Below are 115,343 nucleotides of genomic sequence, written 5' to 3'. Positions count from 1 at the left end.
ATTTTCTACAGCTTTGATTTTTTGCATCCTACTTTTGGTATTTTCGTATTCTACAAGGGCAAGTTGATAAGAATTTTGAGCATTTTGAAGAGCTATTTTTTCACTTTCTTGATCAAGAGCAAGTAAAAGTTCTCCTTTGCTGACTTTTTGTCCAATTTCTACAGGAATTTTTTGAACCAAACCTATGCTTTCAAGGGCAAGTTTGCTTTGTTTTGATGCTTCTACATTGAAACTTGCGTAAATTTCTTCGCCAAAGGCGCAATTAAAAACAAGAAGTAAAAATAGAATTTTTTTCATTCTTTAACCTTTGAATTAAGATCTATACCCGCATTAAAATAATAATTTGCTTTAGTAATTTCAAATTCATTTTTAGCAAGCTCTAAATCGCTTTGTGCTTTAAATTTAACCTCTAAAGCTTGAAGATATTCTACATAAGAAACAAGTCCTGCTTGGTATTTTTTATCTACACTTTCAAAAGCTAAATTTGCAGCATTTAAGCTAAGATTAAGAGCTAAAATTTGTTCTTGTAAAACTTTTAAACTTTTGTCTAAATAATTTAATTCTTCTTTATTTTTTCTCTCGCTAAATCTTGCATTTGCATTGGCTATTTGAACATTTAAACGCTCTTTTTCAACTTCTTTAGCCCTTGCATTGAAATCAAAAATTTTCCATTCCATACCTAAAATAAATTGATTACCTTGAGAATATTTTTCTAAGAATTGATCCGCTAAATTTGCAAAAGGAGCTGGAACTTTTGGATTATAATTGTTTTTATAAAAGTTAAAATTATCTTGAATATAAAATTTTGGAAAATATTCAGCTTTTGCTAAATTTACACTTTCTTTAGCAATATTGATTTGTTCTTTAGCTATCATTACTTCATAGTTTTGACTTTTTTCTTGTTGCGGATTTTCTAAAAAAGCATTTCCTTGCACTTTAAAATCTGTATCGCTTAAAATTTTAATCTCTTTTTGTATATTGGCAAGTTTTAATTCATTTTGACTGAGCTCTAATAAGCTTAAATGGTATTTAGCCTTAATGCTTTCAAGTTCATCTTTAGGGCTAAGTCCTGCGTCGTAAAATTTTTGCAATCTTTCAAAAGTTGATTTTAAAAAAGATACTTTTTGTTGATTGGCTAGTAAAATTTTTTCAAGACTTAAGGTGTTAAAATAAAGTGTGATTGCATTTAGGGCAAGGTAATTTTTATTTTGTTCTTTGTCTAAAAGGCTTAATTTTTCTCTGCTTTCTAAAGCTCTTAAATTAGCCTCTCTAGCACCCCCATCAAAAAGCAAAAAATTAAGAGAAACTTTAGCAAATAAACTTTCTTGTGGATCGATAATGAAGCGATCTTTATTGTTGGCTACATAAGCTGAGTTTAGACTAAGAGAGGGTAGGTAATTTCTAAAAGCTTGTTCTTTGTATAAATTTGCTTGTTCGCTTTGCATTTGCTTAATGAGATAGGATTCATTATTTTGACTTAGTGCTATAAATTCGTGCAAATTAGAAGCTAACATTGCTAAGGGATAAAGAGCTAAAAATATAGCTGATTTTAAATATTTTTCAAACATTTTGATATTTTAATATGTTTTATATAAATTTCAATTGAAGTTTTTTATATAAAAAAAATTTATTTGTTTTAAACATAAATTTTGTTAAAATCCTAGCTTTAAAATTTTATATTTAGGATGAAATTTTGTCGGTAAAAAATATTAGAAATTTTTCTATTATAGCTCATATAGATCATGGAAAATCTACTCTTGCAGATAGGATTATTAGTGAGTGTGGTGCTATTAGCGATAGGCAGATGAGTTCACAAGTTATGGATACTATGGATATAGAAAAAGAGCGTGGTATCACCATAAAAGCACAATCAGTGCGTTTAAATTATAAATTTAATAATGAAAATTTTGTTTTAAATCTTATTGATACTCCTGGCCATGTGGATTTTTCTTATGAAGTGAGTCGTTCTTTGGCAAGTTGTGAAGGAGCTTTGCTTGTAGTAGATGCTTCTCAAGGTGTTGAAGCACAGACTATAGCTAATGTTTATATAGCGCTTGAAAATAATCTTGAAATCATTCCTGTGATTAATAAAATCGATTTACCTAATGCTGATGTTGAGAAAGTAAAGCATGAAATCGAGCATATTATAGGTATAGATTGCAAAGATGCAATTTGCGTGAGTGCAAAAACAGGAGTGGGTATAAAAGAGCTTATAGAAACAATTATTACTAAAATCCCTGCACCAAAAACAGATGATGAAGCTCCTACTAAGGCTTTAATTTATGATTCTTGGTTTGATAATTATTTGGGTGCTTTGGCTTTGGTTAGGATTTATGAAGGAAGTATTGCTAAAAACGATGAAGTTTTAGTCATGAGTACGGATAAAAAACATATAGTTCAAGATCTTTTTTATCCCCACCCTTTAAGTCCAATTAAAACTCAATCTTTACAATCAGGCGAAGTAGGTGTGGTGGTTTTAGGGCTTAAAACCGTAGGTGATGTACAAGTAGGCGATACCATCACTTTGGTAAAAAACAAAGCTAAAGAAGCCATAGGTGGTTTTGAAAAGGCTAAAGCTTTTGTGTTTGCGGGACTTTATCCTATAGAAACGGATAAATTTGAAGATTTAAGAGATGCTTTGGATAAATTAAAGCTTAATGATAGTTCTATTACTTATGAGCCTGAAACTTCTTTGGCCTTAGGCTTTGGTTTTAGGGTAGGATTTTTAGGGCTTTTACATATGGAAGTTATCAAAGAAAGGCTTGAGAGAGAATTTAATCTTGATTTGATTGCTACAGCTCCAACTGTGACTTATGAAATTTATCAAACCGATGGAGAGCTTATTAAAATTCAAAATCCTAGCGAGCTTCCTCCTGTTAATAAAATCGATCATATAAAAGAGCCTTATGTTAAAGCTACTATCATTACTCCAAGTGAATTTTTAGGGAATTTAATCACTCTTTTAAATCGCAAAAGAGGAGTACAGGTTAAAATGGACTATATCACACCTGAGCGTGTTTTGCTAGAATATGATGTGCCTTTAAATGAGATTGTGATGGATTTTTATGATAAATTAAAGTCCTTAACAAAAGGTTATGCGAGTTTTGATTATGAGCCTATAGAATTTAGAGTAGGGGATTTGGTAAAACTTGATATTAAGGTAGCGGGTGAAAATGTTGATGCGTTAAGCATTATCGTGCCTAATGAAAAAGCGCAAAGTAAAGGAAGAGAACTTGTTAGTGCTATGAAAGAAATAGTTCCTAGACAGCTTTTTGAAGTGGCCATTCAAGCAAGTATTGGAAATAAAATCATCGCAAGAGAAACTGTTAAATCCATGGGTAAAAATGTGACAGCAAAATGTTATGGTGGGGATATTACTAGAAAAAGAAAGCTTTTAGAAAAGCAAAAAGAAGGTAAAAAAAGAATGAAAGCTATAGGTAAGGTAAATTTACCTCAAGAGGCTTTTTTGAGTGTTTTAAAGATAGATTGATGATAAATTTAAAACTTGGCTTGAAATTTGCTTGTATTTTTAATACAATTTTAAAATAATTTTCTAAGGAGAAAAAATGTTTAAAAAATTTTTGATTTTTATAGTGCCTATTTTATTTTTGAGTGCTTGTGCAACTAAACAAGATACTTTTGCTCAAGTTAATCAAATTTCTAAAAATTCTCAATGCAGTTCTTGTGAAAGTCCTGGTGGTTTTGAAGCAAAGATTAAAGGGCTTTTATACATTAGCGATGTTGGAATTCAATGTTGTGCCAATAAACGCACTTTAGACACTGGTATTGCTTTGAAAAAGGTTTATTTACATAGATTTTATGATTTAAAAGAAGGGCAAAAGGTTTTAAATGCTAAAGGGAAAAAGTTATTTGTCGATGTGAATTTTAATGCGGTATTTTATACTTATTTAAAACAAGAACTTGAAGCTAGAGGAATAGTTGTGCTTGACAATAACGATCAAAATTCACCTTATGTGAGTAAGATTGATTTAGAATTTATATCTTATGGAGCAACTCAAGATGCTATAGGATTACATTCAAAACTAGTAGGAGTTTTACAAGTTAGTGATATAAATAAAAATAAGAAATTTACAATCCGCACCAAGCAAGATGTACAAGGTTTTGATGATTTAAAAGAAACAACTTTTTATACTCATTTGTTAATAAAACAAATGGCAAATAAAGCAGCTAGTTTAATCTCTGAACTTTGAGGTGTATAAATTGCGGAGCTTTTGCTCTGCTCTGCTTTTGTGAATTATGCGAGCTAGAGCTTTCTGAATTTTCCTTAAATGTAAGAAAGCTTGATAATAATTTCAAAGTCTATTCTTTTTATAAATACCATGAAATACAACACTTGCTTCACTCTAAACATTATTTTTATGGTTATTTTGTTTATAAAATGCTTGCTAAATTAAGTTTTGCAAAATTTAAAGATTTTTTTGATCCTAGAATGACAATTAATGTTATAGCTTTAGATGATAAGGTTGAAGATATGCTTTATTCACATTCTGCTATTTTAGCTAGATATCTTAAAACAAAATTTGTAAAACCTGTTTTTAATGTTTTAAAAGCACAAAATCATATTAAATATTCTGGAAAAAGTTTAGAATTTCGTCAAAAACATAAAAGAAATTACAAACTCTTAAAAACCATTCACGAACCTGTAATTTTAGTAGATGATATTGTAACGACTGGTTCTAGCCTTTTGGAAGCTAAAAAAGTTTTAGAAGAAAATAAAATTTCTGTACTTTTTGCTCTTGTTTTAGCTGATGCAAAAGTTTAATATGCTATAATCAAAACTTTGAACTAATAGAAGGATTTTTATGGAGAATATTTTTAGCAAAGATTCTGATATTGAACTTGTAGATATAGAAAATTCTATAAAAAGTAGTTACTTAGACTATTCTATGAGTGTTATTATAGGTCGTGCTTTGCCTGACGCAAGAGATGGTTTAAAGCCTGTTCATAGAAGAATTTTATATGCTATGCAAAATGATGAGGCAAAAAGTAGAACAGATTTTGTCAAATCAGCCCGTATAGTGGGTGCTGTTATAGGTCGTTATCATCCACATGGAGATACAGCAGTTTATGATGCTTTGGTTAGAATGGCTCAAGATTTTTCTATGAGATATCCAAGTATTACAGGACAAGGCAACTTTGGATCTATAGATGGTGATAGCGCTGCTGCGATGCGTTATACTGAAGCAAAAATGAGTAAACTTTCTCATGAGCTTTTAAAAGATATAGATAAAGATACGGTCGATTTTGTTCCAAATTATGATGGTTCAGAAAGTGAACCTGATGTCTTACCTTCTAGGGTTCCAAATTTATTATTAAATGGTTCAAGTGGTATAGCTGTAGGTATGGCGACAAACATCCCACCTCATAGTTTAAATGAGTTGATAGATGGACTTTTATATTTGCTTGATAGTAAAGATACAAGCTTAGAAGAGATTATGCAGTTTATCAAAGGTCCAGATTTTCCAACAGGTGGAATAATTTATGGTAAAAAAGGTATTATAGAAGCTTATCGCACAGGGCGTGGTCGCGTGAAAGTGCGCGCTAAAACTCATATTGAAAAAAAGACAAATAAAGATGTTATTGTTATAGATGAGCTTCCTTATCAAACCAATAAAGCTAGGCTTATAGAGCAGATTGCAGAGCTTGTTAAAGAAAAGCAAATTGAAGGAATATCTGAAGTAAGAGATGAGAGCAATAAAGAAGGAATCCGCGTTGTTATAGAGCTTAAACGTGAGGCTATGAGTGAAATTGTTTTAAACAATCTATTTAAATCTACTACTATGGAAAGTACTTTTGGTGTGATTATGTTGGCAATTCACAATAAAGAACCTAAAATTTTCTCTTTGTTAGAACTTTTAAATCTTTTCTTAACCCATAGAAAAACAGTTATTATTAGAAGAACGATTTTTGAACTTCAAAAGGCAAGAGCAAGAGCTCATATTTTAGAAGGTCTTAAAATTGCACTTGATAATATAGATGAAGTGATTGCTTTAATTAAAAATAGTTCTGATAATAATACCGCAAGAGATTCTTTGGTAGCTAAATTTGGTCTTAGTGAGCTTCAAGCCAATGCTATTTTAGATATGAAACTTGGTCGTTTAACAGGACTTGAAAGAGAAAAAATCGAAAATGAACTTGCAGAATTAATGAAAGAAATTGCAAGACTTGAAGAAATTTTAAAAAGTGAAACCTTGCTTGAAAATTTAATTCGCGATGAATTAAAAGAAATTAGAAGTAAATTTGATGTGCCACGTATTACTCAAATTGAAGATGATTATGATGATATTGATATTGAAGATTTGATTCCTAATGAAAATATGGTTGTAACTATTACGCATCGTGGTTATATTAAGCGTGTGCCTAGTAAACAATATGAAAAGCAAAAACGAGGCGGAAAAGGAAAATTAGCCGTTACGACTTATGATGATGATTTTATAGAAAGTTTCTTTACGGCAAATACACATGATACACTTATGTTTGTAACAGATCGTGGACAGCTTTATTGGCTTAAAGTTTATAAAATTCCTGAAGGCTCAAGAACGGCTAAAGGAAAAGCAGTGGTAAATCTTATTAATTTACAAGCTGAAGAAAAAATCATGGCTATTATTCCAACCACGGATTTTGATGAGAGTAAATCTTTATGTTTCTTTACTAAAAATGGTATTGTAAAGCGTACAAATTTGAGTGAATATCAAAATATCAGAAGTGTAGGAGTTAGAGCGATCAACTTGGATGAAAATGATGAGTTGGTAACTGCTATTATTGTTCAAAGAGATGAAGATGAAATTTTTGCCACTGGTGGTGAAGAAAATTTAGAAAATCAAGAAATTGAAAATTTAGATGATGAAAATCTTGAAAATGAAGAAAGTGTAAGCACACAAGGTAAAATGCTCTTTGCAGTAACCAAAAAAGGTATGTGTATCAAATTCCCACTTGCTAAAGTGCGTGAAATCGGCCGTGTAAGTCGTGGGGTGACGGCTATTAAGTTTAAAGAGAAAAATGACGAATTAGTAGGTGCAGTTGTTATAGAAAATGATGAGCAAGAAATTTTAAGCATAAGTGCAAAAGGTATAGGAAAACGCACAAATGCTGGAGAATATAGATTGCAAAGCAGAGGTGGTAAGGGTGTAATTTGTATGAAACTTACAGAAAAAACCAAAGATCTTATTAGCGTAGTTATAGTAGATGAAACTATGGATTTGATGGCTCTTACAAGTTCAGGTAAGATGATACGTGTTGATATGCAAAGCATTAGAAAAGCAGGGCGTAATACGAGTGGTGTCATTGTAGTTAATGTGGAAAATGACGAGGTGGTTAGCATCGCTAAGTGTCCTAAAGAGGAAAATGATGAGGATGAGTTAAGCGATGAAAACTTTGGTTTAGATTTGTAATAAGTTTAAAGTTGGAACGCTTATTGCTTTTTATTTTTTACTAATTACAATATTTTGAAGGTGTAAAAATGAAAAAAAATTATTTTATGCTAGCAATAGCAGGAATTCTCGCTGGTTGTGTACCAAGTGCAAACAGTGCAACTAAAAATTCAAGTGCAAATAGCACTGCCCCATCTCAAGATGTTATCGTGCAAAAAGTCGATAAAGATGATGTGCGTGATATTATCAGAGAAGAAAAAATGTTGGCTCCAGATGCTAGTGAAACGGAACTTAGTTTTACAGCAGTTGGTGAAGGGATTGCTCCGATGAATACAGTTTCTACTGCTCAAGCCCTAGCTTTAGCAAAAAGAGCAGCGATTACAGATGCTTACAGACAGCTTGCAAGTAAGCTTTATGGTGTGAAAGTGAATGGTAAAGATACTGTAAAAGATGCAATGCTTAGAAGTTCAACTATTACTGCGCAAGTAAATGGTTTGATAAAAAATGCAAGTATTATTGATCAGAATTTTAATCAAGGGCTTTATAGGGTAAACTTAGAACTTAAAATCGATGCAGACAAGTGGAAAGAATTGTTTGCTTATTAATCTTTCTTAGCTTTAAGCTTTTTGCCCAAGATGAATTTATTTTTTGGGCAGAGCTTTCTAGTAAAAATTTCATTCTCTTTCATCAAAATCAAAATTTATCCTTAGCAATGACGCAAAGCGAAAATGTTGAAGAACAATGGGTATGTGAAATTTCTTATAGTGATCAAGATTTAAAAGTTTTACCTCGAACTTCTTTAGGATTGATTGATGATAATATGCCAAAAACAATTAAATTTAATTTTTTGAATTCTCATAAAGATGAGTTAAGCGATTGCTTTATAGGGGCTAGAATCAGTGTTAAGGATATTGTTAATACTGACTTATTACGTGCTCAAAGTGAAACTTATGTTAAAATTTTACCCTTGCGTTTTACTGTGGAATTTGGCGAACAAAGTGCGATAATTTATTATCTTAAAAAAAAGTAAATTCAAAATTAAGCGCAAATTGGATACTATAGTAGAAATTTTTTAAAAGGCTTAGGATGAATTTAGTCATAGTAGAAGATGATATTAATATGCGCAAATCCTTAGAAATTGCATTAGCAGAGTATGAAGAATTTAATATTAAATCTTATAAATCTGCTACTGAAGCTTTAAAAAAAATAGATGAGAATACAGATTTGATTATTACAGATATTAATATGCCAGGAATTGATGGTATAGAATTTGTTAAAGCCTGTGAAAATAAATATGATTTTATTATTATGACAGGAAATGCTACTTTAAGCCGTGCTATAGAAGCGGTTCGTTTGGGAGTAAAAGATTTTTTAACCAAGCCTTTTGATGTTGATACTTTAGTCGAGGCTATTAAGCGTGCTAAAATCATAAGAGAAAAAACAGCCGATAAAAAAAGCAAAAAAAATGAAAAAAAAGAAGAAAATAAAGATTTTTTTTCAACTTCTCCTAATTTAGAAAAAACATTAAATTTAAGTCAAAAAGCGGCTAAAACTGATGCCTCTGTAATGTTTTTTGGAGAGAGTGGAGTAGGAAAAGAGGTATTTTCTCGTTATATTCACACTCATTCTAAACGCTCTAATAAGCCTTTTGTTGCTATTAATATGGCAGCCATTCCTGCAAATTTAATTGAAAGTGAGCTTTTTGGTTTTGAAAAAGGTGCTTTTACTGATGCTAATGCAACTAAAATAGGGCTTTTTGAAATGGCTAATGAGGGCACTTTATTTTTAGATGAAATTGGCGAAATGCCTTATGAAATTCAAGCCAAACTTTTAAGAGCTTTGCAAGAAAAAGAAATTACGCGACTTGGAAGTACAAAAAGCATCAAAATAGATGTAAGAATTATCAGTGCAACTAATGCAAATTTGGATGAAAAAATAAAAAATGGCGAATTTCGTTCAGATTTATATTATCGTTTAAACACTGTTCCTATTAATATCCCGCCTTTAAGAGAGCGTAAAGAAGAAATTTTAGGTATAGCTCAAAAGGTTTTAGAAGATACTTGTAAAGAATATGATTTTAAGGAAAAACAGCTCAGCCAAGAAGCTAAAAATGCTTTACTTGAATATGATTTTCCTGGTAATATTAGAGAATTAATATCCGTTGTACAAAGAGCTTGTATTTTAAGTGAAAATGATGAAATTTCAAGTGAAGATTTGTTCTTAGAAGCTAGAAGTATAAAAAAAGATGTAAAGAATTTAGAAAAAGAATTGATTTGTGAAGTTCTTTTAAGTGTAGATTATGACAAGGATCAAGCTTCTCAAATTTTAGGTATGGATATAAAAATTTTAAATGAAAAAATTAAAAAATATCAAATAAAGGATAAGTAATGTCAAAAAAACAAAAAATAGCCATTGTGGGTGCTACTGGTGCGGTTGGGGAAGAGCTTTTAAATGTTTTAGATGAACTTGATTTCCCAGTGGAAAGTATTTTACCTTTAGCAAGTGCAAAAAGTGTAGGTAGTGAAGTAGAATTTAAAGGCAAAGCTTATAAAGTCAAAGAACTTACCGAAAATGTATTTAAAGAAAATCCTATTGATATTGCTTTTTTTAGCGCAGGTGGAAGTGTGAGTGAAAAATATGCTAAATTTGCAGTAGAATCTGGTGCTGTTGTTATTGATAATACAAGTCATTTTAGAATGGAAAAAGATGTTCCTTTGGTGGTTCCTGAATGCAATCCTGAGGATATTAAAGATTGGAAAAAAACAGGGATTATTGCTAATCCAAATTGTTCTACTATACAAATGGTGCAAGTTTTAAAACCTTTAAATGATGCATTTAATTTAAAGCGTGTTGATGTAAGTACCTATCAGGCTGCAAGTGGAGCAGGAAAAGAAGGAATGCAAGAATTGGTTGAAGCTATGCAAAGTTTTTTTGCTTTTAAACTTGATGAATTTGAACCTCAAACTTTTCCTTATACTTTGGCACTTAATCTTATTCCACAAATTGATGTTTTTATGGATAATGATTACACTAAAGAAGAACTTAAAATGATTAATGAAACTCAAAAAATTTTACATAAAAATTTAGAAGTTTCGGCAACTTGTGTTAGAGTGCCTGTTTTAAGAAGTCATAGCGAAGCCATTACTATGCATTTTGAAAAAGAAATAGATGTAAAAAAAGCTAAAGAAATTTTAAAAAAAGCACCGAGTGTTATTGTCATAGATGATCCTAAAAATAAAAAATACCCTATGCCTTTAATGACTAGCGATACTAATGAAACTTATGTAGGAAGAATTCGTGCTGATGTGTATGATAAAAAAATACTCCATCTTTGGTGTGTGGCGGATCAAATTCGTGTAGGTGCTGCAACAAATGCTGTGCGTATTGCGCAAAAATGGTTAGAATTAAAAAATAAATAAGGAAAAAAATGTTAGAGAAAATATTTGAATCTTTACTTGTTAGAAGTCGTATTGTTACAATTTTACCCGTAATTTTTGGTTTAATTGGAGCTTTTGTATTGTTTTTTATTGCAAGTTATGATGTTTTAAAAGTTATATTTTATACTTATAATTATTTTTTTGATGCAGGTTCTAATGTGGATTTGCATGAGGATGTGGTGGCTTTAATTATAGGAGCTGTTGATCTTTATCTTATGGCTTTAGTTTTGTTTATTTTTTCTTTTGGAGTTTATGAGCTTTTTATCAGCGAAATAGAAGAATTTAAACAAACAAAACAAAGCAAGGTTTTAGAGGTGCATAGCTTAGATCAATTAAAAGACAAGCTTGCAAAAGTTATCATTATGGTCTTAGTAGTAAATTTCTTTCAAAGGGTTTTACAGATGAAATTTGCTACTCCTGTGGATATGGCTTTTCTTGCTGGATCGATTTTAGCTCTTTGTGTAGGACTTTATTTTTTACACAAAGGTGGTCATTAACAAGGATTATCTTTTTTTGATATAATCGTTTTTTTGTGTTTAAAGAATAAAAATGAAAAAAATATTTTTAATTGGTATGATTTTAAATCATTTTGTTTTTGCAGCTCCGTTAGATGAAGTCTTTAAAGATATAGAAGTTTCAGGGACTGTTCGTTATCGCTATGATATTAAAAAAGAAAAAAAATACAACAAAAAAACACATAGATATCAAAATAAAACACAAACAGAAATTACAATAAAATAAGGAAAATCATGATTGCACGCTGGTTGTTTATTAGTTCAATATTTGTTGTTGCGCTTTTTGGTATTAACTTGAAATCATTTTTTACTTATACCTTTGATGCAAATAAGCAATATGATATGGAAAAAGCGAAGGCTTTGTATTTTCAAAATAAATGCAATACTTGCCATGGAGATAATGCTGAAAAGAGTGTTATAGGATCTAGAATTTTAAAAGATATGTCTCCTGAGGATATTAAAGGAGCTTTGATAGGTTATACTCTTGATAGTAGCAGTTCTACAACAGCTTCTCAAATGGCTTTTTATGCTAGAAATTTAAGCCACGAGGATATAGATAATATTATTGCTTATATTAAAGGTGGAAATTTTGCGCTTGATTTGCAAGTAAAAGATCTTCTTGAAGAAGAACCTGCGCAAAAAACAAAACATAATATATTTCTAAAATAAAATGTAAAAACTATAATTAAAAGGAATACTATGAAAAAACTAACTTTAACTTTAAGTGTTTTAACTATGGTAAATTGCTTATATGCTAAGGATATTAATATAGGAGTAGTTTTACCTTTAACTGGAACTGTGGCAGCTTATGGGCAAGATGTTTTTAACGGAATTGAACTGGCTAATAAGCTACAGCCAAAACTTTCAAATGGAGATGTTATTAAACTTATCACAATAGATACAAAAGGAGATAAGCTTGAAACTTCAAATGGAGTTAATCGTTTAATAGCAACAGATAAAGTCCTTGGGATTATTGGTGAAGCTACAACTCCAAATACCATTCAAGCTATTTCTATAGCAGAAGAGAAAAAAATTCCCCTAATAGCTCCAGTGGCATCTGGAGATAAATTGCTAGATAAAAAGAAATATGCAAGTAGAGTTTGTTTTAAAGATAGTTTTCAAGGAGATAAATTTGCTACTTATGTATCTAAGGATTTAGGACTTAAAAATGCTGTTATCATCATAGATCAAAGCAATGTTTATTCTTTAGGTTTGGCAAGAGCTTTTGAAAATTCTTTTAAGAATAATGGTGGGAAAATTATAAAAAAACTTGTTATTAATTCAGGAGATAAAGATTTTAGAGCTGTGGTTTCTCAACTTAAGAGTTTAAATCCTGATTTTGTTTATATGCCTATTTATCATCCTGAAGCTGCTTTAATTGCGAGACAAGCAAGACAAATTGGTTTTGATAAACTTTTAGCAGCAGGAGATGGTGTTAACAATCAAACTTTTATAGATCTTGGCGGAAGTGCTGTTAATGGAGTAATTTTCACTGATAGTTTTGATTATAACAATCCATCTACACAATTAGGAAAAGATTTTGTTGTAGCTTATGAGAAAGTTAAAGGAACAAAAGAACTTCCAGCATTTTCGGCTATGGGGGCTGATGCGTATTTTGTAATGTTGAATGCTATGAATGCTTGCGTTGATAATCTTAGCAGCGAATGTATTAATAGCAAAATTCATCAAACTAAAGATTTTCAAGCTGTTGGTGGTGTGATTAGCATAGATGAAAGCGGTAATGCCATTCGTTCTGTTGTGATTAAAGAAATTCAAAATCAAAAACAAAATTATAAAACAATTATAAATCCATAATTACTAAAATAAAGGTAGAGAATGAAAAAAAGTTTAATTTTAGCAAGTATTCTAAGTTTAAGTTTAAGTGCTGCGGAAGTCAAAATAGGAGTTGTTTTACCGCTTAGCGGAGCTACTGCAGCATATGGACAAAGCGCACTAGAAGGGATTAAACTTGCAAATTCAATGCAATCAGCTTTAAGTAATGGAGATAAGGTTTCTCTTGCTATTATTGATACTAAAGGTGATAAATTAGAATCTTCGAGTGGAGCAAATCGTTTAGTTTCTCAAGATAAAGTTATAGGCCTTATAGGGGAAATGGTTACTGCTAATACATTGCAAGTTATGCGCGTAGCAGAAGATAATAAAATTCCATTGATCGCTCCTGCTGCAACTGGTGATAGATTGCTTGATAAAAAAATATATTCTTCTCGAGTATGTTTTATGGACAGTTTTCAAGGTTCATCTTTAGCAAAATATGTTTTTTCAAAACTTAATTACAAAAGTGCTGTTATTGTAGTAGATCAAAGCACTGACTATTCCTTAGGTTTAGCAAAAGCTTTTGAAAAACAGTACAAGTCTAATGGTGGTCAAATTCTTAGAATTTTAAGAGTTAATTCAGGTGATAAAGATTTTAGAGCTATTGTAGCTCAAGTTAAAAGTTTAAATCCAGAATTTATTTTTTTACCGCTTTATTATAGCGAAGCTTCTTTATTTGCAAGACAATCAAAACTCGCAGGTTTAAATATTCCTATGGGTTCTGCAGATGGAGTTGCTGATCAAACTTTTATTAGTTTAGCTGGAGATGCAAGCGAGGGTTATATTTTCACAGATAGTTTTGATGCTAATAATCCAACTACAAAATTAAGCAAAGAATTTATCAGTGTTTATGAAAAAGCTAAAGGAACAAAAGAAGTTCCAAATTTTTCAGCTATGGGTGCTGATGCGTATTTTGTAATGCTAAATGCTATGAATGCTTGCGTTGAAAATCTTACTAGTAAGTGTGTCAATGAAAAAATTCACCAAACTAAAAATTACCAAGGTGTTTCTGGTGTTATTAGCATTGATCAAACAGGAAATGCAGCTCGTTCTGTAGTGGTTAAAGAAATTAAAAATCAAAAGCAAAATTATAAAGATATTATCAATCCTTAAAGGAAAAATAGAAAGATTATGGATTCTACTTTATTTTTACAACAACTTGTTAATGGACTTAGTTTGGGCAGTATGTATGCTCTTATTGCTGTTGGCTATACGATGGTTTATGGTGTGTTAAGACTTATTAATTTTGCTCACGGCGATATTATGATGGTTGGTGCTTATGCAGCTCTTTTTTGCATGACTAATCTAAATGTTCCTTTTATAGGAGCTTTGTCTTTGGCAATGTTTTTTGCTGCTTGTGTTGGAATAGCTATAGATAGAATCGCTTATAAACCTTTAAGACAGGCTCCTAGAATTTCATTGTTGATTACAGCAATTGGTATTAGTTTTTTCTTGCAAAATCTTTTTAATATGCTTTTTACTTCAACACCTAGAACTTTTACACCGCCAAGTTATTTTGAGGAAAGTGTTAATTTTGGCGGAGTGATAACAACTTATGGTTCTTTAATGGTTCCTGCTCTTACATTTGTTATTTTAATAGCAGTGTTATGGATTTTGTATAAAAGCAAATATGGTATAGCTATTCGTGCTTTGGCATTTGATATACAAACAGTAAATTTAATGGGTATAGATGCAAATCGTATTATTGCTATAGTTTTTGCCCTAGGTTCAGCTTTGGCAGCAGTTGGGGGTGTTTTTTGGGCTGCAAATTATTACTCTGTTGAACCTACTATGGGAACTTTAATAGGTTTGAAAGCTTTTGCTGCTGCAGTTTTAGGAGGTATAGGTTCTGTAGTAGGTGCAGTTTTGGGTGGACTTATTATAGGATTTACTGAAGTTGTTGTTGTGGCTTTTTTTCCAGATTTATCAGGCTTTAAAGATGCATTTGCTTTTATTTTTTTGGTGTTTATATTGTTATTTAGGCCTACGGGAATTTTAGGTATAAATTTTGAAAAGAATAGGTTTTAATGATGGTTAAAATTAAGGTTTCACATTTAATCTTTTTAATTGCTTCAATTATTTTTATTTTCATTTCTCCTTATATTTTTGGGGACTATGGATTAAACATTGTTAATCAAATTGCTATTTTTATTATTTTGGCTGTGAGTTACAACCTTATTAATGGTGTAACTGGACAATTTTCACTAGAACCCAATGGATTTGTTGCGATTGGAGCTTATGCGGCTGCTTTAGTTCTTTTGAGTGCTGATGCGAAAAATGATCAGTTTTTTTTAGATGGTCCTAGTTCTTTTATTTTAGCCATCCATTCAAATTCCTTTATTCTAGCTTTAATTGTGGCTGGAATTTGTTCATCTTTACTTGCCCTGATTTTGGCTTTTGCTGTATTTCGCGTGAGAGGGGATTATTTGGCTATTGTAACTTTAGGCTTTGGAATAATTATTAAAATAGCTGCTATTAATTTTCCTTCTATTACTAATGGCTCAAGAGGACTGGTAGATATTCCACAATTTTCCACGATCTATTGGACAGGTGGTATTGCTATTGTAGCGGTTATTTTAATTTTAAATATAGTTTATTCTAAATATGGTCGTGCAATGAAGGCTATAAGAGATGATGAAGATGCTGCAAGCGCTATGGGAATAAATACTTTTTGGATAAAAACTTTAGCTTTTAGCACTTCAGCATTTTTAGAAGGTGTAGGTGGCGGACTTTTGGCTTGTCTGTTGACTACCGTATCTCCAACTCAATTTGATTTTTTACTTACTTTTCAACTTTTGATTATTATTGTTTTGGGTGGACTTGGTTCTACTACAGGTGCTATTATAGGTGCGATATTGGTTATTGGTGGAAGCGAGTGGCTTAGATTTTTAGATGAGTTAAATATAAAAATAGATTCTTTAAGTCTTGATATCCAATCAACACCAGGGCTTAGAATGGTTGTTTTTTCTATTGTTCTGATTTTAGTAATGCTTTTTGCAAGAAAAGGCATAATGGGTTATTACGAGTTGAGTGATGTGATTAGAGGGATTAAAAAGCGTTTTAAAAGGAGTGAAAAATGATTTTGGAATTAAAACAAATTTCAAAAAGTTTTGGTAGTGTTAAGGCTATTAATGAAACTTCTTTTAAAATCAATGAGGGTGAAATTTTTGCTTTAATTGGACCTAATGGGGCTGGTAAAACAACTCTTTTTAATATTATAACAGGTAACTATAAACCTAGTTCAGGTTCGGTTGAATTTCTAGGAGAAAGAATTGATCACTTAAAACCTCATAAGATTGTGCATTTAGGAATAGCTAGAACATTTCAAAATATTAGGCTTTTTTCAAGCATGAATGTGCTTGAAAATGTTCTTATTGGTTTTAATAAACAAATGAAATATAATATTTTTGAAGCCTTTTTGCATTTAGAGCGTTTTGGAAAAATAGAACAAGTATTTAAAGAGAAGGCTTATGCAATATTAGAAGAACTTGGTATTGCAGAATTTGCCTATGAAAAGGCTACTAGCTTGAGTTATGGACAACAAAGAAAAGTTGAGATTGCAAGAGCAATGGCTACTCAACCAAGATTATTATTGCTTGATGAGCCAGCCGCTGGGATGAATAGCTCTGAGAGTGATGAACTTGCTGAGCTCATTTTTAAATTACGAAAAGATTATAAAATTAGCGTTTTGCTTATAGAGCATGATATGAAATTTGTAAATAAATTGTGTGATCGCGTATTGGTACTTGATTATGGAAAAACAATTTTTGAAGGTAAACTTTGCGATGCTGTAAATCATAAAGAAGTAATTGCTGCGTATTTAGGGGATTTTGATGCTAATAGTTAAAGATTTGCATGTTTATTATGGATTAATTGAAGCTGTTAAAGGGATTGATTTTAAAGTGGAAACAGGTCATATTGTTTCTCTTATAGGTTCAAATGGAGCAGGTAAAACTTCAACTTTAAATGCGCTTTTAAACTCAGTTAAAAGAACTGGTGAGGTTAATTTCTTAGGTTATGATACTAAAAGGCATTTAACTCATACTTTAGTTCAAAAAGGTATAGCTTTAGTTCCTGAAGGAAGGCGTGTTTTTATTAATTTAAGCGTAGAGGAAAATTTAAAAATAGGTGCTTTTAATAATGCTGAAAATTATGAGCATTTAAGAGAGCAAATGTATAAACTTTTTCCAAGACTTGCAAGTAAAAAGCATGCTTTAGCTGGAACATTGAGTGGAGGGGAAGCGCAAATGCTTGCGATTTCAAGGGCTTTAATGAGTGAACCAAAACTTTTGATGTTGGATGAGCCTTCTTTGGGACTTGCTCCAAAGATTGTGGGTGAAGTTTTTGATATTATTGTGCGTTTAAAAGAAGAGGGTATAACTATTCTTTTGGTAGAGCAAAATGCTTATTCTGCATTAAAAATAAGTGATTATGCTTATGTTTTGGAAAATGGTCGCATTGTAATGGAAAACGAGGCTAAAAATTTAATAGGTGATGATGAGATTAGAAAGAAATATTTAGGGCTTTAAAATTTAAAGGAAAAAGAATGAAAAATATAATAAAAAGCATAGGGGATTTAAGAGTTTCGGTTGTATTGTTTTTGCTTTTTGCGCTTTTTTGTGCTTTGGCAACTTTTATTGAAAGTGCTTATGGAACTCCTACGGCTTGGGTAATGGTTTATGATACTTTTTGGTTTGAATATATACAACTTTTACTTGGTATTAATTTACTATGCGGGATGTTTCGTTATAAAATGTTTGGGCTTAAAAAATTACCTTTAATGATTTTTCATATTTCTTTTTTATTTATTTTAGTGGGTTCTGCAATGACAAGATATGCTGGTTTTGAAGGTATTTTACCTATTAGAGAGCATACTCAAAATTCACTTATAGAAAGTTCTAAGACTTCTTTGCGTATTTCTGCTATAAAAGATGGAGAACGCTATAGTGCGGTTAATGATCGTTATATAGGAAATTTGCCTTTTGCTAATTCTTTTAAACTAAAACTTAATTTAGGTGATGATCAAGCTGTATTAAAATATAAAGATTTAATCTTAAATGCTCATTATACTTATAAAGAAAATAATAATTCTGATCCTTTATTGGTTTTGATGCTTTCTCAAAAAGGATCTCAAGGTGTTGATGTTAAATTTGAAAAAGGTGAAGTTAAGAATATAGAAGGGGTTAACTTTGCTTTTATGAATGATAATGTTAAAGCACCTTTTGTAAAAATTGATGAAAATTTAACTTTAAGTTCAAGTGAAAACTTACATTTTCTAAGTATGCTAGATGGACAAAATTTAGACCTTAAAATTGGAGAAAAGGCAAATGCTAAGGAAAGAAGACTTTATGAAATTAATGATATTAGTTTTGTAGTTAAAGCTGCTTCTTTCCATGCGCAAGAAGCTTTAGAAGGTTCCAATAGACCTCAAGATGAAAGTTTTTGGTTATGGTTTAAATCTGCTTGGTTAGAAGTGGGTAGAACTATGTTGATTTCTACTTTTGGCGAGCCTCAAAATTGGAAAAATTCTTTATTATTGCATTTTAAAGATTTTGCCTTAAGCAATGAGAATAAAAACTTAGAATTAACTGGCTCTAATGCTTTAAAATTAGAATTAAGCTATAAAAATGAAAGTAAAGAATTTTATATTTTTGAATATAATAAACCTATTATGATAGAACTTGCAGATCAAAAATTCTTTATTTCTTGGGCGCTTTCTTATGAACAATTGCCTTTTGATATTTATTTAAGAGATTTTGTATTAGATCGTTATCCAGGTTCTATGTCTCCAGCTTCTTATGCAAGTGAAATTACCGTAAAAAATAATAATGAAAATTTTGATTATAGAATTTTTATGAATAATGTTTTAGATTATGATGGCTATAGATTTTATCAAAGTTCTTATGATCAAGATGAAAAAGGGACTGTTTTATCTGTAAATAAAGATCCGGGCAAAATACCAACTTATATAGGTTATTTTCTGCTTTGTCTTGGAATGTTTATGAATTTTTTAAATCCACATTCTAGATTTAGAACTTTGGCAAGATTAATTAATAAAGACACTTTAAAACATACAAGTGTGATTATTTTTATTTTATTGTTATCTTTTGGTTCTGAAAAGACTTTTGCTCAAGATTTAAATTCGACCTTACCTGTGGTAAATACTAATCATGCTAAAGCTCTTGCCACTTTAATAGTTCAAAAATCAGCAGATGGAAGAATGGTGCCTTTTGATACGCTATCAAGAGAAATTTTAGAAAAAATTCATCAAAGTGATAGCTATAAGGGTCAAAATTCTAACGCTGTTATGCTTTCCATGCTCGTTGATGTAGATAAATGGCAAATGGAACCTTTTATTTTAATGCCACAAAATCAAGCAGTTCGTGATGCTATTGCAAATATTTTAGAAATTCCTAGTGCTAAATATATTTCTTATAAAGATTTCTTTGATGAGAATAACCGATATAAACTTCAAAAATATGTTGAAAATGCAAATCGTAAAAACCCAAATGCAAGAGGAGTTTTTGATAAGGAAATTATAAAACTAGATGAAAGAGCTAATGTTGTAAATTTAGTTTTTAGTGGTGAATTATTTAAATTTATTCCTGTTCAAAATAATCCAAATAATGTTTGGCTTGCACCTTTTTCTGCTGTAACTACTCTTAAGGGGGATGAAGGGCATATTGTTTTGGCTTTAATACAGAATTATTTTAGTGCCGTGGAAAATGCTTTTAAAGATGGTAATTGGACTAGAGCTGATGAAGGCTTGAAATTTATCAAAGAATATCAAGAAAAAATAGGATATAAAGTCATGCCTAGTAAAACCAAGGTTGAAATGGAAATTTTTTCTAATAAGGCTGAAATTTTCGTTAAACTCGCTCCTGTATATTTAATTGCGGGTTTTTTACTTTTGATTCTTGTTTTTTCTAAAATGGTCGTACCGAATTTAAAAATCTCTTTTATATTTAAAGTGGTATATGTTTTAAATGTTTTAGCTTTTGTAATTCATACAGTAGGTCTTGGACTTCGTGCTTATTTATCAGGTCATGCTCCGTGGAGTAATGGCTATGAAAGTATGGTGTATATAGCTTGGGCATTGTCTTTGTCGGGTATATTTTTCTCTAGAAAAAGTCCTATAGCCTTGTCATTAACTTCTATTTTATCCGGTGTTGTATTAATGGTTGCACATTTAAGCGAAATGAATCCGCAAATTACAAATCTTGTTCCTGTGCTCAATTCTTATTGGCTTAGTATTCATGTATCTGTTATTACTGCTAGTTATGGATTTTTAGGACTTTGTGCCTTACTTGGTATCTTTACACTGTTCTTAATGTGTTTTCTTAAGAAAGATGGAAAATATAATCTTAATATTTTGAGAAATATTACAGAGGCTACAAGAATTAATGAAATGGCAATGATTTTTGGACTTTGTTTACTTACTGTAGGAAATTTTTTAGGTGCAATTTGGGCAAATGAAAGTTGGGGGAGATATTGGAGTTGGGATTCTAAGGAAACTTGGGCTTTAGTTAGCATTTTGGTTTATGCAGCAATTTTGCATCTTAGAATGATTCCAAAATATTGTAATCAATTTGTGTTTGCTTTATGGAGTATGTTTGCTTATTGGGTTATTATTATGACTTATTTTGGAGTAAATTACTTTTTAACAGGACTTCATTCTTACGCCGCAGGCGAAGCGGCTCAAATTCCTAATTACGTTTATTGGGGATTTGCATTGATGGTGGTTTTAGCTTTTTTTGCAAGAAGGAAGCGAAATTTTGTGGGCAAACTTTAAATGAACCATATTTTTTTGGTTATTTTTTGTGCTGCTTTAGCGCTTTTATTGTTTTTAGGCGTGATTGCTTATCTTATTACAAGTGATGGCAAAAAAACAATTAAAAAGCAAAAAACTAGCCAAAAGCAGCATGTAGCTGAAAAGACTAAAAAATTTGATACAGACTTAGATAAAATGATAATTGCTGCTTCCGATGTTAAACTAACGGATATTGAATTAAAAGAACTTGCCAAACTTTATGTGCAGACACATAAACTTGGTTCAAAAACTTCTAAAGAATTAGATGAAGCAGCAAAAAAGAAACTAGAATTTGTTTCTGCTTTGGCTGCAAATATTAATGCAAGTGCACAAACAGTAAGTTACTTAAATAAAGAACTTAAGAAAATTTCTGGATCTTACAAAAAAGAAATTGATGCTTACGAGCATATGGGATTAGCTAAAAGAAAAATTAAAGAAGATAAATAATATGGTGCGCTCAAGAGGATTCGAACCTCTGGCCTTTTGAACCGCAATCAAATGCTCTATCCAGCTGAGCTATGAGCGCAAAAATAAGTTAAAATTATATATAAATATTCTTAAAATAAGCAAAATTTTGCTTATTTTGTTTGTTTTTTAGCTTTTTTACCTTCATCTAAATCAAATTCTTTAGTCTTTTTTGAATGATAAAATATAAAACCTACAATCAAAATACAGCAAATCAAAGAAAAAATATAAAGTGTACCATAAGGGCTATCTTTGAAAAAAAGATTATTAGTATTCATTCCAAAAAATCCTACGATCAAATTTAAAGGTAAGAAAATAGAAGAAAGTATGCTTAAAAGATAAATACTTTTATTCATTTTTTCATTTTTAATTGCACTTGTTAATGTATAAAGAGTATCAATTCTTGTTAGATGTTCTTTGGTATTTTTATTTAAGATGCTGATGGATAAATTTAGAATTTTTAAATGTTTTTTGTATTGTGCTTGTTCGCTAAGCAAAAGATTGAAAGCTTCACTTAGAAGATTAATTTGCTTTAGATTTTTGTTAATTTTTTGTCTTAAAACAAAGGATTTTTTGTAAAAATTTTTAACAAAACCACCTTTTAAGATAATACCTTCTTTGTGTTCTAAAAGGTTTTGAAAATGAGTATTTTGTACTTTAAAATCTTCTAAAATAGATTTAATAAAATTTGAAAATTCTTCTATGCTAGAAAGCTTAAATTCTTCATTTTGAAGTTTATAAATTTTTTCATCATTAAAAAGCCAAGTTTCTAAATTTAATCCCACGTAAACAAAAATTTTTTGTCCATAAATTTCGCTATAGAAAGTTTCTAAATTCTTTGCTTGCAGGATTTTTTTTAGATTTTCGTGTAGCTCTAGCATTTTATTTGCCTCTTAAGTGATAAAAATTTCTTTTAAATTGCGTAAAAGAATTGTTCAAAATTGCTTCACGCATCTTTCTTGCAAGTTCAAGATAATAATGTAGATTGTGCAGACTTGCCAAACGAAAAAAAGTAAGTTCTTTAGCTTTAAAAAGATGGTTTAAATAACCCCTTGAAAAATTACGACAAGTATAACATGAGCAAGTAGGATCTATAACTTCATGATCGTTGATAAATTCTGCTTTTTTAATATTAAATTTTCCAAAACTTGTAAAAAATGTTCCATTTCTTGCATTTCTAGTTGGCATCACGCAGTCAAACATATCTACCCCTCGCTCAACATTTTCTACTAAATCTTCAGGCGTTCCTACGCCCATTAAATATCTTGGACGATTTTCGTCTAGATAAGGGTTTAAGTTTTGGACTGTTTCGTACATCAAGGCGTTTTCTTCGCCCACGCTAAGCCCACCTATAGCTAAACCATCAAATGGCATTTCATTTAAACTTAAAGCGCAACGCTTTCTTTCTTCATAATCTGTACCACCTTGGATAATACCAAAAATATTTTGCCCTATACCTATACCTTTATTTTGCATATTTTTATGATAAGTAATAGCCTCTTTTGCCCAAAGTATAGTGCGATCAACAGAAATTTTAACCCTTTCTTTGGTTGCGGGTAGGGCTACTAAATCATCTAAAATCATCATAATATCAGAATTAAAATCATATTGAGTATCTAAAACACTTTTTGGAGTAAAAAGATGACGACTTCCATCAATGTGACTTTTAAATTCTATGCCTTCATTAAAATGTTTGGAATTTTTACTTAAAGAAAAAGCTTGAAAACCACCACTATCGGTTAAAAAACTTCTATCAAATTTCGTAAATCCATGTAAACCTCCAAAATCTTTTACTACTTTGGAAGTTGGACGCAAGTACATGTGATAGGTATTTGCTAAAATAATTTTTGCATCAAGCTCATTTTTCATATCATTAGCATCAAGACTTTTAACCGCTCCTACTGTGCCAACAGGCATAAAAACAGGGGTTAAAAAAGTGCTGTGTGCGGTAGTGATTTCACAAACCCTTGCCATTCCATCTTTATGCTTTAATTTAAATTCCATTTGTTATAATTTCCTTTTTGGAGTTTAAAATGAATAATATTTTAATTATAATAGATGGTATTTTAGCAAAGCATTTCTTAGAAAGGCTTTGTTTTGAAAAAGGCTTAGGTTACTTTTTTACAGTAGTGTGTCAAAATAGTGAAAAAAATAACTTAAATATTTCTAGTGAGTATATTGACTTGCATTATTTTGATCCTACAAGCACAGCGCGTCTTGAAAATATTATGAGCAAGGATTTTAAACAGGCTTTTATTTATATGCAAGATGAATTTGAAACTAAAAAAAGTTATGAGGCTTTGCGTTCTTTAAATCCAAATTTAGAAATAGAAATAATGGATTTTTGGGGATTAAGTGTTAATGATACTCATGCAAATTTAGCTGATGCTAGAATGACTTTAAGCCGTAGATTTATGGATTTTTTACCAGATATTGCTTTAACAGCTCAGTATATAGGACTTGGAGTTGGAGAGATTATGGAAGTAAAAATTCCAGCAGGGTCTATTTTTGCTTATAGGCACATAAGTTCAATACAACAAAAAAGGTGGCGCATAGTCCTTATTTATAGAAATTCTAAAATTTATTTTGTAAAACCATCTTTTGTTCTAGAGCCAAATGATAGCATTTTGATCGTTGGGGATCCTGTTGTTTTACAAAGTATTTTTCATAATATAAGAGGCAAAGCAGGGCAATTTCCTATGCCTTTTGGAAGTAATGTTTTTGCTTTAATTGATATGAAAAATATGAATCAAAATATGCAAGAAAGAGTGCTTGATACTACTTTAAAATTAACTCAAAAAAGCAATGCAAAAAGATTTTTTATACATGTTATCAATCCTAAATTAGGGGTAATGTATGAAAAATTAAAAAAACTTTCTGAGGATAAAGAAGGTGTGTTTTTTGATTATTTCAACACGGATTTTAAACAAATTTCCACATGGTTGCAAAATAATGATATAGGATTAGTTGTAACCGATATAAAAAATTTTGAGAAAGAAAAACAAGCTTTTTTTGATTTAAAAATTCCTATTATGAAGGTGGGTGAAGCTTCTTTTGATGAGCTTAAAGAAGCGATTATTTTAAGTGCCGATGAGAGTGAACTTGAAAACAATGCAAATGTCATTACTGATTTAAGTAAACAGCTTGATTTTGGAGTTATTTTATATTATTATAATCCAAATTCTCAAAATACTACAGATATGGAGGAGTATTTTAGAAGTTTATCTAAGCTTTATGATAAAAATATACAAATTATTAATAAAAATGATGAAAACCCTCTTTTAAATTTGCAATATCGCGAAGATTTGTTACAATTTGTGAGTTTTCAAAAAGAATTACTAAATAGAGATTTTGGCAGAAATTTAAGTACAAATTTAAATAGGCATTATTATAAAATGAGACAAAATTACCAACTTTTCATACCAGTAGAATAAATAATTAATTAAATGTGATAAAATAAATGCAAAAAGAGTAGTTCAATGCAAGTAGAAGTTAAGTTAAAAGAAAATGCTTATAAGGTTTATATTGATGAACTTGAAGAATTAGAATTTGATAGTAAGGTTTTTATACTTTCAAATCCTAAGATTTCAGGTCTTCATTTGAAAACATTACTTTCTAAAATTAAGGCAAAAGAAATTTTTATTGCCACTGTGAAAGATGGTGAAGAATATAAAAATTTAAGCACCATGGAAGAAATTTTAAACCAAATGTTTAATTCTAAATTGGATAGAAAAAGCGTACTTATAAGTTTTGGTGGTGGCGTGATTAGTGATATGGGCGGATTTGCTGCTAGTATTTATCAAAGAGGTATTGATTTTATAAATATTCCTACTACACTTTTAGCTTGTGTTGATGCAGCAGTAGGTGGAAAAACAGGTGTTAATAATAATTTTGGTAAAAATCTTATTGGCACTTTTTATCAACCTAAAGCTGTATATTGTGAGAGTTTTTTTTTAAAGACTTTGAGCTCTAGAGAACTTGCTGCAGGCATGGCTGAATTTATTAAAATGGCAGCAATGTTTGATGATAGTATACTTGATTTTATAGAAAAAATTGATGAAAAAAGTTTCTTAAATGCTACTTGTGAGAATGAAATTTTTACTCAGATTATAGCAAAAAGCATAGAGCTTAAATCAAGGGTTGTTGAACAAGATGAAAAAGAATCAAGGCTTAGAATGCTTTTAAATTATGGTCATACTTTTGCTCATGTTATAGAAAATTTTACAGATTATAAGCTTTATTTACACGGAGAAGCGGTGGCTATAGGTATGGTTATGGCAAATCAATTGGCTTTAAATTTAGGGCTTTTGGATAAAATGCAAAGTCAAAGAATAAAAGATATTTTACTTAAATTCGGTTTGCCAATATCATATAAAATCAACAATGTAGATGAATTTTATGAAGCTTTTTTCATGGATAAAAAAAGCTCTAATAAAAAAATCAATTTTGTTCTTGCTAGTCCTTTGGGTAAGGGTTTGATAAAAGGTGATATTTCTAAAGAAGATATAATTGCAACTTTAAGAGAATTCCAATGAAAAAAATTATTATTTTAACCTTTTTTGTTGTTTTTGCTTTTGGTGATGTAAATCGGACTATTATTAATAATATAAATGAGAAAATTAATACTTTAAATACTGTAATCAGTGCTAGTATTTGGAATATACGTTATGAAAATTTTATAAAATATCAAGATATAAATGATGAATTAATCATTTTAAATCTTAATTTAAAAAAGACTTCCGATATTCACCAACAAGAAGAACTTAAACGCAAGATAGCAAATTTAGAAGAGCAATTGAACTTGCTTAAAGAATATAAAGATTTAAATTTTGCACAAAGTCTTAGTGCCCCTGATAATATAGAAACTTTATCTAAGCTTACTAATCCTTTGGCTATTATAGGAGCTTTTTCTCATATTAAGAAATTAAAAGGAGAAAAGGAAGAGTATATATTTAAATTTAATGATTTTAAAAATTTAGTAGATAAAATCAGGGAAAAAAACTCAGAACTTAAGGAATTAGTTGAGCTTAAACCAAGTGTTGAGAATATAGAAGCTTTAAAAGCTTCGGATAAAAAGCTGGAAGAATTTGAGCAAGCTTTAAATTTTGCTAGTGTTTCTTATTCTGTTTATGAGAAAAAAATTGATGAAGAGCTTTCTCGAGTAAGTGCTGAGATTAAAGTTCAAAGCTTAAGGGCTGTAAATATACTTGTTGCTATTGTTATTGTTATAGCTATAGCTTTTATGTTGAAATTTATTGCTAAAAAGTACATTAAGGATAGTGAAAGATATTATACTGCTACGAAGATTATTAATTTTATTAATATAAATATTATTTTTCTTATTTTGCTCTTTGCTTATATAGAAAATATTACTTATCTTGTAACTATACTTGGTTTTGCCTCTGCAGGCTTAGCTATTGCTATGAAAGATATGTTTATGTCTATGCTTGGATGGTGTGTGATTATTTTTGGCGGAAGTTTTAGAGTAGGGGATCGTATAAAGGTTTTTCAAAATGATACTACCTATATAGGAGATATTATAGACATTTCTTTTTTACGCATTACTCTTTATGAAGAGCTTACGCTTGAAACTTATAATAAAAATCGTCGTAGTGGGCGTATTATATTTATTCCTAATAACTATGTTTTTACAAATTTGCTTGCTAATTATACTCATCATGGTATGAAAACCGTGCTTGATGGCATTGATATAAGTGTTACTTTTGATAGCAATCTTGACAAAGCTCAAGAAATTGTGGAAAATATTGTTACACGCCATGCCAAAGGTTATACTGAGCTTGCTAGAAAAAATATAGCTCGTTTACAACATGAATATAGTATTAAAAATCCTAAAGTGGAGCCAAGGTTTTTTATGTTTTTTGAACATTGGGGAATGAGAATTTCTGCATGGTATATGACTAATGCTTATGCGGCTTTAGTATTAAGAAGTACGATTAGCAAAGAGATTATAAAAGAATTTAATAAGCATAAAGATATAAAAATTGCTTATCCATCGCAAAATTTATATTTAGGAAATTTAAATCAAAATCATTTTGAACAACATCATGAAAATATGTATTTTCATGCAAGGAATAAAGATTGAAAGAAAAAGTTTTTTTTAAAACCTTTGGGTGTCGCACAAATATTTATGATACAGAGCTTTTAAAAAGTTATGTAAAAGATTATGAGATTATAAATGATGAGAATAAAGCACAAATTATCGTTGTAAATTCTTGCACGGTTACAAATGGAGCTGATAGCGGGATAAAGTCTTATGTAAATACCATGCAAAAAAAAGGCATTAAAGTTATACTTACAGGTTGTGGTGCTGTAAGCAAAGGTAAGGAGCTTTTAGATAAAAAGCAAGTTTTTGGAGTGCTTGGAGCGTCAAATAAAGATAAAATCAATGAATTTTTAGGAGCAAAGACAAGTTTTTATGAACTTGGAAATTTAAATTTTATTGATAAAGATATAGTTTGTGAGTATGAAAATCATACCAAAGCTTTTGTGAAAATTCAAGAAGGTTGTGATTTTGCTTGTTCTTATTGTATTATTCCTAGCGTGAGGGGAAAATCAAGAAGCGTGGATGAAAAAGCTCTTTTAAAACAGGTTGAAATTTTAGGAGCTAATGGTTATAGTGAAATTGTTTTAACAGGGACTAATATAGGTTCATATGGGCTTAAAAATGGCACAAGTTTAGGCAAGCTTTTGCAAAAAATGGGACAAATTTTAGGTATAAAACGCATAAGGCTAGGTAGTTTAGAACCTGCACAGCTTGATGAAAGTTTTTTAGAAATCTTAGATGAAGCTTGGCTTGAAAGGCATTTACATATTGCATTGCAACATACAAGTGAAAAAATGCTTCGTATAATGAGAAGAAGATCACATACGGATAATGATTTAAAGCTTTTTAATACTATAGCAAGCAAAGGATATGCTTTAGGGACGGATTTTATAGTAGCTCATCCAGGCGAGAGTGAAGAGCTATGGCAAGAAGCTTTAAGAAATTTTAAAGAATTTCCACTCACTCATATCCATGCTTTTATTTTTAGCCCTAGAAACAACACGCATTCTGCTACCATGAAAGATGTGATAAATGGAACTTTAGCTAAAGAAAGGCTAAACACTTTAAAATCCATAGTAGAAAAAAATAATTATGAATTTAGGAAAAAAAATCAAGTTTCACTTGAAGTTTTGGTAGAAAATCAAAAAGATGGTTTTTTTGAGGGTTATGATCAGTTTTTTAATAAGATTAAAATTAAAAGTGATAAAGATATAGCTAAAGAATGGATCGTTATATCTGAATATGAAGTACAAGAAAAGTCTAACTTTGCAAATTTAAAAGGCTAGATAATGAAAAATAAAAAGATAATTTTAGCATCTTTTATGGTTTTATGTATGCTTTTGGGAATTTTATATTTTAAAAATGAACCTAAATATATAGATGAAAATCTTTATCAAAGTCTATTAAGCCAAAATTTAATCCAAAAAGCTGTGATTGATAAAGACGAAATTTGGCTTAAGGCAGAAGGTGAAAATTACGTAATTATAAAAGATGGCATAGATATAAAAACACTTTTATCAAAAGTTCCCGTAGAGGTTAAAAAAGATAATACGCTTTGGGTGTTTTTTATTTTACTTGTTTTTATTATCGCACTTTTTATAAGTCTTGGCTATTTTGCTCGTAAAAAAGAGTTAACTAAATATCCAATATCAAATAAGAATCAAAATCACACTCAAGCTCAAAATTCAAATATAAATTTAGAAAGTTCTCATATAAAACCTGTGATTTCAAATATTACTTTTAATGATGTAGCAGGTGTTGATGAAGTTAAAATGGAGCTAAGCGAACTTGTGGATTTTTTACAAAATCCTAAAAAATATAAAGAATTTGGTGTAAAAATGCCAAAAGGTGTTTTAATGGTAGGCCCACCTGGTGTAGGAAAAACATTGATAGCAAAAGCAGTTGCAGGAGAAGCAGGGGTGCCATTTTTTTATCAAAGTGGTTCAAGTTTTGTTGAAATTTATGTAGGTATGGGTGCAAAAAGAGTTAGAGAGCTTTTTTCAAAAGCTAAAATGATGGCGCCTAGCATAGTTTTTATTGATGAAATAGATGCCGTAGGTAAGGCAAGAGGAGAAATGTCAAATGTTGAAAGAGATAGCACTTTAAATCAACTTTTAACTCAAATGGATGGTTTTGAGGACAATAGCGGGGTTATAGTTATAGCTGCGACAAATAAAATCGAACTTATGGATCCTGCTTTATTGCGTTCGGGGCGTTTTGATAGGAGAATTTTTTTATCTTTGCCTGATTTTAAGGATAGACTTAAAATTTTAGAAATTTATATGAAAGATAAAAACAATAATATCAATTTAAATAAAATCGCTAAAGCAAGCGTAGGTTTTAGTGGAGCAGGGCTTGAAACTTTGGTCAATGAAGCAGCAATTAATGCTTTAAGAAGAAATAGTGCTTTAGTTGAGGAAAGCGATTTTTATGCTGTATTAAATAAAGTTCTTTTAGGTAAGAAAAAGATTTTAAGTTTTAATAATGAAGAGAAGAAAATTCAAGCCACTTATCAAGCTGCAAAAGCTTTGAGTGCGTATTATTTTGACATAGGATTTGAAAAAATCACTCTCATTGAAGATCGTTTTAAAGAATATGAGCATAATATAAGATCAAAATCAGAGCTTATCAATCGTATAAAAGTTTATTTGGCTGGTTCTAGAGCCATGAGATTGATTTACAATGAAAGTTATACTAACTCGCAAGATGATTTTTTAAAGATTAAAGAATTGCTTGATTATATGTTGAGTTTTGATATGTTGAAAGAGTCAAATTTAAGTGAACAAAAAAAAGAAATGGATGAATTTTTAAATTCTATGAAGGATAAAATTTTAAAATTATCAGAGCTTTTGCTTGAAAAAGAAAAGATAGAATATGACGATGTTAAAGATATAATGCAGGTTTGATGATATGTTTAATCATCAAATTCTTTATATAAGATAGTTCCATTAAAATCTATAAGAATTTTTATATCGTTATCAAGTTTAATCTTATAATGGTTGATTTTTCTTTCAATTTCTCTAGCTTTTGTATTTGGAAATTCGTTTTTGATGATATTGGCTAAATTTTGAGGTAAAAAATCTAGATCAAAAGGAAAGGCTTTATTTTCAATTTCCTTCCAAGCTCCATCTATATCAAATTCAAGCTCTGTTCCATCGCTAAGATAGACTTCATAGGAATTTTTGTCTTTTTGCACGATCCCTATAGGCGCTTTGAAATTATGTTGTAAAAATTCTTTAGAAACATTTGGTAAATTATCAGCAGAAATTATTATATCAGCATTTAAAGATAAACTTAAAATAGTAATAATATTTAAAAATTTAATTTTCAATATTTTTCCTAAATTATTTTTTAGTAAAATTGTAAAGAATTTATGTGAATTTTATGTGAATTTTAAGACAATATTATAAAAAATAAAGGTTTTATATTTTGCTTACAATTTTTTTAATTTTTTTAAATATTTTATGTTATTTTTTGATTTCTTATGATTATTACAATATCCTTGGTTTGAATATTTTATTTTTTAATGGAGCTTATTGGCAGCTTTTAAGTTCAATGTTTTTACATGGAAATTTAACTCATCTTATATTAAATATGATAGTTTTGTTTCAATTTGGGCGTATGTTAGAAACTTATTTGGGTGCTTTGTGTTTTATTTTTATTTATTTTATTGGCGGATTGTTGTGCTCACTTTTAAGTGTTTTTTATGTGTATTTTGATTTTAAATATTTTGGAGAAAATATAAATGTCATAGGCGCTAGTGGTGCAATTTGTGTTTTAATAGGCTTTTATGCTGTTATTGATAAAAATAGCACAAAAGGACTTATAGTGGCAATTTTACTTATGAGTTTTGTGCCATTGCTTATGGGAGTAAATGTTGCTTGGTATGGTCATATTTTCGGGTTTATGTGTGGTTATATTTTAGCTAAAATAAAAGAGGTAAAATGAAAAAAATTTATATTATAAGACATGCAAAAGCAAGTAAGAGTGAAGACATCGATGATTTTGAAAGAAAACTTACTAAGAGTGGAAAGGAAGATTTAAAAAAACTTTTTAAAAATCTTGCTTCGCATGAAATTCATCCTGATTTGGTGCTATCGAGTCCTGCTGTTAGAACCGCTAAAACAGCGAAAAAAATAGCCAAATTTTATAATTTTGATAAAAATAGAATTTGTTTTGATGAAAGATTGTATCTTTGCAATGTTGAAAATTTGCTAAAAATTCTGCAAGATATTGATGATGAGTTTAATGAAGTATTTTTAGTGGGTCATAATCCTAGTTTAATGGAGCTTGGAGAGTTATTAAGTTCGCTATGTTTAGCTTCTTTTCCAACTTCTTCTATCTTGTGTTTAGAATTTGATATTAAGGAATTTAAAAATTTAAAAAAACATAGCGGAAAATTAGTTTTTTTTGAACATGTACGCAAGTTAAAAGAAGAAAAAGATCTGGGTTTTTAGTAAGGAGATTGACTCTTACTTCCAACCTTCTATATAATTTTTTAGTTTTCTTCCTACTTTAGGGTGTTTGAGTTTTTTTATAGCTGAGCTTTCTATTTGTCTCACTCTTTCTCGAGTGACATTAAGTTCCTTTCCAATTTCCTCTAAAGTTCTATCACTTTCATCATCCATTAAACCAAAACGCATACGAATTACCGCTTTTTCTCTATCGTTTAATTGATCTAAAACTTCATCAATTTGTTCTTTTAAATCATCCTTTAAGATATGATCCATTGGAGAAAGTGAATTTCTATCTTCAACAAAATCTCCAAATTTACCATCATCTTCATTTCCTATTGGAGCTTCAAGAGAAATTGGTTCTTTTGTGATTTTAATAACTTGTTTAACCTTATCTACGCTTAAACCTACTTCTTTAGCTATAACACTGACATCAGGTTCTTTTCCATCTTTTTGTAGATGTTCGCGGATAATTTTGTTAATTTGATTGATGGTTTCTATCATATGGATTGGAATTCTTATGGTTCTTGCTTGATCAGCTATAGCCCTTGAAATAGCTTGCCTGATCCACCAAGTTGCATAAGTGGAAAATTTATAACCCCTTTTGTATTCAAATTTATCCACAGCTTTCATCAAACCTATATTTCCTTCTTGGATAAGGTCTAAGAAAGGCAGACCACGATTTGTGTAGCGTTTAGCTATGCTTACAACAAGGCGCAAGTTTGATTTTGCCATTCTTCCTTTTGCTTCATCAGAGATTTTTTTACCGCGTTTAATTTGCTCCAAAATTTCTTTTAAGCGTGATTTTTCAAGATCAAAGCTTTTTTCACTGGCTTCTTTAGTTTGAAATAGTTTTTTAATTTCCATATAAGTGCTTACCATGGTTGTTTCTAAAGCTCGCTCTGTGATTTCTTCTTTGCTCAATTTTGTAATATCTTTTAAAATATCTGCATGGCGTTTTTTAAGTTCATCAGAAAACATAGGTAAGCGGTATTCTAAACGCTTAAGTTCTTTGTCAAATTCTTCATCACTTTTTAGTGCAGTTTCCATTGATTTTACGATTTCGCTAATAAGTTTTGAAGTAGGGCCTAGATCCATTAATTTTTCTTTTAAAATATTTTTTTTGAACGCAATGCTTAATTTATCTAAAAGTTCATCTCCGCTTTCTTTGTCTTTGGATGTTTTTAGCCAATCTTTTTTAGCTTTTTCTAGAGCTTTAAATTTTTCTATAACTTTTAAAGTTCTTTCATCTTCTTTTTTGCTGTTTTTTTTAGTATTTTCTTCATCTGATTCTAATTCTGTTTCGTTTTCTTCATCTTCATCTATATCAAGTTCATCAAGTTTATCATCACTTTTTTCTTCATCGTCAAAGCTTTTAAATAGTTCTTTTACCCTTCTTTCTCTGTTTATTAAAGGTTCTTTATAATCTAAAATAAAATCTATCAAATAAGGTACAGAACAAAAAGCATCAATGATAATATCTTCGCCAAGTTCTATTTTTTTGGAAATTTCAATTTCTTCATCTTTGTTTAATAAAGCAATTTGTCCCATTTCTCTTAAATACATACGAACAGGAGAGTCTGATCTGCTCCATTCTAATAAATCGTTTTCATTGGCTAAATCAAATTCGTTCTCAAGGCTTGTATCTTGGAGTTTTTGTTTTTCTTCTTGAAGTCTTTTTGCATCTTCTATGTTTTTCATTTGTGCAATTTCAGCTGCTGAAAAAAGTTGCACTTTGTGTTTTTTCATTAATGCTTGCACTTTTTTAGTGGTTGATGCACTTGGTTGTTTTGTAAGATATTTTACCAATTTTTCATATGTGATATAATCTTTTGCATTTTCTTGAAATAATTCTTCTAATTCAGCTTCTTGAGTTTTGGCGTTCATTGATTATCCTTGAAATTTATATAAGCTTTGGATTTTATCTAAAAATTGCTTAACTTTCTATATAAATCGGTTATTATGTTTATGATTTGAATATTTTTTCAAATTTTTCTAAAGCTCTGTTAAAATTATAATTTTTTCTTTTTAAGGTATAAAATTTACGCTTTAGGTCGATATTTTTTAATTTAATTTCATAAAGTGTTGAATTTTTTAATTCTTTTTCTATGCTTTTTTTGGAAAAAATAGAGATTGCTTTTTTTTGTAAAACAAGTTCTTTAATCGCAGCCATTCTATCAAGTTCAAGAAAAATATTAAGTTTTTTTGAGCTTGCACCAATTTCGTTTAAAAATTTATCCCTTAAGCCTGAGCCTACTTCTCTTAAAATCCACTTTTGTTCCAAAAGTTCATCGATATAAAATTCTTTTTCATTGAGTTTTTTATCACTTGTAGCTACTATAAGTTCATCATCTTGCCAAAAATTTATTTCTAAATTTTCATACTCCACTAAAGCTGGATCAAGTTCTGCTTCAATGATTGCAAATTCTATATTTCCGTTTTTTAGTAAATTTAAACATTCTTTTGAATTCTGCGTTTGAGAGCGAATTTCTATGTTTTTAAATTCTGCCTTAAAATCAAATAAAATAGGAGCTAAAAAATGTTCAGAAATGCTTTGAGTTGAGGCTATTTTTATTTCCCCTAAGAGCATACTTTCGTCGTTTAATTTTTCTAAGCTTTGGTAGTAGGCTTGTATAATTTTTAACCAATTTTTTCCTAGTTCTAAAGCTTTTGGTGTAGGTAAGAGTTTTTTTCCAAGTCTTTCAAATAAAATGCCATCAAATTTATTTTCTAAATTTTTAATTACTATTGAAACATTAGGTTGAGTTATGGAAAAATTGTTGGCTGTATGAGTTGGACTTTGAGTGTTTAAAAGATCTAAAAATATTTCCATATCTTTGATTTTCATGAGTGATTCCTTTATTTAATAAAAAAAATTTATTATAAAAATTAAAATAATATATTTCTATAATTTTAATAAAAAAAATATAATAACACAAAATTTACAAAAAGGAAAATAAATGAAAACAAGTTTTTTAGCACATAGCGTGGCTATAGTGCGATCAAATTTTAAGGGTTTGCTTTTTACTGCTTGTATAGTGATTTTTGCTATGTATCTTTCTAGTGTTCAAAGTATCAAAGATACCACTCATTTAGCAGCGACTGCTTTTGCTATTATCATAGGAGTGTTGCTTTCTCCTTGGTTTTTTAAATACCAACATCATTTTCAAGCCGGAGTGCATTTTAGTGCGAAAAAACTTTTAAGACTTGGCATTGTTTTATATGGTTTTAATATCACTTTAACTGAGCTTTTAAGCGTAGGATTGAAAGGATTTTTGCTTTCTGCTATAGTGATATTTTTTGTTTTTATTATTGCTTTATTTGTGGGAACGAAAATTTTTAAACTCGATAAAGAAACTTCTATGCTTGTTGGAGCTGGGAGTGCGATTTGCGGTGCGGCAGCGGTTTTAGCACTAGAGTCAAGTTTGAAAAGTGATCCTTTTAAGGGAATTTTAGCTGTAGGTACGGTGGTGATTTTTGGACTTGTATTTATGTTCTTATATCCCATAGTTTTTTCTTTAAATCTTTTTCCTTTTTTTGATCAAAATGCTATGGGTGTTTTTATGGGAGCTACGTTGCATGAGGTGGCAAATGTCGCAGGTGCTGCTGAAATGGCAAAGGATATGGCAGGATTTGAGCAAGGTGCTTCTAATGTTGCAGTGATTATAAAAATGATGAGAGTGATTTTACTTGTGCCTTTTTTGCTTATAGTGACTTATTTTTTCGCTAAAAATCAACATTCAAGCAGTGGAAAAACTGCAAAAAGTATCACTATACCTTATTTTGCTTTTGCATTTTTAGGCATGATAGTTTTAAATACTTATTTAGCAAGCAAAGAAAGTATTTTAGGTATTGCTACGAGTGATATCATCTCTTTAGGTAAAACACTTTGTACTTTATGTATCGTTTTTGCTATGGCAGCTTTAGGCTTGCAAATTGACTTTAAAAAATTTTTAAAAAGTGGCTCTAGGGTATTTGGCTTGGCTTTTGTTTTAGGGCTTGTTTTGATTTTTGGAGGATATTTTTTAACCTTAGCTTTTAAAGGTATACTTTGGTAATAAAAATTATTTTTTAGAAAATTTTTATTTTATTAATCAACTAAGAATATAATTTAATTCATTAATTAAATTTATTAAAAAGGAATAAAGATGAAAAAAATTCTTGCAAGTGTTTTAAGTTCTTGCTTGTTAGCTTCGGCTTTAAGTGCTGTATCTTTTAAAGAAGATAGTTTAAAGGTTTCTTTTGAAGGATATAAAACTAAAGATATGATAGGAACAAAAGGTGAATTTAAAAATGTAGAATATAAATTTTCTAAAAATATAAAGGATTTGGCAAGTTATCTTAAAGGCGCTAAAGCTACCATAGAGCCAAGCAATGCTTTTATGGGTGAAGGCAATGATATTATAACCAATAATATCACAAAAGTATTTTTCCCTGCTTTATTGGGAGATACGGATATTAAAGTTGTTTTTCAAGATGTGATTGCGGGTGAAAATAAAGGCGTTATTTCAGCAAAAATTACTATGGATAAAAAAAGTACTATTGTACCTTTAACTTATACCATCAAAGATAATAAATTTGAAGCTAAAGGACAACTTGATTTGCATACTTTTAAAAATGGTTCTAAAGCATTAAAAGCATTAAGCGATGTTGCTGCAGGACATGGTGGAATTTCTTGGCCTTTAGTGGATATCAGTTTTAATGCTGATTTAGCAGAATAAAAAGTAGCCTTAGGGCTACTTTAAAATACAATATCTTCTTAAATTATTTTCAAAAATTTCATAATCTTTTATATTTTCAAGTTCTTGATAAATTTCACTACCTTTCCATAAAATAAAAACTGTATTTTCATCTTTTAGATTTTTGCAAATTTCAAGTAAAGGCTTGACATCCATTAAGGCTCTTGAAGTGATGATATCAGCTTTAAAGGTATGCTTGTATTCTTGAACTTTTTCTTTGTAAATATGTAAATTTGGAAGTTCACATTCTATTTTTAATGTCCGCAAAAAGGCAGCTTTTTTGGGATTGGGTTCGAAAAGATGAAAATTGCTTTGCAGTAAAAAAGCTAAAAATACAGCTGGAAATCCTGCGCCACTTCCCATATCGGCAATATTTTTTGCTTTAGAAAAATCATAAAAATCTAAAATTTTAATACTATCAAAGATATTTTCATCTATATTTTTTAAATGAGTAAGATTGTGAATGCGGTTAAATTTAGATAATAATTCTTTATAAATTTTTACCTTTTCTTCAAAGTTTTTTAAATCGTAGTTTTGCAAAAAATCATAATCTTTAAAAATCATTTATTTAAGATGTCCCATTTGAGTTTGTTTTATGTTTAAATACTCTACATTAAAACGATTAGGTTCTATTAAAATCGGTATGCGTGTGATGATTTTTTCTTTGATAGAATCTAGCTTTTCAGGGTTATTTGTGAGTAAATTAACCTTAGAAATTTCATAGTGTTTGAGTATAAATTCTACAATTTCATAAGTTCTCTCATCGGCTTTAAAGCCAAGCTGATGATTTGCTTTAATCGTATCAAAACCTTTATCTTGTAAAGCATAAGCATTAACCTTGTTAAAAAGCCCTATACCCCTTCCTTCTTGTCTAAGATAAATCACCATTCCGCCATTCTTTTCTATATATTTTAGCGAAAATTCAAGCTGTTCTCCGCAGTCGCATTTTAAACTTCCTAAAGCATCTCCTGTTAAGCACTCTGAATGAATTCTTAGATTGAGTGTATCTTTTGGAGTGTTTTTAAATATGCATAAATGTTCTTTATCGTTCTCTTTGAAACTTTGCATTTGGAAATTTCCCCATTTGCTAGGTAAATTCGCAATTTCTGAAATTTTTATTTCCATTTACTACTCTCTATAATCAAATTTATGTTAAGATTTTAGCAAAAAAAGGACAAAAAAATGTTTAAAAGATTTAGAAGATTAAGGCTTAATGAAAACTTAAGATCTATGGTAAGGGAAAATTCTTTAAGTGTAAATGATTTGATTTATCCGCTTTTTGTGGTTAATGGAACGGGGATAAAAAAAGAAATTTCTTCTATGCCTGATGTGTTTCAAATGAGTTTAGATGAAATTTTAAAAGAGTGTCAAAATGTAGTTAATTTAGGCATTAAAGCCATTATACTTTTTGGTGTTTTAGAAAATGAGAAAAAAGACAGTTGTGGAAGCGATGCTTTAGATGATGAAGGGCTTGTTGCAAGAAGTATAAGAGAGATTAAGAAAAATTTTCCAGATCTTTTTATAATCAGTGATCTTTGTTTTTGTGAATACACAGATCACGGGCATTGTGGGATTATCGATCCAAAAACAAAAAGCGTAGATAATGATGCAACTTTAGAAATTTCAGCCAAGCAAGCCTTAGTTCATGCAAGAGCAGGGGTAGATATGGTAGCACCTAGTGGAATGATGGATGGTGTTATCACTACTTTGCGCAAAGCTTTAGATAAGGAAGGTTTTGAAAATTTGCCTATAATGGCGTATTCTACTAAATTTGCATCAAGTTATTATGGGCCATTTCGAGATGTAGCAGAGTCAGCTCCAAGTTATGGAGATAGAAAAAGCTATCAAATGGATTTTGCTAATGGTAAAGAAGCTTTAGAAGAAAGCTTGGAGGATGAAGCACAAGGAGCTGATATTTTAATGGTAAAACCTGCCCTTGCTTATCTTGATGTGGTTAAAGAAATATCCCTTCATTCTAACTTGCCTTTGTGTGTTTATAATGTAAGCGGAGAGTATGCTATGTTAAAGGCAGCTAAAAATGCAGGAGTGATTGATTATGAAAAAGTTTTGTATGAAACTATAATAGCTTTTAAAAGAGCAGGGGCAAAGCTTATCATCACTTATCATGCTAAAGAATTAGCTAAAACGTTAAAAGGAGAAAAATGAAACATTTTTTAACTTTAAGAGATTTTTCTAAGGAGGAAATTTTAAGCCTTGTAAATCATGCTAGCGAGCTTAAAAAAGAGCCTAAAAAACTTTTACAAGATAAAACTTTAGCAATGATTTTTGAGAAAAACTCTACAAGAACAAGAATGGCATTTGAATTAGCCATAACAGAGCTTGGCGGAAAGGCTTTGTTTTTAAGCAGCAATGATTTACAACTTAGTCGTGGTGAGCCTGTAAAGGATACAGCTAGGGTGATAGGGGCGATGGTTGATTTTGTGATGATGAGGGTCAATAAACATGAAACTTTACTCGAATTTGCAAGATATTCTAAAGCTCCTGTGATCAATGCTTTAAGCGAGCTTTATCATCCTACTCAGGTTTTAGGGGATTTGTTTACTATCAAAGAATGGAATAAAATGCAAAATGGTATAGCAAAAGTTGCTTTTATCGGAGATAGTAATAATATGTGCAATTCTTGGCTTATTGCGGCTGCGATTTTGGGCTTTGAAATTAGTATAGCTATGCCAAAAAACTATAAAATTAGCCCTGAAATTTGGGAATTTGCTATGAAACAGGCTTTGATTTCAGGAGCTAAAATTTCCTTAGGCCATGATAAATTTGAAGCCTTAAAGGATAAAGATGTAGTCATTACCGATACTTGGGTTTCCATGGGCGAAGAGAATGAAAAAGAACGCAAGATTAAAGAATTTGAAGGATTTATGATCGATGAAAAGGCTATGAGCGTTGCCAATAAAGACGCGATATTGCTTCATTGTTTGCCTGCTTATAGAGGTTATGAAGTGAGTGAAGAAATTTTTGAAAAACATGCAGATGTGATTTTTGAAGAAGCAAGAAATCGCCTTTATGTGGTAAAAGCCTTGCTTTGCTTTTTGGATAATCAGAGAGGAAGAGAATGAAAGAGCTAGAAAAGTATAGCACTTGCTTAAAACGCATTGATGAATTTAGTCAAAATCTAGGAATAAAGAAAAAAGATAGAACGATTTTTAAAATGAAGCAAAGCGAGAATGAAAACGAAAAATGTTTAGTTCTTGAAAATGGAAGTTTTGATTCTCCTGAGCCTTGGTTTGTGATCGATGAAAACGATGAAATTCACACTTTGCTTTCTTTGCAAAGTCTTAAGAATATACTTGAAAGTTTAAAACAAAGTCAAAAAGAGAATTTTGAATTGCGTTTAGAAAAGGCGATTTATCAACAAATTCCTGTAGATTTTAACGATGTTTGGACGGTTGCTATGGATGAGATCAAGCAAAAGGCGCAAAATGGCACCATGAAAGTTAGTATTGATCTTGAAAAATTAATTTCTAAAATCAAACAAGAGCATCCAAATTTATTTGTAGATATGCAAGCGATGATAGAAAGGGTAAACCAAAATGAGAGATTATAAAGCTTTTGTAAAATACTCTAAAGCAGGACCACGCTACACTTCTTATCCTACAGCAGTAGAGTTTAATGCAAATTTCAAATACGAAGAATATATAGAAATTTTAAAAAAGCAAGATAGATCTTTATCACTTTATTTTCATTTACCATTTTGTAGGAGTGCTTGTTATTTTTGTGGTTGCAATGTTATTTATACAGCCAAAGAAGAGAGTAAAGAAAGGTATTTAACTTATATTTTTAAAGAGCTTGATATTTTAAGTACTATTTTAGATACTAAAAGAGAAGTGGTGCAAATGCACTTTGGGGGCGGAACTCCAACTTTTTTTAGTGCTAAACAACTTCAAAATTTGATTTTAAAAATCAGATCTGTTTTTGGAAATTTTTCTAAAGATGTAGAGATTAGCTGTGAGATCGATCCGCGTTTTTTAAATGAGGAACAAGCCACAGTTTTAACGCAAAATGGCTTTAATCGTATCAGCTTTGGAGTGCAGGATTTTGATGAAAAAGTTCAAAAAGAAATTCATCGCATCCAGCCTTTTGAATTAACACAAAATGCTTTAAATCTTGTAAGAAATAAAGGCATAAAGTCTGTAAATATGGATTTAATTTATGGTTTGCCTTATCAAAATTTACAAAGCTTTACACAAACTTTAGAAAAAGTTATGCTTTTAAACCCTGATCGTTTGGCGATTTTTAATTACGCTCATGTGCCTTGGCTTAAGAAAAATATGAGAAAATTTGATGAAAATACCTTGCCAAGTCCTGATGTTAAGCTTGAAATTTTAGAATTTTGTGAGAAATTTTTAAGCAAAAATGGTTATAAAATGATAGGAATGGATCATTTTGCAAAAGAAAATGATGAGCTTTTTAAAGCTTTAGAAAATGGAACTTTGCATAGAAATTTCCAAGGTTATACTACCAAAGGCGGTGCTGATTTAGTCGGTATTGGGCTTACAAGTATAGGCGAAGGGCAAAGACATTATGCGCAAAATTTTAAAGATATGTCAAGTTATGAAGCTGCATTAGATAGAGGAGTTTTGCCTTTTGAAAGAGGCGTAGCTTTAAGCGATGATGATGAGCTTAGAAAAGCAGTGATTATGGAGTTAATGGCAAATTTTAAGCTTGATATCAAGTCAATAGAAAAAGAATTTTGCATTGATTTTCAGGAGTATTTTAAAGAGGATTTAAAAGCTTTAGAAGAATACAAAGATTTTATTAATTTTGATGAAAATTTTATCAAAGTCAATGAAACAGGCGTTTTGCTTATAAGAAATATTGCCATGTGTTTTGATGCTTATATGAAAAACATTAGTGAAGATAAAAAAGTATTCTCAAAAACGGTGTAAGATGAAATTTAGTCAAATAAGTGATGCTTGTGTTAAATGTGGCAAATGTATACCTGTTTGTACTATACACGAAGAAAATCGCGATGAAATTACTAGTCCAAGAGGATTTTTAGATCTTTTAGCTGCTTATAAAGAGGGAAGTCTAGAACTTGATAAAGAAGCTAAGAAAGTTTTTGAATCTTGTTTTTTATGCACCAATTGTGTTGAAGTATGTCCAAGTAAATTAAGAGTAGATAATGCCATAGAAGAAGTTCGTTATGGTATAGCTAAAAAATTTGGTATAGCTTGGTATAAAAAACTTATTTTTTTCTTTTTAAGAAGACGCAAAATTTTAGATTTGGTAGCTAAGCTTGGCTATGTGTTTCAAAGTTGTGCGTTTAAAATTCAAAATGAGAATGAAAATACAGGTATGAAGGCAAGATTTTCCATGCCTTTTGTTAAAAAGGGAAGATTGCTTACAAGTTTTAATAAAAAAAGTTTCTTAAATTCTAATCCAAAATTTATCAATAATGATGGAGAAAAAACAATAGGTTTTTTTGTAGGTTGTTTGGCGAATTATTTTTACATAGATACGGCTAATGCAGTGCTTAAAATCGCTAAGGAATTAAAAATCAATGTGGATTTGATGAAAGAACAAGTGTGTTGTGGAGCGCCGCAATTTTTTACGGGTGATTTTAAAAGTGTTGAAGTTTTGGCTAAAAAAAATATTGAGTATTTTGAAAAAAAATTAGAAAAATTAGATGCTATTATAGTTCCTGAGGCCACTTGTTCGGCTATGTTAAAGATAGATTATGAACATTTTTTTATAATGCAAAATGATTTAGACTGGGCAAAACGCGCAAAATGTGTGTCATCTAAGATATATATGGCTAGCGAGTATTTTTATAAATTTACTTCTTTAGAAGAAATTTTAAAAACAAAAAATAAAATTAATTATAGCATTACTTATCACGATCCTTGCCATGCAAGAAAAATGCAAGGGGTTTTTAAAGAGCCAAGAGAACTTTTAAAAACAAATTATCATTTTGTAGAAATGAGTAATTCTAATACTTGTTGCGGTTTTGGCGGGGTGGGTATGCAAACGGATTATTATGATAGAGCCTTAAGTGTAGGGCTTAAAAAAGCACAAATGATCGATGAAAGTAAGGCTAGTGTGGTAAGTGCCGAGTGTTCAGCTTGCAGAATGCAAATTTCAAATGCATTAGAACAAAATTCAAGCAAGGTTGTTTTTGCTAGTCCTTTAGAACTTATAGCAAAAGCTTTGTGATAATGAAGATAGTATTTAAAGGCAAAAGTTCTGAATATGAAATTCAAAGATCGTGCTTTTGTGTTGATGCTTTTGTGATTAAAGATAAGATTGAAGAACGAGATGGTGTTGATTTTATCACTTCAAATGTAGATCTTTTGGAATTTAGTGATGACAGTTTTACTTTTGAAGAAATTGTAAAACATTTTAATATTTGTGATAGTGAAGATATGATTATCGTTGAAGATTTTGACATGAAATCAAACAAAGATAATCAAAACCAAGAAGATGATATAGAACACAACATCTTAAAATCCGAAAAAATAATACATGAAAACACAAAACAAACAAGTATGCAATTTAAAAATTTAAAATTTTTTTCAAGAATTTTTAAAAATGAAAATTTTCTTTCTGATTTTAAAGAAAGTAAGCAAGAAGTTGTTACTATCAAAAAACATGAAAAACTTGAAATTTTTAAAAATTTATCTCAAGAAGATCAAGAAATTAGCTTTGTTAAAATTGAAATTTTAAATTATGATAGTAATGAAGATAGTTTAAGCTTTAATCTTGATATATTTCCAAGCGGTATGAGCTATAAGTACGGAATTTTAAAAGGCTCTATGCATATTATTTTACAAGGTAAAACTTCTAGTACGATGCTTTTTCCGTTTTTAAAAAGTATGATTTATAAAAATAAAAGCGAAAATTCAAGTGAAAAAATTTTTACTTTAATAATAAATCAGAAAAAACACTATAAGCTTATCGCAAATCTTTCTTAGTTTTATTTTATTATATTTTCTATATTAGAGCGATTTTTTTCAATTAAAGAGCGATTTTTTTGAGTTGTTTCTTTAAGATCGGCTATATCTTCTTTCATATTTTGTATGTTTTGGTTGAGTAATTTTATCTTTTTTTCATAGCGAGTAACGATGATAAAGACTACAAATAAAAATATAATAATCAAAAAAATAAATGCTAAAAATTCCATATTTTTCCTTTTTAAAACTAGATTTTGAAATATATCATTTAAATACTTCAAAAAACTTTTACGGGTTTTTTATTTTGTATTTTAGTTTTTTTATCTTTAAACTTATATATAAATTTTCAAAAAGTAACAAAAAAATATATAAAAAAATAATTAAAGATAATAAATATCTTATTTTTTTATGTTTATATTTTAATAAATATCTAAAAAGGATTTTAATATGGAAAAATCACTTTTATTTCATTTTAGACGCATTGGAGTTGAATTTATCATTTTTAGTGTTTATGCTGTTTTTAGTATCTCTTGGGCAGCAACAGGGTCTTTAATGCCTTTGATTTCAAATGATCTTGCCCTAAATACTCAGCAAGCTACTTTAATCACTAGTATGATAGTAGTTGCGAAAATTTTTGGTGCTTCATTTACTGCTTTTTTGGTTTATAAATTCGGATTAAAAAAGGGATATTTTTTAGGCTGTATTTTAATGAGTTCGGGTATCTTTTTAAGTTTTGTAGATAGTTATAGTGGTATTTTGATTATAAGATTTTTAACAGGGCTTGGTTCAGCTTGTGCTTTAGTTTGCTTAGTGCCTATTGCACAGCAATGGTTTGAAAAAAAGCTTTGCATTTTGTAATTAGTTTTAATATAACTTCAAATTTAGTAGGCATTACTCTAGGACTTATTTTAGCTGAAAGCATCTCAAATTATTTTGGAAATTGGAGAGATTCTTTATCATTTTATGCTTGGATTAATTTGATTTTATTGATTTTGTGGCTTTTTGTAGGTAAAGATGAGAATAAAAAAGAAGAAAAAAAGAATAATGCAAAAGATCTTATTTATGCTTTAAAATCTCGTGTTGCTTGGGGTATGATTATTTTTTACATAGGGCCTATTTTATTTTTAAATTCTCTTTTTACTTTTTTACCAACTTTTTATGCACAATATGCGAGTTTTAGTAAAGAATTAGCTGATTTTGCTAAAAAAGAAATTCCAGCTTTGGCTAATTTTGCTATTATTTTTGGTCCTTATCTTGGATTATTTTTTAAAAGAAAAAATATTTCTTTTAAAATAATGCTATTGTCTGGAGGAGCGTGTATTTTTATATGCGGATTTTGTATGTTATTTTTACAAAATTTAGTATTGATACAGATTTTTGCTGTGTTATCAGGCATTTTTTATTCTATGTGGTTTCCATTTTTCTTTAATCTACCTTCAGAACTAAAAAATTCCAATCCAAATCAAACTGCTTATATTATGAGTGCTTTTTGGAGTATTACCTTTGTTATACTATCATTTAACCTATGGGTAGTATCTTGGAGTGTTGATAAAACCCATAGTTTTACTTTGGGTTTTGTTTATATTTTTGCTTTGATTTTTATTTCAGCGATCTTAGCACAATTTGTTTTACCTAGAAGAGAAAATTTTATACAAGGAGAAAAATAGAATGAATTTAATTCCAGAAATACTAGACTTACAAGGCGAATTTGAAAAAATTCGTCATCAAATTCATGAAAATCCTGAGCTTGGTTTTGATGAATTATGTACTGCAAAATTAGTGGCGCAAAAATTAAAAGAATTTGGTTATGAGGTTTATGAGGAAATAGGAAAAACAGGCGTTGTGGGGGTTTTAAAAAAGGGGAATAGCGATAAAAAAATAGGACTTCGTGCAGATATGGATGCTTTGCCTTTGCAAGAATGCACAAATTTGCCTTATAAAAGCAAAAAAGAAAATGTAATGCATGCTTGCGGTCATGATGGACATACTACTTCTTTATTGCTTGCTGCAAAGTATTTAGCAAGTCAGAATTTTAATGGCACTCTAAATCTTTATTTTCAACCTGCTGAAGAGGGTTTGGGTGGTGCTAAGGCAATGATAGAAGATGGATTGTTTGAAAAATTTGATAGTGATTATGTTTTTGGATGGCACAATATGCCTTTTGGTAGCGATAAGAAATTTTATCTTAAAAAAGGTGCGATGATGGCTTCTTCGGATAGTTATAGCATTGAAGTTATTGGAAGAGGTGGTCATGGAAGTGCTCCAGAAAAGGCAAAAGATCCTATTTATGCTGCTTCTTTACTTGTTGTGGCTTTACAAAGCATAGTATCTCGCAATGTTGATCCCCAAAATTCAGCAGTTGTAAGCATAGGAGCTTTTAATGCAGGACATGCTTTTAATATCATTCCAGATATTGCAACGATTAAAATGAGTGTTAGAGCATTAGATAATGAAACTAGAAAGCTAACTGAAGAAAAAATTTATAAAATTTGTAAAGGTCTTGCACAGGCTAATGATATAGAGATTAAAATCAATAAAAATGTTGTTGCACCAGTGACTATGAATAACGATGAAGCTGTGGATTTTGCTAGTGAGGTTGCAAAAGAATTATTTGGCGAAAAAAATTGTGAATTTAATCATCGTCCTTTAATGGCAAGTGAGGATTTTGGATTTTTTTGCGAAATGAAAAAATGTGCCTATGCTTTTTTAGAAAATGAAAACGACATTTATTTACATAATTCTAGTTATGTTTTTAATGATAAGCTTTTAGCTAGGGCTGCAAGTTATTATGCGAAGCTAGCTTTAAAATACTTAAAATAAAAACTAATCTAGAATTTCAAGCACAATTTCTTCCTTTAAACCTTTGATTTGAATTTCTTTGAGTTTTAGGTTTGAAGGAAGGTTTGCTAAAAGCTCTTTATTGTTTTTTACTTGGTTTTTTGCACTTATGCAGAGTAAAATTCCCCTATAAGCTTTAGCAAAATGACTGATGACTTTACCATTTTTTACAAATTTATAAGTATAAAATTTCTTTTTTGGAGTATAAAATTTATCATAAAATCCTGCTCTAAGATCAAGTATTTCTTCATTTTCTAAGTATTCATCTAAGGCTTTACTAAAATGTTCTTTATAAAATTTCTCTATGGCAAAATTTCCTATTTTAGCCCCTTGCTTGAATTTATAAAAGGGTAGGGTATCACTAGCTCTTACAACGCCAAAAAGATTAGAAAATATAAGAGTATTTTCTAAAATATAAGCTTGACTTTTTTTATCTAGGATTTTAAAATTAAGATATTCATAACTTACCCCAGTATAAAGCAATATAGCTTCTTGAGTGGGAGCTTGTTTTAAGTCGTGTTTAAATTTATCAATTTCATTTTCATTTTTAATGCCAAAAAGTTCTTGTAAATTCTGTAAACTTGCGTTTTTGATAAATTCTTCATAATGCTTTAAAGTTTCCATTCTATAAGGAAATAATTCTTTAAATATAAATGAGTTTTCATTGATAGGATTTTTTGTACAATTTTCATTTTTGCTTTCACTAGAGGAGAATAAAATTTTCATTTTAGCCTTTTTTGTTAATGTTATGAAACATTAAGAGCAAAGAATTTAATCTTGCTTTTAATGTTTTTGAAGTTTTTATCATTTTAAAATTTAAAACGACGCTCCGCCCATTAACATAGAAAACATGATAAATGGAAGTATAATTTTTAACGCTTCTGTGGCGTCTTGATTGTTGATGCTTAGTTTTTCGATGCTGTCGATTCCCTGTGCGTTATAGTCACTAACAGGGATGTTTTTAAATTTTAAATCAAGATTGAGTTTATAATCATCGTTTTGAGTGATATTGTTTAAAATAGCTAAAGCTTTATCAAAGATTAATGCTTGTTCTTCATTTTGACTTTGAGCTTTTAAGGTTTGTAAATTTTCCTTAGCAGTTGCTATATAGCTACTAAATACGCCTTCGGTTTTAAGAGTTGAATCAATTTTAAAATTATTTAAGATGATGTATTTTTGGATTGTATTGCTAAAATCTGAAGCTTGTTCGTAGTTTGCTATATTAAGAAGTTCATTGATAGCTTGTTCATCCATAGCTAAAGTTTGAGTGTTAAATTTTATACCCTTAGAATCAAGGTAATTAAGCAAATCTTCTTTTAGATTTATATTTAAATTTGTATTGAAATTTAATTTTGCGTTATAAAATTTTATATCAAGATTATCTAGATAATTGTTTTCTTGTTTGTTTATAGAGTTATCAAATGATAAAGTATAAGAATCCGAGCTTAATTTATTGATAAAAGATCTGATTTTTGGATCTTGTTGAAATAAGCTTGCATTGATGTCACTAACAACTTTTTCTCCAAGTTTAAAATCTTCAAAAACCAAATTTGATTGTATGCTTTTTTGGTTTTTAAAAAGATCGTTGTAATATTCTTTAATGCTAATTGATGTATTTGCTTCGCCTTTGTAAATTTCATTTGAACGAATTTTGATATTTTTTGCTTGAAATAGTTCTTGATACTCATCGTTATTATCTTTTGCAAGAGTTTTGAAATTTGGACTTAAACACGCTATAAAATCACCATCTGCATTGCATTTAAAATCAGAAAATTCAATCTTTATTCCAGAGTCCTGAGAAAGGCTTGCAATTTCTTGTTTAACTGTTTGATTTAGTTGATTTTCATATTTTTTAACTGTTTTTTCATCTATGGAATTTCCGCAAGCTGAAAACAAAACAGCTATTCCAATAGAGAGAAAAATACCTTTTTTCATAGTTTTCTCCTTAAAAATTTAAAAAAAAGATTATATCTTTTTTTACTTAAAATTTAAACAATACTAAAAGAGAGAGTGTGATTAATTACATTTTTACACATAGGAAAATCTTTTTAGTTTGTTTCAAATGCATTATTTATAATTTTAAGTATAATTAACTTTGCAATTATTATATATTTTTGCAACAGCTTTAAGCTTATTTTTAAAGAAAGGAAATGTATGAAAAAAATACTTCTAAGTGTTTTAACGACCTTTGTTGCAGTAGTATTGGCTGCTTGTGGAGGAAATTCTGACTCTAAAACTTTAAATTCTCTTGATAAGATCAAGCAAAATGGAGTTGTTAGGATTGGGGTATTTGGCGATAAACCACCTTTTGGTTATGTAGATGAAAAAGGAAACAATCAAGGCTATGATGTAGCTTTAGCTAAACGCATAGCAAAAGAACTTTTTGGAGATGAAAGCAAGGTACAATTTGTTCTTGTTGAAGCTGCAAATAGGGTTGAGTTTTTAAAATCAAATAAAGTAGATATTATTTTGGCTAATTTTACTCAAACTCCGCAAAGAGCCGAGCAGGTTGATTTTTGCTTGCCTTATATGAAGGTAGCTTTAGGTGTAGCTGTACCAAAGGATAGTAATATAACTAGCGTAGAAGATTTAAAAGATAAAACTTTACTTTTAAACAAAGGCACAACAGCGGATGCTTACTTTACGCAAAATTATCCTAATATTAAAACTTTAAAATACGATCAAAATACTGAAACTTTTGCCGCTTTGATGGATAAAAGAGGTGATGCTTTAAGTCATGATAATACCTTGCTTTTTGCTTGGGTAAAAGATCATCCTGATTTTAAAATGGGTATCAAAGAGTTAGGCAATAAAGATGTTATCGCACCAGCAGTTAAAAAAGGCGATAAAGAACTTAAAGAATTTATCGATAATTTGATCATCAAACTAGGTCAAGAGCAGTTTTTTCACAAGGCTTATGATGAAACTTTAAAAGCTCATTTTGGAGATGATGTTAAGGCTGATGATGTAGTGATTGAAGGTGGAAAAATTTAATAAAGGGCTTTTTGCCCTTTATATTGATTTAGGATAAAATATGCAAAAAAAATACAAAAATATTATTTATGCTTCTTTGGGTGGAATTTTAGAATTTTATGATTTTGTGCTTTTTGCCTTTTTTTTGGATATTTTTGCTAAGGTATTCTTTCCGCAAAATGATGCTTTTTGGATGCAGATAAATGCTTATATAGCCTTTGGTGCTGCTTATTTAGCGCGTCCTTTTGGTTCTATTGTGATGGCACATTTTGCTGATAGATATGGAAGAAAGAATATTTTTTATATTTCTATGCTTTTGATGGTTTTGCCTAGTTTTGCTTTAGCTTTTTTACCAAGTTATGAAAGTATAGGTATATTTGCTACTTTGATTTTATTTACTATTCGTATTTTGCAAGGTTTAGCCGTTGGAACTGAGGTGAGCGGAGCTTGGATTTATGTGAGCGAATTTGTTAAAGGGCGTCAAATTCCTTTGGCTCTTGGTTTTATTTCAGCGACTTTAACCATAGGTTTATTGCTAGGAAATATTGCCACTTTAGGCATAAGATCTTATTTTACCCCAGAAGAAGTTCAAAGCTATGCTTGGAGAATTCCTTTTATCATAGGAGGATTTTTTGGAATTTTAGCTTTGTTTTTAAGAAATAAACTCAGCGAAACTCCAGAATTTATAAAAGTTCAAAATGAAAAGAAAATTTTAAGTTTTCCATTGTTTGAAGCTTTGAAAACTCATAAAATGAGTATGCTTGTTTGTTTTTTAATGACCATGGTTTTAACAAGCGGTGTGGCAACTTTGATGATTTTGCCTAAGTATTTTGAAAGTCTTTTAGCTATGAGTAAAACTTCTGCTTTATGGGTGCAAAATTTTGCTATTTTAGCGGTGATTTTTGGAGCTTTATTTCAAGGTTTTTTAGCAAGCAAATGGGGAAGCTATAAAATTTGCTCTATTTTTAGTATAGCTTTTATTATCTTTGGTATGCTTTTTGGTTTTTATGATGAGAATTTTTTATTTTATTTTTTACTGGCTTGTTTTGCACAAGGTATTATTACTTTCGCGCCTGTTTTTATGACGCAAATTTTTAAAAGCGAACTTAAATTTAGCGGGCTTAGTTTTGCTTATAATATTTCTTATGCGATTTTAGGTTTTTTAACCCCTTTTATAGTTAATGCTTTTTATAAAGAGTATTTAGGTATTTATCTTGCTATAGTGGGATCTTGCTCCTTGCTTTGCGTGTTTTTGTTAAAACGCGTTTTTGCAAGAAGTAAGATTAAAGAATTAAGCATTGTCTTTTAAAACTTCAAAAACAACCTTAGATATTTTTTCAACTGAAGCGATTTCACAATGCTCATCAGTTGAATGAGGATTATGGATATTTGGGCCTATAGAAGCGCATAAAAGCTCTTGTTTTTTCTCTATAATGCCACACTCAAGCCCTGCATGGATAGCTGAAACTTTGGCATTAGGCGATACTTTTTTAAGTGCTTTAAAAACCATGTCGCTAAGTGCGTTTGGTTTACCTTCCCAAGGTGGATAGAAATTAAAACTTCTTATTTTAAAATCAAAAGCTTTGAAAAATTCTAAAGTTTCAAATTCTACTTGCTTAAGTCCATCAAGTATATTAGATCTTGCAAAAAGTGCGAATTTGATTTGGTTATCTTGCATTCTTAAAGTAGCTAGGTTAATGCTTGTTTGAACTATATCTAGATTTTCATCATAAGCTCTAACTCCATGAGTGAAAGAATTTATAAGGCTTAAAAGTTTTTTACTTTGATCGCAAATTTCAAATTCATTTTCTTCTTTAAATTCGCATTTTATCCAGTTATTACTCTTTACTTCATCTTTAAAATGCACTAAAGCTTTGGCGTGTTTAGGTATAGAATTGATTCTTTCTCCGCCTTCAAAAGAAATGATTTCTCCTTCATTTTCTTGTATGAATTTAGCCATTTCTTTGATGGAACTTTTTTCATTGCGTATGATATTTATGCCTGAGTGTCCACCTTTAAAATTTTGCGCACAAAGCTCATAAATTTTACCCTTTTTTCTAAGGGTATTAAAAGATAAACTTGCTTCTATATCTACTCCACCTGCACAGCCTATCATGATCTCATCATCGCTTTCATGATCTAAATTTAAAAGCATTTTAGATTCTAAAGTGTGCTCGAGTGAATTCACTCCCATGAGTCCTACTTCTTCATCGTTTGTAAAAAGACATTCTAAATTTTCAAATTCAGCCATAGCACTCATCATGATGGCTATACCTATGCCATTATCTGCACCAAGACTTGAATTTTTGGCTCTTAAAAAGCCATTTTCTTCATAAACTTCTAAGTTTGGTGCATCGCCCATACAGACCATATCATAATGGCTTTGTAGACAAATTTTTGGTTTGCCTTTTATGGCATGGATATTTCCTGCCTTATCTACACTCACCTTAAAGCCTTTATCTTTGGCGTAAGAGCTTAAAAATTCTTTCATTTGTTCTGTTTCATAACTGCAATGAGGAATTTTGCATAATTGTTTAAAATTTTCTATAACATTTTGCATTTTATCTCCTTTGTTTTGATAAAATTATGGCATATTTTTTAAAATTTAAAGGCAAAATGATTAAAAAATGAGAATAAATTATAAAAAATTATTTAATCTAAGAAAATTATTAAGTGATCCAAAAAAACTTTTTTCTGTATTAATCTTCACTCTTGTAGTTGTTTTTATCCAGAACTATATTGCCCAAAATTCTAGTTTTGAAGGAAAAGTAGTTAGAATTATTGATGGAGATACTATAGAAGTTAATCATGAAAACAAACTCGCTAGAATAAGATTTTTTGGTATAGATGCACCAGAACTTAAACAAAGTTTTGGAAAGCAATCAAAAGAAGCTTTAAGTAGAATTTTAAGCGGCAAACAAGTTGAAATTATTTATAAAAATAAAGATACTTATGGTAGAATTGTTGCTATTGTAAAGCTTAATGATGTTGATATTAATCGATTTTTGGTAAGCAAAGGCTATGCTTGGGCTGATACTTACTATAGTAACGCTTATACCAAAGAACAAGAAAATGCTAAGAAAAATCATTTAGGTCTTTGGAAAGAGAGTAATCCTATAGAGCCTTATAAATGGAGAAAACACAATAAATTCTAAGGAAAAACATGAAAAAATATACTTTAATGGTGCTATTAGCTTTAGGAATTTCTGGATGTTTTGTAAATGAAAGAGGGATTTCAAATCGTTTTTATGATGATTGTAAAGAGTATTATGATGGAAGCGGAACTTATCATAAGGATTGCCCAAAAAATTGGGTAGATATTAAAATGACTCCTTGATTATTTTCCACCCACAGAGGCCATTAATGCAGCTGCTACGGCTTCTGGATTGTTGATTTTGGCACCTTGTTCTTGATTTTCTGTAGGTTTAACAGTGTTAAGTGGCGGACGCTTGAGTTTAAATATATGCTCATCGGTGCTAACAACTTGTATCGTTCCTTCAAACATTTTAACTTCTTTAACATGTCCAACCACTTTTACATCTCTTTTTTTGGAGGTTTCGTCAAAAAGTGCATGAGCTTCAAGTTCTAAAACATCGCCTAATTTAAGCGGAGCATAAAAAAAACATTTTGATCCAATAATCACTGAAAATTCTTTATTGATAGAGGCTTGTGCTACATAGTTTGCTGCAGCGAAAATAAAGGCATCAAAAATCAATCCTTGATCATCTGCTACCATTTCGCTTGTGGTTATTAAAATTGATTTGGCATAGTTTTTATCAATTTCGATAATGGTTCCAGCAAGTGAGGTGTTTAATTCAGGACAAGTGAGTAATTCTGCTCTAACGCGAGATATATCTTCTGCAGATGCGTATTCTTCAAGTTGTGCATATTCTTCAAAATTATCTTTTTTTGCCATATCTAACCTTTAAATTCTACTTATCTACTTCAAAATATCTAAAATTCAATATCGGCAAAAAATAAAAAGAATTTATATTTTAATGCGTATATAAATTCTTTTGGGTGCTTCATAGCCTTCAATGGTAAGATTTTTATCCTTTGGATCTAAGAAATTTTCCAGCGAAAAAGAGTCTATCCATTCTGTTTTTCTTTGTTCGTTTTCATCGGTTTTTTTTGTAGCCAAAACTTCAAATTCTTTAAATCCTGCTCTTTCACACCAGTTTTTTAATGCACTAATGCTTGGTACAAAATAAATATTTGGAATTTTAGAATAAGTTTTATTAGGCACAAGAGCGATTTCTCTCTCATCTTCTATATACATGGTATCTAAAAAAACAACTCCATTTTTATTAAGTCCTGCTTTTAAATCTTTTAGCATTTTTATAGGATCACTTCTATGATAAATCACCCCAAGACAGAAAATCACATCAAATTTCAAGCCATAGCTTGGAAGATCTTCTACGCCTAAAAGTTCGTATTTTATAGGAGTTTTAGCTAAAGCGTTAATGAGTTCAAATTGCAAACGGTATTTGATAGAAGGATCAAAACCTATGAGTTTTGCAGGATTAAATTCAAGCATTTTAAACATATAATAACCATTATTACAGCCTATATCAGCAACGCATTTTTGAGAAATTTCGTTCATGAAAGGCTTTAGAATGTTGAATTTAATAAAACTTTGCCATTCTGTATCGATGAAAAGATCGTCTATTTTAAAAGGACCTTTTCTCCATGGTTTAAGTTCTTTTGCTATAGCTAAGATTTCATCTTTGGCTTGAGAATTTGTAGATAAATTCACGCTATCGCCTAAAGAAAAATTACAAGCAAGATTGAGAGCTTTAAGTTCTTGAATTTTAGCGTATAAAGGGTGATTTAGAAATTGTTTTTCAAGTAAATTTTCTTGCATTTTTATCCTTGACATTTGCTTTTAATGCTAAATTATAACATTAAAAGCTTTTATGGCAATATAAATCTCATATGCATTAAGTATTTGATCAAAAATAAATTTTTAAAAACTCAAAAATACTTCCCAAAGCTTACATAAGCTTTAGAACTATAATCATCATCTAGTTTATATTTCTTTAAAGCTCTAGCTAAATCAAGCTTGACATAAAAATTCCCTGTTTTATTATAAAGCAGTTGTAAACCATAAGCATCCATATAGTTTGTTTCACTTGCTCTATATAGTTTAGAATCATTCTCATACCAAGAATAACCTATATCATAAAAAGGAGTGATATAAAAATCTTTTAAAGGAGTAGCCATTCTAAGTCCAAAGCTAGCCACTACAGCATTATCTCCTTTTCCATCTCCATTATTATAAGCCCTTACTCCATAAGGATCTCCTAAAGATATAGTTTCACTACTATCTAATGTAGCTCCATTGACAACTTGTTGATAATTTAAACTAAAAAGATGAGTAAAAGTATAATTAAAGAAATAAGCATTGTTAAGATTGACATTGAGTTTAGCAAATTTTCCAAAGCCATCTCCATCTGTTTTAGAACTCATTCCTAATATAGTAGTTCCCCTATCTTTAACATTACCATAGCTTACATTAGCACTATAAGAAAAACTATCATTACTAATGCCATTATAAACTCCTTCTATACCAAAGCTTATCGTATCAGAGCTTTTATCTATAGTCATGATATTTAATCTTGAATTACTAAGCTTTTTATGATAATAACTTGAAGTTAAATAAAAAGAATTATAAGTCGTAATCCACAAAGGATATTTTAAATCTATACCTAGATTTTCAGAAGTTCCTATAAAGTTTGCATTTTTATAAGCTCCTCCTAAAGCATAGTTTCTTTTAGAATAACTTGGAGTGATTTTTAAATTCCCTAAGAAAGTAGTATAGCTTATACCATAGTTAGTTTGTGCTTCATCGCTTCTTTGCAAATAAGCATTAAGACTATCTCCTTGATGAGCTATGTTATTAAAACTCATACTGGCACCACCCCTATATCTGCCTGATTCTTTTATACCGTAATTATCCCCATAAAACAATACAGAAACAAAGCTATCACTAGGGGTAGTTTCTATCACTACATCTGTTTCACCTGGATTATCTCCTGCTTTTAAAGAAGCAAGGGTTTGTATGCCATACATTTCATTGACTTTATAAACTGCATCTTCTACTAATTTAGTAGTGATGATTTCACCTTTGTGATTAGGTAATTTACCTTCTATAGCATAATCTCTTACACTAGAATTGTTTTGAACCACATATTTACCTAAAACACCTAAGGTGATATTGATTTGAATTTGATCTTTTAGTTCTTGTTGTGGGATATAAGCTGTAGCAGCAGGATAACCACTAACTTGAACATAATAAGAAATGATATTGGCTATATCTTGTAAGTCTTGAACTGAAATACTTTCTTTTTTGTAATCGTTTAAGGCTTCTTGTAAAACTTGCTCATCTAAACCTAGATCTTTAAAGTTTATGTTTTTATTGGTAATATGAAAGCTAAAGCTAACTTTATGAATTGATTCTTCTTTAGAAGTATTTTTTAAAGAAGGAGTGTTTGAATTTGGGGTTTTAGTTTTTAAAGTATTATCATTAGACAAGTTAGGTTGATTTTTTTGAGTGTTGTTATTATCTTTTTGAGTGTTTTTCTTTGTGTTGATGGTTTTTGAATTATTATCATCACTAGTATTAGAATGATCTATGATAATCACTCCATCTTTTACTTTTAAAGTGTTTGTTGTAGTTTTTTAAGTTAGCATCTTCTTTATAAGGAGATTGTTCTAACATTTGTATGGTTTTTTATTATCTTTAGTATCACTAGCATAAAGGCTTAAGATAGCTAAACTAGATAGTAAGATAATGCGTTTCATTTGTGTTTTTCCTTTTTAATGATTTCATAAGAGCTTGTTTTTAGATTTGGTTTTTAATCTTTTTTATTTTTTGCTTTTTCTGTTTTTATTTTTTCTTTCTTTTTATCTTTTTATTTTTTGTATTTGCTTGATTGATTATCAATCTTTTTTGATTTTTAATCTTTAAATTTTGTTTTATTAATTTTTAACAAGATCCAAAAGGCTTTTAACCTTTTGGATTTTATCATCTTGAGCAAGGATTTCCTGCTTTAAAATTATCTGATACTATACAAGTATTACCACTTAATTGAGTGCTGGCTTCATCTACTGTAGGTTCTTTATCATCTTCATCTTGTTTTAAAACACTTTTATCCATTTGAGTAAGTAAAGCTTCAGAGAAAGGAAGTGGAGCATTTGCTTCAGGATTGCTTGTATCTCCACCTTCACTATTTGGCTTATCTAAAACAGAATCTAAAGAAGCTAGTTTAGTATCAAATTCTCCTTTGATGCTAAAATGATTATTACTTTGAGATAAGGCTTGTGTTTTATAAGATTTTAAAGTATCATCAAATTTATAAGTATCAAGATATCCTTGTGCTTTAGCATAAAGATCATTTACTTTGTTTTTAAGTGAAATAAATTCTGCATCTTTAGAACTTGCTGCACCTTGATTGATTAAAGCTACGTAAGCATTGTAAGCATCAATGGCTTTATCAAGATCTTCTTTGGTGTTTTGAAAGTCATTGTAGTTATTTACAAGATTGTTTACATTTCTTATGAGTGCTTGTATGTTTGTTTTTGCTTGAAGGATATTTTTAATTTCTGTTACACCTTTATTTTGAAGATAAGTATTTGTAAAATCACTTCCTAAAGCTTCCATGAAATCAAAGCTTTGATTTAGGGTATTGATATCATTGCTATCTATATGCACATTCATAGGATTGTCATTGACATTAATCCAAGAATCTACATTAGCATCTGCTAAAATACTATTAATGACATCTTTATCAATATCATCTTGAGAGATTTTATTGTTAGTTTCACTGGTAACCAGTTCTTAGTTAGCATTTGGGTTGATATCAGGAACTTCTACTGTAAAATCTGTAGTAAAGATAAGATTTCCATTTTTATCTTTTTTATATATTTTAATTTGTCTAAAACTACATTTTTAAAGTTTTCATTTGCACTAGCTTGTTCGATATAACTGTGAATATTAATTTTACCATCTTGACCTGCATCATCAAAGCCAGAAACTAGATTCCAAAAACCATTATCAACATATTTATTAGAATCTGTAAAATCAGTATTATATTTGTATATATGGATGTTATCGGGTTTATTTAATTTATTTGCATTAAGAGTAACAAACAATCCAACACTACCATCTGAACCATCTGAAATAATTTCTGTATTTTTATTTAAAAATATATAGATATTGGAGAAAGTTGTATAACCTGAGATATTTCTAAGATATCCTATAAATCCCCCTGCATAGGTTCCCAATTTACTATTACCACTCATATTTCCTATATTATTTAAGCTAATATTTATAAATTTATCATCATCTCCAACTTCTCTAGCAAATCCACCTATATAATCACCACCGTCAATATTACCTATATTATTCAAACTAATATTTGTAAAAGTACCATAGGTATTCCCAGTAAATCCACCTGCATTATAACCATTTGATTTTATACCGCCACCCTTATAATCTACAGTTAAATCTTTTATTGCACTATTATTGCTATTATCGTCACCTATATAACCAAACAACCCTGCATTATTTATATCATTTCTTACTGTCGTATCTATATTAATATTACTTAAAGTATGACCATTGCCATTAAAATTTGCATAAAAAACATGACTATCATCTTTCCCTACTATCATATTCACACCTTGAAGCTCACTATTTCCTGCTACATTGAAATTTGCATAATTTTGTCCTGTGCAAACTCCTTCTGAGTTACAATTTGCCCCAAAGTCAATATCAGAAATCAGATCAAAGGTATCCACAGATTTCATACCTGTTTTACCTTCATTTATCCCCTTTGCGAAATAAGCCCAGTCTTCTACATTGGCTATAGTGGTTTTTTTAGTCATTTGAATTGTTTATAAATAGTTCGTTAAACCATTGTAGTTTTGAGCTTGAACTCTGCTATCAAGATTGTTCGTATTGTTTTTATAAACATCTGTAGTTGATTGTCCTAAAGTAGCTGCAGTTTGAGCTGATACGATAATACTATTTGCATTTTTAATGCTTCCTACATTGACCTTAACCTTATCTCCTACAAATTGGACTTTACCATTATCTTGGAGATTGAAATTTCCCACTCCATCTGCACCTACATTGCCCACCTCATTCCCAATAATTAAAACATCATTAGCCTTGATATTTCCCATATTAATCACATTGCCTTTATTGGCTGTAAATTTAGGAGAGAACACAGGACTTTCAAAGGTACTTCTATCTGCAAATTCTTGCATCGCTTTGCTATCTATACTTGAAGTAGACACTCCAAATTTATTTGCATTGATAGTTCCACTTTTGCCTATAACCACACCATTAGGATTAATAAGATAAACATTATTACCTGTAGCATTAAGTAAACCATCTATTGTAGAACTTTTGGTTCCATAAGCAATGTTTAGGTAGTTTTGGTTAGTTTTTCCTTGTCCAAAATTTACAGTTTCACTCTTAGCTATATTAAAACCACCACCCCATTGGATAACAGAATTTACTTTATTACCTGTAATATTCATGGTATTACCATTTACATTTATAGTTCCACTTGTTCCATGAGTGAACTTACCCCCACTTGGTAAAGCATAGCTTTGGGAGAAAAGTAAAGAACTTACAACAATTGATAAAACGATTTTATTGTTTTTCATGGTTTATCCTTTCTTGGTTTGGTTTAGTTCTAAGAACTTGTCTTTGTTTTTCTTTTTTCTTTTTTCTTTTTTTATCTGTTTGTTTTATTTTTTCTTTTTAAAAACAAAAATAAGTTCTTAATCCTAGATTTCTCTAGGATTATTAATTGTTGATAACTTTGATTTGTTATTGTTTTTATTGTCCATCCTTATTTACTTTATCTTTGCGTAAATGCTTTTGCCATCTTGAGATATTCTTGCTTCATAAGAAAGCTTTTGTAGGTTCATATTTTCTAATCTATACTATAGAACTTAGTTTAAAATCTTCTTTGTTTTTTGCATTTTTTCAATAAAGCTTTGAAGTTCTTCTTGATTTAAAATATTAGAGTTTTCATCTATAAAACCTTGCTCACTTTGTAAGATTAAGATTTCTTTATTTTTAAGGTAGGGGTATTACTCTTTGAGGGTATAAAGAGCCAATACTCCCTAGCTAGAAATATTAATAGGAGCATCGTATGACTTCAAAAGGGGAGTTGTGTTGATTTTATTGGATACAATAAGATAATAATGCTCAAAGTTACTAATAATTCTAGCTTCAACTTTAGTATTTAAAATCAGTCTATTGTTTTTACTTAAACTGATATCTGAAGGAGCTAGAGCATTAGAAGCACTATAATTATCTTCATAATGTACTAAGGCTCCTGCTAATATATCTATGAAAGTGTTTTTAAATATATTTAAATTCCCACCTATATATAAGGTATTATTATAAGATTTAGCTTCACTTAAACCTGTAATGGCTGAAGGAGCTATAAAAATAGAATTGTTATTTTTATACTCATCAAGATTGAGATTGTTTATGATTAAGGTATTATCATGGCCATTGTTTGAAAGTCCAGCTATAATACTTAAAATCCCTTCTCTTTTATCTGAAGCTACACCAAATAAAGTATCATTGATAATGATTTTATTATAAGCAGCTTCATTATAAGCCATAATCAAATAAGCATTATCAGCTGCATTAGAAGAATAGTTTTTTATATCTATGATATTATGATTAGCTTTATCTAAAGCTCTTATGATGATTTTAGAACCTTTATCTGTATTACTTGCATCAGTAATGCTTTGAACATTGTTATAATTTATAGTATTATAAGAAGCTTCTTTGGCTTCTGTTAATACAGTTAGATTTCTAAAAGAAGCAAAATCTTTAATCGATACTTTATTGTTATTAGCACTACTAGGATAAAAGTCTTGATTATTAAGAAGGTTTTTCTTAGCTGTATAAATGTATACAGGTAAGGTTGACATAGAATTATTAATATAAACTTTATTATAATCCGCACTGCCTTCTAAGATTCTAGCAGCTATAATATTTAAAGCATCTTTATAGCTTTGAGAAAGATCGGTTGTGGTAAGATCGTTTTTAATGTTAATGGTATTATGATTAACTCCTTTAGTTGCAAAGTCACCATAAAAAGAATGTTGGTTATAACCTAAGAAGTTATTAGCGATTTCTAAAGGATGTTTTAATTCTATGTTTAAGGTATTATAATTTACTTCTCCATTATTATAAGCTCCTGCGTAGAAGTTAAACAAAGCTTGAGCAAAAATGTTCTCATTGTTTTTATTTTTTTAGGTTTTTAATATCTTTTAATATTGATAGTATTATCTAAGGCTTGTCCTTGTTCGGTTTTTCCACCCAAAAAATCAGCAAATAAAACAGAATTATAAGCTAAGGGTTGTTTATCATGGTTCATATACATATCAAGATTAAAACTATCTATGTCTAAAAGGTTTTTACTGGCTTGAAAGTTTTTATCTGATTCGCTATCTATATAACCTGCGCTAATATGAGCAGCAGCTAAACTAGCATAAGCTTTGCTTGGATCATGGATAATCATATTAGCATCTTTGATAAAGATTTTATTGTTTTTTACATTACCTTGATAAGCTAAACCACCTACAAGGTGAGTGATTCTTTCATCAAAGGTATTATTACCATTTTTATCTTTTTTAGGCAAGGAAGTAAAAAACTCTACACTGCTACCTGCTTTTATATTTAAACTATTATTTGTAGAATCTCTATAAGTGGCTATAGCTCCGATTAAATAAGGAGAACCATTTAAGGCTAAATCATAAGTGTTCTCAACTCCCATACTAATATGGGCATCTTTTTGAAGTATGGTTTGGTTATAGCTTGCATTACTATAATGAGTAAAGGTAGAACTCATTAAGAAATTCATGCGTTGATTGCTTTTGGAATTACTAGGGTTTTTATATGAGTATCTTTAGGTTTAAGATAAAAAACCGAACTAAGTTCTCCTTGTTCTAATATAAGTTTGTTATAACTTGCATCAGCATGATCGGTTTTTGCTGTGATTAAAAAAGGAAGCACTCTAACTGTTTTTTATACTACGATCGGCTGTATTAACACCATGCCTTGCTTTAAAAGAAAGAACTTCATCTTCTCTCATATCAGGAGTAAGTAAATAATGTTTAAAATTTAAATCGTTTATATTTGTAATATTTAGTTTATGATTGTTAAATATTGTTAATATATTGTTTAGAACTCTTAGCATAATAATTTATACCTTGGAATTTTTTATAAGTAGAATTGGTTTTATCATAAAGTTCGTTATCATTAAAATAATGCTTTGGAATATTGAAATTTTATTTGCTTGAGTGGCTGCAAAAGCGTTGATGCTTAAGAAGGTAACAATGGAAAGTTTAAAACAAAATTTCTCTATACCCCCTCCCAGTGAAGTTAAAAAGCTTTATTAAATTAAGATTGGACGGAATTTTTTAATATAAACTAAAAAGCGATATCAAAGAATTTCCGTTGTATAATCTAATGTTTTTTAAATGTGAAATATTTTTTAAGGTAAAGCGATGAAAATGCGTGTGTATTATGAAGATACTGATGCGGGTGGAGTGGTGTATCATAGTAATTATTTAAAATTTTGCGAGAGAGTAAGAAGTGAAATTTTTTTCAATAAAAAAGTAGATATTTTTGATGCGTCTAAGGGACATTTTTTACTTACAAAAGCAAATTGCAATTTCTTAAAACCTGCAAAACTTGGAGATATGATAGAGATTAAAACAAAAATTTTAGAAGTCAAAAATGCTTCTGTGGAAATTTTACAAGAAATTTATAAAGATGAAATTTTGTTTTTTAAAATGGAATTAACTTTAGCTTTTATTAAAAACGAAAAACCAGCTAGAATGGATATGCAGTTAAAAAAGCTCTTTGAAGAATTATTTTAATTCTTCAAAGCTTGCTTGCTTACCTTGCATAAGACGCACTTTGTAATCAACTTGAGAATTTTTGATTTTCTCATCAAATAAACTTTCGCTTTTTTTATTTAGGAATTCGGTATAAAAGTAATCAACTCCTATGCTAGTAGCATAAGCAATCCAGTTATAATCTATACTTTGATTAAAAATTTCATTAAGATAGACTAAGTTATCATCGTGGTTATTGATAGAATTAGCAATGATAAAATTTTCTCTATCTCCTTGTTGTGTTAAGCTTAAAAATGTTGGATTATAGTTGATTTGAGTGGATAAAAGCACATAAGGATGAATGTTATAAATTCTTAGTTGAGAACTTGCTAGAGCTGTTTTGATCAATGGAGTGTTAAAAAATATTGAGGCATTATTAACTCCACCTTGTGATCTTAAAAGCCTGCTGAAATCAAGCTTCTCGCCTTCTATGGTATATATTCTAGCATTATTATTTTGAGCAAGAATTCTTGAATTTAGATTGCTTGATAAGGCAGAGCCATCGCTAAATATTGCGATATTAGCATTTGATTTGCTTAAAAGTGTGGCAATTTGAGCATCATAGTCAATACTTCCAAAAATAATATTTTGATTTGAAATTTGTATGTTGTTTTTATGGATAGTCGGTATGAAAATTTTCATATTTCCTGAGTAATTTTTCAACTCATTAGCACCTTTTAAGGTAAATCCAGCTATGGCATACTGATATCCTTGAGCTTGTGCTGCATCAAGCGCGGCTCGAATTTTATCACTATTTTCTGTGCCGGTTAAAAAAACTTTTACTTTGATTTCAGCTCTTTGTCTTAAAAGATAGGCTATGCTTGAATTTATTATAGTATTTGAGTAGCTTTTTATGGTTTTTTCTGGGATAATTATCGCAAGTTTAACAGAAGTAATTTTTTGAACATTTTTTTCAAAATCAGTAATGGAATTTAATAATTTTGCATAAACATTGGATAAAAATTGATCGTTTTGGTCTGCAAATTCACTTAAAAAACTGAGATACAATCTTGATTCTAAAAGATCAAAAAGACAATTTGTGTTGCATTCTTGAACGCTTAATTTAGGATAAAAATTTTCAACAGGTTTTACATCGACTAATTTTTGCTCTTTTGCATTAAGCAAAAAGCAAGATAAGAAAAATATTAAAAATATTTTTTTCATAAAAATCCTTTAATTTTTTTTAAATCTTGTATGAAATTTTTTTCATAACTTGGATTTTTTTCTATAAAATCTAAATCATAACTTGGCATTATGAAAAAATTTTTATAAGCAAAAACTTCACCTTTTAAAATGTGATAATCTTTAAATCCCAAGTTTTTAAATGTGTATTCTCCTAGACAAAGCAAAAAAGCAGGTTGAATCAGTTTTAGTTCGTTCCAGAAAAATGGTAAGCAAGATTGTAGCGAAAAATCATCAAATTTTCCATTACAAAAACATTTAAATAAATAAGAAAAATAAAAATCTTCATCGCAAAGCCCTAAAATTTGATAAATATAGTGTTTTAATTTTTCACCTTTTTTTGAATTAAGTAAAATTCCGCTTTCATTTTCACTCTTTTGCCCAAAAACATCAAGAATTAGCAATTTGACATTTTTTATCTTAGGTTCCATAAGACTAAATTTTCTTGTTTTGGAAAATTGGCATAAGGTACAAGATGAAACAAGTTGTTTTAATTCTTGAAAATTTTGTACTTGTTCAAAGTGGTTTGTATGTGTATCAACAAAGTTAAATCCCATAGCTTTTAAATAATAAAGACTTCTTATCATAAATCACACAATTTTTCTAAATTTTCTCCACTTAGACGATAATTTCTCCATTGTTTAAGATGTTTAGCGTTTAAACTTTCATAAAAATTAATACCTAAAATATTATCATTTAAGCAAACCCAGTCGAGTCTTTTTAAATTTTCTTTTTTGCAAATTTCTCCTAAAAATTTAAACACAGCTTTTCCATAACCTTTTTTACGAAAATTTTCTCGTATATAAATATCTTCAAGATAAATTCCACCGCTGCCCCAAAAAGACGAAAAAGTATAAAAATAAATCATATAGCCTATAGTTTTTTCATTTTCTTTTAACAAAAAAGCACGAGCAAATTTATTTTTTAGTAAAGAATGTTCCAGTTTTTCTTTCGTGCATTGAAGAAAATCTAACATATCTTCGTATTTTGCAAATTCTATGATCATTTCTTGTAAAATATCTAAATCTTCTTGTCTTAAATCAATAATTTTAAATTCTGACATTTTTAACCTTTTAAAAATAATTTCAAAATTTATCAAAAGAATTTAAAAATTACTCTTAATCAAAAGCAATTTATAAGTAAGATTAAGATAAAATACAAGTTTATTTTATAATTTTTTAAGGAAAAATCAAATGAAAAGAACTTATCAGCCACATGGCACTCCAAGAAAACGTACTCATGGTTTTCGTGTTCGTATGAAAACTAAAAATGGTCGCAAGGTGATCAATGCAAGACGCGCTAAAGGTAGAAAAAGACTTGCTGTGTGAAAAATTTTGATAAATTTAGCACAAACGAGGAATTTTCATCTGTATACAAAATAGGTAAAAAATGGCATTGCGAAGGTGTGATTATTTTTTATCTGAATAGTTATGAAAAAAAAATAGCAGTTGTTGCTAGTAAAAAAGTTGGAAAAGCAGTGGTTAGAAATCGTTCAAAACGAATTTTAAGGGCTTTGTTTGCTAAGTTTGAAAGATATCTTCAAGATGGCAAATATATTTTTGTAGCTAAAAATGAAATCACTGAACTTTCTTTTTCTAGGTTAGAAAAAAATCTAAAATGGGGATTGAAAAAACTAGAATGTTTCAAATGATATGCCTAAAAATACTCCGTTTTTATCAGAAATTCTTAAGCCCTTTAAAACCCGCTGCTTGTAGGTATTATCCTAGTTGTTCTGAGTATGCGCTTTGGCAGTTTCAAAAAAAGAATTTTTTTCTAGCTTTTTTTTCTACTTTTTTTAGAATTTTAAGATGCAACCCTTTTTTTAAAGGGGGTTTTGATTATCCTAGAGTTTCTAAAAATTTTTATCCTATAAATTTATGTTTTAAGCCTATATTTTTAGCAGAAAAACAACTTTGTTTTTTATATATACCTTATAAAAATAAAAGTTTTTATCTTATAAAAATCATCTTTAAAAGGACAAATCAGTGAATAATTCAAATAATATTTTTCAGCAAAAGCGTATACTTTTAGCTGTTGTGATTTCTTTTTTATTTTTTGTTGTTTACGATTATTTTTTCATTCCAAAACAACCTTTAAAAATAGAACAAAACATTACACAACAAAATCAACAAAACACAAGCATAAATAACACTCCTAATATACAAAATACCACCACAAATACTCCAAGTGCAGCTTTAGTTTCACAAGATAGTGTGATATCTAAGGTTCAAAGTAAGCATTTTGAAGCACAAATTGACTCTTTTGGTAGAATTTCTGCTTTTTATTTAAAAGATAAAAAATACCAAAATGAGAAAGGAGAATTTATAAATCTTGTTAGCAAGGAAAATAGTCCTTATCCTTTAGAAATGCGTTTTAGTGATCCAAGTATTAACTCAGAGGCTTTTAAAATTCCTTATGTTGCTAACGCTAGCAATCTTTTTGTTGATGAAAATGGAAGTCAAGTTTTAAAACTCACTCAAAATCTTTCTGGATTGAAAATCGAAAAAGATATTACTTTTTATCCAAAAGGAAATTATGAGATAGAAGTTAAACTCAGCAAGAATGCAAATTATTTTATAAGTCCAGGATATCGTCCAAATATTGCCGTAGATAGTTATACAGTTCATGGTGCTTTGGTAATGGATAATAAAGAAACCATCGAAACTTATAAAGATGGAGATGTAGAAAAGGATGAAAGTGCTAATAATGTCGTAATGACTTCGGCTTTTGATAGATACTATGCAACTTTCTTTTATAATTTTGATAAACCTTTAAATGTGGCAATCAGCAAGGATGCTAATCAAAACCCTATAGTTTTTGCTTATAGTGATAATGAATTTAAAGCAGGGGGCTATATAGGCTCTAAAGAACATGTGATTTTAAGAAGTATAGATCCACGCCTTGAAGCAGTTGTTGAATATGGTTGGTTTACTTTTATTGCTAAGCCTATGTTTGAGTTTTTGAATTTCTTGCATCAGTATATAGGAAATTGGGGTTGGGCTATCGTTGTGATGACTTTAATTGTGCGTATTATTTTATTCCCGCTAACTTATAAGTCTATGATTTCTATGAATAAACTTAAAGATCTTGCTCCTAAAATGAAAGATATTAGAGAGCGTTATAAAGGCGATCCACAAAAAATGAATATGCACATGATGGAGCTTTATAAAAAACATGGTGCAAATCCTATGAGTGGTTGTTTGCCTATACTTTTACAAATTCCTATTTTCTTTGCTATTTATCGCGTTTTGCTTAATGCTATTGAGCTAAAAGCAGCTCCTTGGGCGTTTTGGATACATGATTTATCGGTAATGGATCCTTATTTCATTTTGCCTATTTTAATGGGTGCAACGATGTTTTTACAACAACTTATTACACCTATGACTATACAAGATCCTATGCAAGCTAAGATTATGAAATTTTTACCAGTGATTTTTACTTTTTTCTTTATCACTTTCCCAGCAGGACTTACGCTTTATTGGTTTGTAAATAACCTTTGTTCTTTGGTTCAACAATGGGTTATCAATAAAATATTTGCTAAAGAACATCACAAAAAACAAGCGGAGCATGAAAAATGAAAATCGAAGCCATTGATCTTCAAAGTGCCTTAACAGAAGCTTCAAGAAGTTTAGAATGTTCTGTGATGGACTTAGAATATGAGATTATTCAGCATCCAAGAAAAGGTTTTTTTGGATTTGGAAGAAAAAAGGCAATTATAGAGGCTAAAGCAAAAAAAAGGATTTTGAAAAAAAATCCTAAAAAAGAATTTACAAGTTCAAAAAATCACAAACCAGAAACACATGAGCCAAAACAAGAAAACAAGATTGAAACAAAAAATGAAAAAAATAAAAGCCAAAAAGAAAAATATACAGTAAAAAGTGATGAAATTTTTGATAGTTTTCATCGAGAAAGCAAAGGAGTGCGTAATACTCAGGATATTTTAGATGAGATTCGCATTCAGCTTGTAAAACTTTTAGAAAGCTCCCAGTTTAAAATAGAGCTTAGTGAACTTAGAATGTATGATGAAGATTGCGTTTTGATTCGATTGGATGGGGAAGATGCTGCTTTGATGATAGGTAAAGAAGCACATCGTTACAAGGCTATTTCTTATCTTTTACATAATTGGATCAATTTAAAATATAATCTTTTAGTGCGCCTTGAGATCGCTCAATTTTTAGAAAATCAAATTCAAGGTATGCAGCTTTATTTACAAAACGTGATTGAAAAAATTAAAATTCATGGACGCGGACAAACCAAACCTTTAGATGGGGTTTTGATAAAAATCGCTTTAGAGCAGTTAAGAGCTGAATTTCCAGATAAGTATGTAGGAATTAAGCAAAATAATGATCAAAGATTTGTTGTAATAAACGACTTTTTCAAAAAAGATGAGTGATACTATAGCGGCTATTGCCACAGCTCATGGTGTGGGTTCGATTTCTATTGTAAGATTAAGCGGTGAAAGGGCTTTAGAATTTGCCTTAAAGCTTAGCCACAAAACCAAACTTACCCCACGCCATGCTACTTTTACAAAACTTTTTAATCAAAATAATGAAATTATCGATGAAGCTATAATGATATATTTTAAAGCCCCTTATAGTTTTACAGGGGAAGATATAGTAGAGTTTCAAACTCATGGAGGATTTAGTGTGAGTGAAGTTTTACTCGAAGAACTTGTGAGTTTAGGAGCAAGACTTGCTTTAGCAGGGGAATTTAGCAAAAGAGCGTGTTTAAATGGCAAAATGACTCCTTTAAAAGCTTTAAATATACAAGATCTCATACTTTCAAAATCTGCACTTGCAGCTAAAATTATAGCACGCAACATGCAAGGAAACTTAGGAGAACTTTTAGAAAAAATTCGCACAGATTTGGTTAAAACTTTAGCTTTTGTAGAAACTAGTATTGATTATGCTGATGATGATTTACCTTCTGATTTATTAGAACAAATTTCTACTATGTGTGAAGAAAATTCTAAAATTTTAAAAGAAATTTATACGCTTTCTCAAAGCAAAAAAGGACTCATAGAAGGTTTTAAAATCGCTATTGTAGGTAAGCCAAATGTAGGCAAATCTTCGCTTTTAAATGCCTTGCTTTCTTATGAAAGAGCTATTGTTTCAGATATAGCAGGCACCACTCGTGATACTATAGAAGAGAGCTTTAAATTAGGAACGCATTTATTACGCATTATAGATACAGCGGGTATTAGGGAAAGTAAAGATGTTATAGAACAAATCGGCGTAGCTTTAAGTAAAAAAAGTTTAGAAGATGCAGATATTATTTTAGCAGTCTTTGATGCTTCAAGAGTGCAAGATAAAGAAGATGGGAAAATTTTTGAATTGCTAGCAAATACTGATAAAAAAATCTTTTGGATTTTAAATAAAAGTGATTTAGAAAATGTTTTCAAAAATACTCAAAATAAAAATTTTATCAAGCTTAGTGCTCAAAAAGACATCACTTTGTTAAAAGAAGAATTGCAAAATTATCTTAATTCTTTTGATAGTGAAGGTATTATGGTAAGTTCTTTAGATCTTATTAATGCTTGTAAAATTTCAAGTGAAGCGATTTTTAGAGCTAAAGGGCTTTTAGAGGAAAGTTCTTTAGAACTTTTTGCTTTTGAGCTTAATTTAGCGATTAATGAACTTGCAAGATTTACCAAAGATTTTCAAAGAGATGAAATTTTAGACGAAATGTTTGGTAATTTTTGTTTAGGAAAATGAAAGGATAAAAATGAACAAAGAAACCATAAAAGCACATAAAATCAGTGATGAAGAATATGCACAAATTTTAGAAATTTTAGGACGCGAGCCAAATTTATTAGAACTTGGGGTTATTTCTGCGATGTGGAGCGAGCATTGCTCTTATAAATCCAGTAAAAAATATCTTAATGGTTTTCCAACTAAAGCACCTTGGGTGATTCAAGGCCCAGGAGAAAACGCAGGGGTTATTGATATTGGGCAAGGTATGGCAGCAGTTTTTAAGGTAGAAAGTCACAATCATCCTAGCTTTATCGAGCCTTTTGCAGGTGCGGCTACGGGAGTAGGGGGAATTTTGCGTGATGTTTTTACTATGGGTGCAAGAGTGGTTGCAGGGCTAAATTCTTTAAAATTTGGCAATATTCATGATGAAAAATGCGGCAAACATCAAAAATACCTTGTTAAAGGTGTGGTAAATGGAATTTCTCATTATGGAAATTGCATGGGTGTGCCAACTATAGGCGGAGAATGTGCTTTTGATGAGTGTTTTAATGGAAATATCTTAGTTAATGCCTTTGCTTTAGGGGTTTGTAAAAGTGAAGATATCTTTTATGCTAAGGCTGAAGGTGTAGGAAATCCTGTGATTTATGTGGGTTCAAAAACAGGGCGTGATGGACTTGGTGGAGCGGTTATGGCAAGTGATAGCTTCAATGAAGAAAGCAAATCTTTGCGTCCTACAGTGCAAATTGGCGATCCTTTCAGTGAAAAACTTCTTATGGAAGCTTGTTTAGAGCTTTTTAAAACTGATTATATTGTGGGTATTCAAGATATGGGTGCTGCAGGGCTTACTTCAAGTTCTTTTGAAATGGCAGGAAGAAGTGGCAGTGGCATGAAACTTTACTTAGATAAAACTCCTATACGTGAAAGCGGTATGACTCCTTATGAGTTAATGCTTAGCGAGTCTCAAGAAAGAATGCTTATTTGTGCGAAAAAAGGCTATGAAGATAAGGTTATAGAAATTTTCAAAAAATGGGATTTAGATGCTGTGGTTATAGGTGAAGTTACTAATACAGGAAAAATGGAGCTTTTTTGGCATGATGAGCTTGTAGGGCTTATTCCTATCGAGCCTCTAAGTGAAAAAGCGCCGATTTTAAGTCGTCCTATAAGTGAGCCAAAATATTTAAGTGAAATTAAAGATTATAAATTTGAGCTAAAATTAAGCATTCAAGAGCTTTTTATACAAATGCTTCAAAATGAAAATATTAACAACAAAGCTTTTATTTATGATCAATTTGATTCAAGTGTGCAAACCAATACTATAAAAGCTGATGGAAAATTAGGTGCTAGTGTTATTCGTATCAAAGAAAATGGCGCAAGTGTGGCTATGGCTATAGAATGTAACTCACGCTTAAATTATGTAAATCCTAAAATAGGAGCAGCTTTAGCAGTAGCTTCTGCAGGAAGAAAAGTTGCTTGTACGGGGGCTAAACCTTTGGCAATAAGTGATTGTTTAAATTATGGAAATCCGCAAAATCCTGAAGTGATGTGGCAATTCGCACAAGGTTGCGAAGGTATTAAAGAAGCTTGTAAAGAGTTAAATACCCCAGTAGTAAGCGGCAATGTTTCACTTTATAATGAAACTGAAGGAGTAAGTATTTATCCAAGTCCTACTATAGTAAGCGTAGGGGTTTTAGAAGATGCAAATAAAACCTTAAAAGCTAGTTTTGAAAAAGAAAATTTAAGCGTTTATCTTTTGGGTGAAAGTTTAGGAGAATTTGGCGGATCTATGGTAATGAAAATCCAAGATAAAAAAGTATCAGGAAGTCTTAAAGAGCTTGATTATAAAGCTGAACTTGCACTTTGGGATTTGCTTTATAAAGCCAATCAAAATTCTTTACTTGAGTGTGCCAATAGCGTAGGAATAGGGGGTATTGCTATGACTTTGGCAAAAATGTTTGCTATTTCTAGTGTGGGTGTAAATTTAACAAGTGGTTTTGATGATGAAAAAATGATTTTTGATGAGAGTGCAAGTCGTGCTATAGTAGGGCTTAGCAAAGAAAATGAAGAAGCTTTTTTAAATTTAGCCAAAGAATTTGGAGTAAAAGCTTATAAATTAGGTGTGAGTACAAGCCAAAAACATTTTAAACTTGATAACATTGAGTTAAGCAAGGTTGAACTTGACAAGCTTTATTTTGAAAGTTTTAAAGAGCAAATCCAATGATTTTAGTTTTAATTATACTCGTTATTTTGGTGTTTTACTGGTATTATAAAACTTGGGGAAAACAGGATTTTTTAAACTCAGCTACAAGAGGAGCCAAAGGCTTTGCTAAGGGTTTTGCTCGTGGGGTTATGGAAGAAAGAATGGATGAGTTTAAAAGGCGTATGAATTACTATGTTATCGCACTTTTGGCAAAAATTGCAAAAAGTGATGGTAGGGTAAGTGAAAATGAAGCTGAAATGATCAAAGATCTTTTAGATGCAAATGCCAAAGATGAAAAAGAAAGAGCTTTTTTAAAAGCAAGTTTTAATGAACATAAAGAAAATTTAAGTGATGCTTTTTATGTGGCAAAAGATTTTTTAAAAGAAGTGCCTTTGCCTAAAAATGAGCGTTTTAATGTCTTGCGTGTGCTTGTTTTTATGGCTTTAATCGATGCAGATTTTAATGCTAAAAAGCGTGAAATTTTAGAGCAAATCGCTAAAGCCTTTGATATAGCAAAAAGCGAATTAGACGCTTTTATAGCAAGTCTTTCAAATTTAAAAAGTACTAAAAAAGAATTAAGCCTTGATGAAGCTTTTGCTATTTTAGAACTTTCAAATAATGCAGATTTAAATGCAGTAAAAAAACAATACCGCAATTTAGCAAAAAAATATCATCCTGATATTTTAAATGCAAACAATGTTAGTGAAGAAGAGCTTAAAATCGGTGTAGAGAAATTTCAAAAAATCAACGAAGCTTACGAAAAAGTTAAAAAACATTTAGAAAGGTAAAAATGAGAGCATTACTTAGCGTGAGTGATAAAGAAGGCATAGTAGAATTTGGCAAAGAGCTTGAAAATTTAGACTTTGAGATTCTTTCAACAGGCGGGACTTTTAAGCTTTTAAAAGAAAATGGAATAAAAGTTATAGAAGTGAGTGATTTTACAAAGAGTCCTGAGCTTTTTGAAGGGCGTGTGAAGACTTTGCATCCTAAGATTCACGGTGGGATTTTACACAAAAGAAGCGATGAAAATCATATCAAACAAGCAAAAGAAAATGAAATTTTAGGCATTGATCTAGTTTGTGTAAATTTATATCCTTTTAAAAAAACCACTATTATGAGTGATGATTTTGATGAAATTATAGAAAATATCGATATAGGTGGGCCTGCGATGATAAGAAGTGCAGCAAAGAACTATAAAGATGTGATGGTACTTTGCGATCCGCTTGATTATGAAAAAGTGATTGAGACTTTAAAAAAAGGTCAAAATGATGAGAATTTTCGTTTAAATTTGATGATAAAAGCTTATGAGCATACGGCAAATTATGATGCTTATATTGCAAATTATATGAATGAACGCTTTAATGGAGGTTTTGGAGCGAGTAAATTTATAGTAGGGCAAAAAGTATTTGATACAAAATATGGAGAAAATCCACATCAAAAAGGGGCTTTATATGAGTTTGATGCCTTTTTTAGTGCAAATTTCAAAGCCCTTAAAGGCGAAGCAAGTTTTAATAATCTAACCGATATTAACGCAGCTTTAAATTTAGCTAGTAGTTTCGATAAAGCTCCAGCTATTGCTATAGTAAAACATGGAAATCCTTGCGGTTTTGCTATAAAAGAAAATTTAGTACAAAGCTATATACATGCTTTAAAATGCGATAGCGTTAGTGCTTATGGAGGAGTGGTTGCAATCAATGGAACTCTTGATGAGGCTTTAGCAAATAAAATCAATGAAATTTATGTAGAAGTAATCATCGCAGCCAATGTAGATGAAAAAGCTTTAGCTATGTTTGAAGGTAAAAAACGCATTAAAATTTTCACTCAAGAAAGTCCATTTTTAATCCGCAATTTTGATAAATATGATTTTAAACATATTGATGGGGGTTTTGTATATCAAAACAGCGATGAAGTTGGCGAAGATGAGTTTAAAAATGCAAAGCTTATGAGTCAAAGAGAGGCAAGTAAGGAAGAATTAAAAGATCTTGAAATCGCCATGAAAATAGCAGCATTTACCAAATCAAACAATGTTGTTTATGTAAAAAATGGCGCTATGGTGGCTATAGGCATGGGTATGACAAGCAGAATCGATGCAGCAAAGGTAGCAATCGCTAAAGCTAAAGAAATGGGGCTTGATTTGCAAGGTTGCGTTTTAGCAAGTGAAGCCTTTTTTCCTTTTAGAGATAGCATAGATGAAGCAAGTAAAGTAGGGGTTAAAGCTATAGTAGAACCAGGCGGAAGTATAAGGGATGATGAAGTGGTAAAAGCAGCTGATGAGTATGGTATGGCGCTTTATTTCACAGGAGTAAGACATTTCTTACATTAAGTTTAATAGAATGTTATGTTTTTTACACATAATTCAATAAAAATTAAATAAATTATGTGTAAAATATTTCCGAAAAATTTTATTTTTAGGAAACTATGATGTTTAAAACTATAGGATTTAAGGTTTCTGCTGCAATTTTTGTGGTGTTGCTTATAAGTTTTATCGTAATGCAAGTGATTTTAAATTTGGACTTTAAAAATACTGCTAATAAAATGAGCAAGGCAAATTTAAATACCGTAAGTACTTCTGTTTTTCAAACAATGAGAATGGCTATGAATTTAGGAGATCCTGAAAAAATTAAAGAAGCCATTGAAGATGTAAAAAGTATAGAGGGTATTAGTGATATTAAAATTTATCCTTCAAAAGATACTATAGATCTTTTTGAGATGAAAGCCCCTCAAATTTCAAATGATAAGCGTATTATAGAACAATTTTCAAATCCTAAAATTCAAGCTTTGGAAGAAAATATAAATGGTGTTGTGTATTTAAGATTGATACGCCCTTTGATTGCAGATGAAAGTTGTGTTACTTGTCATGAAATGCTAATACAGGAAGTGTGATTGGGGTTATGGATATATTACATTCTTTAGAAGGTGTTTAAAAAGATATAAGCAAAACCGGTCAATCTTATATTATAATATTTACTATTGCTTTGATTTTTACCCTTTGTGGTGGTTCTTTTAATACTTAAAGTTGTTGTTGGAAAGCCCGTTTTAGAGCTTTTAAATCATGCTAAAGAATTAGCTCAAGGAAGCAGCAATTTTAAAAGCTCGTATTTCAGTTAAAGGTCAAGATGAAATTGCTTTAGCTTGTGGATATATCAATCAATTTATCGAAAAAACTCACAAGGCAGTTAGCAGTGCAAGTCATAATTTAAAAAATGTAGAAAAACAAAGCAATCTTTTAAATTCAAATGCTATTTTTTAAGTGATATCAGTTCACAAAGTCATAAGCAAATAGATCAAAGTTTTAAACTTGGTGCAAATGTTGGCAATGAACTTAGAGAACTTGCTAGTTTGTCAAATAAGGCAAATAGTGCCAATGAAAAATCCTTTTTATTATTAGAGCAAATGCTTAAATCTTTGTTTAATGTTGCTAATAAAGTATCAATAGTATCCCAAAATGAAAATGAATTGGCTAAAAAAGTTGAAAACATGGTCAATCAAGCAGGTAATATACAAAAAGCAACTCAAATGATGGATAAGATCGCAGATAAAACAAAATTACCATCCCTAAATGCTGACATAGAAGTAGCTAGGGCTGGTGCATTTGGACTAGGTTTTTCTGTAATTGCTGAGGATGATAGGCAGTTGGCTCAGAACAGTGAAGAATTTTTGGGAAATGTAGCTCAAATTACAAAAGAGCTTTTGCAAAGTATTAATGAGGTTAACGCAGAATTAAAGAAAAATACTCAAAGTATACAAGCTTTAAATGATGACACCGCTTTATTGGTTGATGATGCTAATGAGGTTAAATTATGTAACGAAGATGCTAGGGCTTTGGTAACTCAATGTACTGAAAAAATAAAAATTTCCCAAGAGAATATATAAAATTTACTTTCTCGTATGCAAGAAAATGTTGAAGTAAGTGAAAAGAATGAAGAAATTTCTAAAATTCTACTTCAAGTTGTAGATGAGTTAAAAATAGTGTGTCATAATCTCGAAAGCGAACTTAACCAATTTTAAATTTAAAGGAATAAAATGAAAAAAACGCTTCAAATTGCTTTAGCTGCAACTTTTTTTGCAGGTTGTGCTAGTACTTCTGTTACTTCATCTACTTCTAAAGGTAATAATGAACTTGTACAAAATCAGCTTTTCAAAATAGAAAAAATTATAGTTAATGGTAAAACTTTTGATCCAAAAAACGCAGAGGAAAGTCCAAATATTAGTTTTGAAAATAATAAATTTTATGGTTATTCAGGGTGTAATCGTTTTTTTGGTTCTTACCAAACTAAGGCGGATACTTTGCAAATCGAAGGTGATCGTGTAGCTTCAACTCAAATGCTTTGTCATCCAATGGATGTAATGGATTTTGAAAATTCTTTCCTTTCAAATTTCAAAGGAATTTTTAAAATTTCAAATGAAAATGGAAAACTTGTTTTAAGTAATGATGAAATGAAGATCTTTTTTAAATAATACCCTAAAGCCTCGAAATATCGAGGTAATCTTCTTAAATTTGACAAAAGTCTAAAAAATGATACAATTATAATTTTATTATCAAAAAAGGTAGTTAAATGATAAAATCAATTCCTGAATGGAGTGAGCAAGAATACCTCATGCTTTCTTTACCCCATGAAAAAAGCGATTGGAATCCCTATTTAGAGGAAATTTTGCAAAGTTATAAAGAATTTGTAAAAGCAGTGAGTGAATTTCAAAAAGTTTTACTTATAGCTCCTAAACAGAGTGATTTTGAAAATTTTAAAGATATAAAAAATGTAGAGTATTTTAAATGTGATACCAATGATACTTGGATACGTGATTTTGGAGCTATAGATATAATAGAAAATGGTCGTTTAAAGGCTCTTGATTTTACTTTTAATGCTTGGGGAAATAAATTTCAAAGTGAGCTTGATAATGCTGTAAATTCTAAGCTTTTTAAAGAAAAATTTAAAGAGGAACTTAAAAAGGTTGATTTTATTTTAGAAGGAGGAAGTATTGACTTTAATGGAGAGGATGTGATGCTTACAAGCTCTCATTGTCTTTTAAATGAAAATAGAAATTCTCATCTAAACAAAACCCAAATTGATATAAAATTAAAAGAAATTTTTGGTTTAAAGCAAATTATTTGGCTAGAAAATGGTTTCATAAAAGGTGATGATACAGATCATCATATCGATACCTTAGCAAGATTTATAGATAAAAATACCATAGCACATTGTATTTGTGAAGATGAAGAGGATGAACATTATTTGCCTTTGCAAAAAATGAAAGAAGAGCTTAAAAAAACAGGCTTTGATTTAGTAGAACTTCCTATACCTAATCCTTTATACTATGAAGGAAGAAGATTGGGCGCAACTTATGCGAATTTTGTTTTTATAAATAATGCTTTAATTGTGCCTTTTTATAAGGATAAAAATGATGAAATCATAGCTAAAAGACTTTCTAAAGCTTTACCTAGTCATAAAATTATAGGAGTAGATGCAAGAGTGTTTTTACGACAAAACGGTTCTTTGCATTGTTCTTGTCAAAATCGTTTCAAAGGTTTAAGATGAGTTTGCAAAAAAAAGCAACTCTTGTAGCAAGTTTATGTGCCATTGTTTTAGCCTTGGTTAAATTTATAGTAGGCTTAACAAGTGGTTCTGTTGCAGTACTTTCAAGTGCGATTGATTCTTTAATGGATTTTGCTATTTCTGCTTTTAATTTTTTGGCTCTTAAAAAAAGCTCACAAAAGGCGAATGAAAATTATAATTTTGGTTTTTCTAAAATTGAAGCTTTAATGGGTTTGTTAGAAGGTGTTTTTATAGTTGGCGTGGGGATTTTTATTTTTTATGAGAGTATTTTAAAGATTTATTATAAAGAAGAAATTAAAGATTTAAATTCAAGCATCTATGTGATGATTTTTACTTTAATTATGACTTTTTTTCTTGTACTTTTTTTAAATTATGTAGCTAAAAAAACCAAAAGTTTGATTATAGAAAGTGATGCTTTGCATTACAAAACAGATTGCTTAACCAATGCTTGTACTTTAGGGGCTTTGGTTTTGATTTATTTTACAAATTTACATATTATTGATGCTATTTTTGGGATAGTGATCAGTCTTTATACGGCATTTTCTGCTTTTAAAATCATTAAAAAAGCTTTAGCTTTTTTAATGGATGAGGCTTTACCTAAGGAACAAGTGGATAAAATTTGTACTTTGATTTCTAATAATCCTGAAATAATTTCCTATCATGAATTAAAGACGCGTAAAACTCCAAGTTGTAATTATTTAAGCGTGCATTTGGTTTTTTGCCCTATAATTTCGCTTTTAAATGCGCATAAAATTTCAGATGAAATAGAAGAAGGTGTGCGTAAGATGTTTGAAAATGAAAAATGGGATATACAAATTCATTTAGATCCTTATGATGATGCAGAACAAGAAAGGCAAAGACAATGAAAATCGCTTTAATACAACAAAAATTTCATTTAAATAAAGAACAAACTATAAAAAAAACTTGCGAATTTATAGAAGAAGCCTCTAAACAAGGAGCTGAGCTTGTTTGCTTAGGAGAACTTCATCAAAGTGAGTATTTTTGTCAAAGTGAAAATGTGGATTTTTTTGACTATGCTAATGATTATGAAAAAGATGTGAAATTTTGGGCAAATATAGCTAGAAAAAATCAAATAGTGCTTATTGCTTCATTGTTTGAAAAACGAAGTGCCGGACTTTATCATAATACTGCAGTGGTTTTTGAAAAAGATGGTTCTATAGCAGGCAAATATCGCAAAATGCACATACCCGATGATCCTTGTTTTTATGAAAAATTTTATTTTACTCCTGGAGATTTGGGTTTTGAACCTATAAATACAAGTTTAGGTAAGCTTGGAGTGCTTATTTGTTGGGATCAGTGGTATCCTGAAGCAGCAAGAATTATGGCTTTAAAAGGAGCTGAGATTCTTATTTATCCCACGGCAATTGGTTGGTTTGATAAGGATAAAGATGAAGAAAAACAAAGACAGCTCAATGCTTGGCTTGGCGTACAAAAAGGACATGCTATAGCTAATGGTTTATATGTAGTAGCTATCAATAGAGTAGGTTTTGAAAAAGATGTAAGCGGGGTAGAAGAGGGCATTAGATTTTGGGGAAATTCTTTTGTTTTTGGCCCTCAAGGTGAAGAACTTTGTCTTTTAGATTCTCAAAACGAATGTGTAAAAATCATAGAAATAGATAAAAAAAGAAGTGAAAATGTGCGTCGTTGGTGGCCTTTTTTGCGAGATAGACGCATAGAATATTTTACAGATTTAACTAAAAGATTTATTGATTAAATCAATAAATCTTATTTGTTTTGTATATTTTCAAGATAGCTTTTTATTTGCTCTTTTTCTTGTTCGTTTAAATTTATAAAACTTATTTCTTTAAGTCTTGATAAAAGCAAATTATCTTCTAAAATTTCATTTTTTCCTATTTCTAAAGAAGTGATGACGCTAGAACTTATGAGAAGTCTTTGGGTTGCATCTTTTCTTAAGCCCCATATATTATGTATGGCAATATTATTATCTGTAATTTGCCCTGCATAAAGCATAATATGTCCAGGTAAATAAAGTAAACTAAGATAAGCTTTCCCAAAGCGGTTTAAAAAATCTTTTTTTTGAGAATTACTAAGAGTGCTTATATCAAAATGATTAAAAGAATTTTTTTGTGCAGCTGAATTTCTTGGTAGATAAAGTCCAAAAGCTGAAAAGATATCACGAGTTAGTAAAGAACAATCTCTTTCAAAATTATAACCGCCCCAGCCATAAGGCAAATTTAAAACTTGTGAAAGTTGATTTTTTAAATTTTTATCATTGAATTGTAAAGGAAATTTAGATACATCTTTTTTAGAAATTTTATATTTTTTAGAACCTATTTTTCCATAAAAATAGTTTTTATCTTCTTTGTAGTAAGGATAGATAGCACCAATTCTACTTTCAAATAAAAATTTACCATCCTCGCTATAGATAGCAAATTTTTCTTTTAGTGGTGTGATAAAGTTGAGATTTTCATAGATTTTCGCTCTATCGTTTGAGAAAAATTCCAAATTTTTACTTTCAACAAATCCAAATCCAGCTTCACCTAAAACAAAAGCATAACGCTTATCTTTACTAAAATGTGAAATTAAGACAGGGGCTCCAGTATTTAAAATGCCATCGCTTGCATAGTCAAAAGGAATTCCTTCATTTTCAAAAAAAGGATTTTTTAAGATAGCTCTTTGGGTTGGAAGATTTTTAATGATTGTATTTTGGATAATTAAAGCTTTTTGATTAAGTTTACCGAATTCTTGGATATTTGCGTTATTTATAGCGTTTTTAAACCATGAAAGTGGAATAATTTGTTTATTGAAAAAATAATAAGTATTTTTTGAATTTAAATATAAAGGAAAGGACCAAAAAATATTTTGTCCTTTGTAATTTTTAAATGAATCATGCCAAGGGTTAAAGAAATATTTTTTATATCGTTTTGCATCAAAATTAATATCGTAAGCAAATTGTGGCAAAATGTTTACATTTTGTTCGTATTCAAGTTTTGCATAATGTTGATTTTCATTTTTTTGTTCTAAATTTTCACGATGAAGTGAAGTTAAATTTTTTGTTGAACAAGCTGTTAAAAATAGCACTATAAAAGTAAAATATAAACAAGATTTCATAATCAACCTTTTAGAAAAAATAGTTATAATTAAAGCCAAGGAAATATAATGTTTGATAAACTAGAAAAAATTTTAGCTTATGATAATGTTTTTTTAAGTGGTGGTGCTGGAGTTGGTAAAAGCTTTTTGACAAATGAGCTTATCAAATCTTATAGAAAACAAAAAAAAATAGCCATAGCTCTTGGTTCTAGTGCTCTATCGGCGTTTAATATAGGCGGTGTTACTTTACACAGCTTTTTTTGTTTAGGGTATTGTGATGATATGATGAAATTAAGTGTATTGGATCGCAATCAAAAACAAAAAGAAAAATTAACAAAACTTAAAGAGCTTTTAAAAACGATTGAGCTTATTATTATCGATGAAATTTCCATGGTTAGTGCAAATGTTTTTGAAATGATAGGCTTTAGACTTAAAAATTCTCAATTTAATGGAAAAATTTTAGTTGTTGGAGATTTTTTTCAACTGCCTCCAGTAATTAAAGAAAAAAAAGAAACTTTATTTAACCATTCTTATTATGCTTTTTCTTCATTTTTTTGGCAAGATTTAAATTTTAAGAATATTAAACTTTCTCAACCTAAAAGAACGCAAAATATGGAATTTTATAACCATTTATCTTTGATTAGACAAGGTTTTTTAGATGAAAAAATTTTAAGCTTTTTTGAATCTTTGCGAATTGATTATAAAGAATTAGAAAATTTAGAAGATGATTATACTTTACTTTGTGGTATCAATAAAAAAGTAAACAATATCAATCAAGAAAAATTAAGCAAACTTGAGACCCCGCTTGTATGCTTTAAGGCTCAGGTTAAAAAAGAAGATAAGAGAATAAAAGATGAAGAGCTTGATTCTTGGATTAGAAGCTTAAATATATTGGAAGAATTAAATATTAAAATAGGCGCTCGTATTATTTTTTGCGTAAATAATTGGGATAAGAATTATTATAATGGAGAGCAAGGCATTATAGAAGATATTCTTTATGAAGAGGAGAAAATTTATATTAGCATTATTAAAAATAATGGGATGAAAATTTTACTTGAACCTTATACTTTTTTCATGGAAGAACTTGAGCAATCAGGTAAAGATTTTGTTGTTAATATTCTCGCAAGTGTTACACAGTTTCCTATTAAATTAGCTTATGCTATTACTATACACAAATCACAAGGTATGAGTATTGAAAAATTAGTGTGTGATATTGATCATATTTTTGAAAATGGACAGCTTTATGTCGCTCTTTCTCGCGCTACAAACCCAAATACTTTAAAAATTTATTCTACAAAAAAGATAAATTTTGGATTTTATTTTGCTAATATTTTAAAAATAGATTCTAATGTGATTGAATTTTATAAAAAACATAATTTTTTAGATCTCGAAATACAAGAACAAATCATTTAAAGGCATTAAATGAAAAAAATATTTTTAAGTGTTTTTTTGGTTTTGAGTTTAAATGCTCAAAATCTTGAAATAGATAAAATAAGAACAGATTTGTATTCTAAAAGTGGAGCAAATGTTCTTAAAAAAGTTGAAATTTCTTTGGAATTTGATGGGAATAATTTAAAAGAAAATGAAAATAAGTTAATTGATGCTGTAAATACAGTAATTTCAGGGTTTTTTTATGAAGATATTTTTACAGAAATTGGAAAAAATAATTTTAAAAAAACTTTAGAAAAATTTTTAGATAAGAAATATAAGATTAAACTAGATGATATATATATCATATCTTTAAGTGGAGTGGAAAAATTTGATTTAGAGGAGTTTAAACGCTTTTTAGAAAGTACTGAGGCTAAAGAGAAGGGTATGGGTAGCGAGGTAAAAAAAGCACTTGAAAACTTAGAAGTTCCTAAAACTCAAGTTCCTAGTGTTGAAAAGATCCCAACTCCTAGTGTTCCAAATTTAGAAGTCAAGCAAGTTGAACAGCTTTTCAAAGATCCAGATGAAGAAAATAAAAATGACAATGGAGAAATCAATATAGATAATTTAAATACACCTAAAATGACTCCAGATATAGAAGAAAAAATTAAAAGAGATTTAATCGCCAATCCTCCACAAATATTCAAAGAAAATAACGCAAGCAAGCCTTATCATTTGCCACAAACAGGCTATGATATAAAGCTTGATGAGAATTCAACGCAAAATTAGCGAACTATATCATAATTTTGCGGAATTTTTGCTTTAAAAACATCGGAATTAATTTTTGGATTTTTAATTTGATTGTTTAGATTGATTATAACATCATTTTCAAATTCATCTTTATAGGATATGCTTTGAATTTGCTCTTGATTGAGTTTAATTGTATAATTTATATTATCATATTTTGCTACAAGTTTATCTTTGTCTATAAGACTTGCTTTTTTGAAAATTTCATTAAGATTTGGAATGTTATCAAGATGAGAGAAAATGACTTGTTCTAGATCGTGCTCTACTATGGTTACTTGATTTTTGTTGATATAAATCTCTTTTTTACTAGGAGTATCATAACTCCAATATGCTTGATCTTTACTCAGTATAAAATGCCCAGAATAAGAAAGTGTAGAGTTTTTGGATTTCACTATTTGGGTAAAATTGCTTGAAAAGGTATTAAAATTAAGATCAAGGGCAAAAAGTTGTCCTATAAAAATAAAAAATATCAAGAATGTTTTTTTCATTTATTTTCCTTAAAAAAATATATTTTTTATGTCATTCTAGCTAATTTTAATTAAATAATCGTTATAATGATAGTTTGAAAAATTTATAAAGGTTTAGAAATGTTTTTAAATGCTTTAAAAGCCGTGTTTGGCACAAAAAATGATCGTGAAGTTAAGAAATATTTCAAGCGTGTAGCACAAATCAATGCTTTAGAAGGCAACTATCAAAATTTAAGCGATGATGAATTAAAAGCTGAATTTGCAAAATTTAAAGAGCAAATTTTAAGCGGAGAAAAAAACGAAAATGATGTTTTAAATGATGTTTTTGCTATAGTCAGAGAGACAGGTAAGAGAACTTTAAATATGCGTCATTTTGATGTGCAGTTAATCGGTGGTATGGTTTTGCACGATGGAAAAATCGCAGAAATGAAAACAGGAGAAGGTAAAACTCTTGTAGCAACCTTACCTGTTGTTTTAAATGCCATGAGTGGCAAAGGCGTACATGTCGTTACAGTAAATGATTATCTAGCCAAAAGAGATGCTGAGCAAATGAGTGCGATTTATAATTTTTTAGGTTTTAGTGTTGGCGTGGTGCTTTCTTCTCAAAATAGTGATATAGAACACAAGCAAGCTTATGATTGTGATATTACTTATGGAACCAATAATGAGTTTGGTTTTGATTATTTGCGTGATAATATGAAATTTTCAAAAGCTGAAAAAGTTCAAAGAGAGCATAATTTTGTTATCGTAGATGAAGTAGATAGTATTTTAATTGATGAGGCAAGAACTCCGCTTATTATCAGTGGTCCTACAAATCGTACTTTAGATGGTTATATTAAAGCCAATGAAGTAGCTAAACAAATGCAAAAAGGTGAAGCAGTTTTACCCCCTGCAAAACCTGAGGGTGATTTTGTAGTAGATGAGAAAAATCGTAATATTTTAATTACAGAAGCAGGTATTGCTAAGGCTGAAAAGCTTTTTGGCGTAGAAAATTTATACAGTCTTGATAATGCTATCTTAGCTCATCAGCTTGATCAAGCCTTAAAAGCACATAATCTTTTTGAAAAAGATGTGCATTATGTTTTAAGAAATAATGAAGTTATCATCGTTGACGAATTTACAGGGCGTTTAAGCGAAGGACGTCGTTTTAGCGAAGGATTGCATCAAGCTTTAGAAGCTAAAGAAAATGTAAAAATTCAAGAAGAAAGCCAAACTCTAGCAGATATTACTTTTCAAAATTATTTTAGAATGTACAATAAACTTGCAGGTATGACAGGAACTGCACAAACAGAAGCGACTGAATTTTCTCAAATTTATAGTTTAGATGTTATTTCTATACCGACAAATATTCCTATTAAAAGACAAGATAAAGATGATCTTATCTATAAAACTCAAAATGAAAAATTCAAAGCTGTAATTGAAGAGATTAAAAAAGCCAATGCTAAAGGTCAGCCTGTACTTGTAGGAACCGCAAGTATAGAGCGCAGTGAAGTTTTTCACAATATGCTTGTAAAAGAGAAAATCCCTCATCATGTTTTAAATGCTAAAAATCACGAGCAAGAAGCTTTGATTATCCAAGATGCAGGTAAAAAAGGTGCTGTAACTATCGCTACAAATATGGCAGGTCGTGGTGTGGATATAAAAATCGATGATGAGATTAGGGCTTTGGGTGGGCTTTATATCATCGGTACAGAAAGACATGAAAGCCGCCGTATTGATAATCAACTTCGTGGTCGTGCAGGAAGGCAGGGTGATCCTGGAATAAGTCGTTTTTATCTAAGTTTAGAAGATAATCTTTTAAGAATTTTTGGTGGGGATCGTATTAAAAGTATTATGGATCGCTTGGGCATAGAAGAGGGCGAAAGCATAGAGTCAAGAATCGTTACAAGAGCGGTTGAAAATGCGCAAAAAAAAGTTGAAAGCTTGCATTTTGAAAGCAGAAAGCATTTGTTAGAATACGATGATGTAGCAAATGAACAAAGAAAAACTATTTATCGTTATCGTAATGAGCTTTTAGATGAAAACTATGATATTAGAGCTAAAATTTCTCAAAATATCGCTGAATATAGCGCAAATGTAATGAATGATTATATGCTTGACGAAAGCGGTTCTAATGTAAATTTTGAAAATTTGAAAGCAAAAATTTTGTATGAATGTTCAACTCAGATTAGTGAAAAAGATTTTGAGAATTTAAGCGTCATTGAAATGCAAGACAAGCTAAGTCAAATTCTTGAAAATTCTTATAATGAAAAGATGTTAAGACTTGAGATTAAAGAATTGCGTAATATAGAGCGTATTTTATATTTGCAAGTTTTGGATAATGCTTGGAGAGAGCATTTGTATCAAATGGATATTTTAAAAACAGGAATAGGACTTCGTGGATACAATCAAAAAGATCCTCTTGTGGAATATAAGAAAGAAAGTTATAATCTTTTCTTGGAGTTGGTCAATCGTATTAAATTTGATAGTATTAAACTACTTTTTAGCGTGCAATTTAATCAAGAAGAGGCGCAAAATTTAGAAAATAAAGCCAATGAAGAAAATGAAAAGCTACTTCAAAGCTCAGTAGAAATGGGCGCAAGCGAAGATAATCTTGGCGAAGCTGAATTTAAAAAAGTTCCACGCAATGCTCCTTGTCCTTGCGGAAGTGGAAAAAAATTTAAAGAATGCCATGGAAAAAGTGGTCCTAAGCAAGGAATTTTAGCTTGAATAAAAGCGTTTTAAAATATTTACTTTTTAAGTATTTAAGATTTGATAAAGAGCAACCCTTTATCAATCTTTCTATGCTTTTGGCCTTTTTAGGAGTTTGTGTAGGACTTTGCGTTTTGCTTGTAGCTATGGCAATTATGAATGGTTTTGATAAAGAATTTGAAAAACGCTTTTTTGTGATGAATTATCCTATTACTATTTTGCCTAAATTCTACGCTCCTGTAAATGATGAATTTATAGATGAGTTAAGAAAAACATTTCCAAATTTGTTATTTAGCCCTTATTTAAGCACTCAAGTTGTTGTAAAGGGAGATAATCGTTTTGAAGGTGGTGTGCTTTTTGGCGTTAATTTTAATGATGAAAAAAAAATAAACGAAGTGGTTGCTAAAGCTTTAAAGGATGAGAATTTAAGTGGTTTTGATATACTTGTAGGATCAGCACTTACTGATGAATTTGGTTTGCATAAAAATGACAAACTTTCACTTATTTTTTCAAATCTTAATCCTAGTGGATTTTCTTTAGTACCGCAAACTAAACGTTTTGATGTTAAAGCGCGTTTTACTTCAGGGCTTGCATTTTATGATAAAGCTTATATGTACACAGATGTTGATGCATTGAAAAAAGTACTTGGAATACCTAAAAATCCAAATTATGATGGAATTCATGTATATAGCGATAATGCTTTTAAGGATGTTGAAAAAATTAAATCTTATTTAAAAGATGATTATGCTGTGGTGGGTTGGTGGGAGCAAAATAAAAATTTTTTTTCAGCCTTAGAACTTGAAAAAAGAGCGCTTTTTATAGTGTTGATGCTTATTATTTTGGTTGCAAGTTTAAATATAGTAAGTTCTTTATTGATGATAGTAATGAATCGTCGCAGTGAAATAGCACTTTTACTTGCTCTAGGTGCAAGCAAAAATGAGGTAAAAAAGAGTTTTTTTGCCTTAGGTATGCTTATTGGTGGTGGTGGTATGATAGTGGGTGTGGTACTTGCATTTTTTGCTTTATGGCTTTTGGGAAATTTTGATATTGTAACTTTACCTGTTGATGTTTATGGAACCAGTAAATTACCACTTGATTTGTCTTTAATGGATTTTTCTTTAACCATTGTGGGTGCTTTAATAATCATAGCTTTATCATCTTTTTATCCTGCAAAAAAAGCAACTCAAATTAATATTTTAGATACTTTAAGAAATGAATAAATTGTAATTTTGGAGATTTTTATTGTCTTTGTTTACTCAAAAAAATAAGAATTTTAAACCTTTAAAACCTCTATCAAAGTCAAAAATAATCACTAATTTAATTCTTTTGATTTTATTTTTAATATTGTTTTGTTATTGTAGTTTTAGTATAAGTGCTTATCATTTTGATTTTAGCGCAATTGCAACCTATAAAGAAAAATTTCTTCAAGGTTTTTTAAATACTTTAATAATCAGTTTTTTTTCTTTATTGTTGAGTATAATTTTGGGTGGAGTTTTTTGTGCTTTTTCTTTAAGTTCGATTGTTTTTTTAAGATTTTTATCTACATTTTACATAGAGCTTGTCAGAGGAACCCCTTTACTAGTGCAGGTATTATTGATATATTATATCATTGCAAATAATTTAGGACTTGATAATCGATATGTGGCTGGAGTTATTATTTTATCATGTTTTTCTGCTGCTTACTTAGCTGAAATATTTAGAGCTGGAATTTTAAGTATTTCTATATCTCAGCTTGAGAGCGCTAGGGCTTTAGGGTTAAAAGAGATGCAGGTTTTTGCGTATGTAATTTTTCCCCAAGCTTTAAAAAATATTTTAGCACCGCTGAGTGGACAATTTGCAAATTTAATTAAAGATAGTTCCTTATTAAGCGTTATTGCTGTAAATGAATTAACCCAAAGTGCGCAAGAGATAAATTCTTATACTTTTGCTACTCTTGAAGCTTATGTAATTTTGGCTATTACATATCTTGTTTTGACTTTACCTATAAGTATATTTTCTCGTTATTTGGAGAGAAAATGCCAAAAATGATTTAAAAAAGCTTGACAAATAGAGCTAATTTTGGCATAATCACATTTTTATTTCAGAAAATGTCTCGTTAGCTCAGCCGGTAGAGCATCTCCCTTTTAAGGAGGGGGCCGTTGGTTCGAATCCAACACGGGACACCATTATAAAGGTCGCTTAGCTCAGTTGGTAGAGCGCCACCCTTACAAGGTGGATGTCATAAGTTCGAGTCTTATAGTGACCACCATTTTATAAAATCATAAATAGGTTTTATAATCTCTACTTCTTTACTTTGGAAGGTCGCTTAGCTCAGTTGGTAGAGCGCCACCCTTACAAGGTGGATGTCATAAGTTCGAGTCTTATAGTGACCACCATTTTATAAAATCATAAATAGGTTTTATAATCTCTACTTCTTTACTTTGGATGCAGCGGTAGTTCAGCTGGTTAGAATGCCGCCCTGTCACGGCGGAGGTCGCGGGTTCGAGCCCCGTCCGCTGCGCCATATTGTCTCGTTAGCTCAGCCGGTAGAGCATCTCCCTTTTAAGGAGGGGGCCGTTGGTTCGAATCCAACACGGGACACCATTTTTATTGTTAGGGTTATGACCCTTTCGTCTAGTGGCCCAGGACAACACTCTCTCTGTGTGGAAACAGAGGTTCAAATCCTCTAGGGGTCGCCAATCATAGGTCGCTTAGCTCAGTTGGTAGAGCGCCACCCTTACAAGGTGGATGTCATAAGTTCGAGTCTTATAGTGACCACCATTTTATAAAATCATAAATAGGTTTTATAATCTCTACTTCTTTACTTTGGATGCAGCGGTAGTTCAGCTGGTTAGAATGCCGCCCTGTCACGGCGGAGGTCGCGGGTTCGAGCCCCGTCCGCTGCGCCATCTTGCTTGGTAACAATTTTATAAGTATAATTTACAAAATAATAAAAAATAGAGCTAAGGAAAAAAATGCTTATTATTGGACATAAATTATTAAAAAATTTAGATTTTTCTTTTATTGAAAGTGTTGAAGAAGTTAAAGATAATAAAGTTTATTGTATTGTTTATGATGAAAAATTGATTTCTTATTTAAGTCAAAATGATTTTGAATTTGCTATTTTAGTTCAAAATAAAGATGAGATATTTTTAGCCAATGCTTTAGGAGCTAAGTTTTTGCTTTGTAATGATAAAAAACTTGCAAAATTTGCTAGTAAGGTTGCAGAATTTTATGTTTTTGATAGTAGGGTTTTAATGATTGTTGATAAATTAGAGAATTTTAAAAAATTTTATAAATTAAAAATCGATGGAATTATTTTAAAAGATAATATAGATAATTTTCCTAAAAACTGATAAATTCTTTTGTAAAATAAGCGCTAATTGACGAGGTTTAAATAATGCAAAAAAAATCTTTTTTGAAAATTTACGGATTAATTCCTTTTTTACTTATAGCATTCATCAATGCTTTTGTGGATTTGGGACATAAAATTATTATTCAAAATACTATTTATAAGGCCTATGAAGGAAGTGAGCAGTTATTTTTAAATGCTATAGTTAATGCTTTGATTTTACTTCCTTTTATTCTTATGCTTTCTCCTTCGGGTTTTTTAGCGGATAAATATCCAAAAAATATTGTAATGAAAATTTCAGCAATTTTCAATGTTATACTCACTTTAATAATTTGCATTTGTTACTATAGCGGTGCTTTTTGGATGGCTTTTATTTTTACTTTTATAATGGGAGCACAAGCAGCGATTTATTCACCAAGTAAATACGGTTTTATTAAAGAACTCGTGGGAAAAGACTTTCTTGCTATGGGTAATGGTGTAATTAATGCGGTAAGCATTGTGGCAATCTTAGCGGGAATGGCTTTATTTTCTTTAAGCTTTGAAAGTCTTTATAGTTCTATGTATAATCAAACAGATGAAATTTTAAAAGAAGTAGCGCCTTTAGGAATTGTGCTAATTTTATTTTCTTGTATCGAAGTATTTTTTGCGTGGCGTTTACCTAAGCTCAAACAAACAAATAAAGATTTAGTTTTTAATAAAAAAGACTATATTCGTGGAAAACTTCTAATAAATAATCTTAAGCTTGTTTTTAAAAATAAAACTATTTGGCTTTGTATAATTGGAATTTCATTTTTTTGGGCTATATCTCAACTTTATCTTGTCAGCTTTCCTGTCTTTGCTAAAAATGAACTTTTCATAGAAAATACTTTTTATGTGCAAATTTCACTCGCTTTTTCTGGTATAGGAGTGATTTTAGGCTCTTTAGTAGCTGGTAAATTTTCAAAAAATTATATAGAACTTGGATTTATTCCACTTGGTGCATTGGGTATGTTTTTAATGGCTTTTTTAATGCCTTATTTTATAAGTTTATTAAGTTATAGTTTTTTATTTTTCTTTTTTGGATTTTGCGGAGCCCTTTTTATCATTCCTTTAAATACTTTAATCCAATTTCATGCTAAAGAAAATGAATTAGGACAAATTCTTGCAGGAAATAATTTTTTTCAAAATATTGCCATGTTGGGATTTTTGCTCTTGGCAACTTTATTTGTAAAATTTGAAATCAATGTGATTTATTTGTTTTATTTTATTGCTTTGGTAACCTTTATAGGAAGTTTTTACATACTTTTAAAACTCCCCTTTTCTTTAGTGCGTATACTTTTAAGCATAGCTTTTTTACAACGATACCGTTTACTTGTGGAAGGTTTTGAAAATATACCAGAAAAAGGTGGAGCTTTACTTTTGGGTAATCATATTTCTTTTATTGATTGGGCTGTTGTACAAATGGCAATTCCAAGAAAAATTTATTTTGTTATGGAAAGAAGTATTTATTCTAAATGGTATATTAAAATTTTTCTTGATAAATTTGGTATTATTCCTGTATCAAGTACAGGAAGTAAGACGAGTTTAGAACTGATAGCAAAGCATATTAAAGAAGGTAATTTAGTTTGCTTATTTCCTGAAGGTACACTTTCGCGACATGGGCAATTAAATGAATTTAAAGCAGGATTTGAATTAGCTTGTGAATGTTTAAGTGAAGATGATGGAAAAATTATTCCTTTTTATATAAGAGGGCTTTGGGGTAGCGCTTTTTCAAGAAGTGATGAAGAATTTTCAGCAAGAAACCGCACTTTAAATAAAAGAAAAATTGCTATAGCTTTTGGTAAAGCTATGCCTTTGCATTCTAAAAAAGATGAAGTTAAAGCTAAAGTTTTTGAACTTTCTTTTATGGCTTGGAAATCACAATGCGAAGCTATGCATACTATAGCAAGAGCTTGGATAGATACAGCTAAAAAAAATCTAAATCAAATAGCTATTATCGATACACTAGCTGGAGATATTTCTTATAGAAAAATGTTGACTCTTAGTTTATTTCTTAATTTTTTTATTAAAAGAAAATCCAAAGAATTAAACATTAACCCTCAGCGTGGAAGTTACGCTCCTAAAGAGGAAGCTATAGGAATTTTACTACCTGCTTCTTTTGCAAGTTCTTTAACCAATCTATCTGTTTTAATCGCAGAAAAAATTGCAGTAAATCTTAATTTCACTGCTGGAGAAAAAGCTCTAAAAGCAGCTATAAAAAATGCGCAAATTTCACAAATTTATACTTCTAAAACTTTTTTAGAAAAATTAGCAAATAAAGGTATAAACCTAAATTTCGATACAAATATACATTTAATTTATTTTGAAGATATTGTAGAAGATTTTAAAATGCAAAAAACTAAAATTTTTAGCATGATGCTAGCAGTTAGTATTATACCTAGTTTTATACTCAAAACCATTTTCACTCCTTCAAAAAACAATCTTGCCATAGCAGCTATTTTATTTAGTAGTGGAAGCGAAGGTTCTCCAAAAGGTGTTATGCTAAATAACCGTAATATTTTAAGCAATATAGCACAAATTTCTGATGTGCTTTGCACAAGAAATAATGATGTCATTCTCTCATCTTTGCCACCTTTTCATGCTTTTGGACTTACAGTAACTACGTTTTTGCCTTTGCTTGAAGGTATTAAAAGCATCACTTTTTCAGATCCAACCGATGCCTTAGGGATTGCCAAAGCTGTTGCTAAAAATAATGTCACTATTATGTGTGGAACTTCAACCTTTTTAGGAATTTATGCAAGAAATAAAAAGCTTGATGCTTTAATGTTTGAAAGCTTAAGAATAGTTGTATCAGGTGCTGAAAAACTAAAAAATGAAGTAAGAACTGCTTTTGAAATGAAGTTTAAAAAAAGCATTTTTGAAGGTTATGGGGCTACGGAAACCACACCTGTAGCGAGTGTAAATTTGCCGAATCGTTTTGATGCGGATTATTGGCTTATACATCGTGCCAATAAAGAAGGAAGCGTAGGAATGCCTCTACCTGGAACTGCGGTACGTATTGTTGATCCAAATAATTATGAAAATTTAAAAACAAATGAAGATGGACTCATACTTATAGGCGGTCATCAAGTTATGGTAGGCTATCTTAATGACAAAGAAAAAACCGATGAAGTGGTTAAAGAAATTGATGGCATAAGATGGTACAACACGGGAGATAAGGGACATTTGGATGAAGATGGTTTTTTATATATTGTCGATCGTTATTCTCGCTTTGCAAAAATTGGCGGAGAGATGATTTCTTTGGGTGCAATAGAAGAAGAAATTGCCAAATTTATAGACACTGAAGTGGTTAAATTTTGTGCCACATCTTTAGAAGATGAGAAAAAAGGGGAACAAATTGTTTTACTCATAGAATGCAATAATGAAATTTTTGAAGGAGTATGTGAGGCTATAAAAAATTCTAATATACCTACACTTTTTAAACCTAGATATTATTTTCAAATAGAAAAAATTCCCCTCCTAGGTTCAGGAAAAGTTGATCTTAAAAAAGTTAAAGAATTAGCTAAAAATTTAGCCATATAATTTGAGCTTATAACAAAGTCCAAATTAAAATTGGCATAGAAACAAAAGCAAAAAGAACTCCAAAGGCTACAGCACTTACGGCTAAATTGCTATCTAGTTTAGCTTTCATTACCATAGCTCCTGCTAAGGTCATAGTAGGAGCTGCGCTTTCTATAATAGCAACGATGGTAGAATCTTTTAATTCTAAATTAAATATTTTCAAACAAAATACAAAAAATAAAGGAGCTAAAATCATTTTAGCAAAGATGACAACTATTGTAGGTTTGTAAGAGGTTTTAATCGCCATAAAGCCAAGTCCTAAACCTATAGCAAAAAGTGCAACAGGGGTTGCAGAGGCACCAAATAAACGAATAGGAGAGAAAATAAATTCAGGTAAAGCAATTAATTTACACAAAAAACCAAAAAGCAAAGCTAAAAAAGGTGGAAAACTAAGAATTTTTTTAACATTAGTAAGCAAACTGACTTTTTCTCCATTTCCCAAAGAAAGTATAAAAGGTCCAAAAAGTGATATAGGTAAAGTTGTAGCTAAAGCATCGTAAAATATAACTTCAGCGCTAAATTGTGGGTCATTAAATACACCAGCAACAATAGGCATACCCACAAATATAGTATTTCCAAAACAAGAAAGCAAAAACATACTGACTAAAGTTACTTTAGAAAAATGAAAAACTTTTCCAATAAAAATAGCAAAAAAGGCTGCTAATATACAGCTAAACAATCCAATAAAAATAAAAATAATCAATGAAAAATTAAAATTTAAATGATATGCTTTATCGAAAATCAAACAAGGTAAAGCAAAAATAATAGCAAAATCTAAAAAAGTCCTAGCTTGTTTTTGCTTTAAAACGCCAATTCTTTTGGCAAAATATCCGCCTGCAAGTAAAATAAAAATTGTAAATAATGGTATAAAAACAAACATTGAATAATCCTTTTTAAGGGATATTTTTTGAAAACGGATAGAATTATATTCTTTATACTTAAAAAAAATCTTAATATTTTTTAAGTTTTTTAAAAAACCAATATTTTTTTATTTTTTGTAACTTTAAGAAATTGTAAGTTGAAATTTGATTTTGAATAGTTAGTATTTTAAGCTGAATGATTATAATTTTAAATAATGGTGCGGTTAGCGAGATTTGAACTCGCACACGCGGAGCGCACCACCCCCTCAAGATGGCGTGTCTACCAATTCCACCATAACCGCATAGAAAAAAGCCCAAAAAGGGCTTTGATAAGTTTTATTGTAAAACTATAAAAGGATTTGCGTAAAGTGCTATTAGCGCGATAACAAGAGCATAGATAACTTGTGCTTCAATCATCGCTAAAGCGATAAACATAGTTGTCATTAATTTTGGCCCAAGACCAGGGTTTCTAGCTGTTCCTGCAATTGTTGCCGCTGCAGTATTACCCATACCGATAGCACCACCAAGTGCTGCAACACCAAGACCTAAGCCTGCTGCAAGAACTGAAAATGCTTTAATCCATACATTAATAGCTTCTTGCTCTACTGGAGCATTAGTTTCAGCTGCAAAAGCTACTGCTGTACATGCTAATAATAAAAAAAGAACTTTTTTCATTATCTTAACCTTTCTATAAAAAAATTTTTTTCAATTTTTAAATCAGTTCGGCTTGCGTATCCCTACTTAAGACTTAAAAATAAATTCGAATTATAACCAAAAGTATCTTTATTTTTATTGAAATTTACAAAAATTCACATTTTTGATTTAAATTTGATTGTTTTCAATAAAGCTTAAAAGTTTTTTTGCTTTAATAATATTTTAAAATAATTTTTAAGTCAAGGTTGTAACATTGAGTTCTAAATTTTCAAAAATAGGTTTCATTTTAGCGGTAGCAGGTTCAGCGGTGGGCTTGGGTAATGCTTGGAAATTTCCAACACTAGTAGGTCAAAGTGGTGGATCTGCTTTTATCTTGCTTTATATAATTCTTACTTTAGGTGTAGGTTTTGTGATATTTTTAGCTGAGCTTAGCATAGGAAAAATTAGTGAAAAAGATCCGGTTAATGCCTATGAAAAGTTAGCACCTTCAAATAAAAAAGCTTGGTCTTATGTTGGTTTTACTATGGTGGGGGCGATTTTAATAGTTTCTTTTTATACCTTGGTGATTGGCTGGATAGTTAAATATGTGTTTTTAAGTATCACTGGAAATTTGCCTATGGATCTAGAAGTAAGTAAAGCACAGTTTGGATTTTTTATAAGTGAGGATTTTTTAAGTCAGTTTATTTGTTTTACTTTGGTTTTTTTATGTGTTTTTTATATTGTTTCTAAAGGTGTTAAGAATGGGATTGAAAAGTTAAATGTTTGGATGATGCCTTCATTGTTTATTTTGCTTATTTTGATGCTTGTTTATGCTATTAGCAAAGATGGTTTTATAATGGCGGTTAAATTTCTTTTTGTACCTGATTTTTCCAAAATCAACACTTCAAATGTTCTTGAAGCCTTAGGACTTGCTTTTTTTAGTCTTTCTTTGGGCGTTGGAACGATTATTACTTATTCTGCTAGTCTGCCTGATAAAACCAATTTTATTACCAGTACTTTAAATATTATTTTTATCAATCTTTTAGTTGGTTTATTAATGGGTTTGGTTGTTTTTACTTTTATCTTTGAGTTTGGTTACAATCCTAATCAGCAAGGACCAGGACTTGTTTTTATTTCCTTAGCTACTTTATTTGAAAAAATTGGAGTGATTGGTTGTATTTTTGGAGCAGCGTTTTTTATTTCTTTAATCTTTGCTGGTATTACTTCAGCTGTTTCAATGATAGAGCCTTTCACTTTTTACCTTATTAATACTTTTGGTATGAGCCGTAAAAAAGCTTTGATTTTAATAGGAATTGTTGTTTATATTTTAGGAATGTTGTGTATTTTATCTTCTTTAAAAAGTACTCAGTTTGGATTTTTTGGAATGAGTTTTTTTGATTTGCTTGATAGTGTTTCAAGCAAGGTTATTATGCCTTTAGGTGGAATTTTGGCAGCTATTTTTGTGGGATTTGTGATGAAAAAAGAAGCTTTAAAAATTTTATTTAAACCTTATATGAGGGGTATATTTTTTGAACTTTGGTATGTGTTTTTGAGATTTATTTCCCCTTTGGCTGTTGTTATAGTTATGATAGCCGCTTTTTTAAAGTGAGTTTGAAAAATAATGAGAACATATTTTTCAAAAATCGGTTTTGTATTGACTGTTGCTGGTGGAGCCGTTGGTTTAGGTAATGCTTGGAAATTTCCAACTTTAAGCGCAGAAAATGGTGGTTTTGTTTTTGTGCTTTTATATTTGTTTTTTACTTTAACTATAGGATTTAGTATTTTTTTGGCTGAAGTGGCTATGGGACGTTTAAGTAAAAGTGATCTTGCAAATGCTTATTCAAATCTTGCCATAAAATATGGCAATAGATGGCGATATGGCGGCGTTTTTATGTTAGGTGGTATTTTTGTCCTCTCTTTTTATCTAGTTATCATGGGATGGGTTTTAAAATATACTGTAGTGAGTCTTTATTATCTTCCTAAAACTTTAGATGAAGCAGCAAGTAATTTTCAGAATTTAATTACTACAAATTTGACAAGTTCTGTTTTTTTCTTCACTTTATCTTTTTTTCTTACTTTATTGATAGTATCTAAAGGTTTAATCAAAGGGATTGAAAAATTAAACGTTGTTATAATGCCTAGCTTATTTTTAATGCTTGTTTTTATGTTGTTTTATTGCATGGGATTTAAGCAAGGTTTTGCAAATGCTTTTTCTTATTTATTTTATCCCGATTTTTTACATTTTAAATTCAGCTCTATTGCCGAAGCTTTAGGGCTCGCATTTTTTACCTTATGCTTGGGAATAGGTTGTATAGTTACATATTCATCGGCCTTAGATAAAAAAACAAATTTTATAAAAAGTTCAGTGTATATTGTTTTGATTAATTTATTGATTTCTTTTATCATGGGACTTATTGTTTTTACTTTTATCTTTGAATTTGGAGCCGATCCGCATACTCAAGGAGTAGGAATTGTTTTTATATCCTTGATGAGTTTGTTTAATCAACTTGGAGCTTTAGGCTATATTTTTGCATTTTGTTTTTTCTTAGCACTTTTTTTTGCTGGTATTACTTCAGCTGTTTCAATGATAGAGCCTTTAACTTTTTATATGATTAATAACTATCAAATTTCTCGTGTTAAAGCTCTATTTTTAATAGGTTTATTTGTTTTTGTTTTTGGAATTTGTTGTATCTTGTCATTAAATTTAAATTTTTTTTCTATGTTTAGTTTTTTTGGTAAAGATTTTTTTACTTTATTAGATAAATTAACTTCAAATTTTTTACTTCCACTTGGTGCTATAGTATGCTCTATATTTGTAGGTTTTTTTATGAATAAAAAACAAATTTATAAAATTTTTTCTAAATTTATAAGTCGAAAAATTTTCTTAATTTGGTTGTTTTTTATTCGTTTTATATCGCCTATAGCAATAATTTTGGTAATGTGTTATCAAATTTTTGTATAATAATGAAAAAATATTTTTTTAAGGAAAAATAATGGCTAAAAAATTCATCGATGTAATGGATACAAGCTTTAGGGACGGTTTTCAGTCTGTTTATGGAGCTAGGGTTTTAATGGATGATTTTTTTCCTGCAGTAGAAGCAGCAAAAGAAGCGGGTATTACTCATTTTGAATTTGGTGGTGGTGCTAGATTTCAAAGCTTGTATTTTTATCTTAATGAAGATGCTTTTACCATGATGGATAGATTTAGGGCTATTGTAGGAAAAGATGCTAATCTTCAAACTTTAGCAAGAGGGGTTAATACTGTTACTTTAGATACTGGAAGTAGTGAGCTTATTGATTTGCATGCAAAACTTTTTGCAAAACACGGTACCACAACGATAAGAAATTTTGATGCTCTTAATGATATAAATAATTTAAAATTTAGTGGTGAATGTATAGCAAAACATGGATTAAAACATGAAATCGCTATTACCTTAATGGATCTACCGCCAAATTGCAAAGGTGCTCATGATGTGCCTTTTTATGAAAAAATTTTGAAAGAAATTTTAGCAGCAGAAATTCCTTTTCACAGCATTTGTTTTAAAGATGCAAGTGGAACTTCAAATCCAAATAAAATTTATGAAACCATTAAAATGGCAAGAAAAATTTTACCTCAAGATATGCATATTAGACTTCATACGCATGAAACTGCAGGGGTGAGTATAGCCTGCTATCTTGCAGCACTTGAAGCAGGTGTTGATGGTATCGATTTGGCTGCAGCTCCTGTAAGTGGTGGAACTTCTCAGCCTGATATTTTAACCATGATGCATGCCTTAAAAGGTAAAGATTATGATTTAGGTGGACTTGAAGAAGAAAAAATTCTAAAATACGAAGAAGTTTTAAAAGATTGTTTAAAAGAGTATTTTTTACCCCCTGAAGCTACTATGGTAAATCCACTTATTCCTTTTTCTCCTATGCCAGGAGGAGCTTTAACGGCAAATACACAAATGATGAGGGATAATAATATTTTAGATAAATTTCCACAGGTCATTCATGCTATGAGAGAAGTTGTAGAAAAAGGTGGATTTGGTACTTCGGTTACTCCAGTTTCTCAATTTTATTTTCAACAAGCATTTAATAATGTTATGTTTGGGTCTTGGAAAAAAATCGCAGAAGGTTATGGAAAAATGGTGCTTGGTTATTTTGGAAAAACTCCAGTTGCACCCGATGCAAACATTATTGAGCTTGCTTCAAAACAACTTAATTTAGAACCTACTACAGAGCTTGCTATAAATATAGCTGATAAAGATGAGAGTAAAAGTATAGCTTATACCAAAACCTTGCTTGAAAAAGAGGGTATAGAAACGAGTGAAGAAAATATATTTGTTGCAGCAGCTTGCAAAGAAAAAGGTATAGCATTTTTAAAAGGAGAGGCAAAGGTAAATATACGCAAATTAGCCAGTATGCCAAAACCTATGAGTGCAGATGAAAACAAATTTACCGTAGCTGTAAATGGTAATAAATATCATGTAGAAGTAAGCTATGGCTTTGATAAAGATGTTAATGTTAAAAGTGTGAAAAAAGTAGAAGAAAATAAAAATATTATTTCTTCAAATTCAACAAGTTCTGTAGATGCTGAAAATGAAGTTTTAGCAGGTATTTCAGGTAATGTCTTTAAAATTTATGTTAACGAAGGCGAAGAAGTAAAATCAGGTCAAGCTATCATGGTTTTAGAAGCAATGAAGATGGAGATTGAGGTTAATGCCCCAAAAGATGGAATTATTTTAGAGCTTTGTATTAAAATAGGTGATACTGTTAATGAAGGCGAAGTATTAGCTATTTACAAGAATTAAAGTGAGGGAAAAATGAAAAAATTTGATAAGTTAGGTTTGGATAATATAAAGGAAATTTTTCATAATTTAAGTTATGATGAATTAAATGCTCATGAAAAAGCAAATAATGAAGGTTTAAGCACGGATAATGATACTTTTTGTGTAGATACAGGGATTTTTACAGGTAGAAGTCCTAAAGATAAATATTTTGTAAAACAAGATCCATCTAGTAAATATATAGCTTGGGGAAAGGTAAATCAGCCTATTACAAAAGAATTATTTGATAAACTTTTAACTAAAGCAAAGCAAGAATTAAGCGGAAAGAAAATTTATGTTCAAGATGTTTTTTGCGGTGCTTCTTTGCAAAGTCGCAAAGCAGTAAGATTTGTTACTGAAATTGCATGGCAAGCGCATTTTGTTAAAAATATGTTTATTCGCCCAAGTCAAGAGGAACTTGAGAATTTTAAAGCAGATTTTATTGTTTATAATGCTTGCAAATGCATCAATGAAGATTACAAACAAGATGGTTTAAATTCAGAGGTTTTTGTGATCTTTAATGTTGAAGAAAATATAGCGGTTATTGGTGGAACTTGGTATGGTGGAGAAATGAAAAAAGGTATTTTTTCTATGATGAATTATTGGTTACCACTAGAAAATAAACTTTCTATGCATTGTAGTGCAAATGTCGGAGAAAAAGACGATGTGGCACTTTTCTTTGGACTTAGCGGTACAGGAAAAACTACGCTTTCAACCGATCCAAAAAGAAGACTCATAGGTGATGATGAGCATGGCTGGGATGATGAAGGTGTGTTTAATTTTGAGGGCGGTTGCTATGCAAAAACAATCAATCTTGATCCTGAACATGAGCCTGAAATTTATGGAGCTATTAAAAGAAATGCACTTTTAGAAAATGTAGTTTTAAGAGCTGATAAGAGTGTTGATTATGCTGATGCCTCAAAAACAGAAAACACGAGAGTTTCTTATCCTATAGAGCATATTGAAAATCATGAGCCTAGTCTAAAAGCAGGGCATCCAAAAAATATTATATTTTTAAGTGCAGATGCTTTTGGAATTTTACCCCCGGTAAGCAAACTAAGCAAAGAGCAGGCTATGTATTATTTTTTAAGTGGCTATACAGCAAAAGTAGCTGGAACTGAGCGCGGTATAACAGAGCCTCAAGCAACTTTTTCAGCTTGTTTTGGAGAACCTTTTATGCCTTTACATCCAACGGTTTATGCGAGATTGCTTGGTGAAAAGATTGAAAAACATGAAGTTAATGTTTATCTTGTTAATACGGGTTGGAGTGGCGGAAGCTACGGTGTGGGTAAAAGAATGAGCATTAAGGCTACTAGGGCTTGCATTAATGCCATTCTAGATGGAAGTATTACAAAATGCGAATTTGAAAATTTTGAAGTGTTTGATTTAGCTATTCCAAAAGCTTTAGAAGGTGTAGAAAGTGTACTTTTAAATCCTATAAATACTTGGTTAGATAAAAATGCTTATATTGCAACAAGAGATAAATTAGCACATATGTTTATACAAAATTTTAAACGTTATGAAGATGTCAAAGAAGGCATTGAATTTAGCAAATTTGGACCAAAAATTTAAGGCATTTAAATGAAAAATGAAATGTGGTCAGGACGTTTTAGTGGTGCAAGTGATGAGCTTTTAAAAGAATTTAATGCAAGTTTAAATGTAGATAAAACTTTGTTCAATGAAGATATACAAGGTTCTATAGCACACGCTACAATGCTTGAAAGTTGTGGTATTTTAAAAAAAGAAGAATTAGATGCTATTATAAAAGGTTTAGAGCAGGTTAGAAGTGAAATAGAGCAAGGTAAATTTATTTTTGATATTAAAGATGAAGATATTCATATGGCTGTAGAAAAGCGTTTAAGCGAGATTATAGGTAGTGAAATTGGCGGAAGACTACATACTGCAAGAAGTAGAAATGACCAAGTGGCTACTGATTTTAAACTTTTTGTAAAAAAATCTCATATTGAACTTATAAAGCTTTTAAAAGAATTGATTCAAACCATGCTCGAACATGCTAAAGTGCATAAAAAAACTATTATGCCAAGTTTTACACATTTACAGCACGCTCAGCCTGTGAGTTTTTCTTTTTATATTTTAGCTTATGCTTTTATGTTAATGCGAGATATTAAGCGTTTGCAAAATAGCCTAGAACTTGCAGACTTTTCACCACTTGGATCTTGTGCATGTGCAGGAACAAGCTATGCTACCAATCGTGAGTTGAGTGCTAAAATTTTAGGATTTAAAGATATTATGCCAAATGCTATGGATGGAGTGAGTGATAGGGATTTTGCTCTTGATTTGCTTTATGATATAGCAGTTATTTTTACACACACTTCAAGACTTTGTGAGGAAATGATTTTATTTTCAAGCTCAGAATTTTCTTTTATAACCATAAGTGATAGTTTTTCAACGGGAAGTTCTATTATGCCTCAGAAAAAAAATCCTGATGTTTGTGAGCTTATACGTGGAAAAACAGGGCGTGTTTATGGAAATTTGATTTCTCTTTTAACTATAATGAAAGCTTTACCTTTAGCCTATAATAAAGATATGCAAGAAGATAAAGAAGGGATTTTTGATAGTGTAAAAACCGCTAAAGATAGCTTAATCATCTTAAATGCAATGCTAAAAGAAATACAAATTAATAAAGAAAATATGCTTAATGCTTGTAAAAAAGGTCATTTATTGGCTACCGATTTGGCAGATTATTTGGTGCGTGAAAAAAATATTCCTTTTAGAAAAGCACATTTTATAGTGGGAAATGTTGTTGCACAAGCTGAAGCACAAGGCATTGATATAAGTGAAATTAAAGATCTTTCAAAAATAGATCCTGTATTTGATGAAAAAGCTATGGAACTTTTAAATTTTGAATTTTCTTTAAATTCTAAGCAAAGTGAAGGCTCAAGTTCTATTGCAAGCGTAGAAAAGCAAATTCAAATTTTGGAAGGTTTTATTCAAAATTTATAAATATTGTTTAGGCTATTTTGCCTAAACATTGAATCTAAAATGCATTACATCGCCATCTAAAACGATATAGTCTTTTCCTTCAAGGCGTAGCTTTCCTGCTTCTTTGGCGCCATTTTCGCCTTTGTATTGGATATAATCTTCATAGGAAATAACTTCAGCTTTTATAAAGCCTTTTTCAAAGTCATTGTGAATTACACTTGCTGCTTTTGGTGCTTTCCAGCCTTTTTTGATTGTCCAAGAACGCACTTCAACTACACCAGCGGTAAAATAACTGATCAGTCCAAGCTTAGCAAAAGCAGTGCGTATGATTTGATCAAGACCGCTTTCGTTAACTCCTAGAGAACTTAAAAATTCATGACTTTCTTCATCGCTTAATCCTACTAATTCTTCTTCGATTTTTGCACAAAGCTTGATAACTTCATGATCATTTTTTTTAGCATATTCTTTTAAAGCTTTTACATAATCATTATCTTCACTAATACCATTTTCATCAACATTTGCACCATAAATCACTTCTTTAGCAGAAAGCAGTCTTAATTCTTTGATTAAGGCTTGATAAATTTCACTTTCTTTTTCAGGGTAAGAACTTGCAGCTAAGCCTTTGTTTAAATGATCAAGTAAGGAATTTGCAAGTTCGAGACTTTCTTTAGCACCCTTTTGATTGGCTTTGGCTTCTTTGGTGAGTTTTTCTATTTTTTTACTCAGTTGTTCAATATCTGCTAAAATAAGCTCTGTATTGATAATTTCTACATCACGTAAAGGATCAACTCCACCTTCAACATGGGTAATATTTTCTTCATCAAAACAACGTACTATATGCAAAATAACCTCAGTTTCACGTATATTTGAAAGAAATTTATTTCCCAAGCCTTCGCCTTTACTTGCGCCTTTAACAAGTCCAGCGATATCTACAAATTCTATTAAAGAATGCATAATTCTTTCAGGTTTTACTATTTTAGCAAGTTCATTAAGTCTTAAATCAGGAACTTCAACCATGGCTTTATTAGGCTCTATGGTGCAGAAAGGATAGTTTGCACTTTGGGCATTTTGTGCTTTAGTTAAAGCATTAAAAGTTGTTGATTTGCCAACATTTGGAAGTCCTACTATACCTACGCTTAAACTCATTTAGCTTTCCTTAAAATTTGAATTAAATAATTAACACACATTCTAACTCCAGCTCCACCTGCGCCAAAACTAGAATATCCCCAAGATTTTTCTGTATAAGCAGGTCCTGCTATATCAAGATGTAGCCATTTATCTTTATATTCTTTACGAATAAATTTATCTAAAAATAACCCTGCGGTAATTGCACCTCCGTAGCGACTAGAGGCAGTATTACTAACATCGGCAATATTTGATTTTATAAGTTCTCTTAAGTGAGGGTTGAAATGTAAGATTGTGGTATATTCTCCGCTTTTTTTAGAGCTTAGATAAAAATCATTTTGCAATTCCTCATTATTTCCCATAATAGCGCTTGTAAATTCTCCAAGTCCTACAACACAAGCTCCAGTAAGAGTTGCCATATCGATAAGTAAATCAGGTTTTAAATCCTGTGCAAAAGAAAGACAATCAGCTAAAACCAAGCGTCCTTCTGCATCTGTATTTCTTACTTCTATGCTTACACCTTCACGACTGATTAACACATCATCAGGCTTATAAGCATTGCCGCCTATCATATTTTCAGTTGCGCCCAAAATGCAATGCACTTCTAAATCTAAAGCAAGTTCAGCTACGGCTTTTATGATTCCCATTGCTGCTGCTGCACCGCTTTTATCAGCTTTCATTGTAAGCATAAAATCAGCTGGTTTTAAGCTTAATCCACCGCTATCGTAAGTTAAGCCTTTTCCAACAAATACAACACGTTTTTTTGCATTTTTGGCTTTATAGCTTAGATGAATGAGGCGTGGTGGGTGTACCGAGGCATGATTTACCGCTAAAAAGGCATTCATTTTTTCTTTGGCTAAAAATTTTTCATCATAAATTTTACAAATAATGTTTTTATTTTCTTTAGCTAAATTTTGCGCATCTTCTGCCATTTTTAAAGGGGTGTAAATTTCAGGAATTTCATTGACTATATTTTTAGTAAAATTTGTAGCATTGGCTAAAATTTCTCCACGCTCTAAACCTATCTTAGCTTCATCTTTATTAAATTTCTTACCATTTAATTCTTCGTTTGAAATAATAAATTTTTCCAAAGTACTTGTTTTTTTCTCGCTTTTATATTTGTCAAATTTATAAGCTCCAAAAAGTACGCCTTCAACTAAAGATGCAAAACTTCTAACTACACAATCTCCTATTATGCTAGGAAGTTTTACGCTTTTAATATTAAGTTTCTCAAGAGTTTTATATGCTGTGCAAAGACTTAATCTTATATCCTCATAAGCAAGACTTTTAAGCTCTAAATAAAGCTTTTTATTGTTTAAGTCTAATAATGCACCTTCGCCTTTGTAATTATTAAGTTTAAAAAAATCTTTTTCTTTGTTAAAAATTTTTAAATTTTTATCCTGTATAAAAACAAGTTCAAAGTCTGCTTTTATAGCATCTAGTTTTTTATCGTTTAATTCAAATTTCATGATTTTTCCCTTTTATCTTTAAGTATAGCTTTTTCCATTTGTTTAAAACCAAATAATAAAAGGGATAAAAAAGCTATAATAATAATGGCTGCATAATACCAATGTTCTTCAGCCCAAGTCACCATCTTCCAAATTTGTTCTCCAAAATACCAAGCTAAAAGTATAGTGATTGATGCCCAAACCCAAGCACTAAAAAGATTGATAATAGCAAATTTTTTTGCACTATAACGCGTGATTCCTATACTCATAGGTATAATGGTTCTAAAGCCATACATATAGCGTTGTATAAAAATAATAGGCCAACCAAAACGTTGTAAAAGTAGGTGTGCTACTGCAAATTTACGCCTTTGAGTTTTTAATTTTTTTTGTATGTAGCATTTATTATATCTTCCTATATAGAAGTAAATTTGATCGCCTACAAAACCGCCAAGACCTGCTATAAATATAACAAAGCCTAAATTTACATGTCCTTGATGGGCAAAAATACCAGCTAAAATTAAAGCTAACTCTCCTTCTAAAATGCACCATAAAAAAATAATAATATAAGCTAGATCTTTGTATTGGTAAAGTAAATTTTTTAAAAATTCTTCCATTTGTACCTTTCTATAGTTTTAAATTTCTAAAACACTATAAACTGAAGTAAGTTTTTCAAGTTTATTTGCTCCATTTAAATCTTTAAGATTTATTAAAAAACAAGCTTCAACACATTTTGCTCCAGCTTTTTGAATGAGTTCATATGAAGCTATAGCTGTTCCGCCAGTTGCTATTAAATCATCTACAAGTAAAACTCTTGCATTTTGAATATTTTTAAATGCATCTTTATGAAGTTCTACTTTATCGCTGCCATATTCAAGATCGTATTCGCAGCTAAAGGTTTCAAAAGGGAGTTTTCCAGGTTTTCTAATAGGCACAAAAGGAAGATTAAGTTTTGCACAAATCATAGATGCAAAGATAAATCCTCTGCTTTCTGTTCCTGCTATGAAGTCTAGATTGTAATCTTTGTAGCGTTCTTTTAAATGTTTAAGTAGAAAATTTAAAGCCTCTTTGTTATTTAGTAGAGTGGTAATATCTCTAAAAATAATTCCTTTTTTTGGAAAATCAGGAATAATCCTAATGCTATCAAGCAGGTATTTTTGTTCTTCTTGTGTTAGTTTTATCATAATAATGCCTCAATTTTTGCTTCTAATTCTTTAATTCTTTGTCTTAGTTTGTCATTTTCCAAGCGATATTGAGAATTTCTGGTTCTTAAAGATGTAAGGTCTGCTTTGATTTTATTAAGTTCTTCTGTGAGTATATCTATATTTCCAAGACTTCTTTGAAGTTGAATTTGTAGTTTTCTAATGACAATCTCAGTATCATCAAGATTGTTTTTGATAAAATCTTTTGATGTTTTTTCTTTATTAAGTAGAGTTTTATAGTAAAACAACATTACAATAAGATAGATAGTTGCACAAATCAATATAGTTAAAACAAGCCAGTTTGTAAACATTATATTTTTACCTCAATTTTTTGAATTCTTTGCATATGTCTCCCTTCTTCAAAAGGAGTTTGAATGAATTTTTCTATAATATCTATAGCTAATTCAACTCCAATTAATCTTCCGCCTAATGCCAAAACATTGGCATCATTATGCCTTCTTGCAAGTTCTGCACTTAAGCTTTCGTGGCATAATGCACAACGAATGTTTTTATGACGATTTGCTGCAATAGAAATTCCAATTCCACTTCCACAAATAAGAATGCCAAAGCTCCGTTTGTTTATTTTTTCGGCAAGTAAATGCGCATAATCAGGATAATCGCAGCTTGCGCAAGTGTTTGTTCCTAAATCGTTAAAAATTATATTTTTTTCTTTTAAAAATACGCAAATTTTTTCTTTTAATTCAAAACCAGCATGATCACTAGCAATATAAATTTTTTCCCTAAGCATTGGTTTCCTAATTACTATATAAAATAAGATAAAAACCTAATCTTATCATATTAAATCATAAAAACAGCTTTTCTTTGTTTTAAAAATAAGCTTTATTTTTCTTTATATATGTTAGAATCATGTGACAAGAAAAATAAAATTTCAATAAATTAAGAGGAGAAGAAAGTGAAGCTCATACTCATAGGATCTTCAACAGGTGGTCCTAATCAGCTTAAATTTCTTTTAAAGGATATTGATGTAAAAAATACTTGTGTAGTTATAGCTCAGCACATGAGTGCCAGTTTTATTCCATCTTTTGTGGGGCAATTTAATAAAGAAGCTTTTAGTGAAGTGTGCTTATTGAACGATAAAGAGATATTAAGCAATAAAATTTATATTTGCCCTAAAAATACTATTTTATCTGGAAATTTAAATATTGTAGCCGCTTGGCAAGATGTGGCTTCAAGCTTTAAACCGAGTGTGGATTTACTTTTTCATTCCGCTGTTTCTTTGGCAAAAACAAATAAAATACTTGCTATTATTTTAACGGGCATGGGAGATGATGGCGCAAAAGGTTTATTTGAGCTTTATAAAACAGGAGTTAGATGTTTATGTGAGAATGAAGCAGATAGCGTCGTTTATGGTATGCCAAAAAGAGCAAAAGATATGAATCCGCATTTAAAACCTATGAGCTTAAAAGAAATTAAAAAAGAAATTGTAAATTTTATTGATCAGGATTAATAAAAGGAAAATTGCATGGAAAAAAAAATAACTCCTAGCGAATTGGAACTTAATGAATTTATAAAAATTATCAACGAAATGAGTGGTATTGATTTAACCGATAAAAAAAATATACTAGCTTTAAAGTTGAATAAATTTCTTGAAGGAACTAATACTAAAAATTTTTCCGAATTTTTGGGAAAATTAAAAAGCAATAGACAACTTAAACAAGAAACTTTAGATTTTGTAACCATAGGTGAAACTTATTTTTTAAGAGAATTGGCTCAATTGAAAGAAATAATTTATTATGCCAAAAGCTTAGAAAAGAGAGTAAATATCCTAAGCGCCCCTTGTTCAAGTGGAGAAGAAGTATATTCTTTGGCATTATTGGCTGCACAGAATTTTATTAAAGATATGTATATTTTAGGCGTTGATATTAATTCAAGTGTGATTGAAAAAGCAAAACTTGGAAAATATCAAGGAAGAACTTTACAGCGATTGAGCGAGAGTGAAAAAAGAAGGTTTTTTTTAGAAAGCGAAGATAAATTTTATACTATTAATAAAAATGAGCTTTGTACTTGTAAATTTGAACTTTGCAATGTTTTTGAAGAAAAATTTTCAAGATTGGGAAAATTTGATATTATAGCTTCTAGAAATATGATTATTTATTTTGATCATGAATCAAAACTAAAACTTATGGAGAGGTTTCATAGAATTTTAAATGATAAAGGAAGGCTTTATGTTGGCAATGCTGATTTAATTCCAGAGACTATTTATTTTAAAAAGATTTTCTCTCCAAGAGGTGTTTACTATGAAAAAGTATAAATTCTAAAAATTACTAAAAGTTACACTTTGGAAATTTATTAGTAAAAATAAGTTACATTTTGAAGTAGTTTTCTTTATTTAATGATAAAATAATTTTAATTAATTTTATATTTAGTTAAAAATAAAGGAAAAAACTTGATTGAATTAAAAAATGTAAACAAATACTACGGAACTCATCATGTTCTAAAGAATATTAATCTTTCTGTTAAAGAAGGTGAGAAGCTTGTTATTATAGGTCCAAGTGGAAGTGGAAAAAGTACAACTATCCGTTGCATGAATGGGCTTGAAGAAGTTAGTTCAGGCGAGGTCGTAGTTAACAATCTTGTTTTAAATCATAAAAATAAAATTGAAATTTGTCGAAAATATTGTGCAATGGTTTTTCAGCATTTTAATTTATATCCACATATGACGGTTTTGCAAAATTTGACCTTAGCTCCAATGAAACTTCAAAAAAAATCTAAAAAAGAAGCTGAAGAAACAGCTTTTAAGTATTTAAAAGTCGTAGGTTTAGTGGATAAAGCAAATGTTTATCCAGCAACCCTTTCAGGCGGACAACAACAACGCGTTGCTATAGCAAGATCACTTTGTACTAAAAAACCCTATATTTTATTTGATGAACCTACTTCAGCCCTTGATCCAGAAACCATACAAGAGGTTTTAGATGTAATGAAAGAAATTTCACATCAAAGCAATACTACCATGGTGGTTGTTACACACGAAATGGGTTTTGCAAAAGAAGTAGCAGATAGGATTATTTTTATGGAAGATGGTGCTATTGTGGAAGAAAATATTCCTAGTGAATTTTTCTCAAATCCAAAAACCGAAAGAGCGCGACTCTTTTTAGGGAAAATTCTTAAAAATTAACCAAAATTGAAAGGAGAAAAAATGGTTTTTAGAAAATCTTTATTAAAGTTGGCAGTTTTTGCTCTAGGTGCTTGTGTTGCATTTAGCAATGCTAATGCAGCAGAAGGTAAACTTGAGTCTATTAAATCTAAAGGACAATTAATAGTTGGTGTTAAAAATGATGTTCCGCATTATGCTTTGCTTGATCAAGCAATAGGTGAAATTAAAGGTTTTGAAGTAGATGTTGCCAAATTACTAGCTAAAAGTATATTAGGTGATGATAAAAAAATAAAACTAGTTGCAGTTAATGCTAAAACAAGAGGCCCTTTGCTTGATAATGGCAGTGTAGATGCAGTGATAGCAACTTTTACTATTACTCCAGAGAGAAAAAGAATTTATAATTTCTCAGAGCCTTATTATCAAGATGCTATAGGGCTTTTGGTTTTAAAAGAAAAAAATTATAAATCTTTAGCTGATATGAAAGGTGCAAATATTGGAGTGGCTCAAGCTGCAACTACAAAAAAAGCTATAGGTGAAGCTGCTAAAAAAATTGGTATTGATGTTAAATTTAGTGAATTTCCTGATTATCCAAGTATAAAAGCTGCTTTAGATGCTAAAAGAGTTGATGCGTTTTCTGTAGACAAATCAATATTGTTAGGCTATGTGGATGATAAAAGTGAAATTTTGCCAGATAGTTTTGAACCACAAAGTTATGGTATTGTAACCAAAAAAGATGATCCAGCTTTTGCAAAATATGTTGATGATTTTGTAAAAGAACATAAAAATGAAATTGATGCTTTAGCGAAAAAATGGGGTTTATAATATGAATGAAAGTGTAGGTTTTGTTGAACATTTAAGACAAATTCTTACTTCTTGGGGTTTATATGATGAAAATAGTATAAGCCCTTTTGCGGTATGGAAATTTTTAGATGCTTTGGATAATAAAGATGCTTTTATTAATGGTTTTATTTATACTTTAGAAGTAAGCATTCTTGCTTTGCTTATAGCTACAATTTTTGGAACTATAGGCGGAGTTATGGCTACAAGTAGATTTAAAATTATCAGAGCCTACACTAGAATTTACGTAGAGCTTTTTCAAAATGTTCCTTTGGTAATACAAATTTTCTTTTTGTTTTATGCCTTGCCTGTTTTAGGTATAAGGCTTGATATATTTACTATTGGTGTATTGGGTGTTGGGGCGTATCACGGAGCTTATGTAAGCGAGGTGGTTAGAAGTGGAATTTTGGCTGTGCCAAGAGGTCAGTTTGAAGCTTCTGCGTCTCAAGGGTTTACTTATATTCAACAAATGCGTTATATTATAGTACCTCAAACCATTAGAATTATTTTACCACCGATGACAAATCAAATGGTAAATTTAATTAAAAATACCTCTGTATTGCTTATTGTAGGTGGAGCTGAGTTAATGCATTCTGCTGATAGTTATGCAGCTGATTATGGAAATTATGCGCCAGCTTATATATTTGCAGCGGTTTTATATTTTATAATTTGCTATCCTTTGGCTTATTTTGCAAAAGCTTATGAAAATAAATTAAAAAAAGCACATTTAACGAGATAAAGGGTTGTTAATGGAAAATGTTTTTAATGCGCAAAATATTGAATTTTTAATGCAAGGTTTATTTCTGACATTAAAAATAGCCTTGGCAACTTGTATTATTTCGATTGTTTTTGGAACTTTTTTAGCTATAACTAAAAATTATGGAGATAGATTAAGTAAATTTTTAGCAGCTTGCTATATAGATATTTTTAGAAATACTCCTTTATTGCTATGGATGCTCGCAGCTTGTTTTGTTTTGCCTGTATTTTTTGGACAATTTCCTCAAGCTTTTTGGGGTACTATAGGATTTTCACTTTATACGAGTTCGGTTATGGCTGAAATTATTAGAGGCGGATTAAATTCTATACCAAAAGGTCAGTTTGAAGCAGCTTATTCACAAGGTTTTGGTAAATTTTTTACTCTTTTTTATATTATTTTACCACAAACTTTTAGAAAAATAATACCTGCTTTATTATCTCAAATTGTAACCACTGTAAAGGATACAGCTTATTTAGCAGGTCTGGGTATAGCTGAACTTACTTATAATTCAAAAACTATATTGGCAAAACTAACAAGTTTTGAAGAAATTTTAGCGATGATAGGTGTTGTTGCGGGAATTTATTTTATAATATGTTTTTCACTTTCTATGTTGGTAAGATATTATGCCAAAAAGACAGCTTACATTTCTTAAAAAAGCTTATATTTTTATATAAGCTTTTTAAATTTACAGCAGTTTTTAACATTTTTTTTATTAAAATCTTTTGTATTAATTCATAATTTTATTGATTAAGGTTTTTTATGCGAGGTTATAAAATTTTTTCAGGCTCAGCTAATGTCGAATTTGCAAGACAAGTTTCTAAATATCTCTCCCTGCCTTTAAGTGATGCTGGAGTAAAGCGGTTTAGTGATGGAGAGATTAGCGTTCAAATTGATGAGAGTGTACGCGGAAAGGATGTTTTTATTATTCAAAGTACTTGCGCTCCTACAAACGATAATTTAATGGAACTTTTAATTCTTACAGATGCTTTGCGTCGCTCAAGTGCAAATTCAATTACGGCTATTATCCCATATTTTGGCTATGCGAGACAAGATAGAAAAGCAAATCCTAGAGTGCCAATTACTGCTAAACTTGTGGCTAATTTGATTCAAGCAGCTGGGATTGATCGCGTAGCTACGATAGATTTGCATGCAGGACAAATTCAGGGTTTTTTTGATATTCCAGTAGATAATCTTTATGGAAGTATAGTTTTTAATGATTACATTAAAGCCAAACATTTTAAAAATGCTATTATAGGAAGTCCAGATATAGGGGGTGTTGCAAGAGCTAGGAGTGTTGCAAAGCATTTAGGACTTGATATAGTTATAGTTGATAAGCGTCGTGAAAAAGCCAATGAAAGTGAAGTAATGAATATTATTGGAGATGTAAAAGATAAAGAAGTTATCTTAGTGGATGATATTATTGATACTGCTGGCACTATAGTTAAAGCCGCGGAAGCTTTAAAAGAAAAAGGTGCAAAATCTGTTATGGCTTGCTGTACTCATGCAGTTTTAAGTGGAAAAGCCTATGAGAGAATAGCAAGCGGAGTTTTAGATGAGCTTGTGGTAACAGATACTATACCTTTAAAAGAGCAATTACCAAATATTAAAGTATTAAGCGTTACACCTGTTTTTGCTGAAGTAATACGTCGTGTTTATCATAACGAAAGTGTAAATTCTCTCTTTATTTAGATTAAAAAAGCTTAAAGATTATTTTTAAGCTTTTCATTTTTATGCTACTTAAAGAAACAAAAAACATATATTTTTTTAAAAATGTGAAAAAACTAAACATCTTTCTATACAATTTAATCTATAAATCTGCTATTCTTTGAAAATATTTTATTTTCTTAGGAGAAATATGACTCAGTTAAGTACTAAAATTTTATGGTTGTTTGTTGCAACTTTAGGCGCTATTTGTTTTGGTTATTTAGCTTTACAAAATGGCGAAAGTGTATCAGCGATTTATTTGGTGGTTGCTGCTGTATGTATTTATATGATAGGATATAGATTTTATGGGAGTTTTGTAGCTTATAAGGTTTTAGAACTTGATAAAAATCGTGCAACACCAGCACTTGTAGAAAATGATGGGCGTGATTTTGTGCCTACAAATAAAGCTGTATTATTTGGACATCATTTTGCTGCTATTGCAGGAGCAGGTCCATTAGTAGGACCTATCTTGGCCGCTCAAATGGGATATTTGCCTTCTATGCTTTGGATTTTAGTAGGAGGAGTTTTAGCGGGTGCTGTGCATGATTTTGTTGTTCTTTTTATATCTACTCGTAGAAAAGGTAGAAGTCTTGGCGAGATGATTAAGGATGAGATGGGTAAATTTACAGGTGGAGTTGCTATGGTGGCGATTTTTGGCATTATGCTTATTATTATTGCCATTTTAGCTATGGTGGTTGTAAAAGCTTTAGCAGAATCTCCATGGGGTTTATTTACTATCGCAATGACGATTCCTATAGCAATATTTATGGGAATTTATATGCGTTTTATCCGTCCAGGTAGAGTAGGGGAGGCTTCTATAATAGGTTTTGTGCTTTTAATTTTGGCTATTCATTATGGTAGCGTTATAGCTGCTGATCCTTATTGGGCTAAAATATTTACTTTAGAAGCTCCAACTTTGGCAATTGTTATGATGGCTTATGGTTTTATTGCTTCTGTTTTACCTGTGTGGTTTTTACTTGCTCCAAGAGATTATCTTTCAACTTTTTTGAAAATCGGTGTTATTGTGGTAATGGCTGTAGCTATTGTTTTGGTTGCTCCTGATTTACAAATGCCAAAAGCAAATACTCAGTATTTTGATGGAACAGGTCCAGTATTTGCAGGTGGAGTGTTTCCATTTTTATTTATTACCATTGCTTGTGGTGCGATCAGTGGTTTTCATGCTTTGATTTCTAGTGGAACTACTCCTAAAATGCTTGAAAACGAAACTCATACTTTGGCTGTTGGATATGGCTCTATGCTTGCTGAGAGTGCTGTGGCGATTATGGCTTTAATTTGTGCTTGTATTTTACATCCAGGTCTTTATTTTGCTATAAATTCAAGCTCTGCTTTGATAGGAACAGATGTTGTAAATGTAGCACAAACTATTTCAAGTTGGGGATTTAGTATTACTCCTGAAGAAATTACTACTTTAACCACAAATATAGGAGAGTATACTATACTTTCAAGAACAGGGGGAGCCCCGACTTTTGCTATAGGTGTAGCTTTGATCTTGCATGAACTTTTTGGCGGCGTGGATTTGATGGCTTTTTGGTATCATTTTGCTATATTGTTTGAAGCTTTATTTATTTTAACAGCGGTGGATGCTGGGACAAGGGCTTGTCGTTTTATGGTGCAAGATATATTGGGTAATGTTTATAAACCTTTAGGAGATATTCATAATTATCCAGCTGGACTTTTGGCTACGGCTTTAAGTGTTGCAGGTTGGGGATATTTTCTTTATCAAGGCGCCATTGATCCTAAGGGAGGAATTTATACACTTTGGCCTCTTTTTGGCGTGAGCAATCAAATGCTTGCGGGTATGGCTTTGCTTCTTGCTACAACTATACTTGTAAAAATGGGCAAGGCAAGATATACTTGGGTTACTTTAGTACCTGCGGTATTTGTCTTAGTGGCAACTCTGTATGGAGGAATTCAAAAAATTATGCCTTATGAAGAAGGCAATAAAATAGCAAATGCGGTAAGTCATGTAGCCGCCGTTAGCATACAAAGTCAAAAAATTAAAGATTTAGAATTTAAATTAAATAATACTAAAGATGAAAAAGAAATTTCTACAATTAGAAAAGAAATTTCAATAGCCACTCAAAATAAAGTTGGAAATTTACTTAATGCAATTCTTTGTGTGTTCTTTATGATAGCTACCTTGCTTGTTATAATTTCTTGTATAGGAATTTGCTTAGGTAAAATTAAAATTCCTCTTAAAGAAACTAAGTATATTAAGATTGATGAATTTCAAAAAATTTAAGTATTATTATGAAAAAGCTGAAAGGTTTTTTCATCCCTTGGTGGGACTTTCTAGTTATGATAAGTATTTAGAACACATGAAACAAAAACATCCAGGAAAAATTCCAAAAACCAGAGGGGAATTTTTCAAAGAATGTCTAGATAAAAAATATAATAGTGGCGGTTTAAATAAATGCTGATAAGCTTAAAGGATAAAGTTTTATCATACAAAATAAGCTTTAAGCATTTAAAAAGCCATGAATTCTTTTAAGTTCTTCACTAATAGGCTTTTTCTTTCCATCTCTTGTAACACTTACATAAGTTACTAAAGCCGAAGTTACATTAATGCAAGAAGTACAACCTTGAGAATCCACTCTTTGAGCTGTGACTTCTACTTCAACGCTGATTGAAGTGTTGCCCACATTTACAACTTTAGAGTAACAAGAAATTATATCGCCTATAAAAACAGGTTCTTTAAAAACTACTTTATCCATAGAGATGGTTACAACGCGTTCAGGAGAAAGTTCTCTTGCTGCGATAGCTCCTGCTAAATCGATTTGTGAAAGTATCCATCCGCCAAAAATATTTCCTGCTGGATTTGTGTCACTTGGCATAGCTACAATTTTTAATTTTGGTTCTCCCATATCTCTCATTTTTACTCCTTATTTTAAAAAATGAATTATAATTAAAAAAGTTAAAAAGGAGAATAAAAGTATGAATAATTTTAAAGAAATAGCTAAATTGGTTAGAAAATACAAAGAAAGAAATAATGCGTTATATGAGTTTTTAGACAAAGAAGATGTGGGCGAGTATTTTAGATCTTTGATTTCTTTAAGTGAGTTAAAACAAGATAAAACAACTATGCTAGCCATACTTAGGCGTTTGGTTGATTTAAAGGAAGAAAATTTAGTTCAAGAGTGGAAAAAAAACAACTTTAAGGAAGATAAGATTATAGAGTTAAAACATAAGTTCTATGAAGAGGTTAGAAAGTTTTATGAAAAAGAACATCAAAATTTAATTAATGAAATAAAAGAGAAAAAGCTTTTAAATAATTTTTATCAGTCTTTAATACAAGGAGTGCATAATATAGGTTTAATTATGAATATTTTTGAAATTTCTTGGACTAAAGAAATTATAGAAAAAAATAATAAAATTTTATCTACTCAATTTCCAAATTTAGATGATGCAATGGAATTTTTACGTAAAAATCATTTATATCAAAAAACTCCAGAAGGAGAAATTTGTGAGCGAAGCTATGGTGTTTTAGTTAGAATAGGAAATTTATGGAAATTTGTTCCTTATGCGAGATTTTTCGAGAATGAAATTTTAAAATTA

Annotated in this window: 112 protein-coding genes, 10 tRNA genes and 2 pseudogenes (2 of these 124 cut by a window edge); 88 read left to right on the top strand and 36 right to left on the bottom strand. The window is 30.2% G+C overall.

Annotation, left to right across the window (positions count from 1 at the left end):
* Positions 1-297 carry the 5' end (the start) of a multidrug efflux RND transporter periplasmic adaptor subunit CmeE gene (gene cmeE, locus FBE96_RS05050; RefSeq protein ID WP_002858463.1) on the bottom strand. The gene continues 444 nt to the left of window position 1, outside the view, so the window shows 297 of its 741 coding nt (coding positions 1-297); its start codon is at positions 295-297; its stop codon lies off the left edge, out of view.
* Positions 294-1,568: a multidrug efflux RND transporter outer membrane subunit CmeD gene (gene cmeD / locus FBE96_RS05045; RefSeq protein ID WP_002871771.1), complete on the bottom strand. Its 1,275-nt coding sequence runs from the start codon at positions 1,566-1,568 to the stop codon at positions 294-296. Before cmeD ends, cmeE begins: the two co-directional genes overlap by 4 nt.
* Positions 1,569-1,693: 125 nt before the next feature.
* On the opposite strand from cmeD, the gene lepA reads away from it, so the two are divergent.
* From lepA to FBE96_RS04950, 19 genes are all read left to right on the top strand, one after another.
* Positions 1,694-3,490, top strand: a complete 1,797-nt coding sequence (gene lepA, locus FBE96_RS05040) for a translation elongation factor 4 (RefSeq protein ID WP_002837927.1) — start codon at positions 1,694-1,696, stop codon at positions 3,488-3,490.
* Positions 3,491-3,566: 76 nt separating this feature from the next.
* Complete coding sequence (mapA, locus tag FBE96_RS05035) at positions 3,567-4,211, top strand: outer membrane lipoprotein MapA (protein ID WP_002852941.1); 645 nt, start codon at positions 3,567-3,569, stop codon at positions 4,209-4,211.
* Positions 4,208-4,783 (top strand): ComF family protein, encoded by a 576-nt coding sequence (locus tag FBE96_RS05030; protein ID WP_002853564.1) that lies wholly within the window; start codon positions 4,208-4,210, stop codon positions 4,781-4,783. The genes mapA and FBE96_RS05030 overlap by 4 nt, the downstream gene beginning before the upstream one ends.
* Positions 4,784-4,823: 40 nt before the next feature.
* Positions 4,824-7,412 carry a DNA topoisomerase (ATP-hydrolyzing) subunit A gene (gyrA, locus tag FBE96_RS05025; RefSeq protein WP_002871770.1) on the top strand — a complete coding sequence of 863 codons (2,589 nt, stop codon included), beginning with the start codon at positions 4,824-4,826 and terminating at the stop codon, positions 7,410-7,412.
* A gap of 68 nt (positions 7,413-7,480) precedes the next feature.
* Positions 7,481-7,996, top strand: a complete 516-nt coding sequence (gene flgP / locus FBE96_RS05020) for a flagellar assembly lipoprotein FlgP (protein WP_002871769.1) — start codon at positions 7,481-7,483, stop codon at positions 7,994-7,996.
* Positions 7,972-8,421 carry a flagellar assembly protein FlgQ gene (flgQ, locus tag FBE96_RS05015; protein WP_002871768.1) on the top strand — a complete coding sequence of 150 codons (450 nt, stop codon included), beginning with the start codon at positions 7,972-7,974 and terminating at the stop codon, positions 8,419-8,421. Before flgP ends, flgQ begins: the two co-directional genes overlap by 25 nt.
* A gap of 56 nt (positions 8,422-8,477) precedes the next feature.
* Entirely contained in the window at positions 8,478-9,779 is a 1,302-nt protein-coding gene (gene flgR, locus FBE96_RS05010) for a fla regulon two-component system response regulator (RefSeq protein ID WP_002867162.1), read from the top strand.
* A complete protein-coding gene (locus tag FBE96_RS05005; protein ID WP_002868665.1) occupies positions 9,779-10,810 on the top strand; it encodes an aspartate-semialdehyde dehydrogenase in 1,032 nt (343 codons plus the stop codon). Before flgR ends, FBE96_RS05005 begins: the two co-directional genes overlap by 1 nt.
* A gap of 8 nt (positions 10,811-10,818) precedes the next feature.
* Positions 10,819-11,325 carry a YqhA family protein gene (locus tag FBE96_RS05000; protein ID WP_002852919.1) on the top strand — a complete coding sequence of 169 codons (507 nt, stop codon included), beginning with the start codon at positions 10,819-10,821 and terminating at the stop codon, positions 11,323-11,325.
* A 52-nt stretch (positions 11,326-11,377) separates the two neighbouring features.
* A complete protein-coding gene (locus tag FBE96_RS04995; RefSeq protein ID WP_002853004.1) occupies positions 11,378-11,569 on the top strand; it encodes a mini-MOMP protein in 192 nt (63 codons plus the stop codon).
* A gap of 8 nt (positions 11,570-11,577) precedes the next feature.
* Complete coding sequence (locus FBE96_RS04990; protein WP_002853050.1) at positions 11,578-12,012, top strand: c-type cytochrome; 435 nt, start codon at positions 11,578-11,580, stop codon at positions 12,010-12,012.
* 30 nt (positions 12,013-12,042) lie between these two features.
* Positions 12,043-13,158 carry an ABC transporter substrate-binding protein gene (locus FBE96_RS04985; protein WP_002871766.1) on the top strand — a complete coding sequence of 372 codons (1,116 nt, stop codon included), beginning with the start codon at positions 12,043-12,045 and terminating at the stop codon, positions 13,156-13,158.
* Between the two features lie 21 nt (positions 13,159-13,179).
* Positions 13,180-14,289, top strand: coding sequence for an ABC transporter substrate-binding protein (locus FBE96_RS04980; RefSeq protein WP_002871765.1), 1,110 nt, complete (start codon positions 13,180-13,182; stop codon positions 14,287-14,289).
* Between the two features lie 18 nt (positions 14,290-14,307).
* A complete protein-coding gene (locus FBE96_RS04975) occupies positions 14,308-15,204 on the top strand; it encodes a branched-chain amino acid ABC transporter permease (RefSeq protein ID WP_145599566.1) in 897 nt (298 codons plus the stop codon).
* Positions 15,204-16,256 (top strand): branched-chain amino acid ABC transporter permease, encoded by a 1,053-nt coding sequence (locus FBE96_RS04970; RefSeq protein WP_002871763.1) that lies wholly within the window; start codon positions 15,204-15,206, stop codon positions 16,254-16,256. Before FBE96_RS04975 ends, FBE96_RS04970 begins: the two co-directional genes overlap by 1 nt.
* Positions 16,253-17,023, top strand: a complete 771-nt coding sequence (locus tag FBE96_RS04965; RefSeq protein ID WP_145599565.1) for an ABC transporter ATP-binding protein — start codon at positions 16,253-16,255, stop codon at positions 17,021-17,023. The genes FBE96_RS04970 and FBE96_RS04965 overlap by 4 nt, the downstream gene beginning before the upstream one ends.
* Positions 17,010-17,705 carry an ABC transporter ATP-binding protein gene (locus tag FBE96_RS04960; protein ID WP_002852965.1) on the top strand — a complete coding sequence of 232 codons (696 nt, stop codon included), beginning with the start codon at positions 17,010-17,012 and terminating at the stop codon, positions 17,703-17,705. Before FBE96_RS04965 ends, FBE96_RS04960 begins: the two co-directional genes overlap by 14 nt.
* A gap of 17 nt (positions 17,706-17,722) precedes the next feature.
* Positions 17,723-20,968, top strand: a complete 3,246-nt coding sequence (gene ccsA / locus FBE96_RS04955; RefSeq protein ID WP_002868667.1) for a cytochrome c biogenesis protein CcsA — start codon at positions 17,723-17,725, stop codon at positions 20,966-20,968.
* A 15-nt stretch (positions 20,969-20,983) separates the two neighbouring features.
* The gene (locus FBE96_RS04950) at positions 20,984-21,433 is read left to right on the top strand and encodes a hypothetical protein (protein ID WP_014517258.1); all 450 of its coding nucleotides are present in this window, start codon (positions 20,984-20,986) and stop codon (positions 21,431-21,433) included.
* A 2-nt stretch (positions 21,434-21,435) separates the two neighbouring features.
* On the opposite strand, the gene FBE96_RS04945 is transcribed toward FBE96_RS04950, so the two are convergent.
* The 3 genes from FBE96_RS04945 to tgt form a co-directional block, all read right to left on the bottom strand.
* Positions 21,436-21,512, bottom strand: a tRNA-Arg gene (locus tag FBE96_RS04945).
* A 52-nt stretch (positions 21,513-21,564) separates the two neighbouring features.
* Positions 21,565-22,332: a magnesium transporter CorA family protein gene (locus FBE96_RS04940; protein ID WP_002860739.1), complete on the bottom strand. Its 768-nt coding sequence runs from the start codon at positions 22,330-22,332 to the stop codon at positions 21,565-21,567.
* A gap of 1 nt (position 22,333) precedes the next feature.
* On the bottom strand, positions 22,334-23,455 hold the full coding sequence (gene tgt, locus FBE96_RS04935) for a tRNA guanosine(34) transglycosylase Tgt (protein WP_002868669.1): 1,122 nt from the start codon (positions 23,453-23,455) through the stop codon (positions 22,334-22,336).
* Positions 23,456-23,484: 29 nt separating this feature from the next.
* Here tgt and FBE96_RS04930 point away from each other — a divergent pair, with 29 nt between their 5' ends.
* From FBE96_RS04930 to FBE96_RS04910, 5 genes are read left to right on the top strand one after another with little or no spacing between them, the layout of a single operon-like run.
* Positions 23,485-24,885 (top strand): COG3400 family protein, encoded by a 1,401-nt coding sequence (locus tag FBE96_RS04930; protein WP_002856550.1) that lies wholly within the window; start codon positions 23,485-23,487, stop codon positions 24,883-24,885.
* Positions 24,886-24,930: 45 nt separating this feature from the next.
* Positions 24,931-25,986: a 3-dehydroquinate synthase gene (gene aroB, locus FBE96_RS04925; RefSeq protein ID WP_002868670.1), complete on the top strand. Its 1,056-nt coding sequence runs from the start codon at positions 24,931-24,933 to the stop codon at positions 25,984-25,986.
* Entirely contained in the window at positions 25,983-27,554 is a 1,572-nt protein-coding gene (locus FBE96_RS04920; RefSeq protein WP_002868671.1) for a mechanosensitive ion channel domain-containing protein, read from the top strand. The genes aroB and FBE96_RS04920 overlap by 4 nt, the downstream gene beginning before the upstream one ends.
* A complete protein-coding gene (gene mtaB, locus FBE96_RS04915) occupies positions 27,551-28,801 on the top strand; it encodes a tRNA (N(6)-L-threonylcarbamoyladenosine(37)-C(2))-methylthiotransferase MtaB (RefSeq protein ID WP_002868672.1) in 1,251 nt (416 codons plus the stop codon). The genes FBE96_RS04920 and mtaB overlap by 4 nt, the downstream gene beginning before the upstream one ends.
* A 3-nt stretch (positions 28,802-28,804) precedes the next feature.
* Positions 28,805-30,421, top strand: a complete 1,617-nt coding sequence (locus tag FBE96_RS04910; RefSeq protein ID WP_002868673.1) for an ATP-dependent metallopeptidase FtsH/Yme1/Tma family protein — start codon at positions 28,805-28,807, stop codon at positions 30,419-30,421.
* 8 nt (positions 30,422-30,429) lie between these two features.
* Here FBE96_RS04910 and FBE96_RS04905 read toward each other — a convergent pair whose 3' ends face one another.
* Entirely contained in the window at positions 30,430-30,846 is a 417-nt protein-coding gene (locus FBE96_RS04905; RefSeq protein ID WP_002853001.1) for a PepSY-like domain-containing protein, read from the bottom strand.
* 98 nt (positions 30,847-30,944) lie between these two features.
* Here FBE96_RS04905 and FBE96_RS04900 point away from each other — a divergent pair, with 98 nt between their 5' ends.
* Positions 30,945-31,463 carry a rhomboid family intramembrane serine protease gene (locus FBE96_RS04900; RefSeq protein WP_002868674.1) on the top strand — a complete coding sequence of 173 codons (519 nt, stop codon included), beginning with the start codon at positions 30,945-30,947 and terminating at the stop codon, positions 31,461-31,463.
* Positions 31,460-31,972 carry a histidine phosphatase family protein gene (locus FBE96_RS04895; protein ID WP_002852934.1) on the top strand — a complete coding sequence of 171 codons (513 nt, stop codon included), beginning with the start codon at positions 31,460-31,462 and terminating at the stop codon, positions 31,970-31,972. Before FBE96_RS04900 ends, FBE96_RS04895 begins: the two co-directional genes overlap by 4 nt.
* A 15-nt stretch (positions 31,973-31,987) precedes the next feature.
* Here the strand turns inward: FBE96_RS04895 and rpoD are convergent, their stop codons facing one another.
* Positions 31,988-33,856, bottom strand: coding sequence for an RNA polymerase sigma factor RpoD (gene rpoD / locus FBE96_RS04890; RefSeq protein WP_002852997.1), 1,869 nt, complete (start codon positions 33,854-33,856; stop codon positions 31,988-31,990).
* A 79-nt stretch (positions 33,857-33,935) separates the two neighbouring features.
* Positions 33,936-34,817: a LysR family transcriptional regulator gene (locus tag FBE96_RS04885; protein ID WP_002855820.1), complete on the bottom strand. Its 882-nt coding sequence runs from the start codon at positions 34,815-34,817 to the stop codon at positions 33,936-33,938.
* A 112-nt stretch (positions 34,818-34,929) separates the two neighbouring features.
* Between FBE96_RS04885 and FBE96_RS04880 the strand changes: the two genes are divergently transcribed.
* Complete coding sequence (locus FBE96_RS04880; RefSeq protein ID WP_002871760.1) at positions 34,930-36,027, top strand: YeiH family protein; 1,098 nt, start codon at positions 34,930-34,932, stop codon at positions 36,025-36,027.
* A 90-nt stretch (positions 36,028-36,117) separates the two neighbouring features.
* Positions 36,118-36,690, top strand: a complete 573-nt coding sequence (locus tag FBE96_RS04875) for a hypothetical protein (RefSeq protein WP_002906362.1) — start codon at positions 36,118-36,120, stop codon at positions 36,688-36,690.
* A 15-nt stretch (positions 36,691-36,705) separates the two neighbouring features.
* On the opposite strand, the gene rsmG is transcribed toward FBE96_RS04875, so the two are convergent.
* Positions 36,706-37,272: a 16S rRNA (guanine(527)-N(7))-methyltransferase RsmG gene (gene rsmG, locus FBE96_RS04870; RefSeq protein ID WP_002871758.1), complete on the bottom strand. Its 567-nt coding sequence runs from the start codon at positions 37,270-37,272 to the stop codon at positions 36,706-36,708.
* Complete coding sequence (ribA, locus tag FBE96_RS04865) at positions 37,273-37,833, bottom strand: GTP cyclohydrolase II (RefSeq protein WP_002853056.1); 561 nt, start codon at positions 37,831-37,833, stop codon at positions 37,273-37,275.
* A gap of 57 nt (positions 37,834-37,890) precedes the next feature.
* Here ribA and hemB point away from each other — a divergent pair, with 57 nt between their 5' ends.
* The 6 genes from hemB to FBE96_RS04835 are packed head-to-tail and all read left to right on the top strand — an operon-like array spanning position 37,891 to position 43,646.
* Entirely contained in the window at positions 37,891-38,874 is a 984-nt protein-coding gene (hemB, locus tag FBE96_RS04860; RefSeq protein ID WP_002871757.1) for a porphobilinogen synthase, read from the top strand.
* The gene (argF, locus tag FBE96_RS04855) at positions 38,871-39,791 is read left to right on the top strand and encodes an ornithine carbamoyltransferase (protein WP_002871756.1); all 921 of its coding nucleotides are present in this window, start codon (positions 38,871-38,873) and stop codon (positions 39,789-39,791) included. The genes hemB and argF overlap by 4 nt, the downstream gene beginning before the upstream one ends.
* A complete protein-coding gene (locus tag FBE96_RS04850) occupies positions 39,788-40,279 on the top strand; it encodes a DUF2603 domain-containing protein (RefSeq protein ID WP_002906365.1) in 492 nt (163 codons plus the stop codon). Before argF ends, FBE96_RS04850 begins: the two co-directional genes overlap by 4 nt.
* Positions 40,266-41,621, top strand: a complete 1,356-nt coding sequence (gene hemN / locus FBE96_RS04845; protein ID WP_002871755.1) for an oxygen-independent coproporphyrinogen III oxidase — start codon at positions 40,266-40,268, stop codon at positions 41,619-41,621. The genes FBE96_RS04850 and hemN overlap by 14 nt, the downstream gene beginning before the upstream one ends.
* A gap of 1 nt (position 41,622) precedes the next feature.
* The gene (locus tag FBE96_RS04840) at positions 41,623-42,888 is read left to right on the top strand and encodes a (Fe-S)-binding protein (RefSeq protein ID WP_002906367.1); all 1,266 of its coding nucleotides are present in this window, start codon (positions 41,623-41,625) and stop codon (positions 42,886-42,888) included.
* Entirely contained in the window at positions 42,885-43,646 is a 762-nt protein-coding gene (locus FBE96_RS04835) for a DUF5416 family protein (RefSeq protein WP_019260251.1), read from the top strand. Before FBE96_RS04840 ends, FBE96_RS04835 begins: the two co-directional genes overlap by 4 nt.
* Before the next feature lie 2 nt (positions 43,647-43,648).
* On the opposite strand, the gene FBE96_RS04830 is transcribed toward FBE96_RS04835, so the two are convergent.
* Positions 43,649-43,855 (bottom strand): membrane protein, encoded by a 207-nt coding sequence (locus FBE96_RS04830; RefSeq protein WP_002853356.1) that lies wholly within the window; start codon positions 43,853-43,855, stop codon positions 43,649-43,651.
* A gap of 217 nt (positions 43,856-44,072) precedes the next feature.
* Between FBE96_RS04830 and FBE96_RS08705 the strand changes: the two genes are divergently transcribed.
* From FBE96_RS08705 to FBE96_RS04815, 3 genes are read left to right on the top strand one after another with little or no spacing between them, the layout of a single operon-like run.
* The gene (locus FBE96_RS08705; RefSeq protein WP_021357866.1) at positions 44,073-44,483 is read left to right on the top strand and encodes an MFS transporter; all 411 of its coding nucleotides are present in this window, start codon (positions 44,073-44,075) and stop codon (positions 44,481-44,483) included.
* The gene (locus FBE96_RS04820; RefSeq protein ID WP_072223326.1) at positions 44,471-45,292 is read left to right on the top strand and encodes an MFS transporter; all 822 of its coding nucleotides are present in this window, start codon (positions 44,471-44,473) and stop codon (positions 45,290-45,292) included. Before FBE96_RS08705 ends, FBE96_RS04820 begins: the two co-directional genes overlap by 13 nt.
* A gap of 1 nt (position 45,293) precedes the next feature.
* Positions 45,294-46,445: a M20 aminoacylase family protein gene (locus FBE96_RS04815; protein ID WP_002860727.1), complete on the top strand. Its 1,152-nt coding sequence runs from the start codon at positions 45,294-45,296 to the stop codon at positions 46,443-46,445.
* 3 nt (positions 46,446-46,448) lie between these two features.
* On the opposite strand, the gene yaaA is transcribed toward FBE96_RS04815, so the two are convergent.
* Positions 46,449-47,189, bottom strand: coding sequence for a peroxide stress protein YaaA (gene yaaA, locus FBE96_RS04810; RefSeq protein WP_002871753.1), 741 nt, complete (start codon positions 47,187-47,189; stop codon positions 46,449-46,451).
* 90 nt (positions 47,190-47,279) lie between these two features.
* Positions 47,280-48,398, bottom strand: coding sequence for a lipoprotein adhesin JlpA (jlpA, locus tag FBE96_RS04805; protein ID WP_002875015.1), 1,119 nt, complete (start codon positions 48,396-48,398; stop codon positions 47,280-47,282).
* Between the two features lie 219 nt (positions 48,399-48,617).
* On the opposite strand from jlpA, the gene FBE96_RS04800 reads away from it, so the two are divergent.
* On the top strand, positions 48,618-49,457 hold the full coding sequence (locus FBE96_RS04800; RefSeq protein WP_002868337.1) for a cysteine ABC transporter substrate-binding protein: 840 nt from the start codon (positions 48,618-48,620) through the stop codon (positions 49,455-49,457).
* A gap of 40 nt (positions 49,458-49,497) precedes the next feature.
* Entirely contained in the window at positions 49,498-50,745 is a 1,248-nt protein-coding gene (locus tag FBE96_RS04795) for an MFS transporter (RefSeq protein ID WP_002853379.1), read from the top strand.
* On the opposite strand, the gene FBE96_RS04790 is transcribed toward FBE96_RS04795, so the two are convergent.
* Entirely contained in the window at positions 50,728-51,996 is a 1,269-nt protein-coding gene (locus FBE96_RS04790) for a M20/M25/M40 family metallo-hydrolase (RefSeq protein ID WP_002868335.1), read from the bottom strand. The two genes, FBE96_RS04795 and FBE96_RS04790, sit on opposite strands and share 18 nt — an antisense overlap.
* 67 nt (positions 51,997-52,063) lie before the next feature.
* Here FBE96_RS04790 and FBE96_RS04785 point away from each other — a divergent pair, with 67 nt between their 5' ends.
* Both FBE96_RS04785 and FBE96_RS04780 read left to right on the top strand, forming a co-directional pair.
* A complete protein-coding gene (locus FBE96_RS04785) occupies positions 52,064-52,591 on the top strand; it encodes a thermonuclease family protein (protein WP_002853671.1) in 528 nt (175 codons plus the stop codon).
* An 8-nt stretch (positions 52,592-52,599) separates the two neighbouring features.
* Complete coding sequence (locus FBE96_RS04780) at positions 52,600-52,773, top strand: hypothetical protein (protein ID WP_002853638.1); 174 nt, start codon at positions 52,600-52,602, stop codon at positions 52,771-52,773.
* Here the strand turns inward: FBE96_RS04780 and FBE96_RS04775 are convergent, their stop codons facing one another.
* The 7 genes and pseudogenes from FBE96_RS04775 to FBE96_RS04750 form a co-directional block, all read right to left on the bottom strand.
* Positions 52,774-53,352 (bottom strand): hypothetical protein, encoded by a 579-nt coding sequence (locus FBE96_RS04775; RefSeq protein ID WP_002853367.1) that lies wholly within the window; start codon positions 53,350-53,352, stop codon positions 52,774-52,776. It lies immediately after the preceding gene.
* A gap of 72 nt (positions 53,353-53,424) precedes the next feature.
* On the bottom strand, positions 53,425-54,315 hold the full coding sequence (cmoB, locus tag FBE96_RS04770; RefSeq protein ID WP_072223325.1) for a tRNA 5-methoxyuridine(34)/uridine 5-oxyacetic acid(34) synthase CmoB: 891 nt from the start codon (positions 54,313-54,315) through the stop codon (positions 53,425-53,427).
* 95 nt (positions 54,316-54,410) lie between these two features.
* Positions 54,411-56,157 (bottom strand): annotated as a pseudogene (locus FBE96_RS04765) (ShlB/FhaC/HecB family hemolysin secretion/activation protein).
* A gap of 306 nt (positions 56,158-56,463) precedes the next feature.
* Entirely contained in the window at positions 56,464-57,156 is a 693-nt protein-coding gene (locus tag FBE96_RS08655) for a hypothetical protein (RefSeq protein WP_002871749.1), read from the bottom strand.
* A 152-nt stretch (positions 57,157-57,308) separates the two neighbouring features.
* On the bottom strand, positions 57,309-58,325 hold the full coding sequence (locus tag FBE96_RS08650) for a hypothetical protein (protein ID WP_002871748.1): 1,017 nt from the start codon (positions 58,323-58,325) through the stop codon (positions 57,309-57,311).
* 9 nt (positions 58,326-58,334) lie between these two features.
* The gene (locus FBE96_RS08645) at positions 58,335-59,114 is read right to left on the bottom strand and encodes a filamentous hemagglutinin N-terminal domain-containing protein (protein WP_002874518.1); all 780 of its coding nucleotides are present in this window, start codon (positions 59,112-59,114) and stop codon (positions 58,335-58,337) included.
* Between the two features lie 465 nt (positions 59,115-59,579).
* A pseudogene (locus tag FBE96_RS04750) lies at positions 59,580-61,843 on the bottom strand (hypothetical protein).
* A gap of 142 nt (positions 61,844-61,985) precedes the next feature.
* Between FBE96_RS04750 and FBE96_RS04745 the strand changes: the two are divergent.
* The gene (locus FBE96_RS04745) at positions 61,986-62,360 is read left to right on the top strand and encodes a thioesterase family protein (RefSeq protein WP_002859213.1); all 375 of its coding nucleotides are present in this window, start codon (positions 61,986-61,988) and stop codon (positions 62,358-62,360) included.
* On the opposite strand, the gene FBE96_RS04740 is transcribed toward FBE96_RS04745, so the two are convergent.
* Genes FBE96_RS04740 through FBE96_RS04730 form a run of 3 tightly spaced genes read right to left on the bottom strand, consistent with a single transcriptional unit; the run spans position 62,352 to position 64,623 of the window.
* Complete coding sequence (locus tag FBE96_RS04740) at positions 62,352-63,542, bottom strand: hypothetical protein (RefSeq protein WP_002900037.1); 1,191 nt, start codon at positions 63,540-63,542, stop codon at positions 62,352-62,354. The genes FBE96_RS04745 and FBE96_RS04740 overlap by 9 nt on opposite strands.
* On the bottom strand, positions 63,539-64,147 hold the full coding sequence (locus FBE96_RS04735) for a uracil-DNA glycosylase family protein (RefSeq protein WP_002859215.1): 609 nt from the start codon (positions 64,145-64,147) through the stop codon (positions 63,539-63,541). Before FBE96_RS04735 ends, FBE96_RS04740 begins: the two co-directional genes overlap by 4 nt.
* Entirely contained in the window at positions 64,144-64,623 is a 480-nt protein-coding gene (locus tag FBE96_RS04730; protein ID WP_002867426.1) for a GNAT family N-acetyltransferase, read from the bottom strand. The genes FBE96_RS04735 and FBE96_RS04730 overlap by 4 nt, the downstream gene beginning before the upstream one ends.
* Positions 64,624-64,753: 130 nt before the next feature.
* Between FBE96_RS04730 and rpmH the strand changes: the two genes are divergently transcribed.
* The 16 genes from rpmH to FBE96_RS04650 all read left to right on the top strand — a co-directional run bounded on the left by rpmH (position 64,754) and on the right by FBE96_RS04650 (position 78,737).
* Entirely contained in the window at positions 64,754-64,888 is a 135-nt protein-coding gene (gene rpmH, locus FBE96_RS04725; RefSeq protein ID WP_002776864.1) for a 50S ribosomal protein L34, read from the top strand.
* Complete coding sequence (rnpA, locus tag FBE96_RS04720) at positions 64,885-65,211, top strand: ribonuclease P protein component (protein WP_002860715.1); 327 nt, start codon at positions 64,885-64,887, stop codon at positions 65,209-65,211. The genes rpmH and rnpA overlap by 4 nt, the downstream gene beginning before the upstream one ends.
* Positions 65,208-65,549, top strand: coding sequence for a membrane protein insertion efficiency factor YidD (yidD, locus tag FBE96_RS04715; RefSeq protein WP_002853395.1), 342 nt, complete (start codon positions 65,208-65,210; stop codon positions 65,547-65,549). The genes rnpA and yidD overlap by 4 nt, the downstream gene beginning before the upstream one ends.
* Positions 65,546-67,138: a membrane protein insertase YidC gene (yidC, locus tag FBE96_RS04710; RefSeq protein WP_002867428.1), complete on the top strand. Its 1,593-nt coding sequence runs from the start codon at positions 65,546-65,548 to the stop codon at positions 67,136-67,138. The genes yidD and yidC overlap by 4 nt, the downstream gene beginning before the upstream one ends.
* Entirely contained in the window at positions 67,135-67,953 is an 819-nt protein-coding gene (locus FBE96_RS04705) for a Jag N-terminal domain-containing protein (RefSeq protein ID WP_002859220.1), read from the top strand. Before yidC ends, FBE96_RS04705 begins: the two co-directional genes overlap by 4 nt.
* Positions 67,946-69,274, top strand: a complete 1,329-nt coding sequence (gene mnmE / locus FBE96_RS04700; RefSeq protein WP_002868328.1) for a tRNA uridine-5-carboxymethylaminomethyl(34) synthesis GTPase MnmE — start codon at positions 67,946-67,948, stop codon at positions 69,272-69,274. Before FBE96_RS04705 ends, mnmE begins: the two co-directional genes overlap by 8 nt.
* Before the next feature lie 10 nt (positions 69,275-69,284).
* The gene (purL, locus tag FBE96_RS04695; protein ID WP_002875432.1) at positions 69,285-71,471 is read left to right on the top strand and encodes a phosphoribosylformylglycinamidine synthase subunit PurL; all 2,187 of its coding nucleotides are present in this window, start codon (positions 69,285-69,287) and stop codon (positions 71,469-71,471) included.
* Entirely contained in the window at positions 71,468-72,238 is a 771-nt protein-coding gene (locus FBE96_RS04690; protein WP_002906808.1) for a DnaJ family molecular chaperone, read from the top strand. Before purL ends, FBE96_RS04690 begins: the two co-directional genes overlap by 4 nt.
* Positions 72,239-72,240: 2 nt before the next feature.
* Positions 72,241-73,773 carry a bifunctional phosphoribosylaminoimidazolecarboxamide formyltransferase/IMP cyclohydrolase gene (gene purH / locus FBE96_RS04685; protein ID WP_002867431.1) on the top strand — a complete coding sequence of 511 codons (1,533 nt, stop codon included), beginning with the start codon at positions 72,241-72,243 and terminating at the stop codon, positions 73,771-73,773.
* A gap of 98 nt (positions 73,774-73,871) precedes the next feature.
* Entirely contained in the window at positions 73,872-74,333 is a 462-nt protein-coding gene (locus FBE96_RS08770) for a membrane protein (RefSeq protein WP_002867432.1), read from the top strand.
* 456 nt (positions 74,334-74,789) lie between these two features.
* A complete protein-coding gene (locus tag FBE96_RS08765) occupies positions 74,790-75,323 on the top strand; it encodes a methyl-accepting chemotaxis protein (RefSeq protein ID WP_002867433.1) in 534 nt (177 codons plus the stop codon).
* A 15-nt stretch (positions 75,324-75,338) separates the two neighbouring features.
* The gene (locus FBE96_RS08760; RefSeq protein ID WP_002886201.1) at positions 75,339-75,458 is read left to right on the top strand and encodes a hypothetical protein; all 120 of its coding nucleotides are present in this window, start codon (positions 75,339-75,341) and stop codon (positions 75,456-75,458) included.
* Positions 75,459-75,473: 15 nt separating this feature from the next.
* The gene (locus tag FBE96_RS04665; RefSeq protein ID WP_002860707.1) at positions 75,474-75,908 is read left to right on the top strand and encodes an META domain-containing protein; all 435 of its coding nucleotides are present in this window, start codon (positions 75,474-75,476) and stop codon (positions 75,906-75,908) included.
* A gap of 98 nt (positions 75,909-76,006) precedes the next feature.
* On the top strand, positions 76,007-76,984 hold the full coding sequence (locus FBE96_RS04660; RefSeq protein ID WP_002871738.1) for an agmatine deiminase family protein: 978 nt from the start codon (positions 76,007-76,009) through the stop codon (positions 76,982-76,984).
* On the top strand, positions 76,981-77,868 hold the full coding sequence (locus FBE96_RS04655; RefSeq protein ID WP_002871737.1) for a cation diffusion facilitator family transporter: 888 nt from the start codon (positions 76,981-76,983) through the stop codon (positions 77,866-77,868). The genes FBE96_RS04660 and FBE96_RS04655 overlap by 4 nt, the downstream gene beginning before the upstream one ends.
* A complete protein-coding gene (locus tag FBE96_RS04650; RefSeq protein ID WP_002853261.1) occupies positions 77,865-78,737 on the top strand; it encodes an N-carbamoylputrescine amidohydrolase in 873 nt (290 codons plus the stop codon). Before FBE96_RS04655 ends, FBE96_RS04650 begins: the two co-directional genes overlap by 4 nt.
* A gap of 11 nt (positions 78,738-78,748) precedes the next feature.
* On the opposite strand, the gene FBE96_RS04645 is transcribed toward FBE96_RS04650, so the two are convergent.
* A complete protein-coding gene (locus tag FBE96_RS04645; RefSeq protein ID WP_002868323.1) occupies positions 78,749-80,095 on the bottom strand; it encodes an SH3 domain-containing C40 family peptidase in 1,347 nt (448 codons plus the stop codon).
* Positions 80,096-80,143: 48 nt separating this feature from the next.
* On the opposite strand from FBE96_RS04645, the gene pif1 reads away from it, so the two are divergent.
* Both pif1 and FBE96_RS04635 read left to right on the top strand, forming a co-directional pair.
* A complete protein-coding gene (pif1, locus tag FBE96_RS04640; RefSeq protein ID WP_002906054.1) occupies positions 80,144-81,487 on the top strand; it encodes an ATP-dependent DNA helicase Pif1 in 1,344 nt (447 codons plus the stop codon).
* A gap of 9 nt (positions 81,488-81,496) precedes the next feature.
* Positions 81,497-82,231 (top strand): hypothetical protein, encoded by a 735-nt coding sequence (locus tag FBE96_RS04635; protein WP_002853278.1) that lies wholly within the window; start codon positions 81,497-81,499, stop codon positions 82,229-82,231.
* On the opposite strand, the gene lolA is transcribed toward FBE96_RS04635, so the two are convergent.
* Complete coding sequence (lolA, locus tag FBE96_RS04630) at positions 82,228-82,737, bottom strand: LolA-like outer membrane lipoprotein chaperone (RefSeq protein WP_002853302.1); 510 nt, start codon at positions 82,735-82,737, stop codon at positions 82,228-82,230. The genes FBE96_RS04635 and lolA overlap by 4 nt on opposite strands.
* A 99-nt stretch (positions 82,738-82,836) precedes the next feature.
* Between lolA and secA the strand changes: the two genes are divergently transcribed.
* The 13 genes from secA to FBE96_RS04565 all read left to right on the top strand — a co-directional run bounded on the left by secA (position 82,837) and on the right by FBE96_RS04565 (position 92,299).
* The gene (gene secA / locus FBE96_RS04625; RefSeq protein WP_002858134.1) at positions 82,837-85,425 is read left to right on the top strand and encodes a preprotein translocase subunit SecA; all 2,589 of its coding nucleotides are present in this window, start codon (positions 82,837-82,839) and stop codon (positions 85,423-85,425) included.
* Positions 85,422-86,627, top strand: a complete 1,206-nt coding sequence (locus tag FBE96_RS04620; RefSeq protein WP_002853329.1) for an ABC transporter permease — start codon at positions 85,422-85,424, stop codon at positions 86,625-86,627. Before secA ends, FBE96_RS04620 begins: the two co-directional genes overlap by 4 nt.
* A 22-nt stretch (positions 86,628-86,649) precedes the next feature.
* Entirely contained in the window at positions 86,650-87,435 is a 786-nt protein-coding gene (locus FBE96_RS04615) for an amino acid ABC transporter permease (protein ID WP_002853310.1), read from the top strand.
* A 61-nt stretch (positions 87,436-87,496) separates the two neighbouring features.
* A tRNA-Lys gene (locus tag FBE96_RS04610) sits at positions 87,497-87,572 on the top strand.
* Positions 87,573-87,579: 7 nt separating this feature from the next.
* Positions 87,580-87,655 (top strand) — tRNA-Val (locus tag FBE96_RS04605).
* Positions 87,656-87,706: 51 nt separating this feature from the next.
* Positions 87,707-87,782 (top strand) — tRNA-Val (locus FBE96_RS04600).
* A gap of 51 nt (positions 87,783-87,833) precedes the next feature.
* A tRNA-Asp gene (locus FBE96_RS04595) sits at positions 87,834-87,910 on the top strand.
* A gap of 4 nt (positions 87,911-87,914) precedes the next feature.
* Positions 87,915-87,990: transfer RNA gene (locus FBE96_RS04590), tRNA-Lys, on the top strand.
* A gap of 19 nt (positions 87,991-88,009) precedes the next feature.
* Positions 88,010-88,085: transfer RNA gene (locus FBE96_RS04585), tRNA-Arg, on the top strand.
* Positions 88,086-88,091: 6 nt separating this feature from the next.
* Positions 88,092-88,167 (top strand) — tRNA-Val (locus FBE96_RS04580).
* Positions 88,168-88,218: 51 nt separating this feature from the next.
* A tRNA-Asp gene (locus tag FBE96_RS04575) sits at positions 88,219-88,295 on the top strand.
* A gap of 66 nt (positions 88,296-88,361) precedes the next feature.
* The gene (locus FBE96_RS04570) at positions 88,362-88,742 is read left to right on the top strand and encodes a hypothetical protein (protein WP_002853267.1); all 381 of its coding nucleotides are present in this window, start codon (positions 88,362-88,364) and stop codon (positions 88,740-88,742) included.
* A 44-nt stretch (positions 88,743-88,786) separates the two neighbouring features.
* A complete protein-coding gene (locus tag FBE96_RS04565) occupies positions 88,787-92,299 on the top strand; it encodes an acyl-[ACP]--phospholipid O-acyltransferase (RefSeq protein ID WP_032586110.1) in 3,513 nt (1,170 codons plus the stop codon).
* A 7-nt stretch (positions 92,300-92,306) separates the two neighbouring features.
* On the opposite strand, the gene FBE96_RS04560 is transcribed toward FBE96_RS04565, so the two are convergent.
* The 3 genes from FBE96_RS04560 to FBE96_RS04550 form a co-directional block, all read right to left on the bottom strand.
* Positions 92,307-93,218 (bottom strand): AEC family transporter, encoded by a 912-nt coding sequence (locus FBE96_RS04560; protein WP_002906351.1) that lies wholly within the window; start codon positions 93,216-93,218, stop codon positions 92,307-92,309.
* Between the two features lie 196 nt (positions 93,219-93,414).
* Positions 93,415-93,500, bottom strand: a tRNA-Leu gene (locus FBE96_RS04555).
* 34 nt (positions 93,501-93,534) lie between these two features.
* Positions 93,535-93,873: a F0F1 ATP synthase subunit C gene (locus FBE96_RS04550; protein ID WP_002853292.1), complete on the bottom strand. Its 339-nt coding sequence runs from the start codon at positions 93,871-93,873 to the stop codon at positions 93,535-93,537.
* 232 nt (positions 93,874-94,105) lie between these two features.
* On the opposite strand from FBE96_RS04550, the gene FBE96_RS04545 reads away from it, so the two are divergent.
* Genes FBE96_RS04545 through argH form a run of 5 tightly spaced genes read left to right on the top strand, consistent with a single transcriptional unit; the run spans position 94,106 to position 101,603 of the window.
* Entirely contained in the window at positions 94,106-95,440 is a 1,335-nt protein-coding gene (locus FBE96_RS04545) for a sodium-dependent transporter (protein ID WP_002858451.1), read from the top strand.
* A gap of 12 nt (positions 95,441-95,452) precedes the next feature.
* Positions 95,453-96,793 (top strand): sodium-dependent transporter, encoded by a 1,341-nt coding sequence (locus FBE96_RS04540; RefSeq protein ID WP_002853313.1) that lies wholly within the window; start codon positions 95,453-95,455, stop codon positions 96,791-96,793.
* 31 nt (positions 96,794-96,824) lie between these two features.
* Positions 96,825-98,624 (top strand): biotin/lipoyl-containing protein, encoded by a 1,800-nt coding sequence (locus FBE96_RS04535; protein WP_002858311.1) that lies wholly within the window; start codon positions 96,825-96,827, stop codon positions 98,622-98,624.
* 12 nt (positions 98,625-98,636) lie between these two features.
* Positions 98,637-100,211 carry a phosphoenolpyruvate carboxykinase (ATP) gene (pckA, locus tag FBE96_RS04530; RefSeq protein WP_002853265.1) on the top strand — a complete coding sequence of 525 codons (1,575 nt, stop codon included), beginning with the start codon at positions 98,637-98,639 and terminating at the stop codon, positions 100,209-100,211.
* A 9-nt stretch (positions 100,212-100,220) separates the two neighbouring features.
* The gene (gene argH / locus FBE96_RS04525; protein WP_002858438.1) at positions 100,221-101,603 is read left to right on the top strand and encodes an argininosuccinate lyase; all 1,383 of its coding nucleotides are present in this window, start codon (positions 100,221-100,223) and stop codon (positions 101,601-101,603) included.
* A gap of 21 nt (positions 101,604-101,624) precedes the next feature.
* Here the strand turns inward: argH and ychF are convergent, their stop codons facing one another.
* From ychF to rpiB, 6 genes are read right to left on the bottom strand one after another with little or no spacing between them, the layout of a single operon-like run.
* On the bottom strand, positions 101,625-102,728 hold the full coding sequence (gene ychF / locus FBE96_RS04520) for a redox-regulated ATPase YchF (protein ID WP_002853275.1): 1,104 nt from the start codon (positions 102,726-102,728) through the stop codon (positions 101,625-101,627).
* Entirely contained in the window at positions 102,725-104,176 is a 1,452-nt protein-coding gene (locus tag FBE96_RS04515) for a leucyl aminopeptidase (RefSeq protein WP_002853317.1), read from the bottom strand. Before FBE96_RS04515 ends, ychF begins: the two co-directional genes overlap by 4 nt.
* Positions 104,173-104,769, bottom strand: coding sequence for a DedA family protein (locus FBE96_RS04510; protein WP_052836670.1), 597 nt, complete (start codon positions 104,767-104,769; stop codon positions 104,173-104,175). Before FBE96_RS04510 ends, FBE96_RS04515 begins: the two co-directional genes overlap by 4 nt.
* Before the next feature lie 18 nt (positions 104,770-104,787).
* Complete coding sequence (gene apt, locus FBE96_RS04505) at positions 104,788-105,336, bottom strand: adenine phosphoribosyltransferase (RefSeq protein WP_002853297.1); 549 nt, start codon at positions 105,334-105,336, stop codon at positions 104,788-104,790.
* On the bottom strand, positions 105,333-105,665 hold the full coding sequence (locus FBE96_RS04500; RefSeq protein WP_002853247.1) for a membrane protein: 333 nt from the start codon (positions 105,663-105,665) through the stop codon (positions 105,333-105,335). Before FBE96_RS04500 ends, apt begins: the two co-directional genes overlap by 4 nt.
* Positions 105,665-106,102 (bottom strand): ribose 5-phosphate isomerase B, encoded by a 438-nt coding sequence (gene rpiB, locus FBE96_RS04495; RefSeq protein WP_002853308.1) that lies wholly within the window; start codon positions 106,100-106,102, stop codon positions 105,665-105,667. Before rpiB ends, FBE96_RS04500 begins: the two co-directional genes overlap by 1 nt.
* A 165-nt stretch (positions 106,103-106,267) precedes the next feature.
* Here rpiB and FBE96_RS04490 point away from each other — a divergent pair, with 165 nt between their 5' ends.
* From FBE96_RS04490 to kcuS, 9 genes are all read left to right on the top strand, one after another.
* Positions 106,268-106,822: a chemotaxis protein CheB gene (locus tag FBE96_RS04490; protein ID WP_002853263.1), complete on the top strand. Its 555-nt coding sequence runs from the start codon at positions 106,268-106,270 to the stop codon at positions 106,820-106,822.
* Between the two features lie 15 nt (positions 106,823-106,837).
* Positions 106,838-107,626 (top strand): CheR family methyltransferase, encoded by a 789-nt coding sequence (locus FBE96_RS04485; protein ID WP_002853285.1) that lies wholly within the window; start codon positions 106,838-106,840, stop codon positions 107,624-107,626.
* Positions 107,627-107,761: 135 nt separating this feature from the next.
* A complete protein-coding gene (locus FBE96_RS04480; RefSeq protein ID WP_002865902.1) occupies positions 107,762-108,490 on the top strand; it encodes an amino acid ABC transporter ATP-binding protein in 729 nt (242 codons plus the stop codon).
* A 21-nt stretch (positions 108,491-108,511) separates the two neighbouring features.
* Positions 108,512-109,291 carry a bifunctional adhesin/ABC transporter aspartate/glutamate-binding protein PEB1a gene (gene peb1A / locus FBE96_RS04475; protein WP_002872124.1) on the top strand — a complete coding sequence of 260 codons (780 nt, stop codon included), beginning with the start codon at positions 108,512-108,514 and terminating at the stop codon, positions 109,289-109,291.
* Position 109,292: 1 nt separating this feature from the next.
* Positions 109,293-110,045, top strand: coding sequence for an amino acid ABC transporter permease (locus FBE96_RS04470; RefSeq protein ID WP_002853332.1), 753 nt, complete (start codon positions 109,293-109,295; stop codon positions 110,043-110,045).
* A gap of 10 nt (positions 110,046-110,055) precedes the next feature.
* Positions 110,056-110,715 (top strand): amino acid ABC transporter permease, encoded by a 660-nt coding sequence (locus tag FBE96_RS04465; RefSeq protein WP_002853290.1) that lies wholly within the window; start codon positions 110,056-110,058, stop codon positions 110,713-110,715.
* Positions 110,716-110,822: 107 nt separating this feature from the next.
* Positions 110,823-111,752 (top strand): ribose-phosphate pyrophosphokinase, encoded by a 930-nt coding sequence (locus FBE96_RS04460; RefSeq protein ID WP_002853293.1) that lies wholly within the window; start codon positions 110,823-110,825, stop codon positions 111,750-111,752.
* A gap of 166 nt (positions 111,753-111,918) precedes the next feature.
* Complete coding sequence (locus tag FBE96_RS04455) at positions 111,919-114,030, top strand: carbon starvation CstA family protein (protein ID WP_002872125.1); 2,112 nt, start codon at positions 111,919-111,921, stop codon at positions 114,028-114,030.
* Positions 114,011-114,208: a KCU-star family selenoprotein gene (kcuS, locus tag FBE96_RS04450; RefSeq protein WP_002867452.1), complete on the top strand. Its 198-nt coding sequence runs from the start codon at positions 114,011-114,013 to the stop codon at positions 114,206-114,208. Before FBE96_RS04455 ends, kcuS begins: the two co-directional genes overlap by 20 nt.
* 39 nt (positions 114,209-114,247) lie before the next feature.
* Here the strand turns inward: kcuS and FBE96_RS04445 are convergent, their stop codons facing one another.
* Complete coding sequence (locus tag FBE96_RS04445; RefSeq protein WP_002853544.1) at positions 114,248-114,661, bottom strand: acyl-CoA thioesterase; 414 nt, start codon at positions 114,659-114,661, stop codon at positions 114,248-114,250.
* Positions 114,662-114,722: 61 nt separating this feature from the next.
* Between FBE96_RS04445 and ciaB the strand changes: the two genes are divergently transcribed.
* Positions 114,723-115,343, top strand: partial view of an invasion protein CiaB gene (gene ciaB, locus FBE96_RS04440; RefSeq protein WP_002906578.1) — the 5' end (the start) only. It continues 1,212 nt past the right edge of the window; only the first 621 of its 1,833 coding nucleotides appear in the window; its start codon is at positions 114,723-114,725; its stop codon lies beyond the right edge, outside the window.

Origin of the sequence: Campylobacter sp. CFSAN093241, from assembly GCF_012889595.1 — a bacterium.
Classification (GTDB): Bacteria; Campylobacterota; Campylobacteria; order Campylobacterales; family Campylobacteraceae; genus Campylobacter_D; species Campylobacter_D jejuni.
Note: the sequence above shows the minus strand (reverse complement) of the source record. Positions and strands in the feature narration are given on the sequence as shown.

Bases quoted from the DNA above. Each gene is read 5' to 3' on its own strand.
- FBE96_RS08705 (WP_021357866.1), top strand. From the start codon at position 44,073: ATGGAAAAATCACTTTTATTTCATTTTAGACGCATTGGAGTTGAATTT.
- ribA (WP_002853056.1), bottom strand. From the start codon at position 37,833: ATGGAAATAAAAATTTCAGAAATTGCGAATTTACCTAGCAAATGGGGA.
- mnmE (WP_002868328.1), top strand. From the start codon at position 67,946: ATGAGTGATACTATAGCGGCTATTGCCACAGCTCATGGTGTGGGTTCG.
- FBE96_RS04980 (WP_002871765.1), top strand. From the start codon at position 13,180: ATGAAAAAAAGTTTAATTTTAGCAAGTATTCTAAGTTTAAGTTTAAGT.
- gyrA (WP_002871770.1), top strand. From the start codon at position 4,824: ATGGAGAATATTTTTAGCAAAGATTCTGATATTGAACTTGTAGATATA.
- ccsA (WP_002868667.1), top strand. From the start codon at position 17,723: ATGAAAAATATAATAAAAAGCATAGGGGATTTAAGAGTTTCGGTTGTA.
- FBE96_RS04465 (WP_002853290.1), top strand. From the start codon at position 110,056: ATGGAAAATGTTTTTAATGCGCAAAATATTGAATTTTTAATGCAAGGT.
- apt (WP_002853297.1), bottom strand. From the start codon at position 105,336: ATGATAAAACTAACACAAGAAGAACAAAAATACCTGCTTGATAGCATT.
- FBE96_RS04970 (WP_002871763.1), top strand. From the start codon at position 15,204: ATGATGGTTAAAATTAAGGTTTCACATTTAATCTTTTTAATTGCTTCA.
- FBE96_RS04550 (WP_002853292.1), bottom strand. From the start codon at position 93,873: ATGAAAAAAGTTCTTTTTTTATTATTAGCATGTACAGCAGTAGCTTTT.
- FBE96_RS04570 (WP_002853267.1), top strand. From the start codon at position 88,362: ATGCTTATTATTGGACATAAATTATTAAAAAATTTAGATTTTTCTTTT.
- kcuS (WP_002867452.1), top strand. From the start codon at position 114,011: ATGAATTTCAAAAAATTTAAGTATTATTATGAAAAAGCTGAAAGGTTT.
- FBE96_RS04775 (WP_002853367.1), bottom strand. From the start codon at position 53,352: ATGGCAAAAAAAGATAATTTTGAAGAATATGCACAACTTGAAGAATAC.
- purL (WP_002875432.1), top strand. From the start codon at position 69,285: ATGAACAAAGAAACCATAAAAGCACATAAAATCAGTGATGAAGAATAT.
- FBE96_RS04875 (WP_002906362.1), top strand. From the start codon at position 36,118: ATGAAAAAAATTCTTGCAAGTGTTTTAAGTTCTTGCTTGTTAGCTTCG.
- FBE96_RS04800 (WP_002868337.1), top strand. From the start codon at position 48,618: ATGAAAAAAATACTTCTAAGTGTTTTAACGACCTTTGTTGCAGTAGTA.
- cmeD (WP_002871771.1), bottom strand. From the start codon at position 1,568: ATGTTTGAAAAATATTTAAAATCAGCTATATTTTTAGCTCTTTATCCC.
- rpmH (WP_002776864.1), top strand. From the start codon at position 64,754: ATGAAAAGAACTTATCAGCCACATGGCACTCCAAGAAAACGTACTCAT.
- purH (WP_002867431.1), top strand. From the start codon at position 72,241: ATGAGAGCATTACTTAGCGTGAGTGATAAAGAAGGCATAGTAGAATTT.
- FBE96_RS04485 (WP_002853285.1), top strand. From the start codon at position 106,838: ATGGAAAAAAAAATAACTCCTAGCGAATTGGAACTTAATGAATTTATA.
- pckA (WP_002853265.1), top strand. From the start codon at position 98,637: ATGAAAAAATTTGATAAGTTAGGTTTGGATAATATAAAGGAAATTTTT.
- FBE96_RS04895 (WP_002852934.1), top strand. From the start codon at position 31,460: ATGAAAAAAATTTATATTATAAGACATGCAAAAGCAAGTAAGAGTGAA.
- FBE96_RS08650 (WP_002871748.1), bottom strand. From the start codon at position 58,325: ATGACTAAAAAAACCACTATAGCCAATGTAGAAGACTGGGCTTATTTC.
- FBE96_RS04975 (WP_145599566.1), top strand. From the start codon at position 14,308: ATGGATTCTACTTTATTTTTACAACAACTTGTTAATGGACTTAGTTTG.
- FBE96_RS04730 (WP_002867426.1), bottom strand. From the start codon at position 64,623: ATGTCAGAATTTAAAATTATTGATTTAAGACAAGAAGATTTAGATATT.
- FBE96_RS04515 (WP_002853317.1), bottom strand. From the start codon at position 104,176: ATGAAATTTGAATTAAACGATAAAAAACTAGATGCTATAAAAGCAGAC.
- rpoD (WP_002852997.1), bottom strand. From the start codon at position 33,856: ATGAACGCCAAAACTCAAGAAGCTGAATTAGAAGAATTATTTCAAGAA.
- FBE96_RS04635 (WP_002853278.1), top strand. From the start codon at position 81,497: ATGAAAAAAATATTTTTAAGTGTTTTTTTGGTTTTGAGTTTAAATGCT.
- tgt (WP_002868669.1), bottom strand. From the start codon at position 23,455: ATGGAATTTAAATTAAAGCATAAAGATGGAATGGCAAGGGTTTGTGAA.
- FBE96_RS04560 (WP_002906351.1), bottom strand. From the start codon at position 93,218: ATGTTTGTTTTTATACCATTATTTACAATTTTTATTTTACTTGCAGGC.
- FBE96_RS04920 (WP_002868671.1), top strand. From the start codon at position 25,983: ATGAAAAAAATTATTATTTTAACCTTTTTTGTTGTTTTTGCTTTTGGT.
- FBE96_RS04940 (WP_002860739.1), bottom strand. From the start codon at position 22,332: ATGCTAGAGCTACACGAAAATCTAAAAAAAATCCTGCAAGCAAAGAAT.
- jlpA (WP_002875015.1), bottom strand. From the start codon at position 48,398: ATGAAAAAAGGTATTTTTCTCTCTATTGGAATAGCTGTTTTGTTTTCA.
- FBE96_RS04650 (WP_002853261.1), top strand. From the start codon at position 77,865: ATGAAAATCGCTTTAATACAACAAAAATTTCATTTAAATAAAGAACAA.
- rsmG (WP_002871758.1), bottom strand. From the start codon at position 37,272: ATGATTTTTAAAGATTATGATTTTTTGCAAAACTACGATTTAAAAAAC.
- FBE96_RS04740 (WP_002900037.1), bottom strand. From the start codon at position 63,542: ATGAAAAAAATATTTTTAATATTTTTCTTATCTTGCTTTTTGCTTAAT.
- FBE96_RS04885 (WP_002855820.1), bottom strand. From the start codon at position 34,817: ATGAAAATCAAAGATATGGAAATATTTTTAGATCTTTTAAACACTCAA.
- FBE96_RS05005 (WP_002868665.1), top strand. From the start codon at position 9,779: ATGTCAAAAAAACAAAAAATAGCCATTGTGGGTGCTACTGGTGCGGTT.
- yidD (WP_002853395.1), top strand. From the start codon at position 65,208: ATGATATGCCTAAAAATACTCCGTTTTTATCAGAAATTCTTAAGCCCT.
- FBE96_RS04960 (WP_002852965.1), top strand. From the start codon at position 17,010: ATGCTAATAGTTAAAGATTTGCATGTTTATTATGGATTAATTGAAGCT.
- FBE96_RS04540 (WP_002853313.1), top strand. From the start codon at position 95,453: ATGAGAACATATTTTTCAAAAATCGGTTTTGTATTGACTGTTGCTGGT.
- FBE96_RS04790 (WP_002868335.1), bottom strand. From the start codon at position 51,996: ATGCAAAATGTTATAGAAAATTTTAAACAATTATGCAAAATTCCTCAT.
- FBE96_RS04500 (WP_002853247.1), bottom strand. From the start codon at position 105,665: ATGTTTACAAACTGGCTTGTTTTAACTATATTGATTTGTGCAACTATC.
- FBE96_RS04455 (WP_002872125.1), top strand. From the start codon at position 111,919: ATGACTCAGTTAAGTACTAAAATTTTATGGTTGTTTGTTGCAACTTTA.
- FBE96_RS04535 (WP_002858311.1), top strand. From the start codon at position 96,825: ATGGCTAAAAAATTCATCGATGTAATGGATACAAGCTTTAGGGACGGT.
- FBE96_RS04830 (WP_002853356.1), bottom strand. From the start codon at position 43,855: ATGGAATTTTTAGCATTTATTTTTTTGATTATTATATTTTTATTTGTA.
- FBE96_RS04850 (WP_002906365.1), top strand. From the start codon at position 39,788: ATGAAAGAGCTAGAAAAGTATAGCACTTGCTTAAAACGCATTGATGAA.
- FBE96_RS04880 (WP_002871760.1), top strand. From the start codon at position 34,930: ATGAAAACAAGTTTTTTAGCACATAGCGTGGCTATAGTGCGATCAAAT.
- hemB (WP_002871757.1), top strand. From the start codon at position 37,891: ATGTTTAAAAGATTTAGAAGATTAAGGCTTAATGAAAACTTAAGATCT.
- FBE96_RS04745 (WP_002859213.1), top strand. From the start codon at position 61,986: ATGAAAATGCGTGTGTATTATGAAGATACTGATGCGGGTGGAGTGGTG.
- FBE96_RS04780 (WP_002853638.1), top strand. From the start codon at position 52,600: ATGAAAAAATATACTTTAATGGTGCTATTAGCTTTAGGAATTTCTGGA.
- FBE96_RS04965 (WP_145599565.1), top strand. From the start codon at position 16,253: ATGATTTTGGAATTAAAACAAATTTCAAAAAGTTTTGGTAGTGTTAAG.
- FBE96_RS04655 (WP_002871737.1), top strand. From the start codon at position 76,981: ATGAGTTTGCAAAAAAAAGCAACTCTTGTAGCAAGTTTATGTGCCATT.
- aroB (WP_002868670.1), top strand. From the start codon at position 24,931: ATGCAAGTAGAAGTTAAGTTAAAAGAAAATGCTTATAAGGTTTATATT.
- FBE96_RS04645 (WP_002868323.1), bottom strand. From the start codon at position 80,095: ATGAAATCTTGTTTATATTTTACTTTTATAGTGCTATTTTTAACAGCT.
- FBE96_RS04930 (WP_002856550.1), top strand. From the start codon at position 23,485: ATGAATAATATTTTAATTATAATAGATGGTATTTTAGCAAAGCATTTC.
- FBE96_RS04985 (WP_002871766.1), top strand. From the start codon at position 12,043: ATGAAAAAACTAACTTTAACTTTAAGTGTTTTAACTATGGTAAATTGC.
- FBE96_RS04735 (WP_002859215.1), bottom strand. From the start codon at position 64,147: ATGATAAGAAGTCTTTATTATTTAAAAGCTATGGGATTTAACTTTGTT.
- rpiB (WP_002853308.1), bottom strand. From the start codon at position 106,102: ATGCTTAGGGAAAAAATTTATATTGCTAGTGATCATGCTGGTTTTGAA.
- FBE96_RS08770 (WP_002867432.1), top strand. From the start codon at position 73,872: ATGTTTAAAACTATAGGATTTAAGGTTTCTGCTGCAATTTTTGTGGTG.
- FBE96_RS04990 (WP_002853050.1), top strand. From the start codon at position 11,578: ATGATTGCACGCTGGTTGTTTATTAGTTCAATATTTGTTGTTGCGCTT.
- argH (WP_002858438.1), top strand. From the start codon at position 100,221: ATGAAAAATGAAATGTGGTCAGGACGTTTTAGTGGTGCAAGTGATGAG.
- FBE96_RS04795 (WP_002853379.1), top strand. From the start codon at position 49,498: ATGCAAAAAAAATACAAAAATATTATTTATGCTTCTTTGGGTGGAATT.
- yaaA (WP_002871753.1), bottom strand. From the start codon at position 47,189: ATGAAAATTTTATTCTCCTCTAGTGAAAGCAAAAATGAAAATTGTACA.
- FBE96_RS05000 (WP_002852919.1), top strand. From the start codon at position 10,819: ATGTTAGAGAAAATATTTGAATCTTTACTTGTTAGAAGTCGTATTGTT.
- FBE96_RS04660 (WP_002871738.1), top strand. From the start codon at position 76,007: ATGATAAAATCAATTCCTGAATGGAGTGAGCAAGAATACCTCATGCTT.
- FBE96_RS04690 (WP_002906808.1), top strand. From the start codon at position 71,468: ATGATTTTAGTTTTAATTATACTCGTTATTTTGGTGTTTTACTGGTAT.
- cmoB (WP_072223325.1), bottom strand. From the start codon at position 54,315: ATGTCAAGGATAAAAATGCAAGAAAATTTACTTGAAAAACAATTTCTA.
- FBE96_RS04665 (WP_002860707.1), top strand. From the start codon at position 75,474: ATGAAAAAAACGCTTCAAATTGCTTTAGCTGCAACTTTTTTTGCAGGT.
- FBE96_RS04815 (WP_002860727.1), top strand. From the start codon at position 45,294: ATGAATTTAATTCCAGAAATACTAGACTTACAAGGCGAATTTGAAAAA.
- FBE96_RS08655 (WP_002871749.1), bottom strand. From the start codon at position 57,156: ATGAATGTGCATATAGATAGCAATGATATCAATACCCTAAATCAAAGC.
- FBE96_RS04460 (WP_002853293.1), top strand. From the start codon at position 110,823: ATGCGAGGTTATAAAATTTTTTCAGGCTCAGCTAATGTCGAATTTGCA.
- flgR (WP_002867162.1), top strand. From the start codon at position 8,478: ATGAATTTAGTCATAGTAGAAGATGATATTAATATGCGCAAATCCTTA.
- FBE96_RS04910 (WP_002868673.1), top strand. From the start codon at position 28,805: ATGAAAAATAAAAAGATAATTTTAGCATCTTTTATGGTTTTATGTATG.
- FBE96_RS04445 (WP_002853544.1), bottom strand. From the start codon at position 114,661: ATGAGAGATATGGGAGAACCAAAATTAAAAATTGTAGCTATGCCAAGT.
- argF (WP_002871756.1), top strand. From the start codon at position 38,871: ATGAAACATTTTTTAACTTTAAGAGATTTTTCTAAGGAGGAAATTTTA.
- ychF (WP_002853275.1), bottom strand. From the start codon at position 102,728: ATGAGTTTAAGCGTAGGTATAGTAGGACTTCCAAATGTTGGCAAATCA.
- FBE96_RS04705 (WP_002859220.1), top strand. From the start codon at position 67,135: ATGAAAATCGAAGCCATTGATCTTCAAAGTGCCTTAACAGAAGCTTCA.
- FBE96_RS04510 (WP_052836670.1), bottom strand. From the start codon at position 104,769: ATGGAAGAATTTTTAAAAAATTTACTTTACCAATACAAAGATCTAGCT.
- FBE96_RS04840 (WP_002906367.1), top strand. From the start codon at position 41,623: ATGAAATTTAGTCAAATAAGTGATGCTTGTGTTAAATGTGGCAAATGT.
- FBE96_RS08760 (WP_002886201.1), top strand. From the start codon at position 75,339: ATGCAAGAAAATGTTGAAGTAAGTGAAAAGAATGAAGAAATTTCTAAA.
- FBE96_RS08645 (WP_002874518.1), bottom strand. From the start codon at position 59,114: ATGAAAAACAATAAAATCGTTTTATCAATTGTTGTAAGTTCTTTACTT.
- peb1A (WP_002872124.1), top strand. From the start codon at position 108,512: ATGGTTTTTAGAAAATCTTTATTAAAGTTGGCAGTTTTTGCTCTAGGT.
- FBE96_RS04995 (WP_002853004.1), top strand. From the start codon at position 11,378: ATGAAAAAAATATTTTTAATTGGTATGATTTTAAATCATTTTGTTTTT.
- pif1 (WP_002906054.1), top strand. From the start codon at position 80,144: ATGTTTGATAAACTAGAAAAAATTTTAGCTTATGATAATGTTTTTTTA.
- lolA (WP_002853302.1), bottom strand. From the start codon at position 82,737: ATGAAAAAAACATTCTTGATATTTTTTATTTTTATAGGACAACTTTTT.
- secA (WP_002858134.1), top strand. From the start codon at position 82,837: ATGTTTTTAAATGCTTTAAAAGCCGTGTTTGGCACAAAAAATGATCGT.
- FBE96_RS04785 (WP_002853671.1), top strand. From the start codon at position 52,064: ATGAGAATAAATTATAAAAAATTATTTAATCTAAGAAAATTATTAAGT.
- flgP (WP_002871769.1), top strand. From the start codon at position 7,481: ATGAAAAAAAATTATTTTATGCTAGCAATAGCAGGAATTCTCGCTGGT.
- FBE96_RS04470 (WP_002853332.1), top strand. From the start codon at position 109,293: ATGAATGAAAGTGTAGGTTTTGTTGAACATTTAAGACAAATTCTTACT.
- hemN (WP_002871755.1), top strand. From the start codon at position 40,266: ATGAGAGATTATAAAGCTTTTGTAAAATACTCTAAAGCAGGACCACGC.
- mapA (WP_002852941.1), top strand. From the start codon at position 3,567: ATGTTTAAAAAATTTTTGATTTTTATAGTGCCTATTTTATTTTTGAGT.
- FBE96_RS04565 (WP_032586110.1), top strand. From the start codon at position 88,787: ATGCAAAAAAAATCTTTTTTGAAAATTTACGGATTAATTCCTTTTTTA.